This window comes from Agrobacterium sp., assembly GCF_059499945.1.
Genome location: NZ_JCABZP010000016.1, coordinates 230,687 through 346,029, shown reverse-complemented (window position 1 = coordinate 346,029; position 115,343 = coordinate 230,687). Strand labels below are relative to the sequence as shown.

The 115,343-nt window shown below is 59.3% G+C and carries 105 protein-coding genes (1 of these 105 cut by a window edge); 40 read left to right on the top strand and 65 right to left on the bottom strand.

The window, feature by feature from the left end:
* The first annotated feature begins 64 nt into the window (after window positions 1–64).
* Window positions 65–1,759 (top strand): adenylate/guanylate cyclase domain-containing protein, encoded by a 1,695-nt coding sequence (locus tag AC5I5B_RS20915; protein ID WP_087745058.1) that lies wholly within the window; start codon window positions 65–67, stop codon window positions 1,757–1,759.
* A gap of 34 nt (window positions 1,760–1,793) precedes the next feature.
* Here the strand turns inward: AC5I5B_RS20915 and AC5I5B_RS20910 are convergent, their stop codons facing one another.
* Together AC5I5B_RS20910 and AC5I5B_RS20905 are read right to left on the bottom strand one after the other, a co-directional pair.
* A complete protein-coding gene (locus tag AC5I5B_RS20910; protein ID WP_003504873.1) occupies window positions 1,794–2,276 on the bottom strand; it encodes a class I SAM-dependent methyltransferase in 483 nt (160 codons plus the stop codon).
* 4 nt (window positions 2,277–2,280) lie between these two features.
* Window positions 2,281–3,621, bottom strand: a complete 1,341-nt coding sequence (locus tag AC5I5B_RS20905) for a nucleotide sugar dehydrogenase (RefSeq protein WP_162695553.1) — start codon at window positions 3,619–3,621, stop codon at window positions 2,281–2,283.
* A gap of 127 nt (window positions 3,622–3,748) precedes the next feature.
* Between AC5I5B_RS20905 and AC5I5B_RS20900 the strand changes: the two genes are divergently transcribed.
* Window positions 3,749–4,846, top strand: coding sequence for a glycosyltransferase family 4 protein (locus tag AC5I5B_RS20900; RefSeq protein ID WP_174054411.1), 1,098 nt, complete (start codon window positions 3,749–3,751; stop codon window positions 4,844–4,846).
* A complete protein-coding gene (locus AC5I5B_RS20895) occupies window positions 4,843–5,586 on the top strand; it encodes a polysaccharide deacetylase family protein (RefSeq protein ID WP_003504880.1) in 744 nt (247 codons plus the stop codon). The genes AC5I5B_RS20900 and AC5I5B_RS20895 overlap by 4 nt, the downstream gene beginning before the upstream one ends.
* On the opposite strand, the gene AC5I5B_RS20890 is transcribed toward AC5I5B_RS20895, so the two are convergent.
* Window positions 5,578–6,540, bottom strand: a complete 963-nt coding sequence (locus AC5I5B_RS20890; protein ID WP_162695552.1) for a glycosyltransferase family 32 protein — start codon at window positions 6,538–6,540, stop codon at window positions 5,578–5,580. The genes AC5I5B_RS20895 and AC5I5B_RS20890 overlap by 9 nt on opposite strands.
* A gap of 210 nt (window positions 6,541–6,750) precedes the next feature.
* Between AC5I5B_RS20890 and AC5I5B_RS20885 the strand changes: the two genes are divergently transcribed.
* From AC5I5B_RS20885 to AC5I5B_RS20855, 7 genes are all read left to right on the top strand, one after another.
* On the top strand, window positions 6,751–8,643 hold the full coding sequence (locus AC5I5B_RS20885) for an ABC transporter ATP-binding protein (protein WP_099085853.1): 1,893 nt from the start codon (window positions 6,751–6,753) through the stop codon (window positions 8,641–8,643).
* The gene (locus AC5I5B_RS20880) at window positions 8,640–10,541 is read left to right on the top strand and encodes an ABC transporter substrate-binding protein (protein ID WP_060725431.1); all 1,902 of its coding nucleotides are present in this window, start codon (window positions 8,640–8,642) and stop codon (window positions 10,539–10,541) included. Before AC5I5B_RS20885 ends, AC5I5B_RS20880 begins: the two co-directional genes overlap by 4 nt.
* A 1-nt stretch (window position 10,542) precedes the next feature.
* On the top strand, window positions 10,543–11,541 hold the full coding sequence (locus AC5I5B_RS20875; protein WP_003504887.1) for an ABC transporter permease: 999 nt from the start codon (window positions 10,543–10,545) through the stop codon (window positions 11,539–11,541).
* Window positions 11,538–12,713, top strand: a complete 1,176-nt coding sequence (locus AC5I5B_RS20870; RefSeq protein WP_111793058.1) for an ABC transporter permease — start codon at window positions 11,538–11,540, stop codon at window positions 12,711–12,713. The genes AC5I5B_RS20875 and AC5I5B_RS20870 overlap by 4 nt, the downstream gene beginning before the upstream one ends.
* Before the next feature lie 72 nt (window positions 12,714–12,785).
* Window positions 12,786–13,994, top strand: coding sequence for a glycosyltransferase family protein (locus AC5I5B_RS20865; protein ID WP_003504889.1), 1,209 nt, complete (start codon window positions 12,786–12,788; stop codon window positions 13,992–13,994).
* Between the two features lie 43 nt (window positions 13,995–14,037).
* Window positions 14,038–15,285: a glycosyltransferase gene (locus AC5I5B_RS20860; RefSeq protein ID WP_020808533.1), complete on the top strand. Its 1,248-nt coding sequence runs from the start codon at window positions 14,038–14,040 to the stop codon at window positions 15,283–15,285.
* Window positions 15,282–16,433 (top strand): glycosyltransferase family protein, encoded by a 1,152-nt coding sequence (locus AC5I5B_RS20855; RefSeq protein WP_020808534.1) that lies wholly within the window; start codon window positions 15,282–15,284, stop codon window positions 16,431–16,433. Before AC5I5B_RS20860 ends, AC5I5B_RS20855 begins: the two co-directional genes overlap by 4 nt.
* Here the strand turns inward: AC5I5B_RS20855 and AC5I5B_RS20850 are convergent.
* From AC5I5B_RS20850 to AC5I5B_RS20825, 6 genes are all read right to left on the bottom strand, one after another.
* Window positions 16,399–17,139 carry a copper homeostasis protein CutC gene (locus AC5I5B_RS20850; RefSeq protein ID WP_107677601.1) on the bottom strand — a complete coding sequence of 247 codons (741 nt, stop codon included), beginning with the start codon at window positions 17,137–17,139 and terminating at the stop codon, window positions 16,399–16,401. The two genes, AC5I5B_RS20855 and AC5I5B_RS20850, sit on opposite strands and share 35 nt — an antisense overlap.
* Window positions 17,140–17,165: 26 nt before the next feature.
* A complete protein-coding gene (locus AC5I5B_RS20845) occupies window positions 17,166–18,371 on the bottom strand; it encodes an MFS transporter (RefSeq protein WP_020808536.1) in 1,206 nt (401 codons plus the stop codon).
* Window positions 18,372–18,433: 62 nt separating this feature from the next.
* Complete coding sequence (locus AC5I5B_RS20840) at window positions 18,434–19,867, bottom strand: M81 family metallopeptidase (protein ID WP_111834668.1); 1,434 nt, start codon at window positions 19,865–19,867, stop codon at window positions 18,434–18,436.
* Window positions 19,868–19,879: 12 nt separating this feature from the next.
* Window positions 19,880–21,799, bottom strand: a complete 1,920-nt coding sequence (locus AC5I5B_RS20835) for a beta-N-acetylhexosaminidase (RefSeq protein ID WP_099085849.1) — start codon at window positions 21,797–21,799, stop codon at window positions 19,880–19,882.
* Window positions 21,800–21,844: 45 nt separating this feature from the next.
* The gene (locus AC5I5B_RS20830; protein WP_035264434.1) at window positions 21,845–22,627 is read right to left on the bottom strand and encodes an SDR family oxidoreductase; all 783 of its coding nucleotides are present in this window, start codon (window positions 22,625–22,627) and stop codon (window positions 21,845–21,847) included.
* Window positions 22,628–22,711: 84 nt separating this feature from the next.
* A complete protein-coding gene (locus tag AC5I5B_RS20825) occupies window positions 22,712–23,575 on the bottom strand; it encodes a MurR/RpiR family transcriptional regulator (RefSeq protein WP_003504906.1) in 864 nt (287 codons plus the stop codon).
* Between the two features lie 243 nt (window positions 23,576–23,818).
* On the opposite strand from AC5I5B_RS20825, the gene AC5I5B_RS20820 reads away from it, so the two are divergent.
* The gene (locus AC5I5B_RS20820; RefSeq protein WP_060725424.1) at window positions 23,819–24,304 is read left to right on the top strand and encodes a hypothetical protein; all 486 of its coding nucleotides are present in this window, start codon (window positions 23,819–23,821) and stop codon (window positions 24,302–24,304) included.
* A gap of 152 nt (window positions 24,305–24,456) precedes the next feature.
* On the opposite strand, the gene AC5I5B_RS20815 is transcribed toward AC5I5B_RS20820, so the two are convergent.
* From AC5I5B_RS20815 to AC5I5B_RS20790, 6 genes are all read right to left on the bottom strand, one after another.
* A complete protein-coding gene (locus AC5I5B_RS20815) occupies window positions 24,457–25,569 on the bottom strand; it encodes an ABC transporter ATP-binding protein (RefSeq protein WP_111834667.1) in 1,113 nt (370 codons plus the stop codon).
* Between the two features lie 185 nt (window positions 25,570–25,754).
* Window positions 25,755–26,987 (bottom strand): extracellular solute-binding protein, encoded by a 1,233-nt coding sequence (locus AC5I5B_RS20810; protein ID WP_003516773.1) that lies wholly within the window; start codon window positions 26,985–26,987, stop codon window positions 25,755–25,757.
* A 40-nt stretch (window positions 26,988–27,027) separates the two neighbouring features.
* Window positions 27,028–27,885 (bottom strand): carbohydrate ABC transporter permease, encoded by an 858-nt coding sequence (locus AC5I5B_RS20805; protein ID WP_003516772.1) that lies wholly within the window; start codon window positions 27,883–27,885, stop codon window positions 27,028–27,030.
* On the bottom strand, window positions 27,882–28,766 hold the full coding sequence (locus AC5I5B_RS20800; RefSeq protein ID WP_060725421.1) for a carbohydrate ABC transporter permease: 885 nt from the start codon (window positions 28,764–28,766) through the stop codon (window positions 27,882–27,884). The genes AC5I5B_RS20805 and AC5I5B_RS20800 overlap by 4 nt, the downstream gene beginning before the upstream one ends.
* 11 nt (window positions 28,767–28,777) lie before the next feature.
* A complete protein-coding gene (locus tag AC5I5B_RS20795) occupies window positions 28,778–29,959 on the bottom strand; it encodes a Gfo/Idh/MocA family protein (protein WP_111834666.1) in 1,182 nt (393 codons plus the stop codon).
* A 115-nt stretch (window positions 29,960–30,074) separates the two neighbouring features.
* Window positions 30,075–30,257, bottom strand: a complete 183-nt coding sequence (locus AC5I5B_RS20790) for a hypothetical protein (RefSeq protein ID WP_035212808.1) — start codon at window positions 30,255–30,257, stop codon at window positions 30,075–30,077.
* A 153-nt stretch (window positions 30,258–30,410) separates the two neighbouring features.
* Between AC5I5B_RS20790 and AC5I5B_RS20785 the strand changes: the two genes are divergently transcribed.
* Genes AC5I5B_RS20785 through AC5I5B_RS20770 form a run of 4 tightly spaced genes read left to right on the top strand, consistent with a single transcriptional unit; the run spans window position 30,411 to window position 34,308 of the window.
* A complete protein-coding gene (locus tag AC5I5B_RS20785; protein WP_003504923.1) occupies window positions 30,411–31,163 on the top strand; it encodes a GntR family transcriptional regulator in 753 nt (250 codons plus the stop codon).
* 26 nt (window positions 31,164–31,189) lie between these two features.
* Window positions 31,190–32,212, top strand: a complete 1,023-nt coding sequence (locus tag AC5I5B_RS20780; protein WP_080866459.1) for an SIS domain-containing protein — start codon at window positions 31,190–31,192, stop codon at window positions 32,210–32,212.
* Entirely contained in the window at window positions 32,209–33,378 is a 1,170-nt protein-coding gene (gene nagA / locus AC5I5B_RS20775) for an N-acetylglucosamine-6-phosphate deacetylase (RefSeq protein ID WP_099085844.1), read from the top strand. The genes AC5I5B_RS20780 and nagA overlap by 4 nt, the downstream gene beginning before the upstream one ends.
* 3 nt (window positions 33,379–33,381) lie before the next feature.
* Window positions 33,382–34,308, top strand: a complete 927-nt coding sequence (locus AC5I5B_RS20770; protein WP_003504929.1) for an ROK family protein — start codon at window positions 33,382–33,384, stop codon at window positions 34,306–34,308.
* A 6-nt stretch (window positions 34,309–34,314) separates the two neighbouring features.
* Here AC5I5B_RS20770 and AC5I5B_RS20765 read toward each other — a convergent pair whose 3' ends face one another.
* Together AC5I5B_RS20765 and AC5I5B_RS20760 are read right to left on the bottom strand one after the other, a co-directional pair.
* Window positions 34,315–35,568, bottom strand: coding sequence for an FAD-dependent oxidoreductase (locus AC5I5B_RS20765; protein WP_111834665.1), 1,254 nt, complete (start codon window positions 35,566–35,568; stop codon window positions 34,315–34,317).
* A 30-nt stretch (window positions 35,569–35,598) separates the two neighbouring features.
* Entirely contained in the window at window positions 35,599–36,300 is a 702-nt protein-coding gene (locus AC5I5B_RS20760; protein WP_020812884.1) for a phosphatase PAP2 family protein, read from the bottom strand.
* Between the two features lie 188 nt (window positions 36,301–36,488).
* Here AC5I5B_RS20760 and dxr point away from each other — a divergent pair, with 188 nt between their 5' ends.
* A complete protein-coding gene (dxr, locus tag AC5I5B_RS20755; RefSeq protein ID WP_111793065.1) occupies window positions 36,489–37,682 on the top strand; it encodes a 1-deoxy-D-xylulose-5-phosphate reductoisomerase in 1,194 nt (397 codons plus the stop codon).
* A 35-nt stretch (window positions 37,683–37,717) separates the two neighbouring features.
* Here dxr and hemA read toward each other — a convergent pair whose 3' ends face one another.
* Window positions 37,718–38,935 (bottom strand): 5-aminolevulinate synthase, encoded by a 1,218-nt coding sequence (gene hemA / locus AC5I5B_RS20750; RefSeq protein WP_003504938.1) that lies wholly within the window; start codon window positions 38,933–38,935, stop codon window positions 37,718–37,720.
* 372 nt (window positions 38,936–39,307) lie between these two features.
* On the opposite strand from hemA, the gene AC5I5B_RS20745 reads away from it, so the two are divergent.
* The 5 genes from AC5I5B_RS20745 to AC5I5B_RS20725 all read left to right on the top strand — a co-directional run bounded on the left by AC5I5B_RS20745 (window position 39,308) and on the right by AC5I5B_RS20725 (window position 48,713).
* On the top strand, window positions 39,308–39,559 hold the full coding sequence (locus AC5I5B_RS20745) for a YMGG-like glycine zipper-containing protein (RefSeq protein WP_003504940.1): 252 nt from the start codon (window positions 39,308–39,310) through the stop codon (window positions 39,557–39,559).
* 175 nt (window positions 39,560–39,734) lie between these two features.
* The gene (locus AC5I5B_RS20740) at window positions 39,735–41,660 is read left to right on the top strand and encodes an autotransporter assembly complex protein TamA (protein WP_107677573.1); all 1,926 of its coding nucleotides are present in this window, start codon (window positions 39,735–39,737) and stop codon (window positions 41,658–41,660) included.
* Between the two features lie 45 nt (window positions 41,661–41,705).
* Complete coding sequence (locus AC5I5B_RS20735; RefSeq protein ID WP_495752789.1) at window positions 41,706–45,866, top strand: translocation/assembly module TamB domain-containing protein; 4,161 nt, start codon at window positions 41,706–41,708, stop codon at window positions 45,864–45,866.
* Window positions 45,867–46,132: 266 nt separating this feature from the next.
* Window positions 46,133–46,609 carry a chemotaxis protein CheW gene (locus tag AC5I5B_RS20730; protein ID WP_003504949.1) on the top strand — a complete coding sequence of 159 codons (477 nt, stop codon included), beginning with the start codon at window positions 46,133–46,135 and terminating at the stop codon, window positions 46,607–46,609.
* Between the two features lie 328 nt (window positions 46,610–46,937).
* Window positions 46,938–48,713: a methyl-accepting chemotaxis protein gene (locus tag AC5I5B_RS20725; RefSeq protein WP_035212813.1), complete on the top strand. Its 1,776-nt coding sequence runs from the start codon at window positions 46,938–46,940 to the stop codon at window positions 48,711–48,713.
* 46 nt (window positions 48,714–48,759) lie between these two features.
* Here AC5I5B_RS20725 and fdhD read toward each other — a convergent pair whose 3' ends face one another.
* The 8 genes from fdhD to AC5I5B_RS20685 form a co-directional block, all read right to left on the bottom strand.
* Entirely contained in the window at window positions 48,760–49,575 is an 816-nt protein-coding gene (gene fdhD / locus AC5I5B_RS20720) for a formate dehydrogenase accessory sulfurtransferase FdhD (RefSeq protein WP_080868362.1), read from the bottom strand.
* Between the two features lie 354 nt (window positions 49,576–49,929).
* Window positions 49,930–50,340, bottom strand: coding sequence for a F0F1 ATP synthase subunit epsilon (locus AC5I5B_RS20715; RefSeq protein ID WP_003492358.1), 411 nt, complete (start codon window positions 50,338–50,340; stop codon window positions 49,930–49,932).
* 129 nt (window positions 50,341–50,469) lie between these two features.
* Window positions 50,470–51,924 carry a F0F1 ATP synthase subunit beta gene (atpD, locus tag AC5I5B_RS20710; protein WP_003504956.1) on the bottom strand — a complete coding sequence of 485 codons (1,455 nt, stop codon included), beginning with the start codon at window positions 51,922–51,924 and terminating at the stop codon, window positions 50,470–50,472.
* A 23-nt stretch (window positions 51,925–51,947) separates the two neighbouring features.
* Window positions 51,948–52,826, bottom strand: a complete 879-nt coding sequence (locus tag AC5I5B_RS20705; RefSeq protein WP_003504958.1) for a F0F1 ATP synthase subunit gamma — start codon at window positions 52,824–52,826, stop codon at window positions 51,948–51,950.
* Between the two features lie 30 nt (window positions 52,827–52,856).
* Complete coding sequence (gene atpA / locus AC5I5B_RS20700) at window positions 52,857–54,386, bottom strand: F0F1 ATP synthase subunit alpha (RefSeq protein WP_004443771.1); 1,530 nt, start codon at window positions 54,384–54,386, stop codon at window positions 52,857–52,859.
* The gene (locus AC5I5B_RS20695) at window positions 54,386–54,952 is read right to left on the bottom strand and encodes a F0F1 ATP synthase subunit delta (protein ID WP_026363766.1); all 567 of its coding nucleotides are present in this window, start codon (window positions 54,950–54,952) and stop codon (window positions 54,386–54,388) included. The genes atpA and AC5I5B_RS20695 overlap by 1 nt, the downstream gene beginning before the upstream one ends.
* A gap of 261 nt (window positions 54,953–55,213) precedes the next feature.
* On the bottom strand, window positions 55,214–55,600 hold the full coding sequence (locus AC5I5B_RS20690) for an AGROH133_08824 family phage infection protein (RefSeq protein ID WP_003504963.1): 387 nt from the start codon (window positions 55,598–55,600) through the stop codon (window positions 55,214–55,216).
* A gap of 79 nt (window positions 55,601–55,679) precedes the next feature.
* Complete coding sequence (locus AC5I5B_RS20685; RefSeq protein WP_060727392.1) at window positions 55,680–57,896, bottom strand: primosomal protein N'; 2,217 nt, start codon at window positions 57,894–57,896, stop codon at window positions 55,680–55,682.
* 121 nt (window positions 57,897–58,017) lie between these two features.
* Between AC5I5B_RS20685 and AC5I5B_RS20680 the strand changes: the two genes are divergently transcribed.
* Together AC5I5B_RS20680 and AC5I5B_RS20675 are read left to right on the top strand one after the other, a co-directional pair.
* Entirely contained in the window at window positions 58,018–58,965 is a 948-nt protein-coding gene (locus AC5I5B_RS20680) for a tyrosine recombinase XerC (protein WP_111834663.1), read from the top strand.
* An 80-nt stretch (window positions 58,966–59,045) separates the two neighbouring features.
* Window positions 59,046–60,146 carry a TraB/GumN family protein gene (locus tag AC5I5B_RS20675; RefSeq protein WP_111834662.1) on the top strand — a complete coding sequence of 367 codons (1,101 nt, stop codon included), beginning with the start codon at window positions 59,046–59,048 and terminating at the stop codon, window positions 60,144–60,146.
* On the opposite strand, the gene AC5I5B_RS20670 is transcribed toward AC5I5B_RS20675, so the two are convergent.
* The 16 genes from AC5I5B_RS20670 to sdhC form a co-directional block, all read right to left on the bottom strand.
* Complete coding sequence (locus AC5I5B_RS20670) at window positions 60,130–60,618, bottom strand: DUF2867 domain-containing protein (protein WP_111834661.1); 489 nt, start codon at window positions 60,616–60,618, stop codon at window positions 60,130–60,132. The genes AC5I5B_RS20675 and AC5I5B_RS20670 overlap by 17 nt on opposite strands.
* Before the next feature lie 79 nt (window positions 60,619–60,697).
* Window positions 60,698–61,198 (bottom strand): cytochrome b, encoded by a 501-nt coding sequence (locus AC5I5B_RS20665; protein WP_111834660.1) that lies wholly within the window; start codon window positions 61,196–61,198, stop codon window positions 60,698–60,700.
* 127 nt (window positions 61,199–61,325) lie between these two features.
* The gene (lpdA, locus tag AC5I5B_RS20660; RefSeq protein WP_060727375.1) at window positions 61,326–62,732 is read right to left on the bottom strand and encodes a dihydrolipoyl dehydrogenase; all 1,407 of its coding nucleotides are present in this window, start codon (window positions 62,730–62,732) and stop codon (window positions 61,326–61,328) included.
* A gap of 66 nt (window positions 62,733–62,798) precedes the next feature.
* A complete protein-coding gene (locus AC5I5B_RS20655) occupies window positions 62,799–63,440 on the bottom strand; it encodes a LysE family translocator (RefSeq protein WP_111834659.1) in 642 nt (213 codons plus the stop codon).
* Between the two features lie 10 nt (window positions 63,441–63,450).
* Window positions 63,451–63,861, bottom strand: coding sequence for an MAPEG family protein (locus AC5I5B_RS20650; protein WP_111792867.1), 411 nt, complete (start codon window positions 63,859–63,861; stop codon window positions 63,451–63,453).
* A 22-nt stretch (window positions 63,862–63,883) separates the two neighbouring features.
* Window positions 63,884–65,107, bottom strand: a complete 1,224-nt coding sequence (gene odhB / locus AC5I5B_RS20645) for a 2-oxoglutarate dehydrogenase complex dihydrolipoyllysine-residue succinyltransferase (protein WP_060725403.1) — start codon at window positions 65,105–65,107, stop codon at window positions 63,884–63,886.
* 53 nt (window positions 65,108–65,160) lie between these two features.
* Window positions 65,161–68,157, bottom strand: coding sequence for a 2-oxoglutarate dehydrogenase E1 component (locus tag AC5I5B_RS20640; RefSeq protein ID WP_003504981.1), 2,997 nt, complete (start codon window positions 68,155–68,157; stop codon window positions 65,161–65,163).
* A 174-nt stretch (window positions 68,158–68,331) separates the two neighbouring features.
* The gene (sucD, locus tag AC5I5B_RS20635) at window positions 68,332–69,234 is read right to left on the bottom strand and encodes a succinate--CoA ligase subunit alpha (RefSeq protein ID WP_003504982.1); all 903 of its coding nucleotides are present in this window, start codon (window positions 69,232–69,234) and stop codon (window positions 68,332–68,334) included.
* A gap of 18 nt (window positions 69,235–69,252) precedes the next feature.
* Window positions 69,253–70,446, bottom strand: coding sequence for an ADP-forming succinate--CoA ligase subunit beta (sucC, locus tag AC5I5B_RS20630; protein WP_060727373.1), 1,194 nt, complete (start codon window positions 70,444–70,446; stop codon window positions 69,253–69,255).
* Window positions 70,447–70,477: 31 nt separating this feature from the next.
* Window positions 70,478–71,440, bottom strand: coding sequence for a malate dehydrogenase (mdh, locus tag AC5I5B_RS20625; RefSeq protein WP_003504984.1), 963 nt, complete (start codon window positions 71,438–71,440; stop codon window positions 70,478–70,480).
* A gap of 178 nt (window positions 71,441–71,618) precedes the next feature.
* Complete coding sequence (gene zapE / locus AC5I5B_RS20620) at window positions 71,619–72,782, bottom strand: cell division protein ZapE (RefSeq protein WP_111834658.1); 1,164 nt, start codon at window positions 72,780–72,782, stop codon at window positions 71,619–71,621.
* Window positions 72,783–72,874: 92 nt separating this feature from the next.
* On the bottom strand, window positions 72,875–73,417 hold the full coding sequence (locus tag AC5I5B_RS20615; RefSeq protein ID WP_003504986.1) for a protease inhibitor Inh/omp19 family protein: 543 nt from the start codon (window positions 73,415–73,417) through the stop codon (window positions 72,875–72,877).
* Window positions 73,418–73,622: 205 nt separating this feature from the next.
* Entirely contained in the window at window positions 73,623–74,402 is a 780-nt protein-coding gene (locus AC5I5B_RS20610; protein ID WP_003504987.1) for a succinate dehydrogenase iron-sulfur subunit, read from the bottom strand.
* 15 nt (window positions 74,403–74,417) lie between these two features.
* Window positions 74,418–76,259: a succinate dehydrogenase flavoprotein subunit gene (gene sdhA, locus AC5I5B_RS20605; protein ID WP_111834657.1), complete on the bottom strand. Its 1,842-nt coding sequence runs from the start codon at window positions 76,257–76,259 to the stop codon at window positions 74,418–74,420.
* A gap of 7 nt (window positions 76,260–76,266) precedes the next feature.
* Window positions 76,267–76,647: a succinate dehydrogenase, hydrophobic membrane anchor protein gene (gene sdhD, locus AC5I5B_RS20600; RefSeq protein ID WP_003504989.1), complete on the bottom strand. Its 381-nt coding sequence runs from the start codon at window positions 76,645–76,647 to the stop codon at window positions 76,267–76,269.
* An 11-nt stretch (window positions 76,648–76,658) separates the two neighbouring features.
* Entirely contained in the window at window positions 76,659–77,051 is a 393-nt protein-coding gene (sdhC, locus tag AC5I5B_RS20595; RefSeq protein ID WP_003504990.1) for a succinate dehydrogenase, cytochrome b556 subunit, read from the bottom strand.
* Between the two features lie 306 nt (window positions 77,052–77,357).
* On the opposite strand from sdhC, the gene AC5I5B_RS20590 reads away from it, so the two are divergent.
* Entirely contained in the window at window positions 77,358–77,738 is a 381-nt protein-coding gene (locus tag AC5I5B_RS20590) for a hypothetical protein (protein ID WP_060725400.1), read from the top strand.
* A 54-nt stretch (window positions 77,739–77,792) separates the two neighbouring features.
* On the opposite strand, the gene AC5I5B_RS20585 is transcribed toward AC5I5B_RS20590, so the two are convergent.
* The 5 genes from AC5I5B_RS20585 to tsaD all read right to left on the bottom strand — a co-directional run bounded on the left by AC5I5B_RS20585 (window position 77,793) and on the right by tsaD (window position 81,358).
* Window positions 77,793–78,437 carry a class I SAM-dependent methyltransferase gene (locus AC5I5B_RS20585; protein ID WP_111834656.1) on the bottom strand — a complete coding sequence of 215 codons (645 nt, stop codon included), beginning with the start codon at window positions 78,435–78,437 and terminating at the stop codon, window positions 77,793–77,795.
* Window positions 78,438–78,444: 7 nt separating this feature from the next.
* Entirely contained in the window at window positions 78,445–78,888 is a 444-nt protein-coding gene (locus AC5I5B_RS20580) for an EVE domain-containing protein (protein ID WP_003504993.1), read from the bottom strand.
* Between the two features lie 6 nt (window positions 78,889–78,894).
* Window positions 78,895–79,188, bottom strand: coding sequence for a YciI-like protein (locus AC5I5B_RS20575; protein WP_003504994.1), 294 nt, complete (start codon window positions 79,186–79,188; stop codon window positions 78,895–78,897).
* Between the two features lie 89 nt (window positions 79,189–79,277).
* Window positions 79,278–80,261, bottom strand: coding sequence for an NAD(P)H-dependent glycerol-3-phosphate dehydrogenase (locus AC5I5B_RS20570; protein WP_003504996.1), 984 nt, complete (start codon window positions 80,259–80,261; stop codon window positions 79,278–79,280).
* On the bottom strand, window positions 80,261–81,358 hold the full coding sequence (gene tsaD / locus AC5I5B_RS20565) for a tRNA (adenosine(37)-N6)-threonylcarbamoyltransferase complex transferase subunit TsaD (protein WP_087745112.1): 1,098 nt from the start codon (window positions 81,356–81,358) through the stop codon (window positions 80,261–80,263). The genes AC5I5B_RS20570 and tsaD overlap by 1 nt, the downstream gene beginning before the upstream one ends.
* Window positions 81,359–81,431: 73 nt before the next feature.
* Between tsaD and hemC the strand changes: the two genes are divergently transcribed.
* The 6 genes from hemC (at window position 81,432) to AC5I5B_RS20535 (ending at window position 87,494) form a co-directional block, all read left to right on the top strand.
* On the top strand, window positions 81,432–82,361 hold the full coding sequence (gene hemC, locus AC5I5B_RS20560) for a hydroxymethylbilane synthase (RefSeq protein ID WP_060727369.1): 930 nt from the start codon (window positions 81,432–81,434) through the stop codon (window positions 82,359–82,361).
* A gap of 4 nt (window positions 82,362–82,365) precedes the next feature.
* Complete coding sequence (locus AC5I5B_RS20555) at window positions 82,366–83,106, top strand: uroporphyrinogen-III synthase (RefSeq protein WP_111834655.1); 741 nt, start codon at window positions 82,366–82,368, stop codon at window positions 83,104–83,106.
* A 73-nt stretch (window positions 83,107–83,179) separates the two neighbouring features.
* Window positions 83,180–84,646 (top strand): COG4223 family protein, encoded by a 1,467-nt coding sequence (locus tag AC5I5B_RS20550; RefSeq protein WP_111834654.1) that lies wholly within the window; start codon window positions 83,180–83,182, stop codon window positions 84,644–84,646.
* Window positions 84,647–84,650: 4 nt separating this feature from the next.
* Window positions 84,651–86,270, top strand: a complete 1,620-nt coding sequence (locus AC5I5B_RS20545) for a heme biosynthesis protein HemY (RefSeq protein WP_080866474.1) — start codon at window positions 84,651–84,653, stop codon at window positions 86,268–86,270.
* A 14-nt stretch (window positions 86,271–86,284) separates the two neighbouring features.
* Entirely contained in the window at window positions 86,285–86,773 is a 489-nt protein-coding gene (locus AC5I5B_RS20540) for a tellurite resistance TerB family protein (RefSeq protein WP_020813315.1), read from the top strand.
* Window positions 86,763–87,494, top strand: a complete 732-nt coding sequence (locus AC5I5B_RS20535) for a glutamine amidotransferase (protein ID WP_020813316.1) — start codon at window positions 86,763–86,765, stop codon at window positions 87,492–87,494. The genes AC5I5B_RS20540 and AC5I5B_RS20535 overlap by 11 nt, the downstream gene beginning before the upstream one ends.
* A 12-nt stretch (window positions 87,495–87,506) precedes the next feature.
* Here the strand turns inward: AC5I5B_RS20535 and AC5I5B_RS20530 are convergent, their stop codons facing one another.
* On the bottom strand, window positions 87,507–88,739 hold the full coding sequence (locus AC5I5B_RS20530; protein ID WP_003505017.1) for an MFS transporter: 1,233 nt from the start codon (window positions 88,737–88,739) through the stop codon (window positions 87,507–87,509).
* 249 nt (window positions 88,740–88,988) lie between these two features.
* Here AC5I5B_RS20530 and AC5I5B_RS20525 point away from each other — a divergent pair, with 249 nt between their 5' ends.
* Both AC5I5B_RS20525 and AC5I5B_RS20520 read left to right on the top strand, forming a co-directional pair.
* The gene (locus tag AC5I5B_RS20525; protein WP_003492418.1) at window positions 88,989–89,279 is read left to right on the top strand and encodes a YggT family protein; all 291 of its coding nucleotides are present in this window, start codon (window positions 88,989–88,991) and stop codon (window positions 89,277–89,279) included.
* Window positions 89,276–89,587, top strand: a complete 312-nt coding sequence (locus AC5I5B_RS20520) for a DUF167 domain-containing protein (protein ID WP_060725390.1) — start codon at window positions 89,276–89,278, stop codon at window positions 89,585–89,587. The genes AC5I5B_RS20525 and AC5I5B_RS20520 overlap by 4 nt, the downstream gene beginning before the upstream one ends.
* A gap of 5 nt (window positions 89,588–89,592) precedes the next feature.
* Here AC5I5B_RS20520 and ppa read toward each other — a convergent pair whose 3' ends face one another.
* The 4 genes from ppa to AC5I5B_RS20500 all read right to left on the bottom strand — a co-directional run bounded on the left by ppa (window position 89,593) and on the right by AC5I5B_RS20500 (window position 95,049).
* The gene (gene ppa, locus AC5I5B_RS20515; RefSeq protein ID WP_003505020.1) at window positions 89,593–90,126 is read right to left on the bottom strand and encodes an inorganic diphosphatase; all 534 of its coding nucleotides are present in this window, start codon (window positions 90,124–90,126) and stop codon (window positions 89,593–89,595) included.
* Between the two features lie 158 nt (window positions 90,127–90,284).
* Window positions 90,285–90,791 (bottom strand): GNAT family N-acetyltransferase, encoded by a 507-nt coding sequence (locus tag AC5I5B_RS20510; RefSeq protein ID WP_020813320.1) that lies wholly within the window; start codon window positions 90,789–90,791, stop codon window positions 90,285–90,287.
* Window positions 90,792–91,004: 213 nt separating this feature from the next.
* Window positions 91,005–92,825 carry a translational GTPase TypA gene (gene typA / locus AC5I5B_RS20505; RefSeq protein ID WP_003492424.1) on the bottom strand — a complete coding sequence of 607 codons (1,821 nt, stop codon included), beginning with the start codon at window positions 92,823–92,825 and terminating at the stop codon, window positions 91,005–91,007.
* A gap of 163 nt (window positions 92,826–92,988) precedes the next feature.
* Complete coding sequence (locus AC5I5B_RS20500; RefSeq protein WP_111834653.1) at window positions 92,989–95,049, bottom strand: M3 family metallopeptidase; 2,061 nt, start codon at window positions 95,047–95,049, stop codon at window positions 92,989–92,991.
* A 266-nt stretch (window positions 95,050–95,315) separates the two neighbouring features.
* Between AC5I5B_RS20500 and AC5I5B_RS20495 the strand changes: the two genes are divergently transcribed.
* Together AC5I5B_RS20495 and AC5I5B_RS20490 are read left to right on the top strand one after the other, a co-directional pair.
* Entirely contained in the window at window positions 95,316–95,774 is a 459-nt protein-coding gene (locus tag AC5I5B_RS20495; RefSeq protein ID WP_020010854.1) for a MarR family winged helix-turn-helix transcriptional regulator, read from the top strand.
* A 5-nt stretch (window positions 95,775–95,779) separates the two neighbouring features.
* A complete protein-coding gene (locus AC5I5B_RS20490) occupies window positions 95,780–96,976 on the top strand; it encodes a multidrug effflux MFS transporter (RefSeq protein ID WP_174054412.1) in 1,197 nt (398 codons plus the stop codon).
* 53 nt (window positions 96,977–97,029) lie between these two features.
* Here the strand turns inward: AC5I5B_RS20490 and AC5I5B_RS20485 are convergent, their stop codons facing one another.
* A complete protein-coding gene (locus AC5I5B_RS20485) occupies window positions 97,030–98,253 on the bottom strand; it encodes an argininosuccinate synthase (protein WP_003505030.1) in 1,224 nt (407 codons plus the stop codon).
* A 315-nt stretch (window positions 98,254–98,568) separates the two neighbouring features.
* Here AC5I5B_RS20485 and AC5I5B_RS20480 point away from each other — a divergent pair, with 315 nt between their 5' ends.
* Window positions 98,569–99,423 carry an SDR family NAD(P)-dependent oxidoreductase gene (locus tag AC5I5B_RS20480; protein WP_060725388.1) on the top strand — a complete coding sequence of 285 codons (855 nt, stop codon included), beginning with the start codon at window positions 98,569–98,571 and terminating at the stop codon, window positions 99,421–99,423.
* Window positions 99,424–99,553: 130 nt separating this feature from the next.
* Window positions 99,554–100,201 carry a LysE family translocator gene (locus AC5I5B_RS20475; protein ID WP_003505033.1) on the top strand — a complete coding sequence of 216 codons (648 nt, stop codon included), beginning with the start codon at window positions 99,554–99,556 and terminating at the stop codon, window positions 100,199–100,201.
* Window positions 100,202–100,240: 39 nt separating this feature from the next.
* Here the strand turns inward: AC5I5B_RS20475 and AC5I5B_RS20470 are convergent, their stop codons facing one another.
* The 7 genes from AC5I5B_RS20470 to AC5I5B_RS20440 form a co-directional block, all read right to left on the bottom strand.
* On the bottom strand, window positions 100,241–101,035 hold the full coding sequence (locus tag AC5I5B_RS20470) for an ABC transporter ATP-binding protein (RefSeq protein ID WP_003505035.1): 795 nt from the start codon (window positions 101,033–101,035) through the stop codon (window positions 100,241–100,243).
* Window positions 101,032–101,913, bottom strand: coding sequence for an ABC transporter permease (locus AC5I5B_RS20465; RefSeq protein WP_003505036.1), 882 nt, complete (start codon window positions 101,911–101,913; stop codon window positions 101,032–101,034). Before AC5I5B_RS20465 ends, AC5I5B_RS20470 begins: the two co-directional genes overlap by 4 nt.
* A 106-nt stretch (window positions 101,914–102,019) precedes the next feature.
* On the bottom strand, window positions 102,020–102,973 hold the full coding sequence (locus AC5I5B_RS20460; protein WP_111834652.1) for an ABC transporter substrate-binding protein: 954 nt from the start codon (window positions 102,971–102,973) through the stop codon (window positions 102,020–102,022).
* Between the two features lie 108 nt (window positions 102,974–103,081).
* Window positions 103,082–104,254, bottom strand: coding sequence for a dual-specificity RNA methyltransferase RlmN (rlmN, locus tag AC5I5B_RS20455; RefSeq protein ID WP_077998729.1), 1,173 nt, complete (start codon window positions 104,252–104,254; stop codon window positions 103,082–103,084).
* A 266-nt stretch (window positions 104,255–104,520) separates the two neighbouring features.
* Complete coding sequence (locus AC5I5B_RS20450) at window positions 104,521–105,024, bottom strand: invasion associated locus B family protein (protein ID WP_003523183.1); 504 nt, start codon at window positions 105,022–105,024, stop codon at window positions 104,521–104,523.
* A 297-nt stretch (window positions 105,025–105,321) separates the two neighbouring features.
* Window positions 105,322–105,702, bottom strand: a complete 381-nt coding sequence (locus AC5I5B_RS20445) for a YkvA family protein (RefSeq protein WP_111834651.1) — start codon at window positions 105,700–105,702, stop codon at window positions 105,322–105,324.
* Window positions 105,703–105,753: 51 nt separating this feature from the next.
* Complete coding sequence (locus tag AC5I5B_RS20440; RefSeq protein ID WP_111834650.1) at window positions 105,754–106,059, bottom strand: 4a-hydroxytetrahydrobiopterin dehydratase; 306 nt, start codon at window positions 106,057–106,059, stop codon at window positions 105,754–105,756.
* Window positions 106,060–106,117: 58 nt separating this feature from the next.
* On the opposite strand from AC5I5B_RS20440, the gene AC5I5B_RS20435 reads away from it, so the two are divergent.
* Complete coding sequence (locus AC5I5B_RS20435) at window positions 106,118–106,597, top strand: low molecular weight protein-tyrosine-phosphatase (RefSeq protein ID WP_495752788.1); 480 nt, start codon at window positions 106,118–106,120, stop codon at window positions 106,595–106,597.
* On the opposite strand, the gene thpR is transcribed toward AC5I5B_RS20435, so the two are convergent.
* Both thpR and AC5I5B_RS20425 read right to left on the bottom strand, forming a co-directional pair.
* Entirely contained in the window at window positions 106,531–107,124 is a 594-nt protein-coding gene (gene thpR / locus AC5I5B_RS20430; protein ID WP_003505049.1) for an RNA 2',3'-cyclic phosphodiesterase, read from the bottom strand. The genes AC5I5B_RS20435 and thpR overlap by 67 nt on opposite strands.
* A gap of 68 nt (window positions 107,125–107,192) precedes the next feature.
* Window positions 107,193–107,843, bottom strand: coding sequence for an arylesterase (locus AC5I5B_RS20425; protein ID WP_020812115.1), 651 nt, complete (start codon window positions 107,841–107,843; stop codon window positions 107,193–107,195).
* 91 nt (window positions 107,844–107,934) lie between these two features.
* On the opposite strand from AC5I5B_RS20425, the gene AC5I5B_RS20420 reads away from it, so the two are divergent.
* From AC5I5B_RS20420 to AC5I5B_RS20410, 3 genes are all read left to right on the top strand, one after another.
* Window positions 107,935–108,645, top strand: coding sequence for an ABC transporter ATP-binding protein (locus AC5I5B_RS20420; RefSeq protein ID WP_060725382.1), 711 nt, complete (start codon window positions 107,935–107,937; stop codon window positions 108,643–108,645).
* Window positions 108,642–111,203, top strand: coding sequence for an ABC transporter permease (locus AC5I5B_RS20415; RefSeq protein WP_111834648.1), 2,562 nt, complete (start codon window positions 108,642–108,644; stop codon window positions 111,201–111,203). Before AC5I5B_RS20420 ends, AC5I5B_RS20415 begins: the two co-directional genes overlap by 4 nt.
* Before the next feature lie 218 nt (window positions 111,204–111,421).
* Window positions 111,422–112,159, top strand: a complete 738-nt coding sequence (locus AC5I5B_RS20410; protein ID WP_003505056.1) for a Bax inhibitor-1/YccA family protein — start codon at window positions 111,422–111,424, stop codon at window positions 112,157–112,159.
* A gap of 126 nt (window positions 112,160–112,285) precedes the next feature.
* Here the strand turns inward: AC5I5B_RS20410 and AC5I5B_RS20405 are convergent, their stop codons facing one another.
* The 3 genes from AC5I5B_RS20405 to acnA form a co-directional block, all read right to left on the bottom strand.
* On the bottom strand, window positions 112,286–112,678 hold the full coding sequence (locus tag AC5I5B_RS20405; protein ID WP_003505057.1) for a DUF2794 domain-containing protein: 393 nt from the start codon (window positions 112,676–112,678) through the stop codon (window positions 112,286–112,288).
* Between the two features lie 399 nt (window positions 112,679–113,077).
* Window positions 113,078–113,818, bottom strand: a complete 741-nt coding sequence (locus AC5I5B_RS20400; protein ID WP_003505058.1) for a DUF1223 domain-containing protein — start codon at window positions 113,816–113,818, stop codon at window positions 113,078–113,080.
* A 189-nt stretch (window positions 113,819–114,007) separates the two neighbouring features.
* Window positions 114,008–115,343, bottom strand: partial view of an aconitate hydratase AcnA gene (gene acnA, locus AC5I5B_RS20395; RefSeq protein ID WP_020810179.1) — the 3' portion only. Its footprint extends 1,358 nt past the window's final position; only the last 1,336 of its 2,694 coding nucleotides appear in the window; its start codon lies beyond the right edge, outside the window; it ends in the stop codon at window positions 114,008–114,010.

Genomic DNA, 115,343 nt, shown 5'->3' with positions numbered 1-115,343 from the left:
ACTAAGGGGTGCCACCACATACTACATGATGATTCTGCGTCGATGACCACATGATGGGATTTGCATGATCCGTTTCTTTTCGGAGACCAATTTGAGACGCGCCCGGATTTTATCCGGTCTCATCATATTTGCTTTCGTATTTTCCCATCTTTTCAATCACTCCCTCGCGCTCATCTCCATCGATACCGCCGAACGGGCGCGAAAATGGTTCAGCCTGATCTGGCTCAATCCCGTCAGCAGCCTGCTTTTTTATGGGTCGGTTGTCGTGCATGTCTGCCTTGTTCTGCGCTCGCTTTATCAGCGCAGAACGCTGCGCATGCCGCTTCGCGAAGCGCTTCAGGTCATTTTCGGCCTGTCGATCCCGTTTCTGATCATCGGCCATGCCGTGAATATCCGCGTATCGCACATGCTCTATGGCATCGACGTCGGTTATTATTCGGTTATCCGCCGCCTGTGGATCAATAATCCTGTCAGCGGCGCATGGCAGAGCCTTGCATTGATCGTGATCTGGATCCACGGATGCATCGGCCTTTATTTCTGGCTGCGTTATCGCGACTGGTATCCGAAAATCGCCGGGCTCTTCATGACGGTGGCAGTGATGCTGCCGCTTCTGGCCTTGCTGGGTTTCAGCGATGCGGGCCGCTGGCTGGAGGAAGTCGATCGGAAATACGCGCTTCCTCCCGGGCTCTCGGATTACGCCATCCAGAGAGACGAGCTCCCGCTGCAAAGGGAGATGGAAACGCGAATCCGGTTCATTACCAGCACGACCGAAGCGCTTTTTGCCGGCGCGGTCATGCTGGTCTTCGTATTGCGCGGCGTGCGCAGCTTCCGGCAACGGTTGACCGCCATCGAAATCCACTATGAACAGGGCGCACAAGCACGCATCCCGGCCGGCTTCAGCATTCTCGAAGCCAGCAGGCTCGCGGGCATCCCGCACTACTCCGTCTGTGGCGGCAAGGGACGCTGCTCAACCTGTCGCGTCAAGGTTCTGAACAGCAAGGGCCCGCTTCCGCCACCCGGGGAGATAGAGCAGACCACCTTGAGGCGCATCCATGCCGATTCGGATGTGCGGCTCGGTTGTCAGCTGCGCCCTACGAGCGATCTCAACATCGCGCTTCTCGTTTCACCGCCCCAGCAGAGCGATCTGCCCGCGGATGCACAGCCGGCCCGACCCGGCCGTGAAGAAGAAATCGCCATCCTCTTCTGCGATCTGCGTAACTTCACCACGCTGTCCGAAGCGAAGCTGCCCTATGATGTCGTCTTCCTTCTCAACCGCTATTTCACCATCGTCGGCCAAGCCGTCGAACACGCCGGAGGTCATCTCGACAAATTCATTGGCGATGGCGCCATGGCCCTTTTTGGACTTGGCGAGGATGCGGACCGTGCCTGTCGCAACGCCATGAAGGCAGCCGCAACCATATTGCGGGATATCGCCATCCTGAACGAGGGGTTGGAGAAACAATTCGCCGTCCGCCTGGAAGTGGTGGTCGGCATTCACTCCGGCCCGAGCATCGTCGGCGTGATGGGATATGGCGCGGCAAAAACCCTGACGGCCATAGGCGATACCGTCAACGTGGCAAGCAGGCTCGAATCCAAGGCCAAGGAGTTCGGCGCCGCCATCGTCGTTTCCGAACCAGCCATCATTCAGGCGGGACAGGAGATTGCCGACCTCAGAAGCGAAGAAATCGCCATTCGCGGCCGCAACTCGCAAATGAAGGTCTTCCTGCTCTCGAAGGAAGAGAGCGAGCGCTATTTATGAAGTAGCCCCGACAAACCTGTCGGGGCGTCCGATCTCAAATCTTGCGATAGAGAAAATAACGGTCCGTCGGCACACTTGCCGGCACCGGCAGCGGCTTCAGCATGGGATGATCCAGAGGCAGCCCGCTGACCGCGAGGCCGCCTTTTGCCAGCATGCCCGCAGCAAGATCGGGCAACCATGTAAGGGTAACCGCATCCTTTTCCGGATAGCCCGTGCCGATATCGGCATGCACGAAAGCCGCTTCCGTGCCGATGAAAGCCGGAGCGGTTTGCGATATTTCGCCGATCACCAGATCCTCCTGCGCCGGAACCGAGGAGGCATGTGCACCCATGGCCCTGTCGAAAGCGATGATGCGGCGGTTGGGGAACAGCTCTCGCAGGTGATTGAAGGTGCGCCCGTTTCCAAGGCCGATTTCCATAAGCGCCCCTTCACCCGGCAGATCGAGATTGGCCGCGACATGGTTGAGGATATCCCGCTGCGCGGTCAACCGGCGAATGAAACTATCGAGTCTGCTCATTTTATCAGGCCTTGATGATGTGTTTTGCGGCTATATCCCGACGCGCGAAAACATTGCGTGTGTCGATGATAAGCGGCGCCCATTCGCTTAGAGCGGCATAATCCACATTGTCATGGTCAGTCGCAACGAGAACGGCGTCGAAGGCGCCGATCGCCTGCCTGTCCCACGGCACGGATTTCATGCCCATGAGGTGGCTATATTCCCGTGTTTTCGGGATTTCAGCCACGTAGGGATCGAAATAGGCCACTTCGCCGCCGCGCTCCTGAATAAGCTCGATGAGCTTCAGTGAGGGACTTTCGCGAATGTCAGGCACGTTCTTTTTGTAGGCGAGACCGACAACCAGCACCTTTGAGCGGCTGAGCGCCTTGCCGGAATGAATATCGAGCGCCTCCGCAACCCGTCCGATGACGTGACGCGGCATACCGGTATTGATCTCCCCGGCAAGTTCGATGAACCGCGTTGGCAATTCATATTCCCGCGATTTCCAGGTGAGATAGAACGGGTCGATCGGTATGCAGTGGCCGCCAAGACCCGGACCGGGATAAAAGGGCATGAAACCAAACGGCTTGGTTTTCGCCGCATCGATCACTTCCCATATGTCGATACCCATGGCCTCGTAGACGACCTTGAGTTCATTGACGAGGGCGATATTGACGGCACGGAAGACGTTTTCGGTGATTTTTACCGCTTCCGCCGTGGCATTGGTCGAAACCGGAACGATTTTTTTGACCACCGAACCGTAAAAAGCCTCCATCAGCTTTCCAGCGGCCTCACCATCGCCAGCGACAACCTTCGGAATGGTCGAGGTCTCGAAATCACGATTGCCGGGATCTTCCCGCTCGGGCGAAAAGCCAAGGAAGAAATCGACGCCGGAGACAAACCCGGTGCTTTCCAGAATGGTCTTCACCACCCCGTCGGTGGTGCCGGGATAGGTGGTCGATTCCAGAACCACGAGCTGCCCCTTGCGCAGATGCGCGGCAATATCCCGGCAGGTCTTTTCGACATAGGAAAGATCCGGCTCGCGATATTTGGTCAGGGGCGTGGGCACGCAGATGGCGATGACATCGCATTCGGCCAGCCTGGAGAAATCCGAGGTGGCGACAAAGCCGTCATCCTGCCTCACACTTGCCAGCACCTCGTCTGAAACGGCCTCGATATAGCTGCGTCCGGCCTCGATCGCGGTAATTTTACCGGGATCGATATCGAAACCGACAACCTTGAAACCGCCCTTGGCGATCGTCATGGCAAGCGGCAGACCGACATAGCCGAGGCCGATCACCCCCGCTTTGGCGCTTCTGTTTTCAATGCTGGAAAGCAGGTTCTGGGAAATGTCTGGGGAAGTCAAAGCGTGTCACGCTCCGCGCATGTGCAAAAGATGCCTTTCAGTTGGGCAAGAATGACTGACCTGTCAAGGCTCGGGCCTTTCAAATTCCGGTTGACGCCCAAGCCACCGGCAACGCACAACCATCGCCATGAAGATCGCCTTTTATGCGCCGCTCAAATCACCCAACCATCCCGTTCCCTCCGGCGACCGGCTGATGGCCCGCCTGCTGATGCAGGCGATGACGATGGGCGGCCACGAGGTTTCAGTCGCCTCCGAACTGCGCGGCTTCCTGAAACAGCCGGATGATCCCGCGCGGACTTCGCTTGCCGAAACGGCTGAGCGCGAAATCGAGACCATCACGCAGCGCTGGCAGCTGGAGGGCGCACCGGACCTCTGGTTTTGTTATCACCCCTATTACAAGGCCCTCGATTTGCTTGGGCCGGAACTGGCCAGACGTTTCGATATTCCCTACGTCACCGCCGAGGCATCCTATTCGCCCAAGCGCAACGGGATGGGCTGGCAGGTGGTTCAAGACCGGTTGCTGGCCGCATTGAATGTCGCATCGATCAATATCTGCCTCACTGCGCGGGATCGCGAGGGGCTTGTGCGGGCCTCGCCCGCCCTTCGATGGGCCATGTTACCGCCCTTTATCGATGCCGAGGCCTTTCTCAAAAACACACCCAATCCGACCCCGGCAAAGTTGATTGCCGTCGCCATGATGCGGGCGGGTGACAAGCTCGACAGCTATCGCGCCCTTGCCGAAGCGCTCGCCCTTTTGCCGCAGGATATCAACTGGACGCTGGATATCGTCGGCGATGGGCCGGAACGCGCGGCCGTACAAGCCATGTTCAGCGCTTTTCCGGATCAGCGCCTTGTCTGGCACGGGGAAAAAACCGCGTCCGAGATCGCCATGCTTCTTTCGAAAGCGTCACTCTATGTCTGGCCGGGCCATGGCGAGGCCTATGGTCTCGCCTATCTCGAAGCGCAGGCCGCCGGCCTGCCCATCGTGGCCGAAAAGGTGGCGGGTGTTCCCGAAGTGGTAAAATCCGGCACCACAGGATTACTGACACCGGAGAATGATACAGCCGCCTATGCCGACGCGATTAAAACCCTGATCGGTGATGACAACAGGCGTGAAGAACTGGCAAGGGCGGCCCGGCAATTCGTCAGGAACGAACGGTCTTTGGAAAACGCCGCAAAAGAGCTGAACCATATCCTGCTGCAAGCAAAGGCGCGAAGATCATGAGTCTGGAAACACTCGTTGCGGCACTGGACGAATGTGAGCGGCGCGGCATAAAGGCCGATCTCTGGCTCAGGGACGACGATGCGGTGGAGCCGACACCGGCCCTCGACACGCTACTCGATCTTTGCGCCGGCTTTTCCGCTCCGGTCACGCTCGCGGTCATTCCCGAGATGACGACAGATAGGCTCGCACAGCATCTGGATACGTCTGATATCGCCCAGGTCGCCGTCCATGGCTGGTCCCATGCGAATTATGCCGGGGAGAAAGAAAAGAAGCAGGAGCTCGGATCACATCGCGATCCGGCCATCGTTCTCGATGAGTTGCAATCCGGGCTGGATAAACTCCACGACCTGCATGGTGGGCGCTTGGTACCTATGCTCGTGCCGCCATGGAACCGCATAGATGCCGGTATCGTGAAGGAGTTGGCCGGCCTCGGATATCGCGCCTTGTCCGTTTTCGGCCCGGAGAAAAGCACCCTGCCGCCCTGCCTGAACACCCATGTCGACGTGATCGACTGGCACGGCAGCCGCGGTGGCCGTGACGACGATGTTCTTTTCGCCGAGACCGCCGCCCGCATCCTGTACACCGCCGAGAACGGCGGCGCGACCGGCATCCTCACCCATCATCTCGTGCATGATGACAATGTATGGCGCTTCCTGAGACGGCTTTTCGAAGTGACCGCCGAACATCCCGCCGCCCGCTGGCGTTCTTCCAAGGACCTTGTCGACGAAATCTCACCATGATTTCCAGGCGATCAGCAACCCGCCCGCCTCAGTGGAAAGTTTCCGCCTGACCGCTTCCACCTCATCGAAAGCTGCGCGGTTGGGAAGAGACGCGGCGACGAACGACGCCGGCGCGAGGCTGATGCTTCCGGCCCGGGCGATAACGGTGAATATCAAAGGACCGGTCGACCACCAGGCAGGCGCGCGCGGCATGTCTTCGATGATCCCGGGAAAGGCCTCCAGCATCTTGCCAAAGACCGGATGTCCGGCAGGCGCAGCGATGAAGGAATTGGCAAGTAGCATGCTGCCCTGCCCCGTGTCACGCGGCGTTTTTTCGTCAAACACTGTCAGCCCCGCCAAGGGCAGGAATGTATCGAAGCTCACATCGTCCCGCGCCGGATACCAGTCACAATCGAGATAGATGCCGCCAAATCGCTCCAGCAGGATATAACGGGCCACATCCACCGCGCCCGGATAATCGCCTTTGTCCAGCATGGTTTTGAAGATGCCGTTCGAAAACACGCCTTCCCGCTCAAGATCAGCCTCCCGCCAGAGGCGATAGTCGTAACGATGGTTCGAAGCGTGGGCGGCCCATGCCTCAACCGATACCGGCGGGGCTTTTTCCCCGATCCATATCTGGTGGATAAGCCTTGGCACGTCTTCACGGCTTTTGAGACTGATGATGCGACGTTCTTCCGTGGAAAACCGCGCATATTTCTGCAGCACCTGTGGCGGCGGAACCAGCGTATATTGATAGCCGATCCTGGCGACCATATCGCCCTCGGCCTTGGCGAGACGCAGCCGCGCGGCATGCAGTCTGCGCGGCAGACCGAGCACCGTCCGTTCGCCCATCAGATGTCCGTCTTTTGCTGCAACCAGCGATAAGAGAAGCGCGTCGGCTTCCACATATCGGCCGTCATTTTGCAACTGCCGGGCTTTATCGAGCTCAGCGTCATAATATTTCTTGTCGGACATGGATCCTCATTCAAAAGCACCCGTTAACATATCACGAAACAGGAGCTGTCAGGCAAGCCGCCCTATTTCGGAAGCCGGCTTTGAATTTGCTAAACAATTCGATGTTTCAGAGGCATAGACAGACAACAAACCCTGCGATAACGTGGATTTAAGCCCTCCTGAGCAATTGTCACAACGTAACAATAAAGAGACGGCAAGGAACCCTTTGGCATGAGCGCAGGCGCAGATTTGCTCCGTATTGAAAATCTGCGGGTTTCGTTTTCTCTGATGGGCGGCACCATCGATGCCGTCAGGGGTACCAGCCTTCGCATTCTTCCGGGAAAAGTCACTGCTCTCGTTGGCGAGTCCGGCTCGGGAAAGTCCGTCATCGGCCAGACCATCATGGGCATTCATCCCAAGACGGCGCGCGTGAACGGCCGGGTGCTGTTCACCGATCCGGAAAATGCTGCAGCCGGCCCTATCGATCTGCTGCAATTGCCGAAGGACGGGCGGGAAATCCGTTCAATACGCGGAAACCGCATCGGCCTGATTTTTCAGGAGCCTATGACGTCCTTCTCGCCGCTGCATACGATCGGCAACCAGATCGATGAGGCGCTCAGAATCCACAGCATCCTGTCGCCGGCCGAACGTGCGGAAAAAATGTATGAAACGCTCGATCTCGTTGGGTTTTCCAAACCCAAGAAGGTCGTGAACATGTATCCCTTCGAATTGTCGGGCGGCATGCGCCAGCGTGCCATGATCGCCATGGCGCTGATCTGTCGCCCCGCGCTCCTGATCGCCGACGAGCCGACGACGGCGCTTGATGTGACGATACAGGCGCAGATCCTGAAGCTCCTGCGCGATCTCCAGAGCCGGCTGAACATGAGCATGCTGCTCATCACCCACGATCTCGGTGTAGTGGCCAATATCGCCGACGAGGTCGCCGTGATCTATCAGGGCGAGATCATGGAGGCGGGCACGGTCGATGACATTTTCAAGTCGCCAAGCCATCCCTATCTCAAGGGCCTGATGGCCGCCGTGCCGCATTTCGACATGAAGCCCGGCGAAAGGCTGAAGGCGCTGCGTGAAATCAACATTGACCACGAAAGCCTTGTCGGCAAAAAGACCGCCGCGGTCAATAAAACTCCCGGCCCGCTTCTGACCGTGGACAATATCAGCAAGACCTTCACAACCCGCAAATCCAGCTGGTTCCGCAAGGGTGACGCCAACGCCACAAAAGCGGTCAACAGCGTCAGTTTTGAAATCCGCCGCGGAGAATGCCTCGGCCTGGTCGGCGAAAGCGGCAGCGGCAAAACCACCGTCAGCAAAATCCTCATGCGCGCCGTGCGCCCGGATGAAGGCTCGGTGACCTTTCATCGCCCGCAGGGCGATATCGATGTCCTCAATGCGAAGGACGGCGACCTCAAGGAGCTGCGGTCGAAGATACAGATGGTCTTCCAGGACCCGATATCGTCGCTGTCTCCACGTATGACGGTGGGCAATATTCTGAGCGAGCCGCTCGAAATCCACGGACGGGGCGATGCGAAGTACCGCGCGGAGAAAGTCCGCAATCTCGTCAGGGCTATCGGGCTTGGAGAAAGCGCGCTTAATCGTTATCCGCACAGTTTTTCGGGCGGCCAAAGGCAGCGTATCGGTATCGCCAGAGCCCTGGCGCTCGGACCCGAACTGCTGATCTGCGATGAACCCGTTTCCGCCCTCGATGTCTCCGTGCAGGCGCAAATCCTCAATCTGCTCAAGGATTTGCAAAAAGACCTCGGGCTTACCTATCTCTTCATCTCGCACAATCTGGCGGTGGTGGATTACATGGCCGACCGCGTGGCCGTGATGTGCGAGGGCCGCATCGTCGAGCTGGCGCCGCGGGAAATCATGATGCGCTCTCCGGTTCACCCCTATACCAAATCGCTGCTGGCAGCCGTGCCTTTCCCCGATCTCGACCGTCCGCTTGATTTCCGCACCATCGGCAAGATCAGCGCGACGGGCAAATTCGACTGGGGCAAGCAGTTCCGCGATGAGGGTGATGGCGACATGATCTCCGCCGATCTGGGCGACGGCCATTTCGTTCTCGCAAACGGCAATGCCGACATCCGGGAGCTTCGCCCTTGATCACGCGCCGCACCACCCTTGCCCTGTTGGCCTCCGTTTTCCTGCCGGCCTATGCGCGAGCCGCCTATACCGACCCCGCCTATTTCAAGGAAAAACGGGAAAAGGGCGAATTGCCCGACGTAGCCGAACGGCTGCCGAAAAACCCGCGTGTCATCGACATGAAAGCGCTTGGCCGTGAGCCAGGAAAACATGGCGGCTCGGTGCGCATGCTCATTGGCGGCCAGCGTGATATCAGGCTGATGCCGATCAGCAGCTATGCCCGCCTCGTCGGTTATGACGAAAAATTCGAGCTTCATCCGGATATTCTGGAAAGCTACGACGTTCAGGACGAACGCATCTTCACCTTCAAGCTGCGCGAGGGCCACAAATGGTCCGATGGCAGCGACTTCACCTCTGAGGATTTCCGCTATTTCTGGGAGGATGTCGCCCTCAACAAGGAAATCCACAAGGGCGGTCCTCCGATCGAACTTCTGGTCAACAACAAACCACCCCTGATCGAGGTCATTGACCTGCTGACGGTACGTTACAGCTGGGACGGCCCCAACCCGGATTTTCTGGCGAAGCTCGCAGCCGCCTCACCGGCGCGGCTGTTCCTTCCCGCCGCCTACATGAAGCAGTTCCACGTCAAATATCAGACTGCGGAAAATCTCGCCAAACTCATCAAGAAAAACAAGGCGGATGACTGGAGCGGGCTGCATATCAAGATGTCGCGGCAGGTGCGCCCGGAAAATCCTGCTTTGCCGACACTGGATGCCTGGCGCAACACAACCGCGCCGCCAGCCGAACAGTTCGTGTTCGAACGCAACCCCTATTATCATCGCGTCGATGAAAACGGCCTGCAACTGCCCTATCTCGACCGGTTCCTGCTGAACGTCACCTCGTCCGATATCATCTCGGCCAAGACGGCCTCCGGCGACAGCGATCTGCAATATTTTGGCCTCGATTTCGCCGACTACACCTTTTTGAAGGATGCGGAAAAGCGTTTTCCTCTGAAGGTGAACCTCTACAAGCGCTCCCAGGGTTCACGCATCGCGCTTCTGCCCAACCTGAATTGCGCCGATCCGGTCTGGCGCAGCGCTTTTCAGGACGTACGCGTGCGCCGTGCTTTGTCCCTTGCGATCAACCGGCACGAAATCAACATGGTCTGTTTTTACGGGCTGGCGAAGGAGAGCGCCGATACCGTTCTGCCGGAAAGCCCGCTTTACCGGCAGGAATTTGCGGACGCCTGGAGCGCCTTCGACCGCGCAACCGCCAACAGGCTGCTCGATGAAGCCGGTCTCGACAGGCGCGACAGCGCTGGCCTCCGGCTCCTGCCGGATGGGCGTCCGGCCTATATCATCGTCGAGACGACAGGCGAAAGCACGCTCGAAACCGACGTGATGGAGCTAGTGACGGATCACTGGCGGCATATCGGCATTGCTGTTTCCGTGCGCCCCACCCAGCGCGATGTCTTCCGCAAACGCGCCATGGGCGGCGAGGTGCTGATGTCGGTATGGATGGGCATGGACAATGGTGTGCCGACGCCGGACATGCTGCCATCCGGCCTTGCGCCCACCGGTGACGACCAGCTGCAATGGCCAGTCTGGGGCATCCATTATCTTTCCGGCGGCCGCGAGGGCAAGGAACCTGACCTGCCGGAAGCGGCGCACCTGCTCGATCTCCTGAAAAAATGGCGCAGAAGCGTCACCGAGGAAGAACGTCAGGCCATCTGGCTGGAGATGCTCGGGATTTATACGCAGCAGGTGTTTTCCATCGGTATCGTCAACGGCGCGCTGCAACCTGTCGTCCATGTCAAACGCATGCGAAACGTGCCGGACAAAGCGCTCTTCGGTTACGAACCCACATCTTATCTCGGCGTCTACATGCCGGATGCCTTCTGGTATGACGGAGACGCCTGATATGCTGCGGTATATTTTAAAGCGCATCCTCGTCATGATCCCCACGCTGATCCTGATCTCGATGCTGGTCTTCACCATCATCGAACTACCGCCGGGCGATTATTTCGAAAGCTACGTCGCAGAGCTGCGTGCCATGGGCGAAACGGCGAACCTTGCCGAAATCGAGGAGTTGCGCGTCCGCTATGGCTTCGATCAACCGGCACCGATCCGCTATTTCCGCTGGGCGACCGGCATGCTCGTCGGTGATTTCGGTTATTCCTTCGAATATCAGCTGCCGGTCAGCGATGTGGTTGGAGACCGCCTGTGGCTGACGGTTCTGGTGTCCTTCGTCACCATCATCGTCACCTGGATCCTCGCTTTTCCAATCGGCATCTATTCCGCCACGCACAAATACAGCTGGGGTGACTACGGGCTCACCTTCCTCGGCCTGCTCGGCATCGCCATTCCCAATTTCATGCTGGCGTTGATCCTGATGTATTTCGCCAATATCTGGTTCGGCATCTCCATCGGCCACCTGATGGACCGGGAATATCTGAGCCAGGCGATGAGCTGGGCGAAGCTCAAATCGATCCTCGAACATATCTGGATTCCCGTCCTCATCATCGGAACGGCGGGTACGGCCGGCATGATACGCCGCCTGCGCGCCAATCTGCTCGACGAATTGCAGAAGCAGTATGTGGTGACGGCCCGGGCCAAGGGGCTTCATCCCTTCAAGGTGCTGACCAAATATCCGCTGCGCATGGCGCTGAATTTCTTCATCTCGGATATCGGCTCGATCCTGCCTGCGATCATATCAGGCGCGGAAATCACCGCCGTCGTCCTGTCGCTCGAAACCACCGGCCCCATGCTCATCAGGGCGCTGCAGAGCCAGGACATGTATCTGGCCGGTTCGTTCCTGATGTTCCTTGCTTTCCTGACGGTGATCGGCGTTCTGGTGTCGGATATCGCCCTTGCCATACTCGACCCGCGAATCCGCTTCGGAGGTGGTAACGTCAAATGACTTCATCCATTCCGAACCCCGGCGAAGCGCTGCCCCACTATGTCTCGACCGCGCCCTTCGACCCGTCGCTGATCGAACCCAACACATCAGGAATGGCGGCCTTCAGCAAGGCCTCGCAGCTGCGTCTCATGTGGTGGCAGTTCCGTCAGCACAAGATCGCGGTCTGGTCCGGCGCTTTTCTGGTGGTGCTTTACCTTTCGATCCTGATCAGCGAATTCCTCGCGCCCTATAACCTCCATACCCGCAATATCGAGCACATCTACGCGCCACCGCAGGCCATTCACCTGTTCAATGACGGAAAATTTGTCGGCCCCTTCGTTTACGGCCGGGAAATGACGCTCGACATGGACAATCTGAGACGGGTCTATCGGGACGTGCCGACGGATATCCAGCCGCTGCGTTTCTTCTGCAAGGGCGATACCTATCACTTCTGGGGCCTGTTCGAGGGCAGAACCCATCTCGTTTGCCCGGCCGAAGGCGGTGAAATGTTCCTGCTCGGCACGGATCGTCTCGGCCGTGACGTACTCTCCCGTATCATCTATGGCGCCCGTATTTCGCTGACCATCGGCCTTCTCGGCGTCGCCATGAGCTTCGTTCTCGGCATTGTGATCGGTGGTCTCGCGGGTTATCGCGGCGGCACCTTTGATCTGATTGTCCAGCGTGTGATTGAAGTCCTGCAATCCATCCCGAGCATTCCGCTGTGGCTGGCGCTTGCGGCCATCATGCCGGTGACGTGGAGCCCCATCCTCGTCTATCTCGGCATCACCATCATTCTCGGCATGCTGGACTGGACGGGGCTGGCGCGCGCCGTGCGCTCAAAACTGCTGGCGCTTCGCGAAGAAGACTATGTTTTGTCTGCACAATTGATGGGCGCGGGCACGCCGCGCATCATCGGCAGACACCTTATTCCCGGCTTTATGTCACACCTGATCGCCTCTGCCACATTGACAATTCCAGGCATGATCCTGGGCGAGACCGCACTGAGCTTTCTCGGGCTTGGTCTCAGACCACCGATCACAAGTTGGGGAATTCTGCTCACAGAGGCGCGCAGCGTCAGCGTCATTGCGCTATATCCGTGGCTTCTAATACCGACGATCCCGGTCGTTCTCGTCATTCTGGCCTTTAATTTCTTCGGTGACGGACTACGTGATGCTGCGGACCCCTTCAAATAAAATGGAATACGTCTTGATACACTGCCCTTCCGACGCCGCCTTCATCGTGAAAGGCAAAAAGAGGTCTGGCCCATGAGCTCCCGTTTGAACGACGCGCGCATTCTCATGTACAGCCATGATTCCTTCGGCCTCGGCCATCTGCGGCGGTGTCGCACGATTGCGCATGCTCTGGTGGAGGATTATCGCGGCCTCAACGTCCTCATCATTTCAGGTGCGACGATTGCCGGCGCCTTCGATTATCGCGCCCGCGTCGATTTCGTGAAAATCCCGAGCGTCATCAAACTGCGCAACGGTGAATATACCTCGATGGACAGGCATATCGATCTTCAGGAAACGCTGAAGATGCGCCGCTCCATCATCTATCACACCGCTGAAAGCTTCCAGCCGGATATCTTCATCGTCGACAAGGAGCCCATGGGCCTGCGTGGCGAGGTGGAGGAAACGCTCGCCTATCTCAAGGGACAGGGCACCAAGCTCGTCATCGGCCTGCGCGACGTCATGGATGCGCCGCAGCTGCTCGAAGCGGAGTGGAAGCGCAACAATGTCATGACAAAGATCGGCCAGTTCTATGACCACGTCTGGATTTATGGCCCGCCCGATTTCCACGATCCGCTGACGGGGCTCGATGTTCCGCACACCGTTCGAGACAAGATGGATTTCGTCGGTTTCCTGCAAAGGTCCAAGACGCAGGCCGAAACCGTATCGCATCGGCCGGAAGGCGATTACCTTCTCGTCACCACCGGCGGCGGCGGTGATGGCAGCGAATTGATCGATGACGTCATCAACGCCTATCGCCATGACAGCGAACTGACGCATAAGGCGCTGGTGGTGCTCGGCCCCTATATGCCGGCGGATCAGCGCCAGCGCTTCATGAACAGCGTCGCCGATATTCCGCATATCGAGATCATCGAGTTCGACAATCGCATGGAAGATCTCGTCGCCGGCGCGCAGGCCGTTGTTTCGATGGGCGGATACAACACCGTCTGCGAGATATTGTCTTTCGACAAACCCGCCCTCGTCGTGCCGCGCACGGTGCCGCGCGAAGAGCAGCTTATCCGCGCCAGCCGCGCCTCGGAGCTTGGCCTTTTCGACATGCTTCTACCGGAAGATGCCGAGAACCCCGCAAAAATGGCGGCGGCACTGAAAGCGCTGCCAAACCGCGCGCCCCCTTCCGTCAATGCGCGCGGGCTGAAACTGGATGGTCTGGAAAACATATCGCGCCGGATCGCCGAATGGCTGCCGCCCGAGGGCGACAAGGCGCCGATCACGCTAACCGCGTGACCGGTTCCCCGACAAACACCACTTCAAAAGAGACACGCGCAACGTGACCGATACAAAAAAAATCGTGGTGCTCCTCAAGGGCTATCCGCGCCTGTCCGAGACATTCATAGCTCAGGAGCTTCTCGGGCTGGAAAAGGCCGGCCTGAAGCTCGAACTCATGTCGATGCGCCGGCCCACGGACAAGAAGCGCCATCCCGTTCACGATGAAATCCGCGCGCCCGTTACCTATTTGCCGGAGTATCTGCACGAGGAACCGCTGCGCGTTCTGAGGGCGCTATGGGCCTGCCGCAAAAAGCCGGGCTTCACCAAAGCGCTTCGCCGCTTTTTCAGCGACCTGCCGCATGATCTCAGCCGCAACCGCTTCCGCCGTTTCGGGCAGGCCGCGGTGCTCGCGCATGAATGGCCGGAAGATGCCGAATGGCTGCACGTTCACTTCATCCACACGCCCGCCTCGGTCGCCGCCTATACCCATCTGATGACAGGCACGCCCTGGACGATCTCGGCGCACGCGAAGGACATCTGGACCTCGAACGACCGCGACCTTGCCGCCAAGCTGCAAAGCGCCCGCTGGGCCGTGACCTGCACCGCCGGCGGTTTTCAGCATCTGCAGACACTTTCCGGGGCCAAGAAGAATGTGCATCTGAGCTATCATGGCCTCGATCTCACCCGCTTCCCGCATTTCGAGACACCGCGCCCGGTAAGGGACGGATCGGACGCCGATGATCCTGTCAGGATTTTAAGCGTCGGCCGAGCCGTCAAGAAAAAGGGCATCGATATTCTGCTGCGCGCGCTCGCCTCGCTTCCCCAGAATATCCATTGGCGTTTCACCCATATCGGCGGCGGCGATGAACTGGCCGCACTGAAGAAACTTGCCGACGAACTCGGCATTGCCGACAGGATCGTCTGGACCGGCGCCATGGACCAGAAGCAGGTGCTGGAGAATTACCGGGAAGCAGACCTCTTCGCTCTTGCCTGCCGCATCACCAGCGATGGCGACCGCGATGGCCTTCCCAATGTGCTGGTCGAGGCTGCGAGCCAGGCTTTGACCTGCATCTCCACCAACATATCAGGCATTCCGGAGTTCTTCGTCAGTGGTGAAAACGGCCTATTGACGGAACCGGAAAATCCGGCCGCCTTCGCAGAGGCTCTGCGCATGGCCATCACCGATCCGCAATTGCGCCAGCGTCTTGGCAGTGCAGCCGAAAACCGTGTGCGCACCGCCTTCGACCATCGCACCAGCATTGCCGAACTGAAGGCCCTGTTCGAGACCGAGTGGGAAAAAACGCCATGACCGATACGGAAAAACGCCCCTGCGTCTTCTTTTACGTCCAGCACCTTCTCGGCATCGGCCATATCGCCCGCGCCAGCCGCATTGCCAAAGCCCTTCAGGCGGACGGTTTTGATGTGGTTCTGGTGACGGGCGGCACTCCGGTCCCGGGCTTTCCGGGCGAGGGCATCCGCCATGTCGAATTGCCGCCCATCGCCGTTAGCGACGGCAACTTTGCCGGCCTAGTCGACAGTTCCGGCAAACCGGTGGATGACAACTTCAAGAGGCTTAGAACCGATATGCTGATCGGGGCCTATCACGGCGCCAAACCCGATATCGTTATCATCGAGGCTTTCCCTTTCGGTCGCAGGCAGGTGCGATTTGAATTGCTGCCGCTGCTGGACGAGATTGAGGACAGCGAACCGCGCCCCCTCGTCATGGCGTCGCTGCGCGATATTCTTCAGGAAAAAACCAAACCGGGACGGGACGAAGAGACCGTGTCGCTGGTGAAGAAACATTTCGATGCAGTGCTCGTCCATGGCGATCCGGATTTCGCCCGGCTGGAAGACACCTTTCCCCTCACCGGCGAAATCAGCCAGCGCATCGTCTATACCGGGCTCGTCGCCCCCCTTCCGCCGCCGGAACCGGAGGAGAAATTCGACATCGTGGTTTCCGCAGGCGGCGGCGCCGTAGGGGCAACACTCATACGGGCTGCTATCGAGGCCGCCCCTCTGCTTGGTGGCATCAAGAACTGGTGCCTCGTAACCGGTCCAAACATGCCGCAAGCGGATTTCGATGCGATCTCGGCGCAGGCGGCCGAGAATGTGTCCGTCTTCCGTTTCCGCAAGGATTTCGCAAGTTTGCTCGCCGGGGCACGGCTTTCGGTTTCACAGGCCGGTTATAATACCGTCTGCGATATTCTTCAGGCAAAATGCCGCTCGCTTCTGATCCCCTTCGCGGCCGGGGGCGAAACCGAACAGAGCGCCCGTGCCGAACGACTGGCGCGACTGGGGCTGGCGCATGTGCTGGAGGAGAAGGATATTTCGGCGCAACCGATGGCCGATGCCATCAAGGCAGCACTGGCCTTGCCAGCACCCGGCACGATCACGCTCGACCTCGATGGCGCGGCCGGAACGGCTAGAGCGCTGCGCCGCCTTTATGATGAGCGGTGAGGATCGTCTTCAACTCGCGAACCGCCGCCTCATCTGTAACCTTGCGCCCTGCGCCGGTGAAACCGAGCTTCGCCACCCTGCTTTCCGGATCAAAGGATGGAACGGCGGAACAGGATGCGTGGATTTCCGTGATCGGAAAGCGATCCAGCAATGTCTGAACGCTCTGCGGACGCACGCCGGCACCGGGCATGATGACGATCCGGCCTGCGGCCATCTCGGATAGGTGCGCCAGAGCCTCCATCCCCTCAAGCGCCGAACGCGCGCCGCCGGAAGTGAGAATTCTTGGAAACCCCAACGTGATGGCAGCTTCCAGGGCCTCTTCCATATCAGGCACGACATCAAAGGCCCGGTGCAGCGTCACATCCAGCCCGTCCGCGTGACGGCGCAATTCCTCGAGCAGAACGATATCGAGCGAACCATCGTCACGCGAGGCGCCGAGCACCACGCCGGAAAGGCCTGCAGCACGCGCCGCATCGATGTCGCGTTTCATGACATCCGCTTCATCGCGTGTGAACACGAAATCACCGGCGCGCGGCCTGATCATGACGCTCACCGGCAGCCCACAGGACGCCGCGCGTTGCATGAAACCCGCCGATGGCGTCACACCGCCGCCCGACAGCGCCGCACAGAGCTCAATGCGATCGGCCCCACCGCTGACCGCCGCTTCCAGACCGGCGACATCGTCCACACAAATCTCGAGAATCATCGTAACCTCTTTCATTTGGGTGGCCGTTACCTGCGGCGGCCCTTTCCATCAAGCGCGTAAAGCATATAAACGCCGCCGAGCCCCACGATTGCTCCCAATATGGAAGTTCCCGAATAGCTGGAGACCAGGGTTCCAACGGCAAAAATCAGCGCACCCAGACCAGCACCGAGAAAGATATTGACGGCAATCAGCGAGCTTCCGAGCCCCGGCCGATCAGCGATCAGTTCCTGCAGGTAGGTAATGGGAATGCTGATGATCGCGGCGGCACCCAGCGCACTGATAACCGTCTGCGCGTAGATATGCCACGGCGCGGAAGCAAGCCCCTGCAGGATGAGATAGATGGCATAAAGCCCCGCTCCCGCCGCAAGTGTCAGTGTTTGCGGAACCTTCTTCTCGATCCAGCCCCAGAGGAGAATGAAGACGATTTCCAGCGCAGCGACGATACCCGCAACAATACCGATATCCGCCACCGTGCCCTTGGCCTGTCCGGTTATGATGAGCGAGCGCACGGAATCGTTGAGATGCAGCATCGAGCAGATGAGCGCGATGGCGATGATCCGGAGCAGCACCCGCCGTGACCCGATTTCCGCAAGCGAGGCGCGCAGGCCGAACCGCGCTTCGGTATTTGCCGATGCCGGTGTGGCGGCCCGCGGCAGGCAGAAGGCGACAAGCAGAAAACAGACAAGCGCGCAGATGCCCGAAAACAGGAAAGCCATCAGCATATTGCCGGAATTCACCAGAAAAACACCGACAATACCAGGCACCAGCACCCAGGAAAGCGAGATGGTTGCCCGCATGATCGAGTTCACCGCGATCATTTCACCTGTCGAAAGGTTGCGCGCATCCGCACGCACATGCGCGAAGATCAGCGAATTCATCGCCCCGAAAATCGGCAGAAGCACCAGCTTTGCAGCCACGAAGGCAGTGGCGTTGCCGGCCAGATAAACCAGCAGATAACCGCTGACACCGAAGAGCGCGATATAGAGCATTGGCTTGCGATATTCGCCCAGCCTGTCGGCGACGATGCCCATCAACACGCTGGCGCTGACATTGATGACAGCGGCAAACAGCATCAACAGCGAATAGACGCTGTTGCTCAGCCCGATTTCGCGAATGCCGATGACCGCCTGATAGGGGGCGGTCGCCGCATTCGAAAACCCGAAGAACAGGATGGCGAGCGCCCCGATGCGGATCGACGGGTTGTTGATGACGATGGAAAGAGCCGACGGCATGGAGATTCGCCTGAGATGATCCGGCACCGCCGGATCGCTGGGTAAAAGCTACCGGACCGCTGTCATCGCCAGCGGGCCGAAAGGATGGGTTTGGGGGTATAGTCGAAATGCGGCTTCCATGGGTAGAAATCGCCATCCCGGCGGCGATTGGGAAGGTTTTCGATATCCTGATTGATAACCCCTTCCGTCAGCGCCATGAGGTTGGGATTGGCGATCGGTGCAAGTTCCGGCGAAAGATAACCTGACTTGACGACCAGCAGCCGCACGCCCTTTGGATCGAAGCCGAGACGGGTGAAATCGGAAATCATGTGATAAGGCCTGCGCCGCGCCGCCAGAATGACCGTGATGCCACCGATGGCGACCACCGCCTGCCGCTGGTCCGCAGCACCAGAATCGTCCAATTTCAGGACCTCGGCTTCGACAGTGACCGATGGGCTTTGCGGATCGAGACTGCCGCCAATCTTCAGGGAAAGTGTTGCACCTTCGCCGGCCGCAAAACAGGCTTCGACCGCCGGCCTGTCGGTGATGCCGCCCAGCAGCGCACCCTGCCAGTTGCGCGCAATCAGTGCGGCCAGAACATCGGCGCGATCGCCAACCCCACCACCGGTCGGATTGTCTCCCGAGTCGGCCAGGATGATCGGTCGCGTTGCGGTGTTTTCGGCAATATCCACAATGGCCTCAAGCGGCTCGGTCACGGGGCCGAAACGAAAGTCCTGCCGGGCATTCCAGTAGGATTGCGCGATCTCGCTCGCGACCGCCTGTGCAGCCGCTTTGTCCGTTCCCGTCACCACGGCGCAGGCCGTTGCACGGGGTTCGTCCGCCCAGACGTAGCCGATCATGAAATTCGCATCCCAAATGCCGGGCCGCACATCATGATCCGGCAGAACCGCATAAAGGCTTTTGGCAGGCTCATCTTCTGTGGAGGTCTTCTCACCTGGCAGTAGAACCGGAATTTTCGCCCATGCCACGCCGGGCTTTTCGCCGGTCTTCAGGGCCTTCAGCAGCATCGTCCAGGCCCGCACCATCGTCTCGCGCACGTCGATATGCGGCGCCGTTCGGTAGCCGGCAAATATGTCGAGCTGATCGATGATCGTCTGGCTGACATTGCCATGCAGATCATAGCTCGCGGAAACGATCACATCCGGTCCCACCACGGCGCGGGCGCTGGAAATCCAGTCACCTTCCGCATCCTCCATACCCTCGACATTCATCGCTCCATGCATGGCGAGATAAAGCCCGTCGAGCGGCAGCGCGGCCTTCAGGCGCTCGAGGAATTCCCGCTTGAACGCGTCATAGGTCGCGCGCGACACAGGGCCGCCCGGCACCGCCCGCGCATGCAGAAGCGGCAGTACGTCCACCCTGCCCTCACCGAGGAAATTGAAATACTCGGCCTCCAGCAGTTCGACGCCGCGAAAGACGCGAAAATCTTCCTGCCCCATCAGCACCGGCGAATAGGTGCTGCATTCGGTATGAATTCCACCAACGGCAATACGCATGTCGGTTTCCCCTCAATAAACCGGGCTCAAGGGGACGATGGCGGAAAAACGCAACCAGTCCTTCTGCGCTTTTGGTGTCCACGCCGCCTCGGCAATGGCCGGCAGCCTCGGGAAAACCAGATGGTTGAAATAGGCACGGTTGAGGAAGTGTTCTGACCAGATGCAGGCCTGAACGCCCTTCATCCGCTCCTTCAACTCCTCGGGAAATTCGCCGACGGCTTCATAGGCATAGGTATGCGAAGGCGGAACGGTGCCGGCCCAGCTTGCGCCCGGCTCCTGCCAGGCTTCATCCTGCACCATGTCCAGATAATAGGCCTGACCCGGCGTCATCACCACGTCGTAGCCCTGGCGCGCAAGCTCAAGTCCGACTTCCGGCTTCTGCCATGCCATCAGCAACGTTCCGGCCGGATCGACGCCGCCGCCATGGGAAACCTCATCCCAGCCGGCAAGCTGGCGGCCGCGCTCGTGCAACATCCCCTGAATACGTTTCATGAAATAGGACTGGATGCCGAAGGTGCCATCCAGCCCCTCCTTTTCCATCAGCGCCTTGGCAAGAGGCGAGGCGAGCCAAGACCCATCCGCAACCTCGTCGCCGCCAATATGGATCAGCCGCGACGGAAAGAGCTCAACCATCTCGTCGAATATCTTGCCGAGGAATTCATAGGTCGGCTCGATGGCCGGGTTGAGCGCGTTGTTCGGATATCCCTGCACAGAGCGATAGCTGTCCGGTGCCTCCTGCCCATCCGTCAGTTCCGGATAGGCGACAAGAGCCGCCGTGCTGTGGCCGGGAATATCGACTTCCGGCACGATTTCGACATTCAACGCGGCCGCATGCACAACGACCATGCGCACCTCATCCTGCGTGTAATAGCCGGACACCGGTTCGGCCCCGTTACCGAGCTGCGGCAGAAGTGGCGCATCCGGACCGCGTGTCGCGCCGACTGTGGTCAGCAGCGGATAGGCCTTGATTTCAAGACGCCACGCCTCATCATCCGTCAGGTGCCAGTGGAACCGGTTCATGCGCAGCCATGCGAGAATATCGATCAGCCGCACGACATCATCAGTCGGATAGAATTGCCGCGAGACATCCAGATGGCAGCCACGCCAGCTATAACGCGGCGCATCGCTGATGGTGCCGGCAACAGGGAAACGGAACTTGGGATCGATGCGCGCGCCATGCAGCAGCTGCGCCAGAACCGTCAAGCCATATTGCAGACCGGCAGCGGCCGAATATTCCACAACGACCGCGTCTTTCGAAAAGGTGATGCGATAGCCTTCGGCTTCCAGACCGCTATGCTGCTTGAAACGAAGCGGTTTTCCCTCATGAACCGGCGCGAGGCTGAAGGGCACGTGCCCGACGGCAAAAAGCCTGCGGAACAACGAAAGCACGGTTTCCACCGCAAGCACCTCTTCCGCGCCTGCATCTTCCGTGGGGAAGAGCGCGACGGGGAAGCCTTCGCCCGGTTCCGCATCGATTTCGGCAGGCCAGGGCTGGATGGAAAAGGGCAGATCGAGCTTGCCTTCAGGAAGCAGCACCGGTGCCGGCTCGCTGTGACGCCCATCCAGCATCAGGTCACCGACATCGACAGCGCGATGCGTTCCGTCGGCAAGGCTGACATAGGCGGATTTCGCGCCATCCGTGCGATGCCTTGCGGGCCGCAGCAGGCCATCGACGGTGAAGCGCCAGGATTTGCCGGGCTCCAGCACGAAGCCCGCCGGCGGTGCAAATTCATGGAAATTGGCGTTGCGGCGCAGGTAAACGGCATTGCCGCACACCGGCTTGTCCACCGTCCGCGTCAGCGACGTGTAAACGATACGGAAATCCTTCAGCGGTGCGCCGGAAAGATTGACGAGAGTGAAGGTAAAGCCGCCGGATGCGGACTCTGCGAGCGGATGCCAAGAATTTTCAAGACGATATTGTGCGAGCGCCATGATGCTCCCCTTTATTGCGCATTGGAACCGGTGAGACGGTTTTAATCAGTAGTGTTCGGATTGCGAGAAAGTCCGGGCAAGCGGTGCCTGCCCCGCCGTGAGACCACAATCAACCGGCAAGCACACGCCGCTGATGGCGGCGGCCTGCGGGCCGGCCAAGAAAGCAACCGCATTGGCCACATCTTCAGGTCGCACGATCCGCTGCAGCGGATACCAGTGCTTCGCCTCCTCGAAGACCTGAGGATTGACGGCGGCCCGCGCCTCCCATGCCTGCGTGCGCACAGTGCCCGGCGCAACGGCGTTGGAGCGGATGCCGAATTTGCCGTATTCGACGGCGATCAGCTTGGTCAGATGGATCAGCCCGGCCTTTGCCGCGCTATATGCAGGGTGGCCGAATACCGCCATGCCGTTGACGGAGGTGATGTTGACCACCGACCCCTGGGTACGCTTCAACGCCCCCTCGAAAGCCCTGAAGCAGAGAAACGGGGCTTCCAGATTGAGGATATTGTCCTTGCGCCATATGTCGGCGGTCGTGTCATGCAGGCTGACCGCCCTTGCGGCACCCGCATTGTTGACGAGGGTCGCGACATCACCCAGTTCCGCAACCTCGGCGGCCAGCCTCTCAAGGTCCTGCGGATCGGTGACATCGCAGGTTTTCGCAACGAAGCGGGGACCGGAAAGCAGGGATAGCGCGCCCGAAAGAGCGTCGGGATCGATATCGACCAACACTACCTTTGCATGGCTTTCAGCGAGCGCCGCAGCAATTGCCCGACCAATATCACCTGCCGCGCCGGTAACGACGGCGAGCTGGTCTTTCCTGTCCTTCATCTCCTACAACTCCCTTGAAGCTTTACGACCCGCCACAAAGCGAGGTCTCCGGCAAAGCAGCCTGTGTTTTTCGGCATACCGCCCTCAATCACCGAGCAATTGCTTGTCATCCGGGTCACGATGTTCCACGAGCTGCTGCTTGATATGACGCAACGTCACCATCGACCGTTGCCGTTGGTGATAGGCAGCAAGCGTCGCCAGAACATCGACGGCGGCCAGATAGGCGTAGCGCGATGAGGTGGGGCGGAAGATATTGTTTCCCTCGGGTACATTAACGGCCACCACCATATCCGCAGCCGCGGCAACAGGCGTGTCGCTCTGGGTGAGTGCAATGGTGGTAACCCCCATTTCCCGCGCCAGCCTGAAACATTTCACCAGTTCCATGTTGCGGCCGGAAAAGGACGAACCGATGATGACGTCTTCCTTGCGCGCAGCGGCGGTCATCATCAGCTGCATGCTGTGATCGGCGCTGGTCGAAACGCGCAGACCCAGGCGGAACAGCCGGTTCTGGATTTCCGAAGCGATCATCGAGGAATTGCCGCCCGCGCCGAAGGCGTAGATCATGCCGCTATTGGCGATCCTGATCGCGGCCTCATCGGCCAGAGCGGGATCGAGCGTCCTGTGCAGCAGGAAAAGCGCTTCCTGCGCCTTGGCAAGCACCTCCTCCGCGACATCGGAAGGGCCGGTGCTGGAGGGCTCGGAGGTAAGATATCGGATACCCACATAGGCCGTCTTGGCGAGGCTGACCTTGAAATCCGAAAAGCTCTGGCAGCCGAGACGCCGGCAGAACCGCGTCACCGTCGGCGGAGATACTTCGGCGCGGGCCGCAAGCTCGATGATCGAGGCATTGACGGCGAATTCGAAGTCCGAAACCAGAATATCGGCGATCCGCCGTTCCGATTGCGAGAACTGCCCCCTGTCTTCCTGTATCCTTGCGAAAATATCCATGTTCACCGGTCTCCGTTCCGCCAAAACTTAAGCCTTGGCTCCGTTACCGATGCACCCTAATAAAGCGCGCCCGTCAACCGCATAGCCCCCTGAATCGATCCTGTTTCGTCCCATTGACGACACGACGGACACCTCTGATTTGAAAATTATTTTCTCTGTTGATTGATAGATGAGCATATGCCAACAATCTTCACCAGAGAAAACTCCAAATCTTGAAAATAATTTCAAAAACGGACCCAAACCATGCGTGACCCCTTCAAAAACCCCTTTCCCGCAACGGACGTCGCCCGCCATTCTATCTGGGAGATGCTGGTGACGCGGGACATCGACGCATTCCTTACTGCCGACTGGTCGAAGGTCGCGGATGATTTCGTCGAGGACGGCTTTCTCGGCATCAACGCCAACCGGGATGCAAACCCGGACAATTGGCGCCTGTCCTTCCCATCGCTTGAGGCCTATCGCGACGAGTGGTTGCGGCAGGCGCAGGATTTCCAGACACAGCAATTCGCCGAAGACCCGCGGGGTGCGATCTTCACGACCACCACGCTGGAAGAAATCGAAGTGGAAGGCGAGACCGCGCTGGTCCGCAAGAAGTTCGACGGCGGGCTTCGCAAGGCCGATGGCAGCTTCGACGTGATGAAATGGCAGACGCTCTATTATTGCCGGCTGCATGAGGGCCGCTGGAAGATCAGCGGTTTCACCGGCTACATGCCCAATCCTATGCCCTGATCCAACGGACTTGGCAGACAGTTTCGAACGCCGGGCCGAAAGCCCGGCGTTATTTTTTCGTCTGGAAGACGAAGAAGAAAACCGACGAAAATGGATCTCGTCAGAGAAAACCGGGCATGGGGAGACAGATTTCATGGCCCGGTTCCTGCCCTTTATTGTATCAGCTTGAGGACGGAGAGATCGACGCGCCGTTCCAGCGCTGTGCCGCTTTCATCGAACAGATGGCAGTCCGACGCCTTAATGCCGGTGACGATGAGTTCGTCGACAACAACCGGCGCGGAACCGGAAAGAAGCGCGCAATAATTTTCACCCGTGGGCGCGACGCCATAAGCGATCGTATTTACACCCAGCCGCTCGATAACGCTGGGCGCGACCTTGATATTCAGGTCGGCCGTTTCGAGACCGGTATGTTCCGGGCGAATGCCGAGCGTCAGCTGCGTGCCTTCAAGACCGGCGCGCGGCTCCACCGGCACGGTGATTGTCTGGCCCTCATACTCCACGGTCACACCATCGGCGCTGACGGATTTGCAGGTGACCTTCAGGAAATTCATTTTCGGATTGCCAATGAAACCGGCGACGAACAGGTTTGCGGGCTTGTGGTAAAGTTCCAGCGGCGCCCCGACCTGGGAGATTTCGCCCGCATTCAGCACCACGATGCGGTCGGCCATGGTCATGGCTTCCACTTGGTCATGCGTCACGTAGATCATCGTCGCCTTCAGCGTCCGATGCAGATTGGTGAGCTCGATACGCATGTCGGCGCGAAGTGCGGCGTCAAGGTTGGAAAGCGGCTCGTCGAACAGGAATATCTTCGGCTCGCGAACGATGGCGCGGCCGATCGCTACACGCTGGCGCTGGCCGCCGGACAACATGCCGGGGCGCTGCTGCAGGCGCTGGTCAAGTTGCAGGATCTTGGCGACACCCTCGACCTTTTCCTTGATCTTGGCCTCCTCCATCTTTTCGACTCGGAGGGGAAAGGCGATGTTTTCGAAGACCGTCATATGCGGATAGAGCGCATAGGACTGGAAGACCATGGCGATGCCGCGTTTCACCGGCGGCAAGTCATTGACCTTCACACCGTTGATGACGATATCGCCGGCGGAAATATCCTCAAGGCCGGCGATCATACGCAGCAATGTGGATTTGCCACATCCCGAGGGGCCGACAAAAACGACGAACTCGCCATCCCTGATGTCGAGCTGAACGCCCTTGATGACTTCGAAATGTCCATAGTTCTTGCGGACGTTGTTGAGATAAAGCTGACCCAAAACTTGCCTCTCCCGTCACCAGCCGACATCAGGCTGCGTTCAGAGACGTTCCGCAACACGGAAAAATCGCGTCGAACCGGAACGGTTGAAAAACACGAGACGCCCCTTCCGTCATAACGGCAGGCATTCTCGCGGCGGATTATGGGGTTGCGGGCGACCTGCGCCCGCAACCGTATCAATGTGGATTACTTGTACTGCTCGAGAGCTGCAGAGGCCTTCTTTGCGGCATCTTCCGGTGTTGCCTTGCCGGTAACGACAGACTGCACCATCTCGATCATCGTGTCCTGGAAGCCCTTGTAGTCAGTGAAAAGCGGCTCGGGACCGCCATAGGCGATACCGTCGATGAGCGGCTTCCAGAAGGGGTCCTTGGCGATGAATTCATCAACCTTGGGCGACGGACGAAGCGGGGTGAGGCCAGCGCCGCCCTGCAGTTCGTATTCACCCTGCGGGCCGGGCGAGGTGATGAACTTGGCGAATTCGGTCGCCTTTTCTTCGACACCGGTTCCCTTGAAGATCGCGAGGCTGTCGGTGATGAGCAGCGTGCCGGGACCCTTGGCTTCAGGGCCGAGCGGCAGGGTTGCGATACCCCAGTTGATCTTGGTTTCCTGCAGGCGGGTTGCGGCACCCGATCCCGCCTGGATCATGCCGACCTTGCCATCGAGGAAGATGGCGCGGATTTCGTTCTGCTCGTAGGCCGTCGGACCTTCGACGGAGTAAGGCGTGATGTCCTTGTAGGCCTTCAGAGCTGCAAGAACCTGCGGGCTGTCGACGGTGATCTTGTCGCCGTCGATGACCTTGCCGTTATTGGTGTAAACCCAGTGCATGAACTGGTGCATGGTGTTGTCGAAGGTCTTTGCGGGCAGACCATAACCGGCGACGCCGGTCTTTTCCTTGATCTGCTTCGCAAAGGCGATCTCTTCAGCCCAGGTCTTCGGCGGCACTTCCGGATCGAGACCGGCCTGCTTGAAGAGGTCCTTGTTCCAATAGAGCGCCTTGGTCGAGAAGGCGACGGGCACGCCCCACTGCGTATCCTCGAAGGTAACCGTGTCGACGATGTTAGGATAATAGGTCTTCTTTTCGTCTTCGGTCATCGGCACCGGAACGATGAGGTCGTTCTGTGCGAACTGCTTCAGCGTGCGCGAACCGACATAGGCCATGGCGACCGGAGTGCCGGCGGCAGCGAGCGTGGTTGCCTTGTCCTGGCACTGCGCCCAGCCGACGACTTCCGGAACGACCTTCCAGCCGGCATTCTTGCCTTCCCATTCCTTGATGTATTTTTCATGGATGGGGTCCATCTTGTCGCCGCAATAGATCCAGCTGATCTCCTTGTCGGCGGCGTGTGCCGCCACCGTGCCAAGGGCAGTGGAACCGGCAAATGCGAAGGCGCAAAGCGCCAATCCGTAATGTTTCAGTGCCATAGATAGTCTCCCGTTTTCTGGTGGTCGTTCCTATTGTTGATTATTTCACCGCGCCTGCGGTAAGCCCGCTGACGAGATAGCGTTGCATGAAGAAGATGACGACCATGGCCGGCGCAATGCCGACGAAGCTGGCCGCCATCAACTCATTCCAGACGACTTCCTGACGACCGAAATAGGCAAACAGGCCGATGGGCAGCGGCATATATTCGGTCTTGGAATTGAAGGTGAGCGCGAAGATGAACTGCTGCGCATAAGCACCGATGAAGGTGGTGATGGACACGACGGCGATGCCAGGCATCGCAAGCGGCAGGATCACCCGGCGGAAGGTATAGAAATAGCTCGCGCCGTCCACATAGGCCGCCTCTTCCAGTTCGCGCGGAATACGCAGCATGTAGGTTCGCAAAAGCCAGATGGCAGTGGGGATCAAAAAGGCGGCGCCGGGAATGATCATCGCCAGATAGGTGTTCAGGACGCCCATATTGCGCATCAGCCGGTAAAGCGGGATCAAAAGCACCGCACCGGAGAACATGTTGATCGCCAGAAACGCGCCGAGCAATTGCCCGCGACCGCGAAACTGGAACCGCGCGAAAGCATAGGACGCCGGCACCACCAGAAGCAGAACGATGATCGTCGATATCGTCGAGATGAAGAAGGAGTTGAAGACATAGCGGGCAAAGCCGGGAACGCTGACCCACATGGTCCGGTAAGCCTCGAAGGAGCCGTTTTCCGGCCAAAACTTATACGGTGACGAAAAAAGCAGGCTGAGCGGTTTCAGCGAAACCAGAAACCCTTCGACAAACGGCGCCAGCACGAAGGTCAGGAATACGGCGATGCCGCAATAAATCCCGACGATCTCATACCATCTGTAACGGTTGATCATCGCATTTTTGTCGGTCATCGGCTGGTCTCCTGCGAGATACGGCTGGTGATGCGGAAGTAGAAATAGGTGAAGATCGACAGGAAGATGCAGATCAGCACGGCGCGTGCAGCACCCTCACCGTATTTGTAGGAACCGATCGCCGTTTTATAGGTGTCGATGATCATGGTCGTAGTCTGGCCGGTCGGGCCGCCCTGCGTCAGGATCCAGATGATATCGAACGAGTTGAAGGTCGAAATCAGCGATATCATCGACATGGTGATCATGGCAGGCAGCATCAGCGGCAACGTGATGCGGCGGAAGCGATAGGCGCGGCTGGCGCCATCCGTCCAGGCTGCCTCGTAGAGATCCTGCGGAATGGCCTGTATCGCCGCTAGCAGATAAAGCGTCACCATCGGCACGCCGATCCACACATCGGTAATGATCGTCGCCCAGAAAGCCGTGCTGCCATAGGCGAGGAAGGCGACCGGACCGTCCACCAGACCCACGTTCTGAAGGACACCGGAAATCATGCCGAACTGGCCGTTATACATCCAGCCCCACATGAAGATGCCGATAGCCATAGGCACGATCCATGGCGGCATGGTCAAAAGGCGAAACAGCGCCCGGCCGGGAACGGCCGAATTCAGAAGGACTGCACCAAATGTGCCGATGATCATCTTTATCGAGACGGAAAAGAACGTCCAGATAAAGGTCCGCGTGATGACCTCGGCAAAAGTCGCGTTGAAAATCTTCTCGTAGTTGATGAATCCCACCCAGTTCGTCGTTTTTCTAAGCGACGCATCGGTGAAGGACAGGATGAAGGTATCGACGAGCGGATAAGCAACGATAACCGTGATGTATAAAAGCGCCGGCAGAAGAAGAAGCCAGGCGAAGACGACCGCGCTGCGTTTCGCATCCATCGCCGCGCCCCTCAAGCCGATTTCACGGCGGGGGATTTAGGCTGGCCGTGTAGCGCCAGATCATACTCCTCCCACACCGGCTTGAGATCGATCACTTTACGGCCATGGCGCGCTTCATCCATGGCAAGCGCCAGAATTCCGGCCTCTATCGCATCGAGTGCGGAAACCGGCAGCGGCGTACCCTTGACAATATGGGCGATGACGTCCTCCGCCATTTGCTCATCCGCACCATAATGCTGCGAGAGCGTGGTCGCCGCCGAATAGGTCTTGGCAACGGTCTTTTCATTGGTCCGGGCATTGTGCACGTTCAGGAAGCCGCGAACAAAATCACCCTCGGCCATGCCCTTGGCGCCGATCACGCAGAAGCGGCGGAAATCATCGGGAACGTTGAGATTGGTATGGAAGGCCAGCGACGCGCCGTTCTCATATTCGACGATCGCCGTCTGGTAATCGATGATGTCGCCGTCGCTGTCGAAGACCTTGTCGGAGCCCATCCAGCCGCTCGGCTTGCGATGGTAAACCTCCATGTCGTTGATACCGTCATTCTGCGGCGCGTTCGCCGGCGTGAAGCTCTTGCGCCCGCCGAAACTCGATACGAAACGCGGCCGCGCACCGACCACGCCATTATAAAGATCGAGGTCGTGGCAGCATTTTTCCAGCATGAAGGAGCCGGAATAATTCTCGTAACGCCGCCAGTCACGCATGAAGAATGCGCCGTGATAGGGCGGAATATGCTCCGAGGCCTCGATGGAAACGACATCACCCAGCTTGCCTTCGGCCTGCGCGGCGCGCAGATCGCGGTAGAGCGGGGAATAACGCAGGACCAGACCAACGAGCAGCCGCTCGTGACCGTGCTTGTTGAGCAACCGGGCGAGTTCGAGGCTTTCCTCGATGCTGACGACGATGGGTTTTTCAGAGAAGATGGTGCAGCCGGCCTCAAGCCCGATGCGGATATGTTCAAGATGCATATGGTTCGGCGAGCCGATCATCAACAGATCGAATTTTTCGTTTGCGATCAGCGCCTCGGGACTATCGTAAGCCTTGCCGGCCGAAATGCCCTTTTCCTGCAGACCCGGCAGGCCTGCCGGCACCGGATCGACATAACCGACGATCTCGAAATCCTTGTCGATCTCATGAAAAACGTAGCCCAGATAACCGAGACGGAATCCGAGTCCGATAATTCCCACCTTCATGAACTTTGTTCCCTGTTCATTCGTAATTCATTTTCGCAGAAGCGACCATTTCTGTGCTGGCCGTCCAGTTATCTGCGATAATTTTCCGTCACGATGAAATTAATTTTCACGACGGTCAAGTTAAATTCGATTTCACTAACGCTGCCGCCAGCTGGAAACCGATTTTTTCGTCGAGACAGGTGCGAAACAGATCGCCGCCGGCCACCAACGCACAAAACAATACCAAAAAAATGCCAATCGTCCAGAGCATTTCCGTTATCGGGAAATTTTTTTTGGTTAATGCGAAAATATCAAGCACATAGCCTTATTATCAGGCAAAATATCGAAAAAATAACCGATTAATCGTACAAATCCGACAATGGTTTTATTTTGGTATTGCTGATTATGCGGCATATGATATAGCCAGAGCCGGCCATATCGCCGACCACATGGATCGTGACAGAGGTTATGGATGAACGGGGCAGCGCTTAATCTGGATGACCTGCAATCAGGCGGCGGCCCGCTTTACCTGAAACTGCGCCAGACGATTGAAGACGCCATCAATGGCGGCCGCCTGAAGCATGGCGACGCCTTGCCGCCGGAGCGCGATATTGCCGAAAGCGCCTGCGTCAGTCGCGTCACAGTGCGCAAGGCGGTGGATGATCTCGTCCGCGATGGTCTTCTGGTCCGCCGGCACGGTTCGGGCACTTTTGTCGTCAAGCCCATCACCCGCATGCAGCAGCCCCTGACCAAGCTCACCTCGTTTACCGAGGACATGCGCCGGCGCGGAATGACGGCGAGCACACGCTGGCTGGACAGAGGCTTGTTCCACCCGACCGGCGACGAGATGATGGCGCTCGGCCTTTCCCAATCCGCCATGGTGGCGCGGCTCACACGTCTGCGTCTCGCCAACGACCAGCCGATCGCACTCGAAGTCACGAGCCTGCCGGGCGATATTCTGCCCGACCCGCAACTGGTTGAAAACTCGCTTTATCTGGAGCTCGAGAAAAGCGGCATTCGCCCCGTGCGCGCCATTCAGCGCATCTCCGCCCGCAACCTCACCGATGAGGAAACATTGCTGCTTGGGGTCCCGCCAGGCTCGGCAGCCCTTTCCGTTCAGCGAATGGCCTATCTGGAAAGCGGACGCCTCATGGAAATATCCCGCGCACTGTACCGCAGTGACGCCTATGACCTCGTCGCCGAACTGACGATGGGTCCCGAGTGACAAACCTTGATCAAGGACATGAAACGATGACAACCCTGATGCGCCAGGAAATCGATGAGATTCCCGATGCAGTCGCCCGCCTGCTGGACAATGCCAATGCCGACTTCCGGGAAGCCGGCGCTCACCTGAGGGCCCGTGACCCGGCCGTTATCGTCACCATTGCACGCGGTTCCTCCGACCACGCCGCGCATTTCCTGAAATATGCGATCGAATTGCAGACCGGGCTGCCGGTCGCTTCGCTCGGCCCCTCGCTCGCCTCGATCTACCAGACGAAACTGCGGCTGGACCGGGCGGCGGCCTTCGCCGTCTCGCAATCCGGTAAAAGCCCAGATATCGTCGCTCTGGCGGAAAGCGCCCGTAGGGGTGGCGCGCTTACCTTCTCGCTCGTCAACACCCTGCCCTCCGCGCTCGGCGAAGCGGCAAATCACGCCATCAACATCCAGGCCGGTCCTGAAAAAGCGGTGGCGGCAACCAAATCTTTCGTCAACTCCATCGTCGCTGGCCTCGCGATCCTTGCCGAATGGACGGAAGACAGCCTGCTTGCCAAGGCCGTCAGCGCCCTGCCGCAGAATTTCGCCAAGGCCATCGCGCTCGACTGGAGCCAGATCGGCGAAGCAGTCAAGGGCGAGGAATCGCTTTATATGCTAGGCCGCGGTCCGGCTCTCGCCATTGCCGCGGAAGCCGCCCTGAAATGCAAGGAAACCTGCGAACTCCACGCGGAGGCCTATTCTTCGGCGGAAGTCATGCACGGCCCCGTTTCGCTGGTCGCGCCGAAATTTCCCATCATCGCCTTTGCCGCGCGTGACCGCGCGGAAACCTCCGTGACTGACATAGCGGCCGGTCTCGCCGGCAAGGGCGCAAGCGTTTTCGTCACCTCCGCAAAAGGCAGCCCGGCCAAGCCCTTGCCCTTCGTGGAAACCAATCACCCGCTGACCGACGCCCTGTTGCTGATCGCGCCGTTTTACGGCTTCATCGAGCAATTGTCGCGCGCACGCGGCTTCAATCCGGATGCGCCCGTGGCGTTGAAGAAGGTGACGGAAACCCAATGAGCAGCAAGGCATTTGTCGGCGCCCGCATTTTCGATGGCGCCGGGTGGCACGATGGCAAGGTGCTGGTGACCGGTGACGGCCGTGTTGGCGACATAGCCGACCGCATGTCCGTACCCCCAGACGCCGACATTATCGATGCGGAAGGACTGCTCATTGCGCCGGGCTTCATCGACCTCCAGGTCAATGGCGGCGGCGGCGTGATGTTCAACAATGAGCCGGATGTGGAAGGCATTGCCCGCATCTGCTCGGCCCATGCACAATTCGGCACCACGGCGCTGATGGTCACACTCATCACCGACCGGCCGGACATTACCTCCAGAGCCGCCGAAGCCGGCATCGTCGCCCACAAGGCTGGGGTGCCCGGCTTTCTCGGCCTGCATTTCGAAGGGCCGCATCTTTCCGTCGCACGCAAGGGCACCCATGATCCGGCGCTGATCCGAAAGATGGAAACGGCCGATCTTGCGATTCTGACGGGCTGCAAGGCGAAGCTTCCATTCGTGCTGACAACCATCGCCCCGGAAAACGTAACCGAGGAGCAGGTTACGGCGCTGCGCAAGGCCGGCATCGTCGTCAGTCTCGGCCATACCGATGCGGGCCTCAGCGTGGCGACGGCCTATGCCGAGGCCGGTGCATCCATGGTGACACATCTCTTCAACGCCATGAGCCCGCTCGGCCACCGCGAGCCGGGGCTGGTGGGAGCGGCACTTTCTAACGGGAAGCTGGATTGCGGGCTGATCGCCGACGGTTTCCATGTCGATCCCGCCGCGATCAGCATAGCGCTTCGCGCCAAGAATAGTCCTGGCCGCATTTTCCTCGTTACCGACGCCATGTCCACCATCGGCACGGACGATGACGGTTTTGAACTGAATGGCAGGCGCGTCTATCGCAACGGCGGCCGGCTGACGCTTGAAGACGGCACGCTGGCGGGGGCGGATATCGATATGCTCTCCTGCGTCCGCTTCATGCATGAAAAGCTGGACACACCGCTGGAAGAGGCCTTGAGAATGGCTTCTGCCTATCCCGCCGAGGCGGTCGGCGCCTCCGGCAAAGGTAAACTCCTGCCCGGTTTCGATGCGGATTTCGTCATGCTGACACCCGACCTTCAGATGCATTCGACATGGATATCAGGAGAAAAAATCCACGATGCCGCACGTTCCGGAGCCTGAATCATGATCGTTTGTTTCGATATAGGCGGAACGACCATTAAGGGCGCGATTGCCTACGCTCCCGACGATATTCGCCCCGTGCCGCGCATCCCGACGCCCAAGACCAGTTTTGAAGACTTCGCCGCCGGCCTGAAATCCATCATCGATAATAGCGGCGGCACACCCGCCTGCGTGTCGCTGTCGATTGCCGGCGTCATCGACGCCGACACCGGCAAGGCCACTGTCGCCAATATTCAGAGCATCCATGGCAGGGTATTGAAGGACGAGCTGGAAAAGGCGCTGCACCTTCCCGTCATCGTGTCGAACGATGCGGATTGTTTCGTGATCGCCGAATCGGAAATCGGTTCCGGGCGAGGCCATCGCGTGGTCTTCGGCGTCATCCTCGGAACGGGTGTCGGCGGTGGCCTTGTCATCGACGGCAAGCTCATCAACAGCGACGGCGGTTTCGCCGGCGAATGGGGACACGGGCCGGTGGCCGCGACATTGGCCGGAAACCCGCCGGTTTCACTGCCGCGTTTCGAATGCGGTTGCGGCCTTTCCGGCTGCGTCGACGCAATCGGCAGCGCCCGTGGCATGGAAAAACTGCATTCGCATCTTCACCGGCAGGAGATGACCAGCGAGGACATTATTGCGGCCTGGCAGGCGGGCGATGCGAAGGCCGCGAGAACCATCGATGTCCTCATCGATATTCTCGCCTCGCCTCTGGCGATGGTGATCAACGTTACCGGCGCAACCATCGTGCCGGTCGGCGGCGGACTTTCCAATTCGAAGGCGCTTCTCGCGGCTCTGGACGAGGTGGTCAGGAGCCGCATTCTCAGACGCTTCGATCGCCCTCTGGTCGTGCCCGCCATCTGCCGCATTGAGCCGGGGCTGATCGGTTCCGCCGTTATCGGGCTGAAATATGAGAAAGAAGCCGCCGGCACTGCCTGAGCGGCGTCACACCGTCTCGATCTTTTCCCGGCGGAAACCCAGCCCCACCAGCCGGCCGGTGAGATGGGAAAGAAGCGGAAACCGCATGATGGCCAGCACAAAGGCTGGCGGTCCTTTCGGTTTTTCCGCCTCGGCCCGGCCCTTCTTGCCGCCGATACGCATCATCCGCTGCAGAAATTGCGTGGCCTTGGTCGGGAAGGACCGCCGCTTTTCAATTGCGGCAAGATCGTCGTCGGTAACGGCGCGACCGGATACGAGCACCGGCACCAATATATTCGCCGCCGCAACCGCATCCTGAATGGCCAGATTAATGCCGACACCACCGACAGGCGACATGGCATGGGCCGCGTCACCAATGCAGATCAGGCCCGGTTTCCACCAGCGCTTCAGCCGGTCGATACGGACGGTCAGGAGATGCACATCGTCCCAGTTCTTGAGCTCATCCAGCCTTTCGCGTGGGAAAGGGCAGATTTCCGCAACCCTGTCCCTGAAGGCTTCAATTCCCTGCAGCTTTATGTCCGCGAAAAATCCCTTTCGCACCACGTAACCGCATTGCCAGTAATCGCCCCGGTTGATCATGACGAAACCCTGACGCGAGCCGGCATGCCCCATGGTTTCCGTTGGATCACCGGGCTGTTTCGAAAGACGCAACCACAGCACCTCGGTCGGAATGCCGAAACGCTGCACCTCCAGCCCCGCCGCCTCGCGGACGGTGGAGTTACGGCCATCCGCCCCCACCACCAGATCGGCCTCGATCTCGATGATGCCTTCCGGTGTGCTGACCGTGAGACCACCAACATGCCCGCCACGCTCGATCAGGCCGGTCACCGGCGCATTCATCAGCAATCGGAAATTTTCGTATTGTCCCGCCTTGCCGACGATGAAATTGAGAAAATCCCATTGCGGCATAAAGGCGATGAAGCGGTGGCGGACCGGCAGGCGGGAAAAATCCGCTATCGTGACACGCTCGCCGCCGATGACCGCATTCAGCCTTGGCGCACGCGTATGCGGCAGGCTCAGGAACTCATCGACAAAACCGAGTTGCTCCATCAATTCAAGCGTCGAGGGATGGATGGTGTCGCCACGAAAATCGCGGAGAAAATCCCCGTGTTTCTCGACAACGACGACATCGATACCGCTGCGCGCGAGCAGCAGGCCAAGCATCATGCCCGCCGGCCCGCCGCCGGCCACGGCGACGGACGTGCGGATACGCTGAACGGACCTGCCGTCATTTTCCGGAGCGTTTGTCGCCTCTTCCATCACCTTCCCCCTATGTCCCGCTGAAAGTCTCTATCGTGTATCCGCCGCCGGAAGATTTGCATTTTTCGGCTGCGGCCAGCCCTGCGCGTCAAACCGGAACAGCATTTCGGACCGGGCAAAGATAAAGGCGAAGGCCATGGCCGTCCACATGCCGAGCAACAGCCCGGCGGCGACATCGCTTGGATAATGTGCGCCGACAATGACACGCGAAACACCGATGACAAGGGCAAGCAAAAGAAACGCCCAGCGGAAGCGCGGCATCAACATGGCGAAAACGCCGAAAAACGCCCCGGCGGCTGTCGAATGGCCGGAGGGAAAACTTTCATAGAGATTGTCGCCCGTAAATGGAGTGAGGCTATAGGCGCCCATTTCAAGGAGAAGCTCCGGCCTTGCCCGCCCGATCAGGAATTTCAGCGTATGGACGAGAATGCTCGCCGTTCCGATCGTCAGAAAGAAATAAGCCAGAAGCCGCCATGCCGTCCTCAGCCGTCCATTGTAGGTCTGCGCCGTTAAAACCCGTGCCGCGACATAGGCCAATATCGCCAGAAGGCCGGTGGAATAGAGCATCCAGCTGAAGGTTCCGAAATCGGTAATCGCGCGGTTAAAGGAAACCACCCCACCCGGCAGGGCCTGCGCACTTTCGGAAAGACGCGGATCAAAAGGAATGAAGACCAGGACCAGCACAAGGCTTGCCGCAAAAATCCACCCGCTGGAAACCAGGAAACGTCGCATCAATATCCTCTCATTGTTTTTCTTGCATATGGCTTTGCCCTCCGCAAAAACAATAGCCCGGGCTTTGTCCTTGTTATGGCTGGTTTTCGCGAGTAGAGGCTAATGCATGTTGCCCGAAAGTGCGTAACGATTTCGGGAGAATGACAGGCACCAAGAGGTGCGAACCGGAAACGACCGACGGACTGAAAATGACGGATGCCAGTGAAATGCCACGCAAGCTGACAATATTGGGTTCGACAGGTTCGATCGGCACCAGCACGCTGGATGTGGTCCGTCAGCTGGGTGGCCGCGACGCGTTCGAGATCACGGCGTTGACCGGCGCGGGCAACATTGCTCTCCTTGCGGAACAAGCGCGGGAATTCGGCGCGCGGCTGGCAGTCACGGCTGAAGATGACAAATACGAAGCGCTGAAATCGGCCCTTGCCGGCACCGGCATAGAGGTTGCGGCAGGCAAATCCGGCCTCGAAGAAGCGGCATCGATGGATGCCGGCTGGGTGATGGCGGCGATTGCCGGAACCCCCGGTCTCGCGCCGACGCTGACAGCCGCGCGGCGCGGCGCAGATATAGCCCTCGCCAACAAGGAATGCCTGGTTTCGGCTGGTGATGTTTTTCTGCGCACGGTCAAGCAGGGCGGCGGCAGGCTGATCCCCGTCGACAGCGAGCACAGCGCAATCTTCCAGTGCCTGACGGGCGAACATAAACAGGCCGTGGAGCGCATCGTGCTGACGGCCTCCGGCGGGCCGTTCCGCACCTGGTCGCGCGACGAGATGGCCAATGTCACGGCGGATATCGCCCGCGCCCATCCCAACTGGTCGATGGGGCTGAAGGTCTCCATCGGCAGCGCCTCGATGTTCAACAAGGGGCTGGAAATGATCGAGGCGAAATATCTCTTCGATCTCAGGCCCGATCAGGTGGAGGTGATCGTCCACCCGCAGTCGATCATCCATTCGATGGTGGGTTATACCGATGGTTCCTATATCGCCCAACTCGGCTCTCCCGACATGCGCACCGCTATTTCTTATGCCCTCACCTATCCGCAACGCGGCAATCTGAATGTCGAGCGGCTGGATTTCGCAAAACTGGCGCGGCTCGATTTCGAAGCGCCGGATGAAGCCCGTTTCCCGGCGATCCGTCTGGCCCGCACGGCGCTGGAGCGCGGCGGCTTGCAGGGCGCAGCCCTAAATGCCGCCGAAGAGACCGCCTTTCACGCCTTCGTCGCGGGCGGCATCGGTTTTCTCGATATGGCCGAGATCGTCGAAACGGTCATGGACCGCATGCATGACGGCCGATCTGCCGCGACCATCGAAGACGTCTTCGCAGCGGATGAGGAAGCCCGTCGTCACGCCCGTGAATTGATCGCCACAAAAGAAAAGGCCGCGTAAACGCGGCCCGGTCTTCTTTTATCTTAACTGCGGCCTCACGCCACCGCACGCGCCAGTGCACAATGTGACCAGAGCTGGTGCAGCGCGCCGACGAGATGCTCGATGTCGGCATCGCTATGCAGCGGCGTCGGGGTAATGCGCAGGCGCTCGGTCTTGCGCGGCACAGTCGGATAGTTGATCGGCTGCACGTAAACGCCGTGACTGTCGAGCAGGATATCCGAAATCCATTTACACTTGGCGGCATCACCCACCATGACAGGCACGATGTGGCTGGGATTGTCCATATGCGGAATGCCGCGTGCATCGAGAAGACCGCGCAGCTTGCGCACCCGGTCCTGATGGCGGGCGCGCTCGAAGGGGCTTGCCTTCAGATGCTGGATCGAAGCGATCGCGCCGGCGGCAAGCGACGGCGGCAGGGCCGTCGTGAAGATGAAGCCGGAGGCGAAAGAACGGATGAAGTCGCAGACCGCCGTGGACCCGGTAATATAGCCGCCCATAACGCCGAAGGCCTTGCCGAGCGTTCCTTCGATGATCGTCAGGCGATCCATGAGACCTTCGCGCTCGGCAATGCCGCCGCCGCGCGGGCCATACATGCCGACGGCATGAACTTCATCGAGATAGGTCATGGCGCCATAACGGTCGGCCAGATCGCAGATTTCCTTGATCGGCGCGATATCGCCATCCATGGAATAAACGGATTCGAAAGCGATCAGCTTCGGCGCGTTCGGATCGGCAGCCTTGAGCTTGGCTTCGAGATCTTCGAGATCGTTGTGTTTCCAGATCACCCGCTCGCAACGGCCATAACGGATGCCTTCGATCATCGATGCATGGTTGAGCGCATCCGAGAAAATGATCAGGCCCGGAATTTTCTGACCGAGCGTGCCGAGTGTGGCCCAGTTGGACACATAACCCGAGGTGAAGATCAGCGCCGATTCCTTGCCATGGAGGTCGGCAAGTTCCTGTTCAAGCAGGACGTGATAATGGTTGGTACCAGAAATATTCCGGGTGCCTCCCGCACCCGCGCCACAGTGATCGATAGCGGCTTTCATGGCTTCGATGACTTTCGGGTTCTGGCCCATGCCCAGATAGTCGTTGGAGCACCAGACGGTTACGTCCTTGCGTTCGCCATTGGCGTTGTACCGTGTCGCGCGGGGAAAATTGCCCTGCTGGCGTTCGATATCCGCAAAAACGCGATAGCGTCCCTCAGAATGCAGGCTTTGCAGTTCCGTTGTGAAAAATGCCTCGAAGTCCATGCCATGCTCCAGAATTGACCAGATCGTTTTTCTGCCTCGACACCGGGACCGTCAACCCTTGCGAGCTGCTTTAACCACGTCTGCGTCAATTCGCCGTTGTTTTGAACCATTCCAATAAACCGTTTATAGACGCTGATGAAAAGTACAAAATTGATTCACATCAAAAAACCGCGAGATTTGGAACCTTTTTCGCACCGCGCCGTTGTCTGGCACACAATCGATTTACGCTCGCAGGAATGCCTGGAAGATGAGGCTTCCCTAAACGACATCGAATTGTTAGTTATCTGTGGCGGTCGGAGGTAGCAGTCGCCGCAGATAAATATGGGACGCCTACCGAGCCGAAGAGCTCATTGTAACGTTGGAGAGAGTTTCATGAAAAAGGCAATCATATTTGCGCTCGTCGGCCTGTCGCTTGCAAGCTGCACGCAGACGGAAAAGGGCGCTTCGATCGGTGCCGTTTCCGGCGCTGTTATTGGTGGAGCCATCACGGGTAATGTTCGCGGCGCGGCAGTTGGCGCAGCGATCGGCGGTGTCGGCGGTGCTTTGATCGGCAATGCTTCCGAGCCGGGCTATTGCTATTATCGCGACCAGTACGGTCAGCGTTACACGGCACGTTGCCGCTAATCGCTTCGCGAAATACCGTTGCACAGAAGCCCCGGTCATCCGGGGCTTTTTGCGTTATGGCGGGCAAAAGACAGGGCGGAGGGTCCTCAAAGCCGTTTATTTATGATTAAATTGCAATGTTAACGGACAGGAAACGGGTTAGGGCGACAATAAAGGCTCAACCATAAAGCAGCTTATGCGAAGAACACGAACTAACCCGAAGACAGGTATTGCGTATCGGAAAGCCGGCACCGCTCTCGCGGTTGCTGTGACGTTCGCCCTGTATCCGGCGTTTACCCGTGACGCGTTCGCCTTCAAACTGTTCGGCATGCGCCTCTGGGGTTCGGAAGAACCGGAGGTCGAGGTTATCAATCCGGTCAAATACGCCGTCACGCTTGATGCCCAGGACGCCGACAAATCCCTGAAAGACAGCCTGGAAAACAGCTCGCTTCTCCTGGCGGACAAGGAAAAACCGGCCTCAGGCGATCTTGGCCTTCTGATAAAGGCAAGAGACGACAGGGACAGGCTGATTGCGGCGCTTTATGAAAACGCCCGTTATGGCGGCATCGTCAAGGTCACCGTCGCCGGCAAGGATGTGGATAGCCTGCCGCCAAATCCGGTGTTCGATCATTCCGCTCCGGTGCCCGTGGTGATCACGGTAACGCCCGGCCCGGTCTTCAAACTTGGCAATGTCAGGCTTGAAGGCGATGTGACCGGCCGCAACCTTGAGGAATATGGCCTGACGACCGGGGGCGACGCCGGTTCTCTGGCCATCATCCGCGCCAGCAACAAGCTGATCGATGATCTGAAGGCCGAAGGCCGGCCGCTTGCGAAGCTGACGAAACGAGAGGCTGTCGCCAACCACGCGACGAACACGGTCGATATCACCATGGGGGCCGAAGGCGGTCCCGTGGCGCCCCTTGGCACGGTGACGGTAACAGGTGAAAAAACCGTCGATGGCGATTTCATCCGCCGTTATTCGCGCCTCAATGGCGGCGAGCCCTATTCGCCGGAAAAATTGCGCAAGGCCGCCGACCGGCTGCGCCAGCTGGGCGTCTTTTCCAGCCTGACGATCAAGGAAGCGGGAACGCTGGCGCGCGACGGCACCATTCCGCTCACCATCGAGGTTTCTGAAGGCAAACACCGCTATTTCGGCGTCGGCGCACAATACTCCACCACGGAAGGCATCGGCCTTCAGGGTTATTGGGGCCACCGGAACCTGTTCGGACAGGCAGAATCGCTGCGTATCGAAGGTTCTGTCTCGCGCATCGCCGAAGCATCGAGCGTCGAAGGCATGGATTATTCGGCGGGTATTACTTTCACCAAGCCCGGCATGTTCAATCCGCGCACCACCTTCAAGACCAGCCTGATTGCCAAGACCGAACACCCCGATACATACGACGCCAAGACAGTGACGGGCACAGCCGGTTTCGCCTACGAGCTGAACGACACTGACACTGCGGCAGCCGGTCTCGAGGTGCAATGGGCCGATACCGAAGACGCATTCGGCAAGAACGAATACCTCACCACCTCCATACCGCTGGAATTCGTTCGTGATACACGCGACGACAAGCTCAACCCCACCGAAGGCTTCCGCGCATCGCTGGCCGCCAAGCCTAGCTATGAAGCGCTGAACGGCACCTTCTTTTCCTCTTTTGAAGGCTCCATCTCGGGCTACAAAGGGATTGGCGCCGAAGACCGGCTGATCATGGCCGGAAAGCTTTCCGGCGGCGTGCTCGTCGGCGGCAGCGATCTGCAGGACATTCCCACCACAAGGCGCTTTTATGCGGGTGGCGGCGGATCGGTGCGTGGCTATAGCTATCAGGAAATATCGCCGTATAATGCCGCTGGCGACGCAACGGGCGGCCGTTCTTATGTGGTCGGCTCCATCGAAGCCCGCATCAAGGTCACCGATACAATCGGCATCGTGCCCTTCATCGATGCGGGTGTTGTTTCGGATGAAGTGACACCCGATTTTTCCGATATCCGGGCTGGCGCCGGTATCGGCCTGCGTTACGCGACGCCCTTCGGGCCTCTGCGTCTCGATGTCGCCATGCCGCTTGAAAAATACGATGGTGGCAACAGTTTCGGCATTTATGCTGGCATCGGCCAGTCTTTTTAAACGCCGCAGTCGAACACCCTTGCAACAGAGTGTAGATTACCCTTTATGAAAATGTTGATTCGATTGCTGAAATGGCTGGGCTACGCTGCTTTGTTCGGCGTGGTGTTGGTGCTGCTCGCGGTTCTGTTCGTCGGTCTTACGCCGATGGGCGCAAGGATCGCCGCAACGCAGATTTCATCACTCGTTTCCACGCCCGATCAGGTGATCGAGATTTCTCCCCCGAGCGGCCTTTTGACCGGTCGCCTGCGGCTTGACAATGTCACCCTTTCAGACCGGCAGGGCCCCTATGCCCGCGTGAACCAGATCGCCGTCGACTGGTCGCCGCTTTCGTTGCTTGCCGGTACCTTCCACGCCGACCGCGTCTCGGCCGGATCGATCGATGTCGAGCGTAAACCGCTTGCGTCAGAGCAGACGCCGACCAAGAGCTCCAGCAATTCCTCGCTGCCGATCGAAGTCGCCGTCGACAATTTCAGCTTTCCCGATATCAGCCTTGGGCAATCACTTCTCGGCCGCCCTTTCGACCTGACCGCTGAAGGCAGCCTCAAGGCCGCCCGGGACGACATCAGGCTGTCGCTCACGGCCCACCGGCTGAATGCGCCGGATGCGGAGGTTAACGCCGACGTTGCTTTCCTTCCGAATGAGAACGTCCTGAAGCTGAAAGCGGAGATGAAGGAGCCCGAGGGCGGGCTTCTCGCCACGCTGCTTTCGCTTCCCGGCACACCTGCGGTGGCGATAGACCTCAATGGTGAAGGCCCGCTTTCAGACTGGACGGGCACCCTGCGCGGCAATGTCGCCGGTAACCCCGTCGTCAATGTGACCGGTCGCCACCTTCTTGGCGATGATGGCACACGCCGTATCGAAATTACGGGCGGTGGCCAGCCGGACCTGATTCTGCCCCCGGCCTTCCGCCAGCTTTTTGCCGGCGAGACGAAGCTCGATGCAAATGCAACCCTTTCGCCGCAGGGCCGCATCGAAATCGGTAGCAGCACGCTGGAGACCGGCACGTTGCTGCTGACGGCATCAGGCTCCGTCGATCCGAACGGTGAAAATGATCTTGCCGCCAATCTCATCGGCACCGCCGGCCCCGTGGATTTTCGCTGGCCGCTGGAGAATGGCGAGGTTCAGGCTCTCATCAACGGCCTCGATCTTTCCCTCAAGGGTGGAGCGGAGGCCGCGCATCTCAACACGACCGTATCGCTGCGCAGCCTTTCCCTGCCGCAAGGCCGGCTTGACGATGTCAAGCTGACGGCCGAAAGCGCCGATCTCAACGTCGCCAACCGCAGTGGCACGATCGCGACGGTCCTGTCCGTGGCGCAATCGTCCTTCGTCAGCCCGGATATCGACCGGCTGGTGCGTGCGCCACTCACCATCAAGGCCCCGCTCCGCCTCACCTCTTCCGCCATCGGTTTCGACGGCGCGACGCTGGAAAGCGCCAGTGTCGGCGGCACGCTGAACGGCAGTTTCGATCTCGCCGGCAATCGCCTCACCTCCGGCATTCAGCTCTTCGCACTGCCCGCTACCCTTCCACCGGCGCTCGCGGAAAAGTTCGATACGACTATCGCCCTCCAGGGCGATATCGACCTGACGATCGGTGGACGCACCAGCGTTGAAAACCTTATCGTCAAATCGGGAACGATCGAAGCCACGGGCAATGTCAGCCTCGAAAACGAGGCATTGAGCGCCAGCTTGACGGGTAAATTTCCGGCGCTCGAGAAACTGACGCCGCAGGCAAAGGGCGTCGCCGATTTTGCAATCGAGGCCAGCGGCGCGCTTGCCGCACCGGATTTCAACGTCACCCTGAGTTCCGAAAGCGCCATCCTTGCCGGGCGAACGCTGGAAGCGCTGAAGGTCAATGCAACAGGCAAGGCCGACCCGGCTGCGCCTCAGGCAAAAATCACCGCCAGCGGCAGTCTCGACCGGCAGAAGATCGACGCCAATGCCGATGTAGTGCAGACCGAAAACGGCACGGCGATGCCCGAGCTGCACGTGGCGGTGGGCCGGAATATCCTGAATGGGCAGCTGCAATTCTCGCAGCAGTTCCTGCCATCGGGCAGTCTTTCCTTCAATTTCCCCGACCTTGCGCTGCTCGCCGCACTCGCCGCGCAGCAGGCGGATGGCGATATCGCCGGCGACATCGCCCTGAGCAACGCCAATGGCCGGATCGCCGCGACGATAAAGGCCAATGGCGGCAGCATCCGCCAGGGCACAACAACGATCTCCAAGCTCGCCGCCGATATTTCCATCGATGACCTTCAGGCTCTCGCCATCAATGGCAAGGTCAGCGCCGATAGCGTCAATGCCGGCGCCGCCGCGATATCAGGCCTGAATGCCACCATCGGACATTCCGGCACAACGACGCAGTTTGAAGTCAACGGCCGTTACGACAACGCGCCGCTGGTGGTAAAGGGCAGCGCTGAGACCGGCGGATCGCCGATGACGGTGCGCGTCGATGCTTTTTCCGCCGCCCCCAAGGGCATTGCAGTACGACTTGAAAAACCAAGCACCATCGCCATCCAGAACGGCACGGCCCGCATCTCAGATCTGACCATCATCACGGGTGAAGGGCGCGTTGAGGTCAACGGCAGCGCCGGGTCGACGCTCGACATCAATGCCGATATCCGTTCGCTGCCCGCCAGTCTCGCAAATGCCTTCGCCACCGGGCTGGATGCGGCAGGCAGTATCTCCGGCACGGTGAGCGCCAAGGGTGCTGCGTCGAATCCGGCAGTCGATTACAATCTGAACTGGACAAATGCCGAGATTGCGCAGACACGCGTGGCGGGGCTCGCCGCCCTCGGCATCAAGGCGAATGGCCGTTTTGCCGGCGGCACCTTGCAGATCGACACCAATGTGTCCGGCCAGGGCGGCATGTCGCTTTCCGGCGGCGGCTCGCTCGGCATCGCCGGCAATCGTCCGCTTTCCATGGCATTTTCCGGCAGGCTGCCCTTCTCCGCCGTCGCGGCGCAAACCGCAGCGCAGGGTCTCGATGTGGATGGCACCGCCGCCATCGATGTGAAGATTTCCGGCAGCGCTTCCGCGCCTATCGTGACCGGCAGCATCACCACATATGGTACGCGCCTGACCGACGTGCGCAGGAACCTGACCATCAACGATCTCGGCGCCACCATCACCTTCGACCGCGACCGCGCCGTCATTTCCCGATTGATGGGCAAGCTGGCGGGCGGTGGAACGATCTCGGGAACCGGCAGCGTCGGCATATCAGGCGGTTCGGGTTTCCCCGCCGATATATCGATCACGCTTAATCGCGCCGGTTATAATGACGGCACGCTGGTGACGACGGTGGTAAGCGGCACGCTGACGCTGAAAGGCCCGCTGCTGAATTCCCCCGTGCTGGGTGGCAATCTGACGCTGGACAGAAGCGCCATCACCATTCCGGAAAAGCTTCCGGCCTCGCTGACGGAGATCGATGTCAAGCACAAGAACGCCCCACCAAAGGTGCGCGCGCAGGCCAAAGCGCTCGGGGCTGACCAAGGCGGAAGCGGCAGCTCGTCCACCATCAATCTCGATCTGCAGGTGAATGCACCAAGCGGTATCTTCGTGCGCGGCCGCGGCATCGATGCGGAACTCACGGGTAATCTGACGATCCGTGGCACGGCAGCCGTTCCCGTCATTTCCGGTGGCTTTGAAATGCGCCGTGGCCGGCTCGAAATCCTCACTCGCCGCCTCGATTTCACGACAGGCAATATCAGTTTTGGTGGCGGCCTCGTTCCGGTCCTCGATATGAAGGCGGACTCGACGGTCGGCTCAACGACTATCACCGTGTCCGTTTCCGGCACTGCCAACGATCCGACCTTTGCTTTCTCCTCGGCGCCCGCCCTGCCGCAGGACGAGGTGATGGCACAGTTGATCTTCGGCCAGTCCATGTCGAAACTCTCGGCTCTGCAGATCGCGAGGCTCGCCGATGCCGCCGCCCAGCTGGCAGGCGGACGCTCCACCTCGCTGTTCGACAAGCTCAGAAGCAATCTCGGCGTCGACGATCTCGATATTTCGACCGACTCCGAGGGGCAGGCCCGCGTTTCCGCCGGTAAATATCTGAACGAAAGAACCTATCTCGAACTGCAGCAAAGCGGCGAGTCCGGCGCAAAAGCCATCATCAACCTCGATGTCGGGCGGGGCGTGAAATTGCGCGGGGAAGCGGGCGGCGATGGCGAAGGCGCAGCCGGCATATTTTACGAGAAGGAATATTAGTATTTCCAGTAAAAGTGCGTAGCGGTTTTACGTCCGGACAATGCGTAAAATCAAAGAGAGTATTTTCGCAATTCGAAGAAAAGCGAAAACACTCCAGAGCCGCTTCGCATTTAGGTTTGCGAAACCATCTCATGCTACGAATCTTCCATTGAAGACGGAAATATTGTTTTCCGGCTGTTCAGGCACCAGGCAGAACGCCAAATCCGCATATGCAAGTGTCGGTGCACTTGCGCCGGCCTCCACAGCGAGCATTGGGAAGAATTCTGATGGCAATGATTAACTCTACCAATTTTGGCGGTGAGACGCTCGAAATCATCGCGTTCCGCCTGCATGATCAGGAATTCTGCGTGAAGACGACGACCATCCGCGAAATTCGCGGCTGGGCGCCTTCGACGCCTATTCCCCACGCGCCGAAAGACGTTATCGGCGTCATGAACCTGCGCGGCTCTGTCATCCCGATCATCGATCTGGCCCACAAGCTCGGCATGAAAAGCACCGTCGCCAATGAGAGAAGCGCCATCGTGGTGGCGGAAGTGCACAACATGGTCATCGGCATGCTGGTCGATCGCGTTTCTGACATTCTGACGATCCCGGCAAACCAGGTTCAGCCGGTTCCGGAGATCTCGGCCTCCTTCGACAAGTCGTATTCGGAAGGCATCATTGCCAACGAACACGGCATGATCTGCTTCCTGAACCTCGCAAAAATGTTCAAGGGAACCGAAGCGGAAGACCTCGCCGCCTAATCAGGCCTTTTCCGCTGGCCTTGCCAGACGAAAACTATCAATCAATCCAGACCGCCGGAGCACCCGCCCGGCGGTTTTGTTTTTCCTTTTCGCTGTTTTATTAAATAAGAACATTTTAATATTATAGATATCTAATATTAAAAGCCATAGATCATTATCGCGCCGGCACGACTATCACGCGGGCCGATACCTGACCAAGGCGAAGAGACAAAAGTGCCTGCATTGCTGCCTTCGGCGGCAAAACCTGTTCGTTATTCAACATGATACGACGTGGACCGCATGTCCTGTGCGGCTCGCCGCGCCGTGGGCTGATTTTGGGGGACGTGGAATGCTGGGGTTAGGAAAAAGCGCAGATAACAAAAATATGCTCGACGCCATATCGAGATCACAGGCGGTCATAGAATTCGATCTCAAAGGTAACATTCTCACTGCAAATAAGAATTTCTGCGCGGCGCTGGGTTATGATCTCGCCGAGATCGTCGGCAAGCATCATCGCATCTTCTGCGACGGCGAACTCGCCGCATCGCGGGCCTATCAGGAATTCTGGGCCTCTCTCGCCCGTGGCGAGTTCCAGGCCAAGGAATATCGCCGTATCCGCAAGGACGGCTCCGTTATCTGGATCGAGGCCTCTTACAACCCGGTTTTCCGTTCGGGCAAACCCTATAAGGTCGTGAAGATCGCCACCGACATCACCGCCAAGAAGATCAAGGCTGTAGACGATGCCGGCAAGCTGGAGGCGCTCTCCCGTTCCCAGGCAACCATCGAGTTTTTGCCCGATGGCACCATCATCACCGCCAATCCGAATTTCTGCGCCACGGTGAATTACGACGTCAAGGAAATCGAGGGCAGGCACCACCGTATGTTCTGCGATCCGGCCTATGCCGCCTCGCCTGCCTATGGCAATTTCTGGCCGCGACTGGCGGCGGGGGAATTCATCTCGGATGAATTTGTTCGCTATGGAAAGAACGGCAAGGAAATATGGATCCAGGCCGCCTATAATCCGGTGCTGGACGAAGCCGGCAAGGTGGTGAAAGTGGTGAAATTCGCCACGGACGTCACGCCGCGCATGAGCGCCATCAGCGTGCTTGCCGATGCCCTGCGGGCACTGGCCGAGGGTGATCTTGTGCAGCGCCTCGACAACAGCTTCGTGCCCAGCATGGAAAAGCTGCGTGCGGACTTCAACGAGGTCGTCGCCAAGCTGCAGACCACCATGCAGACCATTGCCCACAATGCCTCGACAATCGCCTCCGGCTCAGGCGAAATCCGCATAGCCGCCGATCAACTCTCGCAACGCACCGAACAGCAGGCGGCCTCGCTGGAAGAAACCGCAGCCGCACTGGAGGAAATCACCACCACCGTGTCCGATGCCAGCCAGCGCGCCGGCGAGGCCGGCAAACTGGTGCTGCGAACGAGAGAACATGCCGAACATTCCGGCGACATCGTCCAGCAGGCAATTTCCGCCATGGACGCGATTTCTCGGTCCTCGGGTGAAATCACCAACATCATCGGCGTCATTGACGACATTGCTTTCCAGACCAATCTTCTGGCCCTGAATGCGGGCGTCGAAGCTGCCCGGGCCGGGGAAGCGGGCAAGGGTTTCGCCGTTGTGGCACAGGAGGTCCGGGAACTCGCCCAACGGTCCGCCGTTGCGGCCAAGGAAATCAAATCCCTCATCAACACCTCTCGCGAGCAGGTCGCCAATGGCGTGGATCTGGTTGGCAGAACCGGCGGCGCCCTGCGGGATATCCAGTCACAGATGAGCGAGATCGACACCAATGTCTCGGCCATCGTTGAAGCTTCGCGCGAACAGGCGAATGGTCTGCGGGAAATCAATCAGGCCGTCAACGTCATGGATCAGGCCACCCAGAAAAACGCCGCCATGGTGGAGGAAACCACTGCCGCCAGCCACGGCCTCGCCACCGAGGCGGAAAATCTGCACGAGTTGCTGCGGCAGTTCAGAATATCACACGAAGCATCAGCATCACCCGCCCGCCCGGCGGACAAAAAGCCTGCCGTCGTCACCAGACTTCCCGCGCCGCAGCCTCGATATGCCGCCGCGCCAAGGTCTCACGGAAACGCAGCAGCGGAATGGGCGGAATTCTAGGCCCGTTCAGAAGCCGGAAGGTCGCCGGGAAACGGCGGCCTCAACGTTATAGAATGATACGATCCGCCCGGGTGAAGATTTCAAAATCCTCACCCCGCACCAGCGCCACAAGCGTGATACCCGAGCTCTCAGCCGTTTCAATGGCGAGCGCGGTGGGCGCGGAGATCGCTGCCAGAATGGGGCAGCCAAGGATGGCCGTCTTCTGGACCATTTCCACCGACAGGCGGCTCGTGACCACCACAATGCCCGCATCGGGAGATAGGTTCGCGTTGATAACCGCACCTGCGAGCTTGTCGAGTGCATTATGGCGGCCGACATCTTCTCGGGCGGCAAGCAGCCCTCCTTGAGGATTGTAAAAACCCGCGCCGTGCACTGCCCTCGTTTCGCGGTTGAGGCTTTGCGCCCCGTTCAGCGCTTTCACCGCCGCAACGATGTCATTGCCATCAACGGAGACTTCCGCGCCGCTCAGATCCGGTACCACGCGGACTGCCTGTTCAATGGATTCGATGCCACAAAGACCGCATCCGACCGGGCCCGCCATATGCCGTCGTCTTGCCCTCAGCGCATCGGCGTTGGCATCCTGCAAATCCACCTGAACATCGAAACCCTGCCCGGCCTCAATCACTTCAATGGAACGGATTTCCGCCCTGGTGGATATGATGCCCTCCGTGAGACTGAAACCGATTGCGAAATCGACAAGATCGGCGGGGCTGGCCATCATCACGGCATGGGTGCTGCCGCCATAAGAAAAGGCAACCGGCACCTCCTCGGGCACCGCCCGCTCGCCCTCGACTATGGCCCCTTCCCGCAGAGCGGTTCTTGCGACCCTTCGGTAACTTGCCTCTGCCGACACGCTGATCACTCCTCCATGACGAAAATCTGCCTCGTCTCGCTAAGGATCCCAAAGCAGCACTTCTTCCGGCCACCACATTTAACCTATAGCCACGAAAATCGGAATCGGTTTCCGAGTGCATCTATTGAAGGCGCTTTACTATCCCTGCTTTACCCATTGTCTGCCCGTGAATCGCCGGCGTAATTCGCTAGCAACATTCCGAAGCCCGAGCCGAGCTGACGGACGGGCTCATGCGCGGAAACGGGAATTTTTCGCTTGGATAAAGTGGCAGACACTAGCCCAAAACAAAAAAGCGACCGAAACGGCCGCTTTCTGTTTTGAATTTTTTGTGGGCAGTCATTCTTTCGAACCCGCCCGGTGCTTTCAAGCAGCGACGAGAACCTCATGCAGGTTCGTCAGTTCGTAAAGGTGCTTTTCAAGCTTGGTCAGATGCTCGTGGTGATGATTGCCCTCTTCGATTTCGGCCTTGGCCGCATCGATACGCTTCTGCAGCGTGTCGGGAGACATGTCATCGGCCGAAACTGCGGATTCGGCGAGAAGCGTGCAGCCGGTCGGCAGAATATCGGCAAAACCACCGAAAACCACGTATTTATGGGTCTCACCGGAAGCGAACTTCACCGTTACCAGACCCGGCTTGATCGTGGTCATCGTCGGCGCGTGATTGGCCAGAACGGTCATTTCACCCAGCGTAGCCGGGATGACGACTTCCGTAACCGTTTCGGAAACGAGCAGACGCTCCGGGGAAACGAGATCGAATTTGAAACTGTCAGCCATGGCTATTCACTTCTTTTCAATTACGCGGGCGTCACGGACTTGTCTTTTCCAACGTAGGCAAAGCCGTTCCGGTTTCGCCACCATTGTCGGCAAGGCGCGCGGTAGAACCACGCGCCCGCCAATTCATGATCAGGCAGCCTCGGCAGCCAGCTTCTTCGCCTTTTCGATGGCTTCTTCCATCGAACCGACCATGTAGAAGGCAGCTTCCGGCAGGTTGTCGTATTCGCCGTTGACCAGGCCCTTGAAGCCCTTGATCGTGTCTTCGAGCGCGACGAGCTTGCCCGGCGAGCCGGTGAAGACTTCAGCGACGAAGAACGGCTGCGACAGGAAGCGCTCGATCTTGCGGGCGCGGGCAACCGTCAGCTTGTCTTCTTCCGAAAGTTCGTCCATGCCGAGGATGGCGATGATATCCTGAAGAGACTTGTAGCGCTGCAGGGTCGACTGAACCTTACGGGCAACCTCGTAGTGTTCTTCACCGACAATCATCGGGTCGAGCATACGCGAGGTGGAGTCGAGCGGGTCAACAGCCGGGTAAATACCCTTTTCAGCGATCGAACGCGACAGAACCGTCGTTGCGTCAAGGTGCGCGAACGAGGTGGCCGGAGCCGGGTCGGTCAAGTCGTCGGCGGGAACGTAAATCGCCTGAACCGAGGTGATCGAACCCTTGTTCGTGGTGGTGATGCGTTCCTGCATCTGGCCCATGTCCGTGGCGAGCGTCGGCTGATAGCCCACGGCCGAAGGAATACGGCCGAGCAGAGCCGACACTTCCGAACCAGCCTGCGTGAAGCGGAAGATGTTGTCCACGAAGAACAGAACGTCCTGGCCTTCGTCACGGAAGTTTTCAGCGATCGTCAGACCGGTCAGAGCGACGCGGGCGCGGGCACCCGGCGGTTCGTTCATCTGGCCGTAAACGAGCGCAGCCTTGGAACCTTCACCGCCGCCAAGCTTGTTGACGTTGGACTCGATCATTTCGTGGTAGAGGTCGTTACCTTCGCGGGTACGCTCACCCACGCCGGCGAATACCGAGTAACCGCCGTGCGCCTTGGCGACGTTGTTGATCAGTTCCATGATGAGAACCGTCTTGCCAACGCCGGCGCCGCCGAACAGGCCGATCTTGCCGCCCTTGGCGTAAGGAGCCAGAAGGTCGACGACCTTGATGCCGGTGACGAGGATCTGTGCTTCGGTCGACTGCTCGACGTAAGACGGCGCATCCTGGTGGATGGCGCGCTTCTTGGCCGTAACGATCGGGCCTGCTTCGTCAACCGGCTCGCCGATGACGTTCATGATGCGGCCGAGCGTTTCCGGACCGACCGGAACCTCGATCGGAGCGCCCGTGTTGCTGACCGGCTGACCGCGGACGAGACCTTCGGTCGAGTCCATGGCGATCGTGCGGACGACGTTTTCGCCGAGATGCTGCGCGACTTCCAGAACGAGGCGGTTGCCGTTGTTCTCGGTTTCGAGCGCGTTCAGGATCGGAGGCAGTTCGCCTTCGAACGCCACGTCGACAACAGCGCCGATAACCTGGGTAACCTTGCCCGCGCCGTTCACCGCTGCGGTTTTCTTGGGGGTAGCTGCCTTAGCCATTATCCTTACCCTCTTTCCTTACCTCAGAGCGCTTCCGCGCCCGAAATGATTTCAATGAGTTCCTTGGTGATCTGAGCCTGACGCTGACGGTTGTAGGAAAGCGTCAGCTTGTTGATCATCTCACCGGCATTGCGCGTTGCATTGTCCATCGCGCTCATCTTGGCGCCCATTTCACCGGCAACGTTTTCGAGCAGAGCCCGGAAAACCTGAACCGAAATGTTGCGCGGAATAAGGTCTTCCAGAATAGAAGCCGCATCCGGCTCATATTCGTAGACGGCGCTCTGCGTCGCGGCATCCTCTTCCACAACAGGCGTTGCGGCGGGAATAAGCTGCAGGCCGGTCGGGATCTGGCTGATGACGGACTTGAATTCCGAATAGATCAGCGTGCAGACATCGAACTCACCCGCGTTGAAGAGCGAGATCACCTTCTTGGCGATCTGGTCGGCGTTTTCAAAACCGACCTTCTTCACTTCGCGCAGTTCGATGCGCTCGATGATGTTGGCTGCAAATTCGCGGCGAAGGCTGTCGTAACCCTTCTTGCCGACCGTGATGATCTTGACCGTCTTGCCTTCCGAAATCAGCTTGCGGGCGTGATCGCGGGCAAAACGGGCGATTTGCGAGTTGAAACCGCCGCAAAGACCACGTTCAGCCGTGCAGACGACGAGCAGGTGCACGTCGTCCTTGCCGGTGCCGGTCATCAGCGCCGGAGCAACGTCCGCCTCGACCGCCTTGGCGATGTTGGCAAGAACGGCGCTCATGCGCTGAGAATAAGGCCGGGCGGCCTCCGCAGCTTCCTGGGCGCGCCGAAGCTTCGCCGCGGCGACCATTTTCATCGCCTTGGTAATCTTCTGCGTCGCCTTTACGGAGGCAATGCGGTTTTTCAGATCCTTTAGTGAAGGCATCCGTTATCCGTCCGAGTAAAAGAGCCCTGATTACGAGAAAGACTTGGCGAAGCTATCAAGAGCGCCCTTAAGCTTGCCCTTGGTATCGTCGCTGATAGCCTTTTCCGTGCGGATGGTGTCGAGGATCGCCTTGCCTTCCGACCGGAGGTAGGAGAGCAGACCCTGCTCGAACTTGCCGACCTGCGCGACCGGAACCTTGTCGAGGTAACCGTTGACGCCGGCGAAGATCACCGCAACCTGTTCTTCCGTCTTGAGCGGAGAGAACTGCGGCTGCTTCAGAAGCTCGGTCAGGCGGGCGCCGCGGTTGAGCAGGCGCTGCGTGGAAGCGTCGAGGTCCGAACCGAACTGGGCGAAGGCGGCCATTTCGCGATACTGGGCAAGTTCACCCTTGATCGAGCCGGCAACCTGCTTCATCGCCTTGATCTGGGCGGCGGAGCCAACGCGCGAAACCGACAGACCGACGTTAACGGCCGGACGAATGCCCTGATAGAACAGGTCGGTTTCAAGGAAGATCTGGCCGTCGGTGATCGAGATCACGTTGGTCGGAATGAAGGCCGAAACGTCGTTACCCTGGGTTTCGATAACAGGCAGAGCCGTCAGCGAACCTGCGCCCATTTCGTCGGAGAGCTTTGCAGCGCGCTCGAGAAGACGGGAGTGAAGGTAGAAAACGTCGCCCGGATAAGCTTCGCGGCCCGGAGGACGACGCAGCAGAAGCGACATCTGACGATAGGCAACAGCCTGCTTGGAAAGGTCGTCGTAACCGATGAGAGCGTGCTTGCCGTTGTCACGGAAGTACTCGCCCATGGCGCAACCGGCAAACGGAGCAAGGTACTGCATCGGAGCCGGATCGGAAGCGGTCGCAGCAACGATGATCGAATACTGCAGTGCGCCGCGCTCTTCCAGAACCTTCACGAACTGGGCAACAGTCGAACGCTTCTGACCGATAGCAACGTAGACGCAATAAAGCTTGTCGCCGTCAGGACCATTGTCGTGAATGGCCTTCTGGTTCAGGATCGTGTCGAGAATGATCGCAGTCTTGCCGGTCTGGCGGTCGCCGATGACGAGCTCGCGCTGGCCGCGGCCAACCGGGATGAGCGCGTCGATAGCCTTGAGGCCGGTCGACATCGGCTCATGGACCGACTTGCGCGGAATGATGCCGGGAGCCTTGACGTCCACGCGCGAACGCTTGGCGGCATTGATCGGGCCCTTGCCGTCGATCGGGTTACCGAGCGCGTCAACGACGCGGCCGAGCAGTTCCGGGCCGACGGGAACGTCAACGATAGCGCCAGTCCGCTTTACGGTGTCGCCTTCCTTGATGTCACGGTCCGAACCGAAGATAACCACACCGACATTGTCGGCTTCGAGGTTGAGCGCCATGCCGCGAATGCCGCCGGGAAACTCGACCATTTCGCCGGCCTGAACATTGTCGAGGCCATAGACGCGGGCGATACCGTCACCGACGGACAGCACCTGACCGACTTCGGAGACTTCCGCCTCGTTGCCGAAATTTTTGATTTGATCTTTCAGAATTGCGGAAATTTCCGCGGCGCGGATATCCATCAGCCAACCTCTTTCAGTGCAAGCTTAAGGGTGGAAAGTTTGGTGCGAAGAGACGTATCGATCTGGCGAGAGCCGACCTTGACGATCAGGCCGCCGAGGATCGACGGGTCGACGGTAACGGAAATCGTCACATCCTTGCCGGTAACGCTCTTCAGCGCCGCTTTCAGTTCAGTTTCCTGCGCCTCGTCGAGCGCATGTGCCGAGGTAACCTCGGCGGTGATTTCGCCGCGGTGGGCGGCAGCGATGGTGCGGTAGGCGCGGATCATGCCGGGAACGGCAAAGAGACGGCGGTTATTCGCAACAACCTTGAGGAAATTCAGAGCGAGACCGGAGATACCGGCCTTTTCGCAGATCGCGGTGATTGCCTTGAACTGATCCTCGGCGGAAAACACCGGGCTCGCAACCAGACGCTTCAAATCGTCGCTTTCGTCGAGAAGTGCGCCAAACTTGTCCAGTTCGGCCTGAACCGCTTCGACCGCACCCGCTTCCAAAGCAAGCTCGAAAAGCGACGACGCATACCTTTCCGCTACACCGGATGTTCCCTGGGAGGTCTCTGCCACGGGCACTTTTTCCCTGCTAATCGTCCAAGACCATCAGCGATGGGGCTCCACCGCATCAAATTCTTGAAATCGTTTCAATTTCCCCGAAAAAGACCGGAATTCCCCCCTGCCTTTTCCCAATTTCGCGGTCCGTCTAGCATAGGACGCCGGGACTCGCAACACGCGTAATAGCGGAAAGCGCCGTTTGGGCAAGGGGGAATGCGTTTAAATTTTCCGATTTCGCTCAGGATGCGGCTCTGGTGCGGCACAAAAGCCAAAAAGCCCGCCTCAGACCAGCCCGAAGACGTAGCTCAACGCGAGTGCGGACAGCAGAAAGTGTACAACCAGAAGTAAGAAATTCCGCATGGTTGCGCCACCATCTGACAGTATGGAGAGAATGCCGCCGAACACGCTGAGGCCGAATGCCGCACCAAAGGCGAGATAGACCATGGGCTGCGCCAGAAGCAGGGCGGCGGCACCCAGACCGAGATAGAACCCCGCGAGCGACGAACGCACGAGCGCATAACCGTCCCTGCGCTCACCGGCCGGCTGCAGACCGAAGGCACGCAGCGTAATGCCCGGCGCAAACATGAAAAAAAGGCCCATCACGGCCGATACTACCGCCGCGCCAAAGGCCAGCTGCTCGCCGAACTCGGCGGGAAAATAAAACTCCATCTCGTTCCCCAAATCATTTTGATTGCCTGCTGCGTTATGACACGGTCATGACAGCGGGAAAACGCCTCGTCGGCGAAGTTCAAAGGAAACTTTGCGGATCGATATCGAGCTGCACATGCACGCTGCCCCGCTCCTTCGGACCATTGGCCAGCAATGTACGAAGAAAAGACTGCATGTCGGAATTGCGCCGCCCGTGCACCAGGAGGCGGAAACGGTGGCGGCCGCGGATGAGCGCGAGCGGCGCTTCCGCCGGGCCGAGCAGCATGATGCCGGTAACCTGGGGGGCCGCGGCCCTCAAGCCACGTGCATGGGTTTCCGCTTCCCCGCGCGTATCGGCGGAAACGATGATCGAGGCAAGGCGCCCGAACGGCGGCAGAACAGCCTTTTCCCGCTCCACGATCTCCCGTTCGTAGAAGGCCGAGGCATCGCCAGAAACGATGGCCTGCATGACGGGATGCTGCGGTTGATAGGTCTGCAACAGGCCGTGGCTTTTCAAACCCGTACGTCCGGCGCGGCCGGTGACCTGTGAAAGCAGCTGGAAGGTTCGCTCCGCCGCACGCGGATCGCCATTGGCAAGGCCAAGATCGGCGTCGACAATGCCGACGAGCGTCATAAGGGGAAAGTTGTGCCCCTTGGCGACGAGCTGCGTGCCGATGACAATATCCGCCTCGCCCTTGACGATGGCCTCCAGCTCCAGACGCAACCTCTTGACGCCCATGAGATCGGACGAGAGCACGATTGTGCGAGCCTCGGGGAAATGTTTCTCCACCTCCTCGGCAATGCGCTCCACGCCGGGACCGCAGGCCACCAGATGATCGAAGGTGCCGCATTCCGGGCAATGATCGGGCGTCGGCTCGCTATGGCCGCACTGGTGGCACTGCAATTGATTGCGGAAGCGGTGCTCCACCAGCCAGCTGGAACATTGCGGGCACTGGAAACGGTGGCCGCAGACGCGGCAGAGCGTCAGCGGCGCATAACCACGGCGATTGAGGAACAGCAACGCCTGCTCGCCCTTTTCGATCGTCTTGCCGATACCACGCAGCAGGACGGGTGAGAGAAACCCTCCCCTTTCCGGCGGATGGCGGCGCATATCGACAAGATGCAGGTCCGGCATCGCCGCATCGCCGAAACGCGTATGCAGGTGAATGGTGTTATAACGTCCCGAACTGCCGTTGACCTGACTTTCCACCGAAGGCGTGGCCGAGACCAGCACGACCGGGAACTCGGCGATCCGCGCCCTGACGACGGCCATATCGCGTGCATTATAAAAGACGCGGTCTTCCTGCTTGTAGGCCGGGTCGTGCTCTTCATCGACAATGATGAGACCGAGATTGTCGAAAGGCAGGAAAAGCGCCGAACGCGCACCGGCCACCACCTTCACTTCACCAGTGACGGCCTGCCGCCAGACCTTTTCACGCATGCGCGGTGACAGGTCCGAATGCCATTCCGCCGGTTTTGCGCCGAAGCGGTCCTGAAAACGCTCGAGAAAGGCTGCCGTCAGAGCAATTTCCGGCAACAGGATAAGAACCTGCTTGCCTTGCTTCAGCGTCTCGGCCACCGCCTCGAAATAGACCTCGGTCTTGCCTGAACCGGTCACGCCATCGATGAGCGAGACGTGAAAACCACCCTTGCGCACATCTTCAAGTATCTCCGAAGCGGCCTGTTTCTGCGGGCCTTCCAGGCGCGGCTCCACATAATCAGGGTCGGGCTCGGCGACGACAGGCGGCGCCGGCAGAAAAACCGTCTCGAACACGCCCTGTTTCACAAGACCATCGATGACACTGGTCGAGACGCCGGCGGCATGGGCAAGCCCGCTCTTCGTCCATCCGTGCCCTTCGGCTGCCAGCTCCATCGCCCGCTCGCGGGCGGGGGTAAGGCGCTCCGGCCTGCCTTCGGTCAGCCGCAGCCCCTCGATCATCGGTTCGGGATCGAAAGCGGCGGGCGCACGCAGCGCCATACGTGCCACAAGACCGGGCGGAGAAAGCGTGTAGGCGGCAACCCAATCGATGAAGCGGCGCATCTCCGCCTTCAGCGGCGGGCATTCAAAACTCTTGGTGATGGGCCGCAGCTTCTTCGGATCGACACCCTTTTCGCCGGCATCGTCCCACACCACACCGAAGACTTGCCGGGGACCAAGCGGCACCTGAACGACGGAACCGGTTTCCACCACCATATCTTCAGGCACGGCGTAGCTGTAGGGCCCGGGCGCCGGCATGGGCACAAGAACGGGCACCGTGCGCGTGGGCGACGGCGGGTCGAACAGAGCCCCAAACAGATCGGACGAATCTTTTGCCATGATGTGGCGACCATGCCCCGGCGACAGGAAAAAGGAAACCGCCCGGATGTAGTGGGCACGCCTTGCAAAGTCCACCTCTTAACCAAATGCTGATCATAAGCGCATAGTTTCGGGACATGGAATGGAGCGCCACGTGACCGAAATCCTGACATTTGCTGAACCTGATCTCCTGAACGAGCGTCAGTCCTGGCTCACCGCCCTTGCCGGCGAACGACGGCTTTCGGACAATACCGTCGAAGCCTATGAGCGCGACACCCGCCAGTTCCTGACTTTCCTCACCGGTTACATCGGCAAGCCCGCGGCTATAAGCGACATAGCCGATCTGCGTCCGGTGGACCTTCGCGCCTTTCTGGCCAACAGGCGCAAGGAGGGTGCGGGCGCGCGATCGCTCGGCCGGCATCTGGCCGGCTTGCGCTCCCTGCTGCACCACCTGCAGAAAAATGGCCTCGTCAACGCGGCTGGCGCGACTGCCATGCGCGCGCCAAAACAGCCGAAATCCCTGCCGAAACCGCTGACCGACCGGCAGGCGCTGAAAATCACCACTGCCGAGGCGCAATTGAACGAAGAGCCCTGGATCGCCGCCCGCAACGCGGCAGTCCTCTCACTGCTTTATGGCTGCGGCCTGCGCATTTCCGAGGCGCTGGGTCTTACGCCATCTGATTTCCCACCCGGTGCCCGCAGCCTGCGCATTACCGGCAAGGGCAACAAGACGCGGATCGTGCCCCTGCTGGCGGTGGTGACGGAAGCGGTCGACGCCTACAAGAAGCTCTGCCCCTATACCCTGTCGGCGAATGAGCCCCTCTTCCTTGGCGCACGCGGCGGCAAGCTGCAACCCGCCATCATCCAGCGGGAAATGCAGAAGCTGCGCGGCGCTTTCGGCCTGCCGGAGAACGCCACGCCACATGCGCTGCGCCATTCCTTCGCCACCCATCTTCTGGCCGGCGGTGGGGATTTGCGCACCATTCAGGAACTGCTCGGCCACGCCAGCCTTTCCACCACACAGGTCTATACCGGTGTCGATACCGCAAGATTGCTGGAAATCTACGACAATGCCCACCCGCGCGCATGAAGCAGGAAATGGTTAACCATAATCATTAACCAGACGTCCAAGCCGCCGTTCTATAAGCGAAGGACAACCGGATTGGACCGATGCACAGCCTGATAAGACCACAAAATCTCACCGCCACCCTGATGGGCAAGACCGGCGATGCCCTGCTCTGGCTGCTTGCGGCCCTGCATGTCACAGCCGTTGCAATCCTGCTCATGACCCTGTTTTCGCTGGGGCAAGCGGAAGCCGCAGAGCAGCAGCAGATCACGTGCACGGGCAATGACATTCTCGTGGAAATGCGCAAGACCGATCCTGAAGGCTTCGCAAAGATCGAACAGGAAGCGGCCGCGATCCCGAACGGCAAGGGTAATTTCTGGCGTATCGAAAAGGCAGGCACGGCGCCGTCCTATCTTCTCGGTACCATGCATGTCACCGATCCGCGTGTTCTGGAAATGCCGGCCGCCGCCAGCCCCGCCTTTGAAAAAGCCGCGATTGTCATCGTGGAATCGGACGAAATCGTTGACGACAAGAAGGTCGCGACTTCGCTGCTGAGCAAGCCTGAGCTCACCATGTTTCTGGATGGCAAATCGATCACCGACATTCTGTCGCCCGATAATGTCGCCCGCCTCGAAAAAGGCCTCAAGGAACGCGGCATCCCGCTGAATGCCGTTTCGCGGATGAAGCCGTGGATGCTTTCGAGCTTCGTCGCCCTTCCCGCCTGCGAATTCGCCCGCAAGGCGACCGGCCTTTCCTTTCTGGACAAGAAGCTGGCCGAAGATGCGATTGCGGACGGCAAACGCCTTGTCGGGCTGGAGACCATGGTCGAGCAGCTGACGGCCATGTCCGAACTGCCGATGGAATTTCATCTTCAGGCGCTGATCGAGACGCTGGAACTCGGTGAGCGTATGGATGACGTGATGACGACCATGACCGATCTTTACGTCGCCGGCGATATCGGCATGACCATGCCGATGCTGAAAAGCCTCGATCCCAAGAAGGCCGCGGCTGAAAACAAACAGGGCTACGCCGCCTTTGAACAGCGCATCATTACCGACCGCAACCACGTCATGGCGGAACGGGCAGCCCCCGAGCTTGCCACGGGCAATGTTTTCATGGCCGTCGGCGCGCTGCATCTGCCCGGCGAGGAAGGCGTTATCGAACTTCTGCGCGCCCAGGGTTTCACCCTCACGCGGGTTGACTGACCCGCTCACGCCCGATGCTGACGGGCCGGACATTGGAGCAGAAGGGCCGCATCGTCGCTGGTACGATGCGGCGGTGAAACGGCTCGACGACAAGAAGATAGAGCCGCCCAAACAGGTTCTTGCGCCTGACGATGGTGGTGACAATCACCATCTGGCCGTTCCCCTTTTCTTCAAGATCGACAACGATCCGGAAATCGAGATGGCGGTCGTCGAAGCCAAGCACTGTCCGCTCCTGGGTGGAAGAAAGAACGGGAAAACCGCCCGCCGACGTGCCAGCCGCCAGTTCGACCGTTCTTAAACCGAAAAGCGATACGACACGGTTTCGAAGCGCCATAAGGCTGCTGATCCACGCCGGAGGATGATCGAGAAGGAGCCTGCTCGCATCGAGAGAGGACGGCTCCGGCGCCACCATCTCTCCCTGATAGCGATCCCGCCAGTCTGCGCCCGGCAATATGTCTTCGATATCCTGCATTCCTGAACCCCGGCCGCACCATGCGACAAGGGCCACCTTCCTCTTTTTCCAAGGAACCGGGAACGCGACAAACCGCCGCTTAGCCGTGCGTCATGCGTTTCAGGACATTGGTGCGCCAGTAGAACTGGTGAACCAGAACGGCGCCAATGTGACCGGCGATCAACACCCACATCAGCGCCTTGAAGGGACCGGAATGCAACTGTCCGGCCGGCTGAGCACCGAAATAATAAGCAGCGATACCGGACAGGGGCAGGACGATGAACAGGGCATAGAAGGTGAAATGCGCAACCTTCGCGGCGATCTGAAACGGTCGCGGTTCTTCGGCGGGATGCGGCGGCACGCCTTGGAAGAAGCGCAGACAGAGGCGCAGAACCGCAAGAAACAGCACGGCAAAACCGACATAGGCGTGGATATTGGCTGAAGAAATCTGCTCCGGCGTCAGTGTCTCGCCCCGCCGCATCAGCCGATAGGCATGTTCCATACCATCGGGAAACAACAGGTTGAAGAAGATCAGAAGCGCCATCGCCCAGTGAATGACGCGCTGTGGAACCGAAAAGGAAACTTGAGTTGAAAATGCCATTTTATTGCCTTTTATCAAAAGGTTAGACAGGCTATGGCGCAAGTATGGAAAACCCCGGCCTGCATGGCAAGCCGGGGTTTGGCAGATAACTGAAATTTAATGTTGGAGCAGCGGGCTCCAGAACCGATCACATATGGATCGGCTTGAAGAAGGTCGCCAGCGCTGCTTCCTTCACCGCTTCCGACATGGTCGGATGCGCATGGCAAGTGCGGCCGAGATCTTCCGAAGAACCACCGAATTCCATCAGCACGGTGATCTCGTGGATCATTTCGCCAGCGCCGAAACCGACGATATGGCCGCCGAGAACCCGGTCGGTTTCCTTGTCAGCTAGGATCTTCACGAAACCATCCGTCACCTGCATGGCGCGGGCGCGGCCATTGGCGGTGAAGGGGAACTTGCCGACCTTGTAAGCGACGCCAGCGGCCTTCAGTTCTTCTTCGGTCTTGCCGACGGAAGCGATTTCGGGCTGCGTATAGACGACTGCCGGAATGACGTCGTAGTTCACATGGCCACGCTGACCAGCGAGAATTTCCGCGAGCGCAACGCCCTCGTCTTCCGCCTTGTGCGCCAGCATCGGGCCCTTCACCACGTCGCCGATCGCGTAGATGCCGTCGACATTGGTCTTGTAATGGCCGTCGATTTCAACGCGACCGCGGCTGTCCAGCACGACACCGGCTTCGGCAAGGCCGAGACCTTCGGTGTAGGGCTTGCGGCCGGTGGAGATCAGCACGACGTTTGCTTCCAGCGTTTCGGCAGCGCCGCCCTTGACCGGCTCGAACACCACCTTCGCACCGGCGCCCGTCTTTTCAACGGCCGTCACCTTGGCGCCGAGCTTGAAATCGAGACCCTGCTTGGCGAGCAGACGCTGCGCCTGCTTGGAAACTTCGCCATCCATGCCGCCGAGAATATTGTCGAGGTATTCAACAACGGTGACCTTCGCGCCGAGGCGCGACCAGACCGAACCGAGCTCGAGGCCGATCACGCCGCCGCCGACAACGATCAGCTTTTCCGGAACCTTGGAAAGGGCGATCGCGCCGGTGGAGGAAACGATGACGTTTTCATCGATATCGACCTGAACGCCCGGAATGCCGGCAACATCAGAACCCGTGGCGATGACGATGTTCTTGGCTTCGATTTCCTGTGTCTCACCCTTGTCATTGGTGACGGCGACCTTGCCGGCGGAAACCACCTTGCCGGTGCCTTGGAAGGCATCGATCTTGTTCTTCTTGAACAGGAAGGAAACGCCATCGACATTGGCCTTCACCACGCCGTCCTTGTGGCCCATCATCTTTTCAAGGTTCAGCTTCGGAGCAGCAACTTCGATACCGAGCGTATCGACGCCATGGGCAACATGCGCAAAGGTTTCGGACGCGTGCAGCAGCGCCTTCGACGGGATGCAGCCGACATTGAGGCAGGTGCCGCCATAGGTCGCGCGCTTTTCGATGACGGCGACCTTGAGGCCGAGCTGTGCCGCCTTGACCGCGCAAACATAACCGCCGGGGCCCGTGCCGATTACAACTACATCATATGCCATGTTCGTTTTCCTGATTGATGTCGGGCAAGATGCGGATCATTGCCCTGCTTGCGTTTGACCTGAAACTCAGGCCGCTTTTTCCGTTGCGAGTTTTATACCGAGAGCGATGAACACCACACCACTGGTGCGGTCGATCCATTGGCTGGCGCGCTGAAATGCCGCGCGCATGCGTGGCGTCGTCATGAACAGGCTGACGCCGACGAACCACAGGATGAGGCAGCTTGCCATGACGACCCCGTATCCGAATTTGATGGCGACCGGCGTATGCGCGTGAACCACCGTCGAAAAGATCGACAGGAAGAAAAACACCGGTTTGGGATTGAGCGCATTGGCGGCGAAGCCGAGCGTGAAGGCCTTGAGCCCTGTCTGGCCGCTTTTGGCCCGAACCTCGCCTTCAGCAGCGGTCGGCAGTTCGGTCTTGCCAGCGCGCAGCGCCTTGATGCCGATATAGATCAGATAGGCGACGCCGAGCCATTTGACGATGTTGAAGAGATAGATCGACTGGGAAATGATGAGGCCAAGTCCGAGGATCGTATAGGTGACATGGAACATCAGCGACGTTCCCACACCGAAACTGGTGATGATGGCCTGCTTGCGCCCGTGCACCATGGCCTGACGCATGACCATCGCCAGATCGGCCCCGGGAGAAACGATCGCGAAAAAGAAGATCGCCATCAGGGATGCAAGTTCGATGAGATATTGATGCATGAGCTCGACCTCAGATCAGCGCGACAAGCATGAGGACCAGACCGACGAGGGAAACGACCCACGCGATCGACCGCATATAGGGAACGCCTGCAAGATAAAGCGGGATGTAGACGACGCGCGCCACGGTCCATATCCAGCCGCCCGTCAGCCCCCAGCCGGAGGCGTCGCCGACGATCGCAAGAGCGAGAACCAGACCGACGAAAGCCGGATAGGTTTCCCGAAAATTATCCGAGGCGCGCTGCGCGCGTCCCGCAAAGACCCCTTTGAGGTCCGGACGCGCATCACGCGCACCCGCATTCCAGGCAAGACCAACTTCCCGCGTGACGGACATGGCCTGAATGCAGATATGCAGGAGAAGAAGAATGACGCTGAGCGCCAGCAGGAACACAAAAGGTCCATTCCCGCCGGCCAGGTTTTCCATCCCTCTTCTCCCCTATCTGGTCTTAGAGATCGAGAACCAGACGTTCCGGATCTTCCAGGCTTTCCTTGACGCGAACGAGGAAGGTCACTGCTTCCTTGCCGTCAACGATACGGTGATCGTAAGAGAGCGCAAGATACATCATCGGACGGATGACGACCTGACCGCCGATGGCGACCGGACGCTCCTGGATCTTGTGCATGCCGAGGATACCCGACTGCGGTGCATTGAGGATCGGCGAGGACATCAGCGAACCGTAAACACCGCCATTGGTGATGGTGAAGGTGCCGCCCTGCATGTCGGCCATGCCGAGCGAACCGTCACGCGCTGCCTTGGCGAGGCGGCCGAGTTCCTTTTCAACGCCTGCGATGGAGAGCTGGTCGGCATCGCGAATGACAGGAACGACGAGGCCCTTGTCGGTGCCGACAGCCATGCCGACGTGACAATAGTTCTTGTAGATGATGTCCGTGCCGTCGATTTCAGCGTTGACGGCGGGCAGTTCCTTCAGCGCGTGGGTCACGGCCTTGGTGAAGAAGCCCATGAAGCCGAGCTTGACGCCGTGCTTCTTCTCGAACACGTCCTTGTAGCGGTTACGCAGGTCCATGACGGCGCTCATGTCCACCTCGTTATAGGTGGTCAGCATGGCGGCCGTGTTCTGCGCATCCTTCAGGCGACGGGCAATCGTCTGGCGCAGGCGGGTCATCTTCACGCGCTCTTCGCGAACCTGATCCTGTTCGGCCGAAACCGGACGGGGGGCAGCAGCGGCAACCGGAGCAGCGGCGGGTGCAGAAACACCCTTGGCGACGGCAGCGAGAACGTCGCCCTTCAGAACCTGGCCACGCTTGCCCGAACCGTCAACCTGATCGGCAGACAGGTTGTTTTCAGCAAGCAGCTTGCCGGCGGCAGGTGCCGGCGGCATGGAGCCGGTTGCCGGAGCGGCAACGGCGGCAGGTGCCGGTGTGGCAGCCGCAGCAGGCTTTGCGGCAGGTGCAGCGGTTGCAGCGCCGGCGGCACCTTCGGCGATCTGGCCGAGAAGCGCGTCGAGACCGACGGTCTCGCCGTTCTGCGCAACGATTTCGGTGAGAACGCCGGACGCAGGCGCCGGGACTTCAACGGTAACCTTGTCGGTTTCCAGTTCAACGAGAGGTTCGTCGGCCTTGACGGTATCGCCGACCTTCTTGAACCAGGTGCCTACGGTCGCTTCGCTGACGGATTCGCCGAGGGTTGGTACGCGGATTTCAGTGGCCATGATCTAGTTCCGTTATTCAGGTGTCTTTTTTGCGGGGCGATGCGGGAGAGTTCTCACTCTCCCAGCGCGTCTTCCAGGAACGCAGCAAGCTGCGCCAGGTGCTTGGACATCAGGCCGGTCGCCGGAGAGGCGGCAGCCGGACGGCCCGTGTAACGGACCTTCTGGTACTTGGCGTCGATATGCGCCAGAACCCATTCCAGGTAAGGATCGATGAACGACCACGCACCCATGTTCTTCGGTTCTTCCTGGCACCAGACCATCTCCGCATTGCGGAAACGGGAAAGCTCGTTGATGAGCGCCTTCGCCGGGAAGGGATAGAGCTGTTCGACACGCAGCAGATAGATGTCGTCGATACCACGCTTTTCGCGTTCCTCGAGCAGATCGTAATAGACCTTGCCCGTGCACATGACGACGCGGCGGATCTTCGAATCCTTCTGCAGCTTGATCGGGCCGTCCTTGATGACTTCAGCATCGTCCCACAGGAGACGGTGGAAGGAGGACTCGCCTGCAAGCTCGGCCAGCGAAGAGGTGGCGCGCTTGTGACGCAGCAGCGACTTCGGCGTCATCAGGATCAGCGGCTTGCGGAAGTCGCGCTTCACCTGACGGCGCAGGATGTGGAAGTAGTTGGCCGGCGTCGTGCAGTTGGCTACCTGCATGTTGTCTTCGGCGCACATCTGCAGCCAGCGCTCCAGACGGGCGGAAGAGTGCTCCGGCCCCTGACCTTCGTAACCATGCGGCAGAAGGCAGACGAGACCGGACATGCGCAGCCACTTGCGTTCACCCGAAGAGATGAACTGGTCGAACACTACCTGCGCGCCGTTGGCGAAGTCGCCGAACTGGGCTTCCCAGAGCGTCAGCGCATTCGGGCGGGCAAGCGAATAGCCATATTCGAAACCGAGGACAGCTTCTTCCGAGAGCATCGAGTTGATGACTTCGTAACGGGCCTGCGTCGGCGAAAGGTTGGCGAGCGGAATATAACGCTCTTCGGTCTCCTGATCGTAGAGAACCGAGTGACGCTGCGAGAAGGTGCCGCGTTCGCAATCCTGACCGGAAAGACGAATCTTGTGGCCATCGGCAACGAGCGAACCGAAAGCAAGCGCTTCCGCCATCGCCCAGTCGATGCCTTCGCCCGTCTCGACCATCTGCGAGCGGTTTTCCATGAAGCGCTGGATCGTGCGGTGGGCGCTGAAGCCTTCCGGAATGGTCGACAGTTTCTTGCCGATTTCCTTCAGCTGCTTCATCGGCACGCCGGTCTTGCCGCGACGCTGCTCATCGGCATTGTCGGCGGCGCGCAGGCCGGACCACTGGCCATCCAGCCAGTCGGCCTTGTTGGGCTTGTAGGACTGGCCCGCCTCGAATTCCTGTTCCAGATGAGCGCGCCAGTCGGCCTTCATCTTCTCGAATTCGCCTTCGTTCATCAGGCCTTCCGCGATCAGGCGGTCGGCATAGATGCGCGCGACCGTCTTGTGGCCACGGATGACCTTGTACATCTTCGGCTGCGTGAACGCCGGCTCATCGCCTTCGTTATGGCCGAAGCGGCGGTAGCAGAACATGTCGATGACGACAGGCTTGTGGAACTTCATCCGGTATTCGGTCGCGACCTTGGCCGCATAGGTAACCGCTTCCGGATCATCACCGTTGACGTGGAAGATCGGCGCTTCGATCATCTTGGCGACGTCGGACGGATAGGGCGACGAACGCGAGAAGGCCGGGTTGGTCGTAAAGCCGATCTGGTTGTTGATGATGAAGTGCATGGTGCCGGCAACGCGGTGGCCGCGCAGACCGGAAAGGCCGAGAATTTCGGCAACCACGCCCTGACCCGCAAAGGCGGCATCGCCGTGCAGCAGCAGCGGCAGCACCTTGGCGCGTTCGGAAAGCGGAATGATGTCGCCGTCCCATGTCTTGGCCAGCTGGTCCTGCTTGGCGCGGGCCTTGCCCATGACAACGGGGTTGACGATTTCAAGGTGCGACGGGTTGGCCGTCAGCGACAGGTGAACCTTGTTGCCGTCGAATTCGCGGTCGGAGGAGGCACCGAGATGGTACTTCACGTCACCGGAACCTTCGACGTCGTCAGGCTTGAACGAACCGCCCTTGAACTCGTGGAACACGGCGCGGTGCGGCTTGCCCATGACGTTGGTGAGAACGTTCAGACGGCCACGATGGGCCATGCCGAGCACGACTTCTTCCAGACCGTCCTGGCCACCGCGCTTGATGATCTGCTCCAGCGCCGGGATCAGCGATTCGCCGCCATCGAGGCCGAAACGCTTGGTGCCCTTGAAGCGCACGTCGAGGAACTGCTCGTAACCTTCGGCTTCAACCAGCTTGGACAGAATGGCCTTCTTGCCTTCGGCCGTGAAAGCAACGCCCTTGTCCGGACCTTCGATGCGTTCCTGAATCCAGCCTTTTTCTTCCGGGCTGGACATGTGCATGAATTCAACGCCGATGGTGGAGCAGTAGGTGCGCTCCAGAATATCGATCATCTCGCGCACGGTCGCATATTCGAGGCCGAGAACGTTATCGATGAAAATCTTGCGGTCGTAGTCGCTTTCCTCGAAGCCGTAGGACTTCGGTGACAGCTCGTTGTAATCTTCAACCGCAACGGCGATACCGAGCGGATCGAGCTTGGCGTGCAGGTGGCCGCGCATGCGATAGGCGCGGATCATCATGATGGCGCGAACGCTGTCACGGGTCGCCTGCAGCACTTCGGCTTCGCTGACCGGCTTGCCGGTGTCTGCGCTCTTGGCTTCAGCCTTCGCCTGAACCTTTTTCTCGATGGCCTTTTCGACCGTGGCCCAGTTACCGTCCAGTGCGGATACCAGTTCGCCATTGGCCGGGATCGGCCAGTTGGCGCGCTTCCAGGAGGCGCCCTTGGCCGCCTTCTTCACGTCTTCCGGATTATCGGACAACGCCTTGAAGAAGCTCTGCCACTCCGGCGACACGGAAGAGGGATCCTCTTCGTACCGGGCATAGAGCTGCTCGATATAGGCTGCATTCGCGCCGTCCAGAAACGACGTGATCTGAAACTGCTCGTTCGCTTCTTGCCTTGCCATTGTGTTCTTGCGGACTTATCCGTCCGCCTCCTCGATGCCGTTAGGGCCGTTCGCCGGCCTGCCGCTTTGATTACTGCTGTCTGCCGCCGGGGCGGTATGCCGTCTGTCTGTCTTCTTGCGGCATCGGGCAGCGAGGCATTAAAGCCGCGCCGCCCGTACCGATGTCATGTGGTCTCAGCCCTTGAGGACTTCAACCAGCGTCTTGCCGAGGCGCGCCGGGGAAGGCGAAACCTTGATGCCAGCCGCTTCCATGGCTGCGATCTTGGATTCTGCGTCACCCTTGCCGCCGGAAACGACAGCGCCGGCGTGGCCCATGGTGCGACCCTTCGGAGCCGTACGGCCTGCGATGAAGCCGGCCATCGGCTTCTTGCGGCCCTTCTTGGCTTCGTCGATCAGGAACTGTGCTGCATCTTCTTCAGCCGAGCCGCCGATTTCGCCGATCATGATGATCGACTGCGTGGCTTCGTCAGCGAGGAACATTTCCAGCACGTCGATGAACTCGGTGCCCTTGACCGGGTCGCCGCCGATGCCGACAGCCGTGGTCTGGCCGAGGCCTTCGTTGGAGGTCTGGAACACGGCTTCATAGGTCAGCGTGCCGGAGCGCGAAACGATACCAACCGAACCCTTGCGGAAGATGGAGCCCGGCATGATGCCGATCTTGCATTCTTCCGGCGTCAGGATACCCGGGCAGTTCGGGCCGAGCAGGCGCGACTTGGAGCGGTCGAGGCGAGCCTTGACGCGAACCATGTCCATGACCGGGATACCTTCGGTGATGCAGGTGATGAAGGGGATCTCAGCTTCGATCGCTTCGATGATGGCGTCCGCAGCACCTGCCGGCGGAACGTAGATCACGGATGCGTCTGCACCGGTCTTTTCCTTGGCTTCAGCAACCGTTGCAAAGATCGGCAGGCTTTCGCCCTTCGATCCGGTCCAGGTTTCGCCACCCTTCTTCGGGTGAATACCGCCGACCATCTGCGTGCCGTAATAGGCAAGCGCCTGTTCGGTGTGGAAGGTGCCGGTCTTGCCGGTCAGGCCCTGTACGAGGACCTTGGTGTCTTTATTGACGAGAATCGACATTATATCCGGTCCTTCAAATTAGCCGTTCACCGCTGCGACGATCTTCTTCGCCGCATCGTCGAGATCGTCAGCCGCGGTGATCGCAAGGCCGGACTCGTTGAGGATCTTCTTGCCAAGCTCGACATTCGTGCCTTCGAGGCGCACGACGAGCGGAACCTTGAGACCGACTTCCTTGACGGCTGCGATCACGCCTTCGGCGATGACGTCGCACTTCATGATGCCGCCGAAGATGTTGACGAGGATGCCCTCGACCTTCGGGTCAGCCGTGATGATCTTGAAGGCTGCAGCAACCTTCTCCTTGCCGGCGCCGCCGCCGACGTCGCAGAAGTTAGCCGGCTCTTTGCCGTAAAGCTTGATGATGTCCATCGTCGCCATGGCGAGACCGGCACCGTTGACCATGCAGCCGATGTTGCCGTCGAGAGCCACGTAAGCGAGGTCCCACTTGGAGGCTTCGATTTCCTTGGCGTCTTCTTCGGTCTCGTCGCGCAGCGCCTTGACGTCGTCATGGCGGAACAGCGCATTGCCATCGAAAGACATCTTGGCGTCGAGAACGCGCAGATGGCCATTTTCCATGACGATCAGCGGGTTAACCTCGAGGAGAGCCATGTCCTTCTCGTTGAAGGCCTTGTAGAGGATCGGGAACAGCGCCTTGGCGTCTTCCGCAGCAACACCATCAAGCTCGAGAGCCTTGGAGATCGCGGCAACGTCAGCGTCGCTCACACCCTTTTCCGGGTTGATGGCGATGGTGTGAATCTTCTCGGGCGTGTCGTGGGCGACAGCTTCGATATCCATGCCGCCTTCGGTGGAAACCACGAAAGCGACCTGGCCGACGGAACGGTCAACCAGCAGCGAGCAGTAGAGTTCGCGGGCAATGTCTGCGCCGTCTTCGATGTAGAGACGGTTGACCTGCTTGCCGGCGTCGCCCGTCTGCGCCGTTACCAGCGTGTTGCCGAGCATGTCCTTGGCGTGGGAAACGACTTCGTCGATCGACTTTGCCAGGCGAACGCCGCCCTTGGCGTCAGGGCCGAGTTCCCTAAACTTGCCCTTGCCGCGGCCGCCCGCGTGGATCTGGCTCTTGACGACGTAGAGTGGGCCGGGAAGCTGCTTTGCGGCAGCTTCGGCTTCTTCGACCTTGAGAATGGCGACGCCTTCAGCAACCGGCGCGCCGTAGCCCTTCAGAAGAGCCTTGGCCTGATATTCGTGAATATTCATGGAATAATCCCTGTTTGGAGCCGCTAGGCTATTACTTCAGCGACGGAGCGATGTTGACGCAGGCTTCGCAAAGACCAGCGACGGCGCCGACGGATTTCTGGAAGGCGGCTTCTTCTTCCTTGTTGAGTTCGATCTCGATGATGCGCTCGATACCGCCGGCACCGATGATGGTGGGAACGCCGACATACATATCATCAACGCCGTACTGGCCCGAGAGGTGGGCGGCGGCGGGCAGAACGCGCTTCTTGTCCTTGAGGTAGGATTCAGCCATTTCGATCGCCGAAGCGGCCGGCGCGTAATAGGCCGAACCGGTCTTCAGCAGGCCGACGATTTCCGCACCGCCATCACGCGTGCGCTGGATGATCTGCTCGAGGCGCTCGGCGGTCAGCCAGCCCATCTTGACGAGATCCGTCAGCGGAATGCCGCCAACCGTGGAATAACGGGCGAGCGGCACCATCGTATCGCCATGACCGCCGAGAACGAAGGCGGTGACGTCCTGGACCGAAACATTGAATTCTTCAGCGAGGAACAGGCGGAAACGGGCGCTGTCGAGAACGCCGGCCATGCCGACGACCTTGTTCTTCGGCAGGCCAGAGAACTTCTGCAGCGCCCAGACCATGGCGTCGAGCGGGTTGGTGATGCAGATGACGAAAGCGTTCGGGGCATATTTCTTGATGCCGGCGCCGACCTGTTCCATCACCTTGAGGTTGATGCCGAGAAGATCGTCGCGGCTCATGCCTGGCTTGCGGGCAACGCCAGCGGTGACGATGCAGACGTCAGCACCTTCGATGGCTGCGTAATCGGAAGCGCCGGTGAGCTTTGCATTGAAGCCTTCGACCGGGCCGGACTGGGCAATATCCAGACCCTTGCCCTGCGGGATGCCGTCAGCAATATCGAAGAGGACGATATCGCCCAGTTCCTTCAGGCTGGCGAGATGCGCCAGCGTGCCGCCGATCATGCCAGAACCAATAAGTGCAATCTTTTTGCGAGCCATCGAATGCTTCCTCTTGAGCTTCAATTCAATTTCACCGCGCCAAACCGGCAGCCAAATTGTCGCACTCCGATTAGCCCCATTGGCTAAAATAGGCAACAGATTCTTTTGTGGTGAATATTTTCAATCGTTTAGATCATTATTTTCTTACGTAAACGTAAGAAAATGCGTCACGAAAGTGTCAAACTTTCTGCCGTTTTTCGTGATGAAGCGCCAGGTAATCTGCACTGCGCATCTCGAACAGGCGCGAGGCAGTACGATCGAACTCGAAACCTTCGGTTCCCTTGCGTTTCCCGAGCAGGTCTTCCGGCATGGCTGCGGCTGATGCGAAAAGCCTGACGCTATGGTCGTAAAGCGCGTCAATGAGGATAATGAAACGCTTGGTCTCGTTCCGCTTGTCCGCGTTGAGCAGCGGGATATGGTCGATGAAGACCGTATCGAAACGATTGGCGATGGCCAGGAAGTCGGAAGCCCCGAGCGGCTTTTCGCAGAGATCTGAAAACGAGAAGCGCGCCACCCGGCCGCTGGCGCGTGGCACCAGAATGGAGCGACCCTTCATGGGTATTTCCGTTGGGACAACGAGATGACCGCCGGTCATGTGCCGCCAGGCCATGTCCATCGCCTGATCCGCCGAACCGTCGAGCGGCGTGACGTAGACCGGAAGGCTTTCCAGCTTCTCCATCCGGTAGTCGGTGGGGCTGTCCAGCGTCACCACGTCAACATATTTCTTCAGCAGATCGATGAAGGGCAGGAAAAGGCCGCGATTGAGACCATCCTTGTAGAGATTGTCGGGTACGACGTTAGAGGTCGTCACCAAGGTGCACCCATTGGCGAAGAGTTCGCTGAACAGCCGGGCGAGGATCATCGCATCGGCAATATCCGTGACCGTAAATTCGTCGAAGCATAAAAGCTCCGCTTCCGCCAGAAGCTCCGCCGCGACGGGGGGAATGGGATCGGCCTGTTTGGTTTCGCCATTCTTCAGCTTCTGCCGATGCGCATGCACACGATTATGCACATCCGCCATGAATTCATGAAAATGGCACCGCCGTTTGGAAGAGACGGGAGCCATCTCGTAGAACATGTCCATCAGCATCGTCTTGCCGCGGCCGACGCTGCCATAGACATACAATCCCTTGACGGGGGCGGCAGGCCCGGACTTGCGCGCGAACATCCAGCCGAGCGCGCTCTTCTTCTTGGCGGGCTTGCGCGCCTTCAGATCCGCAAGGATACGGTCAAGATGCGCCGCCACGCCAAGCTGGGCGGCATCGGCCTGCAAGGTGCCAGCTGCCGTCAATGCGTTGAGCTGTTCAACGACACTATGATTGTAATCAGGCAAAGGCTTCATGGATAAACGCCTCGGGCGCGGGCGCACAAAGGCACCCGCGACGAATGAACAGGCTTAGAGCGAAAAGAGCGTTCCGGCTGCACCGGAAAGACTCATCGGCTGAGGCTGAGCGGCTGGCCGCTATTGGTCGTGCCGTCAAAGCGCGCATCGGCGCTCTTGTAGACGCGGCCGATCGTGTCACCCGAACGGTTCTTGAAGAGAACCATCTTGCCGGACACTTCCCAGGACCCCATCGCCGTCAGCTCGCCCGCGCAACCGCGCGTGCCGCCACGCGAGCCGCTGCCGAGATTGGTGAGCGTCAGGAACATGTCGCAATTGGCGCCGCCATTGGAAACGCGCCAGTTGCCGACCATGGATTCCTTGGTAACGTCAAGTGCGGCTGCCGGCGGAGCGGCGGAAGCAACATTGGTTCCGCCTGGGGCCGCCGAGGCAGGTGCCGACGGGAACTGGCTGCCGGTGGCGCCACCGGGCGGCGGCAGAGCGCCGGACTGGACGGAAGGCACCGGCTGCGCCTGCAAAGGCGGCGTATAACCGGGATTGTTGCTGGTGTTGTTGTTGTAATCGTAGGAGGTACGTTGGCAACCGGCGAGAGTCATCACAACCGCAAGGCCCGTCACCACATATCTGAATTGCATATCAAGCTCCCGATTCTCTCGCTTCCGGAAAGATCATGATCAAACAAGAAGGCTGAATTATTACCAAAGCCTTATCTTGCGCAAGCGATGGCCGGGATAATTACCATTTCGGTCGATTTTTACCGAATTTTCCCACGCCGGGTTGTAAAAAGGGCCACGGTCGAGACCGCGGCCCGATAGATTTTTCGTTGTCAGCGAATCGCCTTTAAACGCGGCGCTCGACCATCATCTTCTTGATTTCCGCGATCGCCTTGGCCGGGTTCAAGCCCTTCGGGCAAGCCTGCGCGCAGTTCATGATGGTGTGGCAGCGATAAAGGCGGAACGGATCCTCGAGATTGTCGAGACGCTCGCCGGTTGCCTCATCACGGCTGTCGATGAGCCAGCGATAGGCCTGCAGCAGAACAGCGGGACCAAGGTAACGGTCGCCATTCCACCAGTAGCTGGGACAGGAGGTGGAGCAGCAGGCGCAGAGAATGCACTCGTAGAGACCGTCCAGCTTCAGGCGGTCCTCGTGGCTCTGTTTCCATTCCTTGGCGGGCGTCGGCGAAACCGTCTTCAACCAGGGTTCGATGGAGCGATGCTGGGCGTAGAAGTTCGACAGATCGGGAACGAGGTCCTTCACCACAGGCATGTGCGGCAGCGGATAGACCTTAACCGTACCCTTGATCTCTTCCATACCCTTGGTGCAGGCGAGCGTATTGGTGCCGTCGATGTTCATCGCGCAGGAACCGCAGATGCCTTCACGGCAGGAGCGGCGCAGAGTCAGCGTCGGGTCGATATTGTTCTTGATGTAGAGAAGCGCATCGAGAACCATCGGTCCGCAATCGTCGACATCGATATAATAGGTATCGATGCGCGGGTTCTGGCCATCATCCGGGTTCCAGCGATAGATCCGGTACTCGCGAACGTTCCTGGCGCCGTCTGGCTTCGGCCAGACTTTGCCTTCGCTGATCTGGGAATTCTTGGGGAGAGCTAGTTCAACCATATCCAGTTCCTCAAATCAGTAGACGCGAGCCTTCGGCTCGATCTTTTTCGGATCGATGCCGTCGGCGATCAGGTCGGTGTGAACAGGGCGGTAGTCGAGCTTGACATCACCTTCGGGGCTGACCCAGGCAAGCGTGTGCTTGCGCCAGTTCACATCATCGCGACCGGCGAACGGACCGTCGACGAAATCCTCACGGGCGTGCGAACCGCGGCTTTCCTTGCGCGCTTCCGCGCCATAGACCGTGGTGATCGCATTGGCCATCAGGTTGTGCAGCTCGAGCGTTTCGACCAGATCGGAGTTCCAGACCATCGAACGGTCCGTGACCTTGACGTCAGGCAGTTCCTTCCAGATGGCGGAAAGACGCTTGCAGCCGCTCTCGAGCGATTCCTGCGTACGGAACACCGCCGCATCGTCCTGCATGGCGCGCTGCATCTTGTCGCGCAGCACCGCCGTCGGCGTGGAGCCGTTGGCATAACGCAGGCTGTCGAAGCGTTCCATGATCTTGTCGCAGGCAGCAATGTCGAGCTCCGGAACCGGCGCATCGCGGTCGATGACCTGGGCAGCGCGGATTGCAGCGGCACGGCCGAAGACCACGAGGTCGATCAGCGAGTTGGAACCGAGGCGGTTCGCACCATGAACCGAGGCGCAACCGGCTTCGCCAACAGCCATCAGGCCGGGCGCGATGCGTTCCGGGTTGTTGGCATCGGCGTTCAGCACTTCACCCCAATAGTTGGTCGGAATGCCGCCCATATTGTAGTGAACCGTCGGCAGGACCGGGATCGGCTCGCGCGTTACGTCGACGCCGGCGAAAATCTTCGCGCTTTCGGAAATGCCTGGAAGACGCTCATGCAGGATCGCCGGATCAAGGTGGTCGAGATGCAGGAAGATGTGATCCTTGTTCTTGCCGACGCCGCGGCCTTCACGGATTTCCATCGTCATGCAGCGCGACACCACGTCACGCGAGGCAAGGTCTTTTGCCGAAGGCGCATAACGCTCCATGAAGCGCTCGCCTTCGGAGTTGACGAGATAACCGCCTTCGCCGCGCGCGCCTTCGGTAATGAGGCAGCCTGCGCCATAAATGCCGGTCGGGTGGAACTGCACGAATTCCATGTCCTGAAGCGGCAAGCCGGCACGGGCAATCATGCCGCCGCCGTCGCCGGTGCAGGTGTGGGCAGAGGTCGCCGAGAAATAGGCGCGGCCGTAACCGCCGGTCGCGAGAACCACCATCTTGGCGGAGAAGCGATGGATCGTGCCGTCATCGAGGTTCCACGCCACGACGCCCGTGCAACGGCCGTCTGCCGACATGATGAGGTCGAGCGCGAAATATTCGATAAAGAATTCCGCGTTGTTGCGCAGCGACTGGCCATAAAGCGTGTGCAGGATGGCGTGGCCGGTACGGTCAGCAGCGGCGCAGGTGCGCTGCACCGGCGGGCCTTCACCGTAATTCTGCATATGGCCACCGAAGGGGCGCTGGTAGATCTTGCCTTCTTCGTTACGCGAGAAAGGCACGCCGTAATGCTCAAGCTCATAGACCGCCTTCGGCGCTTCCATGGCGAGATATTGCATCGCATCAACGTCACCCAGCCAGTCGGAGCCCTTTACGGTGTCGTAAAGGTGCCACTGCCAACAGTCGGGCGTCATGTTGGTGAGCGAGGCCGCGATTCCGCCCTGCGCCGCAACCGTGTGGGAGCGCGTCGGGAAAACCTTGGTGATGCAGGCCGTGCGGAAACCCTGTTCCGCCATGCCGAGCGTTGCGCGCAGACCCGCGCCACCGGCGCCCACCACGATCACGTCATAGGAGTGATCGACATAGGTGTAGGCCTTGCCATTCTGGGAAGGTGAACTGATCGATGCCATGGCGGACTTATCCTGCGAATGCGATTTTCAGAATGGCGAAGATGGAAAGGCCGCCAATCAGAATCGCGAAAAACGTATTGAGCATCAGAAGAACGAGCTTCGAAACCTCGGCGTGAACGTAATCTTCGATGATGACCTGCATGCCGAGCTTCATGTGAATGAGGCCGGACACCAGCACCAGAGCCATGATAACCGCAACAAGCGGGTTCGACAGCGCGGCGACGACTTCCGGATAGGGCGCGCCGGCATATTTGATGAGGAAGATCACGAAGAAGATCAGCAGCGGAACGTTGGCAACCGCGGTGACGCGCTGGCGCAAGAAATGGTCGGTGCCTTCCTTGGCGGAGCCGAGACCGCGAACCTTTCCGAGAGGTGTACGCATATCCATGAAAAATCTCCTCAGCGCACGATCAGGGCGATGACCCAGATCAGCGCGGTCAGACAGATCGACACCACCCACGAGGCCTTTGCCAGCTTGGTGGTAAAGTGCTTTTCGAAGCCGTAGCCCAGATCCCACATGAAGTGGCGAAGCCCGCCTAGCATGTGGTGCACGAGAGCCCAGGTATATCCGATCAGGATGAGTCTGCCGATGATCGTACCCATCGCCCAGTTGACCCAGTCGTAATAGGCAGGACCCGAGGCGATTGCGATCAGCCACCAGGCAACCAGAAGCGTTCCGAAATAAAGCGCGCCGCCTGTGATGCGGTGCACGATGGAAGCAACCATCGTCGGAATCGGCTTGTAAATTTGAAGATGCGGCGACAGAGGCCGGTTATTAGTCGCATTCGCCATCAGAACCTCGCGGCGTTTTCCCGTGCGCCCATCAGACAGGACGCCCCCAAGCAACAGCACATGACGAAAGAATGTGCATTGCACCAACCGCGACGTTTAATCACATGGGAGCATCACCACAAGCACATTTCATGGCCGATTCCAATTTAATCGATTGGTTCACGAATTTTTTTTGGAATTTTTTTGCGTCAAAATAAAAAATCGAGCGTTTCCAAGATTTACGCCCTCAAAATATTTACCTTTACGTAATTCATGAATCGTGTAATTTACCTTTTGTTAATGAGGAAAATCCGGAGAATGAGGCTCATGTTACAGCGCCGAATCGCTGCTTTAACCATGATGGTTGCAGGCGTCATTTTCACAGTAATGCCTCCGGCGGCGGCAGATGATTATTATGGTCGCCGTGATTATCAGCATCATTATCAACATCGTCAATCGCAGGTGAGCTTCTCAACGGACGGGCTGCCATCCACCCTCTCCGGTGGCACTTATGTGGGCGCGATATCGGCGCTGCGCGTTCGTGGCAATGGCAATTATTTCGCAATTGGCGGCGGGCTTTCACGGAAAGGCGCAACGCTCACAAGAGGCTCGCAGCTTGCGCCAAAGGCGAAGATCATCAATGTCCGTGCCGAAACCGCTGACGACGCCTGCGCCTATGAACATGGCGTCTGCATTATCCGGCCCTAAAGTATTTCCGGCGAAAGCATGACGCGGTTTTACTGCAAATGTGCGATGCACTGATCAGATAAAACGCCAGACGGTGGTCTTCTTCACTTCGCTGTCTTCCAGCGCCCGCGTCACCGGCACCTGATAGGTCGCCTCCGCCCGGAGCCGCTCTTTGGGCAAATAGGCCCGCCCCGGATCGCCGACGAGCACGCTCACGCCCTTTTCCGTCAGTTCCAGAAACCACGGCACGAGAAGATCTGCAAAGGCGCGATCGTAAAACACGTCGCCCGCTAGCAGAACATTCGCTTCGACCGGCTTCCCGACCAGATCAAGTCCGGTGAAGGCAATGTCCACCTCATTGAGAGCCGCATTCAGCCGAATGGCGGTCTCTGTCCACGGATCGATATCGGCCGCCAGAACCGCGTTGGCGCCCGCCTTTGCCGCAGCGATGGCGACCAGGCCGGAACCGCTGGCGAAATCCAGCACGCGCCTACCGGAGACGCTGTCGGGATGATCGAGAACATAGCGGGCAAGCCCCTGCCCGCCGGCCCAGGCGAAGGCCCAGAAGGGCGGCGGCAGGCCGATCGCTTCCAGCTCCTCCTCCGTCTTCAGCCACAGCTCATGAGCCTCCGTGGCAAGATGAAGACGCAATTCCGGCACATGCGGCGGGCGCATGATGCCGGTGTTGTCGAGAATGAAGCGTTCGGGATCGGTCCTCACCGAGGGGTCAGTCCGGTGATTTCGGTGGATTGGCGAGGTTACCCATGCGGCAAACCTCAAGATATTCCTCCTCCGTCACCGGCTGCACGGAAAGCCGCATGGAGGTGACGAGAGACATCTTTTCCAACTTGGGATTGGCCTTCACATCCTTCAGCGAAACCGGCTGCGGCATATCGCAAACGGCGCGGATATCCACGCAATCCCACTTCAGATCGCCTTCAGCGGTCGAGTCCGGATGCGAAAGGGCGCAGACTTCGACGATGCCGACGACATCCAGCCCTTCATTGGAGTGGTAGAAGAAACCCTTGTCGCCGATCTTCATGGCCCGCATGTTGTTGCGGGCCTGATAGTTGCGCACGCCGGTCCATTCTTCGCCGGCCTCGCCCTTGGCCTTCTGCATTTCCCAGGACCATTTGAACGGCTCGGACTTATAAAGCCAGTAATTCGCCATGTCCGGTCACGCTCCCGGATTGTTGAAGACCCAATTATAGGGCTTCACATCGACGCTTTCGAACAGGCCGGCCTTTGCATAGGGATCGGCATCGGCAAGGGCCTTGGCCGCATCGATATCGGCAGCTTCCACGATGACGAGGCTGCCATTCGGCTTGCCTTCGGCATCGAGAAACGGACCGGCGATCTTCAGCGTGCCCTCGGCATTCAGCCTGTTCAGATGTTCCAGATGCGCCGGGCGCGTTTCCATGCGCACGTTCAGATGGCCGGGCTTGTCCTTGCAGATAAAGGCAAACAGCATTTTCGTCTCCTCGCTGGAGCATGTCTCCCAAAAGTATCAGCGGCTTTGGGACCAAGACATGCGTAAAATATTGTTCGACCGCCCCACCCTCATTCGGTGGTGATCGGCCGTGTCATCAATTGTTGCATGGCGCTCGCCACATCCAGATTGCCATCGATGATGGCGGCCACCGCTTCGGTAACCGGCATGTCGACAGCGTGACTTTCTCCGAGTCGGGCGGCGACGGCAGCCGCAAAAGCGCCCTCCACCAGCCCGCCGGACATGTCCTTGCCCTCCCCGCGGCCGAGCGCGATGCCGAACCGCAGGTTTCGCGACTGATGGCTTGTGGCAGTCAGCACCAGATCGCCGAGGCCCGAGAGGCCGCGCACCGTATCCGCCTTGCCGCCCATGGCGACAATGAGACGCGACATTTCGGCAAGCCCGCGCGAGATCAGCGCCGCCCGGGCGGAATCGCCAAGGCCCGCGCCTTCGACGATGCCGGCGGCAATGGCGAGAACATTCTTCAGCGCCCCCCCGAGCTGCACGCCGATGCGGTCGGTCGAGGCATAAAGCCTGAAGGTCCTGCCGGAAATCGTGGTTGCCAGCCGTTCGGCGATGGCAGCGTCTTCCGCCGCAATCGCCATGGCCGTCGGCAAGCCACGGGCAATATCGGCCGCGAAGCCCGGACCGGACAGAACCGCAATCGGGTGATGTGGCAGTTCCGCTTCCAGAAGTTCCGTCAGCAGACGGCCGGAACTGCGGTCGATGCCCTTGGCGCAGGTGACAATGATAGAGTCATTAGCCAGATAAGGACCATAGTGACGGGCCGCATCGGCATGGGCCTGAGACGGCATGGCGAAGAGCACAATGCTGGCACCGGCAAGCACGTCGGGCTCGGCGGAAAATTCAAGCGCATCCGGAAGGTCAACACCCGGCAGGGCCGCCTCGTGCACGCGATCACTCCTGAGGTCAGCCATCAGGGACGGATCGCGGCCGAGCAGGGTCACATCATGCCGGTTTTCCAGCGCAATGACGACGGCTAGCGCGGTTCCGAAGGCGCCGGCGCCGATGACGACGATTTTTTCCCGCTGCATCAGGCCTTTGCTCCCCTCTTACCGAAACCGATCAATGTTTCCGCGCTGCCATCCAGCGGCCAGCGCGAGCGCGGCGGAATTTCCAGCGGATCGGATGCTCGGCCGTCCGCCATTCGCTCCAGTCCGGCCCAGGCGATCATCGCAGCATTGTCAGTGCAGAGCCGGTGCGGCGGCGCGACAAAGCGAAAGCCATTGATATCGCAAAGCGACTGCAGGGTCTGGCGGATTTCCTTGTTGGCGGCGACACCGCCAGCCACGACCAGCGCAGGCTGGGTCTCCAGCTGCGGAAACTCCTGGCGGAAACGCGCAAGGCCACGGCCGATGCGATCCTTGAGAGTGCGCGACACCGCATTCTGGAAGGAGGCGCAGATATCGGCAATATCCTGCTCCGAAAGCGGCGCGATGGCGGTCGCCGCCTGCCGCACCGCTGTCTTCAGGCCGGAAAAGGAAAAATCGAGCCGTGCTTCGCCGACCATCGGACGCGGCAGCGGAAAGCGGTTGGGATCCCCCTTCGCCGCCGCCTTCTCGACCGCAGGACCGCCTGGATAGGGCAGGCCCAGAAGTTTCGCGGTCTTGTCGAAGGCTTCACCCAGCGCGTCATCGATGGTGGTGCCCCAGCGCTCATATTCACCAACGCCACGCACCAGCACCAGCTGGGTATGGCCGCCGGAAACCAGCAGCATCAGATAGGGAAAAGACAAACCGTCGGTCAGCCGCGCCGTCAGCGCGTGGCCCTCCAGATGGTTGATGGCGTAAAGCGGCTTGCCGGCCGCCTTGGCGATGGCCTTGCCCGTCATCAGCCCCACCAGCAGACCACCGATGAGGCCGGGACCGGAGGTGGCGGCAATGGCGTCGACATCGGCAAGAGTCACGCCTGCCTGCTCCAGCGCTTCTTCCACCAGCGTGTCCAGCGCCTCGACATGGGCGCGCGCGGCAATTTCCGGCACCACGCCGCCATATGCGCTGTGTTCCTCCAGCTGCGACAAAACGACGTCGGAGACGATCTCGCCACGCCCGTCCGCATGCCGAACCACAATGGATGCAGCGGTTTCGTCACAGCTTGTCTCTATGCCGAGGATACGAAGAAAGGGGGTCATCAAATCTGTTCGTTCATTGCGATCATGCGCTGAGTTGGTCTAAGACAACTCCGGTAACAATGGATAGACGCGGATGCAAACAAAACCTTTCCGAATCGGCACGCGCGGCAGCCCGCTGGCGCTCGCGCAGGCTTACGAGACGCGCAACCGGCTGATGGCGGCGCATGGCCTGCCGGAAGAAATGTTCGAAATCGTCGTGCTATCCACCAAGGGCGACCGGATAACCGACCGCGCCTTGTCGGAAATCGGCGGTAAAGGCCTGTTTACCGAGGAGCTGGAAAGCCAGCTTCTGTCTGGCGAACTCGATATGGCCGTGCATTCCTCCAAGGACATGCCGACCGTTTTACCCGAAGGCCTTTATCTGTCCGCCTTCCTGCCGCGGGAAGATGTGCGCGACGCCTTCATCGGCCGCACCGCGCCGAAGCTGCTGGAGCTGCCGCAGGGCGCCGTGGTCGGCTCCGCATCCCTGCGCCGCCAGGCGCTGATCCGCCGCCTGCGGCCGGATCTGAGCGTCATCATCTTTCGCGGTCAGGTCGATACGCGGCTGCGCAAGCTCGAAGAAGGCCAGGCGGATGCGACGCTGCTTGCCTTTGCCGGCCTGAAGAGGCTCGGCAAGGACAATGTTCCGACGGAAATTCTCGACCCAAAGGAATTCCCCCCTGCTCCGGCGCAGGGCGCAATCGGTGTGGAGAGCCGCATCGGTGACACCCGCATGGACGAGCTGCTTGCCCCCATAAACGACAGGCCCACTTATGATGCGGTGACCTGCGAGCGCGCCTTCCTGGCCGCACTCGACGGTTCCTGTCGCACCCCGATTGCCGGTTACGCCACCTGCGAGGGCGAGGAACTCTATTTTTCCGGCTTGATCCTCACCCCTGATGGCCAGACGAGCCACAACATCGAAATCTCCGGCAACCGCAAAGATGCGGCAAAGCTCGGCCGACAGGCCGGCGAAGAGGTGCGTGCCAAGGCGGGCAGCAATTTCTTCGAAGGCTGGAACTGAGCCTATGCGGATCGTCGTCACCCGGCCGCAACGTTCGGGCGAAAGGACGGCCGCAAAACTTGAAGCGCTCGGCCACGAGCCGGTGCTTTTGCCGCTGTTTCATCCAGCCCATCATGGCGAACGCGCCATCTCGGCGCTATCCGGCCCGCTGGCGGCGATTGCGGTGACCAGTGCCGAGGCATTGCGGGCACTGGAAACATCATGGGACCGGCTGGCCCCGCATCTGTCAAAACCGCTCTTCGCCGTCGGCGCAACAACGGCGGAAGCGGCGAAAAAAGCCGGCTTCACGCAAATATTCATCGCCTCCGGAGACGCCCTGGGTCTGATTGCTCTCGTAACGCAGCGCCGCGCACTTCTTTCCGAAGGACAGCCCCTGCTCTATCTCGCCGGCAAGCCCCGTGGCTCCGTCTTCGAGGAGGGCCTTGCCGCTGCGGGCATTTCCTTTAGAGTGATCGACTGTTACGTGATGCTGCCCTCGGATATCTCCGAAAGCATGCTCCAGACGGCGCTTGTCGAAAACGCTGCCGATGTGGTCCTGCTCTATTCCTCGGAAGCGGCGCGGGCCTTTTTCAACCATGCATCAACGGACAGATACGCGGCAGCACTGGCTGGGACACAATTCATCTGTATCAGCCACAACGTGCTTTCTCTGGTTCCGGAAATCTTTCGCGCAAACGCCATCGCCGCCAGAGAACCGAGCGAGGCAGCGATGTTCGAACTTCTGCACCATAACTCTGGAACCTAATTCGAGCTCGCCTCTTTCCTTTGCCGCCGCCACTGACTAGGTTTACATTACTGCAGGCAAAAATGAGGTTGTCATGGTATCGGGAAAGCCGCCACGCCACTCCAAGTCCAAAGCCGAACCGGTCACCATCGACCTGGACGCCAAAGACGTGAAAGCAATTTCCGCCGACGTGGACGCTGCCAAGACGGACGAAAAGCCCGGTGACAAAACACCTGCGGACACCGCAACGCCGGGTGTTTCGGAAACAAAGCCGGAAGCAGCCACAACGGGCAACCCCGCCCCCGTCTGGGACCAGCCCAAGAAAACCCCTATCGAGCCCGAACCCAATGTCGGCAAAACGGAATCCGTAGCCGCCGCGTCGAAGACCGAGAGCCCTGAAGACAAACAGAAAGAGCCCGTCTCGACGGCCCCTGTTCCGCCCAAGGTCGACGCAACACCGATGGCGGGCACCGACGGGACGAGCGCCACTGCGGCTGCAGCAGCGGGTGCGAAGCCGGCCTTTGGCTCCACAGCTTCCTCCAGCGCATCTGGCGGGGCCACCGCTGCAAAACCATCGACCACGACCTCATCTTCAGGACCGGCCAATTCAGGACCGGCGAAGCCATCCACATCACAGCAGGCGGAACGCAAACAAGCGGCGACCTCCGGCCTGATCGCGGCGGGTATCGTCGGCGGCCTTGTGGCGCTCGCCGCCGCCGGCAGCATGCAATATGCCGGTATCCTGCCCTCCGTTAATGCAGGCAGGGCCGGAGGCGAGGAGATCGCCGCACTAAAAACCGATCTGGGCAATCTTCGGCAGCAGCTTGCCAATGCTCCCGCGGCGGACACCTCGGCACTGGAACAGCGCATCGCAACCCTCGAAGGCGCAAAGGGTGAAGCCCCGCAGGTGGATGGGCTTTCTGAAAAAATTACCGTGCTGGAATCTGCCCTGCAGTCGGAGCGATCCGCGCAGGCCACGGCGACCGCCGAACTGACACGCCGTCTTGCGGATGCGGAAGCCAAGATCAACGAGCCACGCGACGATATCGAAGTCGCCCGCGCCATTGCCTCGGCCGCGCTGAAGGCCGCGATCGATCGCGGCGGGCCGTTCCTCACCGAACTCGATACGCTCTCCAGGGTCACATCAGATGATCCGGCGATTGCATCGTTGCAATCCTTCGCCGCCACCGGCGTACCGTCGCGTTCGGAGCTGATGCAGAAATTCCCCGATGTCGCCAATGCGATGCTGTCAGCCATCAACCAGCCTGACCCCAATCAGGGCATCATGGAGCGCTTGACCGAAAGCGCCTTTTCGCTGGTGAAGGTGCGCCCGGTCGGCAACATCGAGGGCGAGACCCCCGAGGCCATGATCGCGCGTATGGAAAACAAGCTGCGCAACGGCGACCTGCAGGGCGCAGCACTTGAGTGGAATGGTCTTCCCGATGCCGCCAGGACGGTATCCGCCGATTATAAAAAATCTCTGGATGCGCGCATCGAGGTCGAGAATCTGGTGGGCGGCACGTTGAACCGCGCCATCACCAGCACTGGCAGGCAGGGGTGAGCGCATGACCAGAATTCTGACTTTCGCCATTATCGTTCTGGCTCTCGGTTTCGGTTTCTCCTGGCTGGCCGACAGGCCGGGCGTGCTCTCCATCGTCTGGCAGGGCCAGTTGATCGAAATGAGCCTGATGGTCGCCGCCTCCATCATCGCCGCGCTGGTTGCCGCCATCATGCTGGTCTGGTGGGTCGTCAACGCCATCTGGACCTCGCCCAATGCCGCACGCCGGTATTTCCGCGCCCGGAAGCGCGACCGCGGCTATCAGGCTCTGTCCACCGGCCTCATTGCCGCCGGCGCTGGTAATGCCATCCTCGCCCGCAAGATGACGGCCCGCACGCAGGGGCTGCTCAGCGCCGATCAGGAACCGCTGATCCATCTGCTCGATGCGCAGGCCGACCTCATCGAAGGCAAATATGACGAGGCGCGCCGCAAGTTCGAGGCGATGGCCCGTGACCCTGAAACGCGCGAACTCGGCCTTCGCGGCCTTTATATCGAGGCGCGTCGGCAGGGCGCCTATGAAGCCGCCCAGCAATATGCCGAGGATGCAGCGGAAAAAGCCCCCTACCTGCCATGGGCGGCACAGGCGACGCTGGAAAACCGCTGCCGCAACGGACAATGGGACGATGCCATCCGCCTGCTCGACCAGCAGAAAGCGGCAAGCGTCATCGAACGCGGCGAGGCGGAGCGGCTGAAAGCCGTGCTTCTCACCGCCAAGGCCGGTGAAAAGCTGGAAAGCGACCCGGTGGGCGCGCGCGAGGATGCCAAGCACGCTCTCAAGCTCGCAAAAGGCCTCGTTCCGGCGGCACTGATTGCAGCGAAGTCCTATCTGCGCGAAGACAATCTGCGCAAGGCCGCCACGGTTCTGGAACCCGTCTGGAAGAACGATCCGCATCCGCAGATCGCCGAGCTTTATGTCCGCGCCCGCAGCGGCGATACCGCCATCGACCGGCTGAAACGGGCGGAGCGGCTTGAGAGCCTGAAGCCCAACAACATCGAATCCCTGTTTGCCGTGGCGCAGGCAGCGCTCGACGCCAAGGAATTCGCCAAGGCACGGGCCAAGGCCGAAGCCGCCGCCCGCATTGAGCCACGCGAAAGCATCTTCCTGCTGATGGCCGATATCGAAGAAGCGGAAACCGGCGATCAGGGCCGTGTGCGCTACTGGATGGCACAGGCGCTGCGCGCGCCGCGTGACCCGGCATGGGTGGCGGATGGTATCGTCTCGGAAAAATGGCTTCCGGTCTCCCCCATCACCGGCCGTCTCGACGCCTTCGAATGGAAAGCGCCCTTCGGTCAGCTCGAAGGCCCTGTTGAAGATCTGGCGATCGAAAATGCGATTGCCGCGGCACCCGCAAGAGCCGAACCGGTTGCGAAGACGATCGTTGTCGAAGCCGCGCCCGAGACCCTTGCGGAGCCAAAACCCGCCCCGGCCGCGCCGATCGAGGTAAAGCCGACTGTTTCAATCCCGAAGGAGAAAAAGCCGGTCACAATCGAAGCGCCGGTGGAAACCGAAGTGGCGGATGACAAGGCGGCGGAAGCCGTGCCCTTTTTTGGCGGCGCACCGGATGATCCGGGCGTCAAGAAGCCAGGCGCGGAAGCCGAACCCAAGACCCGGCTCAAACTCTTCTGACCAGCAGGCTATCGATGTTCCAGCAAATACAGTCGTTTATTCAGAACCTCGTTGGCCCGCAGGCGGGTGATTTCAGCCCTGATGATCTGAGGGTGGCGGTAGCCGCCCTCTGTTTCCAGGTGATGGAAGCGGATGGCACCGTCTCGAAAAGCGAGCGTGATCGCCTGCGCCAGATTCTTCACGAATATTACCATCTCGACGGTGGCAAGCTTGATGCCCTTCTTGCCGCCGGCCAGGAGGCCGGCAAGGAAGCCGTCGATTATTACCGCTTCACCACCGATATCCGTCGCCACCTCGATGAGGATCAGCGCGTGGAGCTTATTGGCATATTATGGGATATTGTTTACGCTGACGGCGAACGAAGCGAAATGGAAGACCATGTGATCTGGCGAGTCGCCGATCTACTCGGTGTTTCCGTGCGCGACAGGGTTCTGCAACGTCAGCAGGCCGCCACGAGGTCCGGGCCCGCTGAAGAAAGCGAAAACGAAGACGATGCTGTTTGACCCTTCCAGGCAACAGGAACAACAACCTTCGCTGCTCATCGTCCTGCATCAGGAACGTTCCACGCCCGGCCGCGTCGGCCAGATCCTGGTGGAAAAGGGTTATCGCCTCGATATAAGGCGGCCCGCGCTCGGCGACGACCTGCCGCAAACGCTGGAAAAACATGCGGGCGCCATCATCTTCGGCGGCCCGATGAGCGCCAATGATCCGCATGATTATGTCAAAGCCGAAATCGACTGGCTGAAGGTGCCGCTGAAGGAAAACAAGCCCTTTCTCGGCATCTGTCTCGGCGCGCAGATGCTGTCCAAACATCTGGGCGGCAAGGTCGAGGCAGACAGGGACGGCAAGGTGGAGATCGGCTGGTATCCGCTTCACGCCACCGAACACGGTCGGCTTCTGATGCCGCATTGGCCGAAGATGGTCTATCATTTCCACCGCGAAGGCTTCGAACTGCCGCGGGGAGCCGAGCTTCTGGCGGCAGGCGAGACCTATCCCAATCAGGCCTATCGTTATGGAAAAAATGCCTGGGGCCTGCAGTTTCACGCCGAACTGACCCGCGCCATGATGCATAGCTGGGTGGTGCGCGGCGCGCAGCGTTTCGGCATGCCGAATGCGCAGGTCGGCAGTCAGCATCTGGAAGGCCGCATGTTGTTCGACACGCCGCTCAGGGCATGGCTCAGCAATTTTCTCGATCTGGTTTTTGAGGGCAAGGCACAGCGCTGAGGCCCATCGCAGTTAGTGCGGCGCGTCGAGACTATCGATCTTGCGCAGCTTGGAAAAACCAAGCGCCCAGATGACCGCGACAGCAAGCGTGCCCGCCCCGCCGATGACAACGGCTGGCACGGCACCCACAACATGGGCCATGGTGCCGGCGCGGAATTCACCCAATTCGTTGGAGGCTCCAACGAAAACCATATTCACCGCATTCACACGCCCGCGCACCTCATCTGGTGTCCAGAGCGCGATCAGGGTCTCGCGCACATAAACCGACACCATGTCCGATGCTCCCATGACCACCAGCGCGGCAATGGACAGCCACGCGGTTTGCGAAAGCCCGAAGACCACGGTGGAAACGCCGAAGAGGCCGACGCCGACGAACATCAGCAGGCCCGCATGGTGGCGAATGGGCTTGAATGCCAGAATGACCGCAACGGTGATGGCCCCGATGCCGGGTGCGGCGCGCAGAAGCCCGAGACCCCATGGGCCGAGCGTCAGCACTTCCTTGGCAAAAATCGGCATCAACGCGACGGCACCGCCCAGCAGCACCGCGAAAAGATCGAGCGAAATGGCGCCAAGAACGATCTTCTCCTGCGAGATGAATTTGAAGCCGGCCAGCATTGTTTCGAGGGTGACGGCTTTTGCCGGACCACGCTGTTCCGGCTTGCGGATCGTCACCGCCAGCGTTGCGGAGAGGATGAAAAGCACAAGCGCCACGCTATAGGCGATGGAAGCGCCGAGACCATAAAGCAGACCGCCGGCAACAGGCCCCAGAATGGACGCCATCTGCCAGGAAGAGGAATTCCAGGCGATAGCGTTCGGCAAATCCTCGACGGGCACGAGATTGGGCGCCAGCGACTGGACAGCCGGTCCCATGAAGGCCCGCTCTATGCCGAAGACAACGAGAATGGCGAAGACCGGCCAGGGAGAAAAGCTGTGTGTCAGCGTAAGACCCAGAAGAGCCACAGCACACAGCGCCGCGACCAGAAGACATATGGCCATGATACGCCGGCGATTGTGCCGGTCGGCGACCGTTCCGGTAACAAGGATCAAAAGCAGAGACGGCAGAAACTGGAAGAGACCGATCAGGCCGAGATAAAAGGCGTTGCCGGTAACCTCATACATCTGCCAGCCGACAGAGACGCTGACGATCTGAATGGCAAAGGCCGAGAAAAACCGAGCGCTGAAAAAACGGCGATAGGAACTATGCCGGAATGCACCGAAGCGGTTTTCGGCAGAAGGCAGGGACATCGGCTGGGTGCTCGCGAGACAATATGAGATGTCTGCAATAGAGCGATATGACAGGAATCGCCAGCCCTCCTCTTCAGCGGGACGACGAAAAGTGTGAGCGGTTTTCGTCTGAAATCCCGCTGCAAAGCCATGAACCAGCTCGCGATGACCGCAGACCGGTCAGACCAAAGATCATTACGATCCGGCGCAACACTTGCCGGTTCACGCGTCAATGTCTAAATGTCTTGCAACCAAGATACGGAGATATTGATGCTTGCCCTGTTTCAGACCATCGATCTGGCCTTGAACCTCTATACGTGGGTGCTGATCGCCAGCGCCATTTTTTCCTGGCTTTACGCCTTCAACGTCATCAATTCCCGCAACCAGTTCGTGAACGCCATCGGGAGTTTCCTGGTCAATGTCACGGAACCGGCCCTGCGCCCCATCCGCCGCATTCTGCCCAATCTCGGCGGGATCGACATTTCGCCGATCATCCTGCTGCTGATCATCTTCTTCATCCGCTCCTTCATGTGGAACACGCTTTATCCGATGACCGTTTGAGCAGTCTCTGGAAAAAGCACGATGATCATGTCCGCCTGTCCGTTCGCCTCACACCGAATGGCGGGCGGGATGCGATTGACGGCGTGGAGCAGGATGCGGACGGAAACGCGCATCTGAAGGCCCGCGTCAGCGCCGTGCCGGAAGGCGGCAGGGCGAACAAGGCCCTGATTGTTTTGCTGGCGAAAAAACTCGGCCTGCCCAAATCCTCCATCACCTTCATTTCAGGCGAAACAGCGCGCAAAAAAATCCTCCGGATCGATACCGACCCGGAGGATTTCGAAAAGCTCTTTAAAAAGCTGGCGGGTTAGGCCTATCAGCCCTGCGCCTTGTAGCGCTCAATGGCTTCGACGATCAGCTTCTTGGCGACATCGACATCCTGCCAGCCGCCCATCTTCACCCACTTGCCGGGCTCCAGATCCTTGTAGTGCTCGAAGAAGTGCTCGATCTGCTTCAGCGTGATTTCCGGCAGGTCCGTGTAGTTGTGGACCTTGTCGTAACGGCGCGTCAGCTTCGGAACCGGCACGGCGAGGATCTTCTCGTCCTTGCCGCCATCATCTTCCATGATCATCACGCCGATGGGGCGAACGTTGATCACGCAGCCGGGAACCAGCGGGCGGGTGTTGCAGATGAGAACGTCGATCGGGTCGCCATCGTCGGACAGCGTGTGCGGCACGAAGCCATAGTTACCCGGATAGGTCATTGGCGTGTAGAGGAAGCGATCGACGATCAGCGCACCGGCGTCCTTGTCCATCTCGTACTTGATCGGCTGGCCGCCAACCGGCACTTCAACGATAACATTTACGTCTTCCGGCGGATTCTTGCCTATGGAAATTGCATCAATACGCATTCGCTTCCCTCATTCGGCGGGTTGGATTTGGTTTTCGATACTGGGAAAGTCGCCGCATTGCAACATGGCTTTGGCTGGATAAGGCAGAATGGGCGATTTGATGTCATCGCGACGAAGCATCGCCCTCTACAAAATGAAAACGGCGCGAACTCCCTCTATCAGTTCCAGACGAAACCGACCTTGCGAAGCGACTTGCCATCGAAATCTTCCATGCCTTCGGCAATATCCCGGCCGCCATGCGAGCGGAAAAAGCGATTGGCGACGTCGCTATCCTCGAGGCACCAGACAACGATGCCGTTGCAGCCGAGTGAAGTCAGCAATCTGCGCGCTTCCGTGAAAAGCAGCGAGCCGAGGCCAATACCCTGATATTCAGGCCGGAGATAAAGTTCGTAAATCTCGCCGTCCTGCGGCAGCCCACGCGCCCGGCTTAAGCCCAGCGTCGCATATCCGGCAACCACACCGGCCACTTCCACCACCAGCATGGTTGCGGAGCCCTTGGTCGCCTTTTTCCACCAGACTTCGCCACGGCGCTCCAGCATCTGCGTCAACGGCTTGTGCGGGATAAGCCCCGCATAGGCCTGTTGCCACGACAGACGGTGCGCCTCTGAGATGGCGCGCGCATCATGCGGTTCAGCACGGCGAACATCGATGGATAACGTTTTCATAACGCGATTCTGGCCCCGGCCACGGAAACTTACCAGTCATAAAGGTTAACGCCGGCAAGCTTACCCACAGCCTATTCATGTGGACGACCAGAAAAAATTAACGCATCCTTAACCTTTGGCAAAGCGCCTTTCGACTCATGCACACATAAAAAAGAATGCATAAAAAAACCCGGCGCGAGGCCGGGTTCTTTGAAATTCGTGGCGTAGAGCCAATCAAACAGCGAGCTTTGCCTTTTCGAAACGCTTGCGGTCGTTCGCGTCCAGGAACATCTTGCGCAGGCGGATGGACTTCGGCGTCACTTCCATCAGCTCGTCTTCCTGGATCCAGGAAAGGGCGCGGTCGAGCGTCATGCGGATCGGCGGCGTCAGCTTCACGGCTTCGTCCTTACCGGCGGCGCGGATGTTGGTCAGCTGCTTGCCCTTCAGCACGTTCACTTCGAGATCGTTGTCGCGCGTGTGAATGCCGATGATCATGCCTGCATAGACCTTTTCACCCGGCTCGATGATCATCGGGCCGCGATCTTCAAGGTTGAACATGGCGTAAGCGACTGCCTCGCCCGAACCGTTCGACAGCAGAACGCCGTTGACGCGACCGGCGATCTGGCCCTTGAAGGGCTGATAATCATGGAACAGACGGTTCATGATCGCCGTACCGCGCGTGTCGGTCAAAAGTTCCGACTGGTAGCCGATGAGGCCACGGGTCGGGGCATAGAACTTCAGACGAACGCGATTGCCGCCGGAAGGACGAAGCTCGGCCATTTCAGCCTTGCGCTCGGACATCTTCTGGACGACGACGCCGGAATGCTCTTCATCGACGTCGATCACGACTTCTTCGATCGGCTCCAGCAGGGTGCCGTTCTCATCCTTGTGCATGACGACGCGCGGACGCGAAACGGCAAGCTCGAAGCCTTCGCGACGCATGGTTTCGATCAGAACTGCCAGCTGCAATTCGCCACGGCCGGAAACGAAGAACGAATCCTTGCCTTCAGCCTCTTCGATCTTCAGCGCGACGTTGCCTTCGGCTTCCTTGAACAGACGGTCGCGGATGACGCGCGACGTTACCTTGTCGCCTTCGGTGCCGGCGAGCGGGCTGTCGTTGACGATGAAGGACATGGTGACGGTCGGCGGATCGATCGGCTGCGCGGTCATCGCCTCGGTGACCGAGGGGTCACAGAAGGTGTCGGCAACCGTACCCTTGGAAAGACCGGCGATGGCGACGATGTCACCCGCATGAGCTTCATCGATCGCGGTGCGCTCGATGCCGCGGAAGGCGAGGATCTTGGAAATACGACCGGTTTCGATCGTCTTGCCATCCTGGCCAAGCACCTTCACGGCCTGGTTCGGCTTGATCGAACCGGAGGCGATGCGGCCGGTGATGATACGGCCGAGGAAGGGGTTGGCTTCGAGGATCGTGCCGATCAGACGGAACGGACCTTCTTCGACTGTGGGCTCCGGAACATGTTCGAGAACCAGATCGAGCAACGGTGCAAGACCCTGATCCTTCGGACCTTCCGGGTTGACGTTCATCCAGCCGTCACGGCCAGAACCGTAAAGGATCGGGAAGTCGAGCTGCTCGTCGGTAGCATCGAGGTTTGCAAAGAGGTCGAAGACTTCGTTGATGACTTCTTCATGGCGGCCATCCGGACGGTCGATCTTGTTGATCGCGACGATCGGACGAAGACCAACCTTCAGCGCCTTGCTGACGACGAACTTCGTCTGCGGCATCGGGCCTTCGGAACTATCGACCAGAACGATCGCGCCATCCACCATCGACAGGATACGCTCGACTTCACCGCCGAAGTCGGCGTGGCCGGGGGTGTCGACGATGTTGATGCGAACACCCTTCCACTCCACCGAGGTCGCCTTGGCGAGAATGGTGATGCCACGTTCCTTTTCGAGGTCGTTGCTGTCCATTACGCGCTCGGCGACACGCTGGTTGTCGCGGAACGAGCCGGACTGCTTCAGAAGCTCGTCCACGAGCGTCGTTTTTCCATGGTCAACGTGCGCGATGATCGCGATGTTGCGAAGTGCCATTGTTCAAAATCTCTGAGGTTGGGCGCCACTATCGTGAGATGCGCCAATTTAGTTTGGCGCGCTCATAACCTTTTTTTTGCAAATGCGAAAGGGGGGGCCTTGTCATAAGCCCCCTGCGCTCCGGTTCTAGCTCAGAAATATGACAGTCTTTTATAACGTGCTCTTACACCAGGCCGCGCTTCAACAGCATGGCGTCCGGGCTCGGCATCTTGCCGCGAAACGCGAGATAGGCCTCCTCCGGATCGATGGAACCGCCGACAGAATAGATATTGTCCTTCAGCCTGCGCGCCATCTCGCCATCGAAGGGATTGCCGGTTTCCTCGAAGGCCGAAAACGCATCGGCATCCAGCACTTCCGACCACATGTAGGAATAATAGCCGGCGGAATAGCCATCGCCCGAGAAGACGTGCTGGAAATGCGGCGTCGCATGCCGCATGACGATGGACTTCGGCATGTTGAGGGCGGAGAGCACCTCGCCTTGTACGACCATGGGATCGCTCACGCTGTCCCGGGTGTGGAACGCCATGTCGACGATAGCCGAAGACGTGAACTCCACCGTGCTGAAACCGGCATTGAAAGTTTGAGCGGCCAGAACCTTGTCCAGTAGCGCTTTCGGCATCGGCGCGCCGGTCTCGTAGTGGAGCGCGTATTTTTCTAGAATTTCCGGCACCGTCAGCCAATGTTCGTAAAGCTGCGACGGCAATTCGACGAAATCGCGCGAGACCCCCGTCCCGGAAACGGAAGGATAGGTCACATCAGATAACATGCCATGCAGCGCGTGGCCAAATTCATGGAACAGCGTGCGCGCATCATCAAGCGAAAGCAGCGCGGGCTTACCCTCAGCCGGTTTCGCGAAATTGCAGACATTGTAGATGATCGGAATTTCACCGACCGTTCCGCTCTTCAGCGGCAGCTTGTGCTGCGACTGGAACGAACTCATCCATGCGCCGGATCGCTTGGAGGGGCGGGCAAAATAATCGCCGAGGAACATGGCCTTCAGATCGCCCCTGTCGTCGCGAATTTCGAAAACCCGCACATCCGGGTGATAGGCGGCAACGCCCTTCACTTCAACGGCACGAATTCCAAACAGCCGCGCGGCGACATCGAAGCAGGCCTCAATGATCTTTTCGAGCTGCAGATAGGGCTTCAATTCCGTCTCGGAGAAGCTGAATTTCCGCGCGCGCAACTTTTCGGCATAGTGCCGCCAGTCCCAGGGCAGCACCTCGTGATTCCGGCCCTCCTCGGCGATGATGGCGGCAAGTTCGGTCTCTTCCTCGCCCGCGCGGCGCACGGCCTTTTCCCAGACCTGACCCAGAAGGCCGTTCACGGCATCCGGCGTCTTCGCCATCGTGTCATCAAGCTTGTAAGCGGCAAAATTCGCGTAACCGAGAAGCTTGGCCTTCTCCTCGCGCAGTTCGAGCGTGCGGTGAACGGTCTCTCGATTGTCGGTCTCGCCACCGTTTTCGCCGCGCGCCACCCATGCCTTGAAGGCCTGCTCGCGCAGATCACGACGTTCGGAAAAGGTGAGGAAAGGCTCGATGATGGAACGGGAAAGGGTAACGGCAAATTTGCCGTCCTCGCCATGCTCACGGGCCGCACCCGCCATGGCGTCGCGCAGAAAGCCGGGAATGCCGGCAAGTTCCTCTTCGGTGGAAAGCAGGAGCTTCCAGTTCTTTTCATCCGCCAGCACATTCTGCCCGAACTTTGCACCGAGACCGGCAAGCTCCTCATTGATCGCCGCCAGCCGTTCCTGCCGGTCTTTCGGCAACTTCGCGCCGGAACGTACGAAACCCTTCCAGTGCCGCTCGAGAACACGGCTTTCCTCGCCCGTCAGCCCCAGCGTCTCGCGCTTTTCCCACAATGTGTCGATGCGCTTGAACAGCGCTTCGTTCATGCCGATCTTCGAATAGTGCCGCGACATTTTCGGCGCAATCTCCCGCTCCAGCGCCTGGATCACGCCATTGGTATTGGCGCCTGCCCTGTTCCAGAACAGCGCCGAAATGCGCGAAAGCTCATCGCCGGCGATTTCAAGCGCGGTTACGGTGTTTTCGAAACTCGGCGCCTGCGAATTGCCGGCAATTGCATCGATTTCCTGTTCATGGGAGAGAAGCGCTGCCTCGAAAGCCGGAGCGAAATCCTCATCCTTGACCGCATCAAATTTGGGCAAACCGTTGTGACCGTCCCAGGTCACGAGGGCGGGATAAAGCGTCGTCTTGGATGGCATTTCGTCTTCCTTGTGTACAATTCCGGTTTAAGCCCATATGGGCACGCCTCCACCGCCAATTCAATATGCCCGGCGGAGATGACAGGCCGCGTGAAAAAAACGGGGAAGTCCGATCTTTTTTGCTTCAGCGTAACAATCGGCGACTATATTGCGGGCCGTCCGACAACCGAACTGACGCATACTTTACTCGATTTTCGACAATATGATTTGTGTACCATTGATTATCGCCCGGAATTTAGTAAGGCTGACTTACGAAAAGGCGAGACATGGGCACGAAACGCGAAAAAGATTCATTGGCATTCTTGCTGAACAGCAGCGCACGCCTGCTGAACAGTGCGTTTGAGCGCCGAATTTCTGAAGCTGGACTGGGTCTTACCCCCGGCGAAGCCCGCGCATTGCTGACGGTTGCCGTCGTTGATGGCAGCAAGCAGTCGGATATCGCCGCCCGGCTAGGCATCGAGCCGATGACGATCTGCGCCTATCTCGACAAGCTGCAGTCCCTCGATCTCATTGAGCGCCAGCAGGACCCGCAGGACAGGCGTTCCAAGCGCATCGTACTGACGAAGAACTCCACCGAGATGCTGGAAGCCGTGCGACAGGAAATCGATGAACTCGTCCGTCACGCCACGCAGGGCCTGAACGAGGAAGAGGTCGCGCTTTTCCGCAGCTTCCTGCAGACGCTTCGCAACAATCTCCAACCGGAACAGCCCGGCCCGAGCTGCTGACCGCAATGTCACCAGAAACGATCATGTCCAGAAAGCGCACGGCCATGCTCGGTGCGCTGCTGACGGCGCTGGCGCCAATTTCCATGGCCATCTATACACCGGCCATGCCGGAGCTGACGCGGGTTTTCGCCACGACAGAGTCCGCCATAAAACTCAGTCTCTCGCTTTATTTTGCGGGTTTCGCGATCGCGCAACTGCTCGCCGGCCCAGCCTCCGACGCCTTCGGGCGGCGCAAGGCAAGCCTCGTTTTCCTGTCCATCTTTCTGGGCGGAGGATTGCTTGCCATTTTCGCACCGACAATCGAAGTGCTGCTCCTTGCCCGGCTTATCCAGGGTATCGGGGCCTCCGTCGGCATGACGGTGGCGCGCGCCGTGGTGCGCGACCAGTTCACCGGCGCCGATGCTTCCAGCATCATGAACCTCATCGGTATCATGCTGGCCGTTGGCCCCGCCATGGGCCCGACAATCGGCGGGCTTTCACTTGCGGCTTTTGGCTGGCAATCGGTATTTTTCCTCATGGCCGGCCTCGGAGCTCTGGCCATCTTCTCCGTCGTGGTTTTTCTGCGCGAGACGACGATCCCGGACAAGAGCCTGATCCGCCCGCGCCGCCTCCTGTCGGCCTATGGGACCTTGCTGAGCACGCCGCGTTTTCTTCTGGCCGCACTGGTGCTCGGCGGGTCGATCGGCGCGCTTTATGCGCAGGCCACCATGCTGACCTTCATCCTCATCAACGAGGTCGGCATGACACCCACCGCTTTCGGTGTTGGCATGCTGATGCAGACTGGTGCTTATTTCTTCGGCTCCATTGCCCTGCGTTATATCGCACCGCGACTGGGTGACCGTCGTTCGGTCGTCCTCGGTCTCTGTTTTTCGGCGGCAGGCGGTCTTCTCATTCTGCTGTCAGTGTTCCTGATACCCCCATCCTTTCTCTCGATCATGGGACCCGTGGCCGTCGCGACGATCGGCATTGCCTTGCTGACGCCTTCGATGGTAACGGCAGCCCTTGCCCCTTTTCCGCATATTGCCGGCTCGGCCTCGGCAATGATGGGCTTCATCCAGATGGGCTCTGGTTTTGCGGGCGGCGCTGCCGCCTCGGTCATCGGCTCGCCACTCACCGGCTTCGGCATCATCATTCCGGTGATGGAATTCACGGCCGTTGCCAGCTATATCGGCTTCCGCATCGTTTCCAGAAGAGAGACATAAAAAACCCGCCGGCGTCACCGCCCGCGGGTTTCATTATTTCCATTCCAGCAGAATTATTTGCTGAGGTTACGCTTGGCCAGTGTGCGCAGGCGCAGCGCATTGAGCTTGATGAAGCCCGCTGCATCCTTCTGATCGTAAGCCCCGTGGTCGTCCTCGAAGGTCACCAGCGCGTCGGAATAAAGCGACTTGGCGCTCTCGCGGCCGGTTACCATGACATTGCCCTTGTAGAGCTTCAGCGTCACTTCACCTTCGACATGTTCCTGGCTCTTGTCGATCAGTGCCTGCAGCATTTCACGCTCGGGCGAGAACCAGAAGCCGTAATAGATGAGCTCGGCATAACGCGGCATCAGCTCGTCCTTGAGGTGGGCCGCGCCCCGGTCGAGCGTGATGGATTCGATGGCGCGATGTGCAGCCAGCAGGATGGTGCCGCCGGGTGTCTCGTAAACGCCGCGCGACTTCATGCCGACAAAGCGGTTCTCGACCAGATCGAGACGACCGATGCCGTTTTCACGGCCATAATTGTTGAGCGTGGCGAGAAGCGTCGCGGGCGACATTTCAACACCGTTGATGGAGCAGGCATCGCCCTTGCGGAAACCGATCTTGATGACGGTTGCCTTGTCAGGAGCGGCTTCCGGAGAAATGGTGCGCATATGCACGTACTCAGGCGCTTCCTGTGCCGGGTCTTCCAGAACCTTGCCCTCGGAAGAGGAATGCAGGAGGTTGGCGTCGACGGAGAAAGGCGCTTCGCCCTTCTTGTCCTTGGCGACCGGGATCTGGTGCTGTTCGGCGAAGTTCAGGAGGTCGGTACGGCTCTTGAACGTCCAGTCACGCCAGGGCGCGATGATCTTGATGTCAGGGTTCAGCGCATAGGCCGAAAGCTCGAAACGAACCTGGTCGTTGCCCTTGCCGGTGGCGCCATGGGCAATGGCGTCCGCGCCGGTCTTCTTGGCGATTTCAATCAGATGCTTGGAAATCAGCGGACGGGCAATCGAAGTGCCGAGCAGATAGACGCCTTCGTAGACGGCGTTGGCGCGGAACATCGGGAACACGAAATCACGCACGAACTCTTCGCGGACGTCCTCAACGAATATTTCCTTGATGCCCAGCATCTCGGCCTTCTTGCGCGCCGGCTCAAGCTCCTCGCCCTGACCGAGATCGGCAGTGAAGGTCACGACTTCAGCGCCGAGTTCCGTCTGAAGCCATTTCAGGATGATCGAGGTGTCGAGACCGCCGGAATAGGCGAGAACGACTTTCTTAACGTCTTTCGGGAGTGCCATAGTGATGTCCATCTGCATGATGACGGCATCAGGACACCGCCATTTCCTCGGGATTTCGGCACTTTTACAGTGCAACCCGAAATGTGTGAAGCGCTTTTCCGTGAGATAAGCGACAAAACAATTGATGGGCGCGTATGACGATGGGCGATGACCGGCCGCGCCGACGGGAACGAAGCAATTGTCACATGCATTTAGAAAATTCGCGCTTTATCATAAAGCGGCGCGATCGACTTGAAGACCGTGAATGAAGCCACTCAGGTTCAGGCAACGTTGCAAACCGCTGGAAACAGCAGAAACGACGCGAAGGAGAAACCTATGACGACCATCCACCCCGCATTCAAGGAAGATAATGTCGCTGTCATAACAGGTGCGGCATCCGGCATCGGACTTGCCGCCGCCCGCAAATTCGCCACCTTTGGCATGAGCGTCGTGCTCGTCGATCTCGATGGCGAAAAGCTCGCCGCAGCCCATGCGGATATTCTGACCGTCGCCAAGGACGGTGAAGCGCAGATCGTCGCCATCCCGACCGACGTATCGAAACTCGATGAGCTGGAGGCGCTCGAACGCGCGGTTATCCAGCGTTTCGGGCGTGTCCACGTCCTCATGAACAATGCCGGCATCCAGCCGGGCAGCGCCATCTTCGGACCGCAGTCCAACTGGGAAAAAATTATCGGCGTCAATCTGATGGGCGTCGTGAACGGTAGCCGCGTTTTTGGCCAGGGCATGATCGCCCACGGCGAGCCGGCGCTCATCATCAATACCGGCTCGAAACAGGGCATCACCACGCCTCCCGGTGATCCCGCCTATAATGTCTCGAAGTCCGGCGTCAAAACCTTCACGGAGGCGCTTCAGCACGAATTGCGCAATGTTCCGAACGGCGCGGTTTCCGCCCATCTCCTGATTCCCGGTTTCGTCTTCACCGGCCTCACCGCCCATGGCAGGACGGAAAAGCCTGAAGGAGCATGGACCGGTGAACAGACCGTCGATTTCATGGTCGAAAGCATTGGCAGGGGCGATTTCTACATTCTCTGCCCGGATGGCGAGGTAGACCGCCCGACGGATGAAAAGCGCATTCTCTGGGCGGCCTATGACATCGTCCAGAACCGCCCCCCGCTGTCGCGCTGGCACACGGAATATTCCGCCGCCTTCACCAGCTTTTTGAAAAACTGAACTTTCAGCCGCCGTGCCTGAAAGGTGCGGCGGCTATTCTCTCCCGCAGGCGCGTCGCCGTTCAAAAACATTGGCAGAAGCACGAAACCGCGTTAAGCAACGGCAATCTCCAGAATTTACGGGTGCCGCGATGGATTTCGTTCCAAGCCTGCCAACACTGATCGCCTTCACCATCGCCATTCTGCTTCTGGCGGTGACGCCGGGTCCTGATATGACGCTCTGGATCAGCCGCTCCCTGCGCGAAGGCCGGGCGGCGGGCTTCATGACGCTGGTGGGAACAAACATCGGCATCACCGTGCATACGATGCTGGTCGCTTTTGGCGTCGCCGCCCTCATCGTCGCCTCACCGACCGCCTTCATGATCCTGAAAACAGGCGGCGCCGCCTATCTGGTGTGGCTCGCCATCCAGGCGATCCGCAAGGGCTCGGATTTCGTGATGGTGAAAAGCACCGGCGAAAGGGCGCAGGCCTCCCTGAAATCGGCCTTGCTGAACGGCATCTGGGTCAATCTGCTCAACCCCAAGGTCATCATCTTTTTCATGACCTTCCTGCCGCAATTCGTCAGCGCCTCCGATCCGCATGTGACCGGCAAGCTGATCTTCCTCGGCATCTGGTCGATCATCGTCGCACTGCCGATCGGCATCGGCATTGTTGTCGCCGCCGATGTTCTCTCCGCCTGGCTGCAACGCAACCGGAAGGTTCTGCGTGGATTGGATTACACGATCGCCGGCGTCTTCTCGATTTTCGCGGTCAAGATTTTCTTCACGCAAACGCGCTGAGGGCAAACAAAAAAGGCGCCGGAAGGCGCCTTTTTGCGATCAACCGATGAGCAACTCGTCATCATCAAGCTTCTGGCCGCGTATCTTGCGGAACATGTCGATCAGGTCTTCGACCTCGAGATCCTTGCGGCTGTCGCCGGAGACGTCGAGCACGATTTCACCGGCATGCAGCATGATCGTGCGGGTGCCGTAATCCAGCGCCTGACGCATGGAATGGGTGACCATCAGCGTCGTCAGCTTGCGCTCCGACACCACCTTGCGGGTCAGCTCCATCACGAATTCCGCCATGCCGGGATCAAGTGCGGCCGTGTGTTCATCGAGCAGCAACACGTCCGAGCCGGATAGCGTCGCCATGACAAGCGACACAGCCTGCCTCTGGCCGCCCGACAGAAGATCCATGCGGTCCTTCAGGCGGTTTTCCAGACCGAGGTTGAGCGAGGCGATACGCTCCTTGAAGAAATCCCGCCGCCCGCGCCCAAGCGCCGGCAGAAGGCCGCGGCGTTCACCACGCGATGCCGCGAGCGCCAGATTTTCCTCGATGGTGAGCGCGCCACAGCTGCCCGCCAGCGGGTCCTGAAACACGCGCGCCACCCGTCCCGCCCGGCTGGCGGTCGACTTGCGGGTAACATCGGCGCCACCGATCATCACCTTGCCCGCCGTCGGCAGGACATCGCCCGCCAATACGCCGAGCAGCGTTGATTTACCGGCACCGTTAGAGCCGATGACGGTGACGAAGGAACCATCCTCGATGGTAAGGTCAATCTTGGACAGCGCCTGCTTTTGCAGCGGCGTGCCGCGCCCGAAAACGACCTGAATATCGGAAAGGGAAATCACGATGTTGCTCCCCCGCGGCGCAGTCGGGGCAGGATCAATGCGATGGCCACCAATACCGCTGTTACGAAATTGAGATCGGATGCCTTGAGACCCAGCACATCGCTCGACAAAGCGAGCTGGATGGCGAGACGATAGGCGATGGAGCCGAAGACACAGCCGATAAGGGCAATCAGAATGCCGCGCGCACCGAACAGCGTCTCACCGATGATGACGGCGGCAAGCCCGACGACGATGGTGCCGACACCGGAGGTCACATCGGCAAAACCATTGGTCTGTGCGAAGAGTGCGCCGCCAAGGGCGACCAGAGCGTTTGAAAGCGCCATGCCGAGATAGATCTGGTTACCGGTCTTCACGCCCTGCGCCCGCGCCATCCGCGCATTGGCACCGGTGGCCCGCATGGCGAGGCCGGCATCGCTTTCAAGAAAACGCCAGACAAGAATGACCGCGATCAGCACCAGCGCGCCGACGAAGAGCGGCCGCACCAGATATTCCGACAGGCCGAGGCCGTAAAACGGTGAGATCATCGTGTCCTGATTGAGCAGCGCCACATTCGGTTTCCCCATCACCCGCAGATTGACGGAAAAAAGCGCGATCATCGTCAGGATCGAGGCAAGCAGGTTGAGAATCTTGAAACGGACGTTGAGCGTTGCGGTCACGATCCCGGCGGCGGCACCGGCAACCATTGCAATCGCCGTCGCGACCCAGGCATTCAGACCGGCGATGATCAGCACGGCAGCCACAGCGGCGCCAAGCGGAAAAGAACCGTCCACGGTCAGGTCAGGAAAATCAAGCACGCGGAAAGCGAGGTAGACGCCGATCGCCACGAAAGCGAAGACCAGTCCCAGCTCCACGGCACCCCAGAAGGCGATTTGGCTCACGGTAATGTCCTTGTTATTGCCGCCATCAGGCGGATACGGGCACCGTCTCGTGCCACGTAAAACGGGCGGCGAAATGCCGCCGCCCGCAATTCAGTCTGGTTTCGGTTCAGTCGATGACCTTGGTGGCGCGCTTCGTGACGCTTTCGGGGAAGGTAACGCCAGCCTTTTCAGCGGCCTTCTTGTTGATCACCAGATCGGTACCGACAGCAACGGTTGCCGGAATGTCGCCCGGCTTTTCACCCTTGAGGATGCGGACAACGACCGCGCCGGTCTGTTTGCCAACGTCGAAATAGTTGAAGCCGAGGGCCGCAACCGCACCGCGGGCAACGGAATCCGTATCGGCGGCGTAGAGCGGGATCTTGGCTTCGGAAGCAACGCCGGCTGCCGCCTCGAAAGCGGAAACGATGGTGTTGTCGGTCGGAACGTAGATCACGTCAGCCTTGCCGACCAGCGCGCGGGTTGCGCCCTGCACTTCGGCGGACTTGGTGGCGACGGATTCGACGATCTTGAGGCCAGCCTTTTCAGCTTCAGCCTTCAGCAAAACGAGCGTCGAGGCGGAGTTGGCTTCGGCCGAGTTGTAGATGAAGCCGATGGACTTGGCGTTCGGCGAGATTTCCTTGATGAGCGCCAGATGTTCGCCAACCGGCAGCATGTCGGAAAGGCCGGTCACGTTGCCGCCGGGCTTTTCCATGCTCTTGACGAGCTGCGCGCCGACCGGATCGGAAACTGCCGTGAAGACGACCGGAATGTCGCGCGTGGCGGCAACGACGGCCTGGGCGGACGGCGTGGAGATCGGCACGATAACGTTCGGAGCGTCGCCCACGAACTGACGCGCGATCTGCGCTGCGGTGCCGGGATTGCCCTGCGCGGACTCGTACAGGAACTTGAGGTTCTCGCCTTCCTTGTAACCGGCTTCGGCAAGGGCGGCCTTCACGCCATCGCGAGCGGCATCGAGCGCCGGATGTTCAACAATGGCGGTGACGGCGACGGTGACGTTTTCGGCCTTGGCGGGCAGAACGAGGGCGCTCGCGGCAGCGAGAGCCAGAATGAATGCGCGCATGGATATCCTCCTGTTGGTTCCCTGTTTTCGTCTTCTTAGGAACAAGACAGTCTGAAATCAATCAGAGAACCGCAGCAAATCAAGCTTTATGGCGCAATTGCGGCTGATTCAGTCATCCGCACCGTGGTTTGCGATCATCATCGCCTCGAAAGCCAGCCTTTCGGTCTTGCGCATGCGCTCGGATTCCGACTTCAGCTGACCGCAGGCGGCGAGGATATCGCGGCCGCGCGGCGTGCGGATCGGCGAGGCATAACCCGCCTGATTGATGAAATCGGCGAACTTCTCGATCTGCGCCCATTCGGAGCACTGGTAGTTCGTGCCCGGCCATGGATTGAACGGAATGAGGTTGATCTTGGCCGGAACGCCCTTCAGAAGCTGCACCAGCATCTTGGCATCTTCCAGGCTGTCGTTGACATCCTTCAGCATCACATATTCGAAGGTAATGCGGCGAGCGTTGGAGAGACCCGGATAATTGCGGCAGGCCTCGATCAACTCCTTCAGCGGATATTTCTTGTTGATCGGCACCAGCATGTCACGCAGGTCGTCGCGCACCGCATGCAGCGAAATCGCCAGCATGACGCCGATCTCATCGCCGGTGCGGAAGATTTCCGGCACGACGCCGGAGGTGGAGAGCGTGACGCGGCGCTTGGAGAGCGACAGGCCATCGCCATCGGTCGCAATCAGGAGCGCGGTCTTCACATGCTCGAAATTATAGAGCGGCTCACCCATGCCCATCATCACGATGTTGGAAACCTTGCGGCCTTCGCTCGGCACATAGGCGCCTACCGGGGTCGAACCATCGGGAAAATCGCCGAGCCGGTCACGAGCCAGCAGCAGCTGGGCCAGAATTTCCTCAGCCGTCAGGTTGCGCACCAGGCGCTGCGTACCGGTGTGACAGAAGGAACAGGTCAGCGAACAGCCGACCTGGCTCGATATGCACAGCGTGCCGCGCCCTTCTTCGGGAATATAGACCGTCTCGATCTCGACAGGACGTCCCGCACCACGCGGCGGAAAGCGCATCAGCCATTTGCGGGTGCCGTCATTGGAGATCTGCTCCTCGACGATTTCCGGGCGGGCAATGGTGAAGGCCGCCTTCAGCTTCTCGCGAAGCTCCTTGGCGACATTGGTCATATTGTCGAAATCGGAGACGCCGCGCACATAAAGCCAGTTCCACAACTGGCTGACGCGCATCTTCACCTGCTTCTGCGGCACGCCGATCTCGGCCAGCGCCTCGCCCATTTCCTCACGCGTCAGGCCAATCAGTGACGGCTTGCCGGACATCAGATCGCTATTGGCGATCAGCGGGGTTTTGACTGCCAGGCCGGCAGGGGCTTGCATTACGGACATCACGCTATCCCATCATTCCATGCATCGCACGACCGACCTGTCGGATAGGCGGAAAATCGTCTGCATGTCGAGAAAATCAAAGGCGGAGCACTTTTCGCGCATCCGCCTGTCAATGTTGCCGCGCCTTTAGCATCAAACTGGCAAAAACGCAAATGGCCGGTCAATGACCGGCCATTTTCAGATGCGATGAAGCGCCAGGATTACTTGCAGCTCTCGATCTGCTTGAGAGCTGCCGAAATACCCGACAGCGAATAGGAATAGGATGTCGCGGTGCCGCGGCCTGAGACTGCCTTGACGGTCATGGACTTGCCGCCCTTCATGGCAGCAACGAGAGCCGGTTCTTCAGCGGCGTTCTCAACCCAGGCAGCCTTGTCCTTGGTGAACATGACGAAGTTCTTATTGTCGATCGTCACATTGACCTTGGAGCCCTGCTTCAGCGGATAACCCACCATGGCCTGCGGCTCGTAGGAGATGTTCTGGCCGGGGCGCTGCGACACGATGAAGAAAATATCGCCGTGATCGACGCTCGCCGGTTCCTTGGCGGTCGGAATGGAAAGAACGTAGCAGACGGTGCTGTTGCCCGATTTGTACGAATAGGCACCCCATGCATTGAACTGCTGGATGCGCGTGGGCGACTGTGCAGATGCTACGCCGACGCTGGTCAGCAAAATGGCCGCTGCGGTTGCTACACTTCTTACAAACATAGAATTTCCTGCCGGGTTATTGTCTTCCATTGGCCCGAAGCAGCGGCGAGCCCAGTTTCTGGATCGGCCACGTTCAGGTGCGGATCGTCTTTTCTCATTGTGGTCGGAAAGCGGTTACCAAACCGTCAACAACACGCATAAAATGCCGGAAACGTCTTGCGGTGTTACAGATTGGCGACTTCCCGACGCCCTGAGGAGAACGGCGTGGCACGCCCTTCCCTCGTGTGTAAGACACATAAATTCAGGCAAGAATTTGTCACCCGCCGGGCTCTGCCGGACGGACACATCACAGAGACGTTACCCGGCTTCCCGCTGTCGCTTCAGCATGGCGTCAGCGGCCTCGTAGTGCTCCATCTTGATATGAGCGCGGATCATGGCAAGCGCTGCCGTGATGACGGCAATATCATCGGTAAAACCGATGACGGCCAGCACGTCAGGCACGGCATCCATCGGCATGATGAAATAGGCAAGCGCCGCCAGGATGATACCCTTTGCACGCAGCGGCGTGTCACGGTCGATCGCGCAATAATAGGCCGCCGCCGCATCGCGCGCGAAGGGCACTTTTGACATCACACGCTTCAGCTTGGGCCAGAATTTCGCCCGCACCGCATTTTCACGCTCCTGCTGCCTGTCGGTTTCACCCGGCAGAAGAATTTCACCGATTTTCACATCATCCATGATCGACGGTCCTCCGGTCACGGCTATTATATGGGATTTAAGGTCCGCCGTTCAATTGCTTCGGCCCGCAGCCGCCTTCTGCATGGCTTCGGCCAGAAGAAAATCCCGCTCCGTCACTCCCTGTGAATCATGCGTGGTGAGGCAAACCTTGACCCGCGAATAGACATTGGACCATTCGGGATGATGATTAAGCCTTTCCGCAACAAGTGCGGATTCGGCCATGAAACCGAAGGCTTCCGCAAAACTTGAAAACTTGAAGGAACGGATGATCGCCGCCCCGTCTTCTCGCAGGGACCAGCCCTCGAGTTTCGACAGGGCCTGCCGGATGGCGTCCGGCTCGAGTCTGGGATATTTCATGAACTTGCCTCCGCTTGAGACCCATTAACGCTTCAACGACCGGATCGACGCATATTCCATGAAACATACAGCTATTCTTTTTGTCTGCATGGGCAATATCTGCCGCTCACCGATTGCCGAAGGCGTTTTGAGACATCTTGCCGATGACGCGGCCGTGTCTGACCAGCTCGCTATCGATTCCGCCGGCACCGGCGGCTGGCACGCGGGTGAAGCGCCTGATCCCCGGTCCATCGCCATGGCGCGACGGCACGGCATCGATATTTCAAGTCAGCAGGCAAGACAGGTCACCCGGACAGATTTCGAGACTTTCGACCTGATACTCGCCATGGACGAAAACAATCTGGCGAACCTGCTTCAATCGAGCCCGGAAAAGCATCGGCACAAAATCCATCTCTTCATGGATTATGCCGTTGGCCGTCGTGAGAACGTCCCCGATCCCTATTACGGTGCCGAGGACGGGTTCCTTGGCGTCTACAACATGCTCTTGGCAGGATGCAGGTCGTTGCTCGAAAAGATGGAGCTGGACCGGGCCTCGTGAAGCGGGAACGCCTCTTCAACGATATAGGGCCCGCCGCCCACCGATTCCTTCGACGACATCAGCACAAAACGTCCGACCGTGAAGGGCGAGGTGCGGAAGTTGCCGCGTCCGGAAAGATAATGAACGACATCGTCCAGGCGCGATGAGCGCAGCCGCGCCAGCGTGACATGCGGCATGAACTTGCGCGGATCGGGCGGGAGACCGATCCTCTGGCAGATTCTCTCGACTTCCGCCTGCAGCGCATGCATTTCCGGAGAGGGAGAAACCCCGGCCCATATGGAATGCGGTTTCTTGGAGCCGAAGGACCCCATACCGGTGAGATTGAGCTGGAATTCCGGCCTTTCGATCCGATCCAGCCTGTCCACGACCTCATCGGCGGTCCGCCCGTCGATGTCACCGATAAAACGCAGGGTTATGTGATAATTCTCCACATCGATCCACCGGGCTCCCGGCAGACCACCGCGCAACAATGAGAGGCTCATAGCCGCATTGCGCGGAATTTCGAGGGCGGTAAACAGTCTCGGCATGGCGAGCTCCCCGAATCTCTTGGCAGAACAAGCATAGCGAATCACGCAATGCAGATGGGCGCAAGTGCTTATTTTTTTTGCGCACCGATTGTCTTGATGAAGCTTTCAACAGCCGGCAAAGATTTTTCAACCATCATCGCCACACCACTGGTATTGGGGTGCATCTTGTCATCCAACTTCAGCGCATCATCCGTCACCACGCCATCCAGAAAGAAGGGATAAAGCGGCAGGTTGTATTTTTCGGCAAGCTTCGGAAAGATCGGATTGAAGCGCTTGGCGTAATCTTCGCCCATATTCGGCGGCGCCATAATGCCGACCAGCAACACGGCTATGTTGCGCTTCTGGAAGCCGGAAATGATGGTATCGAGGTTCTTTTCGGTCTGTTCGGGGGGAATTCCGCGCAGAGCGTCATTGGCGCCGAGTTCCAGAATGACCCCATCAGTACCATCGGGAACCGACCATTCCGCCCGCGCCAGGCCGCCGGAAGAGGTATCGCCGGACACACCGGCATTGGCGATGGCGACATTGACGCCCTTGCCCTTTAATGCAGCCTCAAGCTGTGCGGTGTAGCTGTCGGTTGGGGGCAGCTGATAGCCAGCCATCAGGCTGTCGCCGAGGCCGACCAGTTGCCATGTCCGCTCCTGAGCCGTGACAACAGTGGCGGAAAAGGCGGTAGCGAAAATGACGATGAAGTGAAACAGGGCAGCTTTAAATCTCATCACGGCTTTCCTAACTTGGTTCCCATTGTCTGAAATACCGACCGCATCGACCGCCAGACCGTTTTCATCACCCTATATAGGAACGAGAATTGTGACGAAAAGCATCATAGAGCTGAAGAAAGCCGACCTCACGCTCGGCAATGCCGCCGCCTCCGTTCACGTTCTCAAGAACATCAATCTTTCAATCGGAGAGAGCGAGGCGGTTGGTATCGTCGGCCCCTCCGGCTCGGGAAAGTCGACGCTTCTGATGGTGCTTGCCGGTCTCGAGAGGCTCGATAGCGGTGAAATCATCATCGCGAATACGGAACTGCACAAGCTCGGCGAGGACGCGCTGGCGGATTTTCGCGGCCGGAATATCGGCATTGTTTTCCAGTCCTTCCATCTCATCGCCAACATGACGGCACTGGAAAATGTCGCCGTTCCGCTCGAACTGGCAAACACCCCGAACCCCTTCGAGATCGCCAGGCGCGAACTCGTCGCCGTCGGTCTCGGTGAACGCCTGAACCATTATCCCGGCCAGCTCTCCGGCGGCGAACAGCAACGTGTCGCCATCGCCCGCGCGCTTGCCCCCTCACCGGCCGTACTGATTGCTGATGAACCGACCGGCAATCTCGATACCGATACCGGCAGGCAGATCGCTGATCTTCTTTTTGCCAAACAGGCCGAGCGCGGCATGACGATGATCCTCGTCACCCATGATCCGTCGCTTGCCGCCCGCTGCTCACGGCAGATCAAGGTGCGCTCCGGCGAGATAGAGGGCGACAGCGCGAAGCCCCAGATTGCGCGGGCGGTATCGGCATGACTGGATCTGTTCTCCCGTCTTTTGCCAATGTCAGAAACGCCGCGAGGCTCGCACGGCGAGAAATTCGCGGCGGCCTTCGAGGCTTTTACATTTTCCTTGCCTGTATTGCGCTTGGAACCGGCGCCATCGCCGCCGTCAATTCCGTCTCACGCGCGGTCACCAGCGCCATTGCCACGGAAGGTCAGTCCATACTGGCAGGCGACGTGCGTTTCGAACTGCGCAACAGGGAAGCAACGCAGGAAGAACGGGCCTATCTCGATGGGCTAGGCACCGTCGCGGTTTCCACCGGGCTGCGCTCCATGGCGCGCCTTGCCGACGGTTCCGAACAGACGTTGACTGAGGTGAAAGCCATAGACGGCTCCTATCCGCTCTTTGGCACCTTCGTTGCCGAACCCAACCGGCCGTTAAGCGAGCTTCTGGCTGGCACCGGCGACACCTATGGCGCCATCGCCGCACCGCTTCTGCTGGAACGGCTCGGCATCAAGGTCGGCGATGAAATCCTGCTCGGCAATGTGAAGCTGAAACTGACCGGCACCGTGGTCGACGAACCGGATGCGCTGTCTGACGGCTTCGGTTTTGCTCCAAGGCTGATGGTCAGCCGCGATGCCCTTTTTGCTTCTGACCTCGTTCAGACCGGAAGCCTGGTCGAACACGCCTACAAGATCAGGCTGAACGATCCTTCGTCACGGCCAACGATGAACGACGCGGCCAACAAGGCCTTTCCCGATGCCGGTTGGTCCATCCGCACCAGCGACCGGGCGGCACCCTCGCTCACCGAAAACGTCAACCGCTTCTCGCAATTCCTGACGCTGGTAGGCCTCACCGCCCTCATCGTCGGCGGTGTCGGCGTCGCCAATGCCGTCCGCGCGTTTCTGGATTCCAAACGCACCACGATCGCCTCGCTGAAATGCCTGGGCGCACCGGCCTCCGTGGTCACCATGACCTATCTCTTCCAGATCGCCTTCATTGCCGCCGTCGGCATCGTCATCGGCCTTGTGGTCGGCGCCGTCGCGCCACTCATCGCCATGCGGTTTCTGGAAGGCGTATTGCCTGTACCGGAAGAGCTCGCCTTTTACCCCGGCGCTCTCGGTCTCGCCGCCCTGTTCGGCCTCCTGACCACGTTCGCCTTCGCCATCGTTCCCCTTGGCCAGGCGCGTGAGGTTCCGGCAACCGCGCTTTTCCGCGAGCAGGGTTTCGAAGAAGGAAGCTGGCCGTCCTGGCCCTATCTGGCCGCAACCGGTCTGCTGCTGGCGGCGCTTGCCGCCCTCGCCATCTTTTCGGCGGAAGACCGCTTCATCGCCTCGATCTTCCTTGCGGCCATCGCTTTTGCCTTCGTGGTGCTGCGACTGGTGGCTGCGGGCGTAAAGGCCATCGCCAAGCGCAGCCCGCGCGTTCATTCGGCTGCGCTGAGGCTGGCGATCGGTAATATTCACCGGCCGGGCGCACTCACCCCCTCGGTCGTTCTTTCGCTCGGCCTCGGGCTGACCCTCCTCGTAACGCTCACCCTGATCGACGGCAATCTGCGTCGCGAACTGACGGACAGCCTGCCGGAACAGGCACCGAATTTCTTCTTCGTGGATATTCAGGGCAGCGAAGTTCAGGGCTTCCGCGATCTTTTGAAGCAAGAAGCGCCGGAAGGAGCCCTGACCGAAGTACCGATGCTGCGCGGCCGCATTCTGGCGCTTAACGGCGAGGACGTGACAAAAATGGACGTGCCATCTTCCGGACGCTGGGTGCTGCGCGGTGACCGGGGCATCACCTATTCCCAGGAAATTCCTGAAAACGCGACGCTGACGGAGGGAACATGGTGGGGGCCGGACTATAGCGGCGAGCCGCTGGTCTCCTTCGCCGCGAAAGAGGCGGGGGATCTGGGCCTCAAGATCGGCGACACGGTCACCGTCAACGTGCTCGGACGCAGCATAACGGCCAAGATCGCCAATCTGCGCAACGTCGAATGGGAATCACTGTCGATCAATTTCGTCATGGTGTTTTCACCGAACACCTTCCGCGGCGCGCCGCATGCGTGGCTGGCAACGCTCGCCGACCCTTCCGCAACCGCCGCCGACGAAGGCCGCATATTGCGCGCTGTCACCAACGCCTATCCGACGATCACCAGCGTGCGCGTGAAGGATGCGCTCGACGTCGTCAACCGCCTTGTCGGCCAGCTTGCCACCGCCATTCGCGCCGCTGCCGCCGTCGCGCTGATAGCCTCCGTCCTCGTTCTCGCCGGCGCTCTCGCTGCCGGCAACCGCGCGCGAACCCACGACGCGGTCATCCTGAAAACGCTGGGCGGCACACGAAACCTGCTCATCCGCGCCTTCTCCTACGAATATATGATGCTCGGTCTCGCCACCGCCGTCTTCGCGCTTTTCGCCGGCGGCGTCTCCGCATGGTTCGTGATCGCCCGCATCATGAAGCTGCCCTCCAGCTTCCTGCCGGATGTGGCGATCGGAACCCTCGTCGTCGCCCTCGTCATGACTGTCGGCATCGGGCTCATCGGCACATGGCGCATTCTCGGCCAGAAGGCGGCGCCGGTTCTGCGGCAGGCGGGAGAATGATCATCGGTTGTGCCCCGCTTAACTTTAGCGATTAATTCTTTGTAATGATCGCCAAAACGTGAGCGCTTTTCGCGCATATGGTGTCTTTTCAACTGGAAAAGGCCTTGTATCGGACACGTTCTGCCATCATATTCTTTGGCAGGCTTGCTGAAGCTCCGCAGCGGCGCCCGGGAGGTATCCCGACACCGTAGCAATTACGGAGCTCAAAAGAGGACACAATGGCTGACTTCAATAACTACCAGAACCGCATGGCGCAGACCCGTGCACAGACTGGTGCGATGATCGATGAAGGTCTCCGCGCCTATATGCTGAAGGTTTACAACCTGATGGCGCTGGCTCTGGTCATCACCGGCGTTGCGGCTTTCGCAACCTATTCATTCGCTGCGTCCAACCCTGCCTTCCAGCAGCTGCTTTATGCATCTCCGCTGCGCTGGGTCATCATGCTCGCACCGCTGGCACTGGTTTTCTTCCTTAGCTTCCGTATTCAGAATATGAGCGTTTCCGCCGCGCAGACGACATTCTGGGTCTATGCCGCGCTGATGGGCGTGTCGCTGTCGTCGATCTTCATCGTCTTCACCGGCCAGAGCATCGTCCAGACGTTCTTCGTGACCGCCGCTTCGTTCGGTGCGCTCTCGCTTTACGGTTACACGACAAAAAAGAACCTTTCCGGTCTCGGTTCGTTCCTGATCATGGGTCTGTTCGGCCTGATCATCGCTTCCATCGTCAATATCTTCCTTGCATCCTCCGCACTGCAGTTTGCGATTTCCGCAATCGGCGTACTGATCTTCGCAGGCCTGACCGCCTACGACACCCAGAAGATCAAGGAAATGTACTTTGACGGCGACGATGTTGCCGTGGCTGGCCGCAAGGCCATCATGGGCGCGCTGACGCTCTATCTCGACTTCATCAACCTCTTCACCTTCCTCCTGCAGTTCCTCGGAAACCGCGACGACTAAGGTTAAGAGTTCTACTGACAGACATGCGAAAGGCGGCCCTTCGGCCGCCTTTTTATTTGCGAAGATTTCCTCACCCCTATCCGCGAGAGCAGGCTGTTCCTGCGAATAGTCCGCTCCTGTTAAAGCTCATTCAATGAGCTTCAGAACCTTGTCGAAAACTTTCAGAACCTGCGGCAATTCATGGCCACGTTTGAGAATGCGGCCATCCGTATTCACCACGCAATAGGCACCCTGTTTTGCCCCCAGCTTGGGGTTTTTCTCGATCCTGAAAAGCGGCATTTCACCTGATCGCTTGAAGACGGAAAACACCGCCTTTTCCTTCAGGTGATCGATGGCGTAGTCACGCCACTCGCCCTCTCCCACCATGCGGCCATAGATGCGCAGAATCGCATCCAGCTCGCGCCGGTGAAAGGTGACCGGCAAAGGGTCCTTGTTCTTTTTATATTCCCGGAGATCGATAACGGTGGAATTGTCACGTGAAGCGGTCTGCACCTGCTGCACATCCGGTTGATCGGTCATCCAATACCTCCGATTCCACCCAAATCATCCATGCAGTGTGAGCCTGAGGGGGCGAAATTGCAAGTCTTTGCACTACCATGGCGCACAGGACCGGCAATTCCAGGAAAGGTTTGACAGGCCTCGAATTGCAGCCGATCCAGAAGGCGCCAGCACGGAATGGCGCCCCATCCATCCCTCTGGAGGGACTGCCGACAGCAAAGGCAGAGGTTAAAAATGGTAACCATTTAGGCAGCCATTTTCACATGGCCTGCCGTATTTCGGTCAAACCATGGCCCGAATTGGGTGGAATAGTCCTATTGTCAATTGATGCCTAGGCACCAAGATGACCCGGTCCGGTGCATTGACCCTTTACCCCCAGCCCCCAATGCCCGGACCGGATCTTCCATCGCCCACAGGCGATCAGGGGGTTTCATTTCCAAGCAGGATACTTGCGCCGACAATTGCCGCGGGATCGCCGCCGGCATTTGCCGTCTGCAAAAGCACCGCGCAGCCGCCCTTTTTCACCTTTGCCACCACGCTCGCCGGAAGCTTCACTGTCATCGGTGAACCATCCCACATGCCGACGGTTTGCACGTCATAGACGCTGTGCCAGTAGGACATTTTTTTCCCCTGGTTATCCCCCTTCTGCACATCAACCGTCTGTTCGCGCGTGAAATAGGCGACTACGACATCGGCCCTGCCGCTGCCGGCACCGATATCGATCTCCACCTCGTTTCCGGAAAACTTCGACGAGACCGGGACATTCAGTCCCTTGCCTTCGCGCTTGAAAGCATCGAGCCTGTCGTAAATTCCACGGACATCCGCGCCCTTGACGTGGTCGCGACCATTCAGAATGGCCTGCGGCGTATAGACCCCGTTACGGCCGAGTGCGCGCATATAGCCATATTGCCGATCGGTATTTTCCTTCGATGCCAGCGAATCCGTCCAGCCCAGATAGTTCCAGTAATCGACATGGTAGGAAAGACCGACGACATCGCCCTTCTGGATCATCTTGCGCAAGGCTTCATCCGCCGGCGGGCACGAGGCACATCCCTGCGATGTGAACAATTCGACGACGCCCTTCACAGCTTCCTGCGCCTGCGCGGAGGTGACGAGAAACGTGCCGAGAAGACATATCGACAGGGGGAATTTCAGCGGCATTACAAAAACCTTTGTCCGGAAGAGATCCAGACGAATTGATGCGATCAATCCTGCCGGGATGCAAACCGGAAAATAACGTCTATTGCCCTTCAATAGAAAGTCACGAAGGGGTGAGCGACAATCACAAAAAAAGAGACTTGAAACGGAAAGACGCCGGGATTCCGCCCGGCGCCTTAGATTTTCAAAGCTTTACGCGACCAGATCGCGAAGAACGGTTTGCAGAATGCCGCCATTGTTCATGTAGATCACTTCATCAAGCGTATCGATGCGGCAGAGAAGCGGAACTTCCTTCACCGTACCGTCGCTGTAGGTGATCTTGGCGATCTTCTTTTCACGCGGCTTGATTTCACCTTCGAGACCATCGATCTCGACGATTTCGTCGCCCTTGAGGTCGAGGCTCGCCCAGGTCGTGCCTTCCTCGAAAACGAAGGGAACGACACCCATGCCGACGAGGTTCGAACGGTGGATGCGTTCGAAGGACTGCGCGATGACGGCCTTGACGCCGAGCAGGTTGGTGCCCTTCGCCGCCCAGTCGCGGGACGAGCCGTTACCATATTCGACACCGGCGAAGATGACGAGCGGAACGCCTTCCGCCTTGTATTTCATCGCGGCGTCATAGATCGACATCTCTTCCTTCGACGGATAGTGGATGGTGTAGCCACCTTCCTTGCCGTTCGGGCCGAGCATGTGGTTGCGGATGCGGATATTGGCGAAGGTGCCGCGCATCATCACTTCATGGTTGCCACGGCGCGTGCCGTACTGGTTGAAGTCGGCCACGGCAACGCCGTGCTCCGTCAGATAGGCACCAGCAGGCGAAGCAGCCTTGATCGAACCGGCCGGAGAAATATGGTCGGTGGTGATCTTGTCGCCGAAGAGACCGAGGACGCGCGCGCCCTTGATGTTCTTGAGGCCGGTGCCCTTTTTGCCCATGCCGACGAAATAGGGCGGGTTTTGAACATAGGTGGACTGGTCGTCCCAGGCATAGGTCTGGCCCGGCGGAACCTGAACGGCCTGCCAGTTCGCGTCACCCTTGAACACGTCAGCATACTTGGTTTCGTAGAGCTCACGGGTGACGTATTTCAGGATGAATTCCTGGATTTCCTTGGAGGTCGGCCAGATATCCTTGAGATAGACCGGGTTGCCGTTCTGGTCGTCGCCGATCGGCTCCTTGGTCAGATCCTTCTGGACGGTGCCGGCAAGCGCATAGGCCACGACGAGCGGCGGCGAGGCCAGATAGTTCGCCTGCACGTCAGGCGAGATGCGGCCTTCGAAGTTGCGGTTACCAGAGAGAACACCTGATGTGATCAGGCCCTTGTCGTTGATCGTCTTGGAGATCGCAGGCGGCAGCGGACCGGAGTTACCGATGCAGGTCGTGCAGCCGAAGCCGACGAGGTTGAAGCCGATCGCATCGAGATCCTTCTGCAGACCGGACTTGTCGAGATATTCGGCAACAACCTGCGATCCCGGTGCCAGCGAAGTCTTCACCCACGGCTTGGACTTCAGCCCCTTGGCGACAGCGTTGCGG

Bases quoted from the DNA above. Each gene is read 5' to 3' on its own strand.
- AC5I5B_RS20440 (WP_111834650.1), bottom strand. From the start codon at position 106,059: ATGAAATATCCCAGACTCGAGCCGGACGCCATCCGGCAGGCCCTGTCG.
- AC5I5B_RS20855 (WP_020808534.1), top strand. From the start codon at position 15,282: ATGACCGATACGGAAAAACGCCCCTGCGTCTTCTTTTACGTCCAGCAC.
- AC5I5B_RS20445 (WP_111834651.1), bottom strand. From the start codon at position 105,702: ATGGATGATGTGAAAATCGGTGAAATTCTTCTGCCGGGTGAAACCGAC.
- mdh (WP_003504984.1), bottom strand. From the start codon at position 71,440: ATGGCTCGCAAAAAGATTGCACTTATTGGTTCTGGCATGATCGGCGGC.
- AC5I5B_RS20690 (WP_003504963.1), bottom strand. From the start codon at position 55,600: ATGGAGTTTTATTTTCCCGCCGAGTTCGGCGAGCAGCTGGCCTTTGGC.
- AC5I5B_RS20885 (WP_099085853.1), top strand. From the start codon at position 6,751: ATGAGCGCAGGCGCAGATTTGCTCCGTATTGAAAATCTGCGGGTTTCG.
- hemA (WP_003504938.1), bottom strand. From the start codon at position 38,935: ATGGACTTCGAGGCATTTTTCACAACGGAACTGCAAAGCCTGCATTCT.
- AC5I5B_RS20480 (WP_060725388.1), top strand. From the start codon at position 98,569: ATGACGACCATCCACCCCGCATTCAAGGAAGATAATGTCGCTGTCATA.
- AC5I5B_RS20770 (WP_003504929.1), top strand. From the start codon at position 33,382: ATGATCGTTTGTTTCGATATAGGCGGAACGACCATTAAGGGCGCGATT.
- AC5I5B_RS20425 (WP_020812115.1), bottom strand. From the start codon at position 107,843: ATGAGATTTAAAGCTGCCCTGTTTCACTTCATCGTCATTTTCGCTACC.
- dxr (WP_111793065.1), top strand. From the start codon at position 36,489: ATGACGGATGCCAGTGAAATGCCACGCAAGCTGACAATATTGGGTTCG.
- AC5I5B_RS20485 (WP_003505030.1), bottom strand. From the start codon at position 98,253: ATGGCACTCCCGAAAGACGTTAAGAAAGTCGTTCTCGCCTATTCCGGC.
- AC5I5B_RS20725 (WP_035212813.1), top strand. From the start codon at position 46,938: ATGCTGGGGTTAGGAAAAAGCGCAGATAACAAAAATATGCTCGACGCC.
- AC5I5B_RS20650 (WP_111792867.1), bottom strand. From the start codon at position 63,861: ATGGAAAACCTGGCCGGCGGGAATGGACCTTTTGTGTTCCTGCTGGCG.
- AC5I5B_RS20825 (WP_003504906.1), bottom strand. From the start codon at position 23,575: ATGGATATTTTCGCAAGGATACAGGAAGACAGGGGGCAGTTCTCGCAA.
- AC5I5B_RS20800 (WP_060725421.1), bottom strand. From the start codon at position 28,766: ATGGATGCGAAACGCAGCGCGGTCGTCTTCGCCTGGCTTCTTCTTCTG.
- sdhD (WP_003504989.1), bottom strand. From the start codon at position 76,647: ATGGATATGCGTACACCTCTCGGAAAGGTTCGCGGTCTCGGCTCCGCC.
- AC5I5B_RS20405 (WP_003505057.1), bottom strand. From the start codon at position 112,678: ATGACCGATCAACCGGATGTGCAGCAGGTGCAGACCGCTTCACGTGAC.
- AC5I5B_RS20840 (WP_111834668.1), bottom strand. From the start codon at position 19,867: ATGCGTATTGCCGTTGGTGGAATTCATACCGAATGCAGCACCTATTCG.
- AC5I5B_RS20670 (WP_111834661.1), bottom strand. From the start codon at position 60,618: ATGCAGGATATCGAAGACATATTGCCGGGCGCAGACTGGCGGGATCGC.
- AC5I5B_RS20550 (WP_111834654.1), top strand. From the start codon at position 83,180: ATGGTATCGGGAAAGCCGCCACGCCACTCCAAGTCCAAAGCCGAACCG.
- AC5I5B_RS20705 (WP_003504958.1), bottom strand. From the start codon at position 52,826: ATGCCTTCACTAAAGGATCTGAAAAACCGCATTGCCTCCGTAAAGGCG.
- AC5I5B_RS20510 (WP_020813320.1), bottom strand. From the start codon at position 90,791: ATGAAAACGTTATCCATCGATGTTCGCCGTGCTGAACCGCATGATGCG.
- AC5I5B_RS20820 (WP_060725424.1), top strand. From the start codon at position 23,819: ATGCGTGACCCCTTCAAAAACCCCTTTCCCGCAACGGACGTCGCCCGC.
- AC5I5B_RS20910 (WP_003504873.1), bottom strand. From the start codon at position 2,276: ATGAGCAGACTCGATAGTTTCATTCGCCGGTTGACCGCGCAGCGGGAT.
- AC5I5B_RS20685 (WP_060727392.1), bottom strand. From the start codon at position 57,896: ATGGCAAAAGATTCGTCCGATCTGTTTGGGGCTCTGTTCGACCCGCCG.
- AC5I5B_RS20435 (WP_495752788.1), top strand. From the start codon at position 106,118: ATGAAACATACAGCTATTCTTTTTGTCTGCATGGGCAATATCTGCCGC.
- AC5I5B_RS20580 (WP_003504993.1), bottom strand. From the start codon at position 78,888: ATGGCGAATTACTGGCTTTATAAGTCCGAGCCGTTCAAATGGTCCTGG.
- AC5I5B_RS20845 (WP_020808536.1), bottom strand. From the start codon at position 18,371: ATGCCGTCGGCTCTTTCCATCGTCATCAACAACCCGTCGATCCGCATC.
- AC5I5B_RS20895 (WP_003504880.1), top strand. From the start codon at position 4,843: ATGAGTCTGGAAACACTCGTTGCGGCACTGGACGAATGTGAGCGGCGC.
- typA (WP_003492424.1), bottom strand. From the start codon at position 92,825: ATGGCACTTCGCAACATCGCGATCATCGCGCACGTTGACCATGGAAAA.
- AC5I5B_RS20765 (WP_111834665.1), bottom strand. From the start codon at position 35,568: ATGGAAGAGGCGACAAACGCTCCGGAAAATGACGGCAGGTCCGTTCAG.
- AC5I5B_RS20655 (WP_111834659.1), bottom strand. From the start codon at position 63,440: ATGCATCAATATCTCATCGAACTTGCATCCCTGATGGCGATCTTCTTT.
- AC5I5B_RS20795 (WP_111834666.1), bottom strand. From the start codon at position 29,959: ATGAAGGTGGGAATTATCGGACTCGGATTCCGTCTCGGTTATCTGGGC.
- AC5I5B_RS20535 (WP_020813316.1), top strand. From the start codon at position 86,763: ATGCTGTTTGACCCTTCCAGGCAACAGGAACAACAACCTTCGCTGCTC.
- atpD (WP_003504956.1), bottom strand. From the start codon at position 51,924: ATGGCTAAGGCAGCTACCCCCAAGAAAACCGCAGCGGTGAACGGCGCG.
- AC5I5B_RS20495 (WP_020010854.1), top strand. From the start codon at position 95,316: ATGGGCACGAAACGCGAAAAAGATTCATTGGCATTCTTGCTGAACAGC.
- AC5I5B_RS20575 (WP_003504994.1), bottom strand. From the start codon at position 79,188: ATGCTGTTTGCCTTTATCTGCAAGGACAAGCCCGGCCATCTGAACGTG.
- odhB (WP_060725403.1), bottom strand. From the start codon at position 65,107: ATGGCCACTGAAATCCGCGTACCAACCCTCGGCGAATCCGTCAGCGAA.
- AC5I5B_RS20530 (WP_003505017.1), bottom strand. From the start codon at position 88,739: ATGTCCCTGCCTTCTGCCGAAAACCGCTTCGGTGCATTCCGGCATAGT.
- sdhA (WP_111834657.1), bottom strand. From the start codon at position 76,259: ATGGCATCGATCAGTTCACCTTCCCAGAATGGCAAGGCCTACACCTAT.
- AC5I5B_RS20590 (WP_060725400.1), top strand. From the start codon at position 77,358: ATGTTACAGCGCCGAATCGCTGCTTTAACCATGATGGTTGCAGGCGTC.
- AC5I5B_RS20410 (WP_003505056.1), top strand. From the start codon at position 111,422: ATGGCTGACTTCAATAACTACCAGAACCGCATGGCGCAGACCCGTGCA.
- AC5I5B_RS20680 (WP_111834663.1), top strand. From the start codon at position 58,018: ATGGAGCGCCACGTGACCGAAATCCTGACATTTGCTGAACCTGATCTC.
- AC5I5B_RS20810 (WP_003516773.1), bottom strand. From the start codon at position 26,987: ATGGCACTGAAACATTACGGATTGGCGCTTTGCGCCTTCGCATTTGCC.
- AC5I5B_RS20900 (WP_174054411.1), top strand. From the start codon at position 3,749: ATGAAGATCGCCTTTTATGCGCCGCTCAAATCACCCAACCATCCCGTT.
- AC5I5B_RS20525 (WP_003492418.1), top strand. From the start codon at position 88,989: ATGCTTGCCCTGTTTCAGACCATCGATCTGGCCTTGAACCTCTATACG.
- AC5I5B_RS20875 (WP_003504887.1), top strand. From the start codon at position 10,543: ATGCTGCGGTATATTTTAAAGCGCATCCTCGTCATGATCCCCACGCTG.
- hemC (WP_060727369.1), top strand. From the start codon at position 81,432: ATGCAAACAAAACCTTTCCGAATCGGCACGCGCGGCAGCCCGCTGGCG.
- AC5I5B_RS20570 (WP_003504996.1), bottom strand. From the start codon at position 80,261: ATGCAGCGGGAAAAAATCGTCGTCATCGGCGCCGGCGCCTTCGGAACC.
- AC5I5B_RS20415 (WP_111834648.1), top strand. From the start codon at position 108,642: ATGACTGGATCTGTTCTCCCGTCTTTTGCCAATGTCAGAAACGCCGCG.
- AC5I5B_RS20640 (WP_003504981.1), bottom strand. From the start codon at position 68,157: ATGGCAAGGCAAGAAGCGAACGAGCAGTTTCAGATCACGTCGTTTCTG.
- zapE (WP_111834658.1), bottom strand. From the start codon at position 72,782: ATGAAGCCTTTGCCTGATTACAATCATAGTGTCGTTGAACAGCTCAAC.
- AC5I5B_RS20610 (WP_003504987.1), bottom strand. From the start codon at position 74,402: ATGGTTGAACTAGCTCTCCCCAAGAATTCCCAGATCAGCGAAGGCAAA.
- AC5I5B_RS20500 (WP_111834653.1), bottom strand. From the start codon at position 95,049: ATGCCATCCAAGACGACGCTTTATCCCGCCCTCGTGACCTGGGACGGT.
- AC5I5B_RS20735 (WP_495752789.1), top strand. From the start codon at position 41,706: ATGAAAATGTTGATTCGATTGCTGAAATGGCTGGGCTACGCTGCTTTG.
- AC5I5B_RS20665 (WP_111834660.1), bottom strand. From the start codon at position 61,198: ATGGCATTTTCAACTCAAGTTTCCTTTTCGGTTCCACAGCGCGTCATT.
- AC5I5B_RS20555 (WP_111834655.1), top strand. From the start codon at position 82,366: ATGCGGATCGTCGTCACCCGGCCGCAACGTTCGGGCGAAAGGACGGCC.
- AC5I5B_RS20730 (WP_003504949.1), top strand. From the start codon at position 46,133: ATGGCAATGATTAACTCTACCAATTTTGGCGGTGAGACGCTCGAAATC.
- sucD (WP_003504982.1), bottom strand. From the start codon at position 69,234: ATGTCGATTCTCGTCAATAAAGACACCAAGGTCCTCGTACAGGGCCTG.
- AC5I5B_RS20490 (WP_174054412.1), top strand. From the start codon at position 95,780: ATGTCACCAGAAACGATCATGTCCAGAAAGCGCACGGCCATGCTCGGT.
- AC5I5B_RS20915 (WP_087745058.1), top strand. From the start codon at position 65: ATGATCCGTTTCTTTTCGGAGACCAATTTGAGACGCGCCCGGATTTTA.
- AC5I5B_RS20545 (WP_080866474.1), top strand. From the start codon at position 84,651: ATGACCAGAATTCTGACTTTCGCCATTATCGTTCTGGCTCTCGGTTTC.
- AC5I5B_RS20740 (WP_107677573.1), top strand. From the start codon at position 39,735: ATGCGAAGAACACGAACTAACCCGAAGACAGGTATTGCGTATCGGAAA.
- thpR (WP_003505049.1), bottom strand. From the start codon at position 107,124: ATGCCGAGACTGTTTACCGCCCTCGAAATTCCGCGCAATGCGGCTATG.
- AC5I5B_RS20400 (WP_003505058.1), bottom strand. From the start codon at position 113,818: ATGCCGCTGAAATTCCCCCTGTCGATATGTCTTCTCGGCACGTTTCTC.
- AC5I5B_RS20715 (WP_003492358.1), bottom strand. From the start codon at position 50,340: ATGGCTGACAGTTTCAAATTCGATCTCGTTTCCCCGGAGCGTCTGCTC.
- AC5I5B_RS20475 (WP_003505033.1), top strand. From the start codon at position 99,554: ATGGATTTCGTTCCAAGCCTGCCAACACTGATCGCCTTCACCATCGCC.
- atpA (WP_004443771.1), bottom strand. From the start codon at position 54,386: ATGGATATCCGCGCCGCGGAAATTTCCGCAATTCTGAAAGATCAAATC.
- AC5I5B_RS20745 (WP_003504940.1), top strand. From the start codon at position 39,308: ATGAAAAAGGCAATCATATTTGCGCTCGTCGGCCTGTCGCTTGCAAGC.
- AC5I5B_RS20780 (WP_080866459.1), top strand. From the start codon at position 31,190: ATGACAACCCTGATGCGCCAGGAAATCGATGAGATTCCCGATGCAGTC.
- AC5I5B_RS20830 (WP_035264434.1), bottom strand. From the start codon at position 22,627: ATGAAGGACAGGAAAGACCAGCTCGCCGTCGTTACCGGCGCGGCAGGT.
- lpdA (WP_060727375.1), bottom strand. From the start codon at position 62,732: ATGGCATATGATGTAGTTGTAATCGGCACGGGCCCCGGCGGTTATGTT.
- AC5I5B_RS20460 (WP_111834652.1), bottom strand. From the start codon at position 102,973: ATGCGCGCATTCATTCTGGCTCTCGCTGCCGCGAGCGCCCTCGTTCTG.
- tsaD (WP_087745112.1), bottom strand. From the start codon at position 81,358: ATGACCCCCTTTCTTCGTATCCTCGGCATAGAGACAAGCTGTGACGAA.
- nagA (WP_099085844.1), top strand. From the start codon at position 32,209: ATGAGCAGCAAGGCATTTGTCGGCGCCCGCATTTTCGATGGCGCCGGG.
- AC5I5B_RS20805 (WP_003516772.1), bottom strand. From the start codon at position 27,885: ATGACCGACAAAAATGCGATGATCAACCGTTACAGATGGTATGAGATC.
- AC5I5B_RS20870 (WP_111793058.1), top strand. From the start codon at position 11,538: ATGACTTCATCCATTCCGAACCCCGGCGAAGCGCTGCCCCACTATGTC.
- sucC (WP_060727373.1), bottom strand. From the start codon at position 70,446: ATGAATATTCACGAATATCAGGCCAAGGCTCTTCTGAAGGGCTACGGC.
- AC5I5B_RS20865 (WP_003504889.1), top strand. From the start codon at position 12,786: ATGAGCTCCCGTTTGAACGACGCGCGCATTCTCATGTACAGCCATGAT.
- rlmN (WP_077998729.1), bottom strand. From the start codon at position 104,254: ATGTCCGGCAAGCCGTCACTGATTGGCCTGACGCGTGAGGAAATGGGC.
- AC5I5B_RS20615 (WP_003504986.1), bottom strand. From the start codon at position 73,417: ATGCAATTCAGATATGTGGTGACGGGCCTTGCGGTTGTGATGACTCTC.
- ppa (WP_003505020.1), bottom strand. From the start codon at position 90,126: ATGCGTATTGATGCAATTTCCATAGGCAAGAATCCGCCGGAAGACGTA.
- AC5I5B_RS20785 (WP_003504923.1), top strand. From the start codon at position 30,411: ATGAACGGGGCAGCGCTTAATCTGGATGACCTGCAATCAGGCGGCGGC.
- AC5I5B_RS20540 (WP_020813315.1), top strand. From the start codon at position 86,285: ATGTTCCAGCAAATACAGTCGTTTATTCAGAACCTCGTTGGCCCGCAG.
- sdhC (WP_003504990.1), bottom strand. From the start codon at position 77,051: ATGGCGAATGCGACTAATAACCGGCCTCTGTCGCCGCATCTTCAAATT.
- AC5I5B_RS20850 (WP_107677601.1), bottom strand. From the start codon at position 17,139: ATGATTCTCGAGATTTGTGTGGACGATGTCGCCGGTCTGGAAGCGGCG.
- AC5I5B_RS20890 (WP_162695552.1), bottom strand. From the start codon at position 6,540: ATGTCCGACAAGAAATATTATGACGCTGAGCTCGATAAAGCCCGGCAG.
- AC5I5B_RS20675 (WP_111834662.1), top strand. From the start codon at position 59,046: ATGCACAGCCTGATAAGACCACAAAATCTCACCGCCACCCTGATGGGC.
- AC5I5B_RS20760 (WP_020812884.1), bottom strand. From the start codon at position 36,300: ATGCGACGTTTCCTGGTTTCCAGCGGGTGGATTTTTGCGGCAAGCCTT.
- AC5I5B_RS20450 (WP_003523183.1), bottom strand. From the start codon at position 105,024: ATGTTTGTAAGAAGTGTAGCAACCGCAGCGGCCATTTTGCTGACCAGC.
- AC5I5B_RS20835 (WP_099085849.1), bottom strand. From the start codon at position 21,799: ATGGCGCTCGCACAATATCGTCTTGAAAATTCTTGGCATCCGCTCGCA.